Origin of the sequence: Methanogenium cariaci JCM 10550 (genome assembly GCF_001315945.1) — an archaeon.
GTDB lineage: Archaea > Halobacteriota > Methanomicrobia > Methanomicrobiales > Methanomicrobiaceae > Methanogenium > Methanogenium cariaci.
In genome coordinates this window covers 1-105,822 of record NZ_BBBG01000001.1, presented here as the reverse complement: position 1 = coordinate 105,822, position 105,822 = coordinate 1, and the positions used below count along the sequence as shown (strand labels likewise).

Genomic DNA, 105,822 nt, shown 5'->3' with positions numbered 1-105,822 from the left:
AGAAAGCCATCGGGGGGCACCGGTGGAGGACTTCTGTATATCATCAACGGACTGGCTGGTGCGGACCGGCGGTGCGATGTTGGTCGAAGCCGCAGATCCGGACATGGCAGCGATTGCCGCCCTGCCCCCACGAGGTATCATCCTCACCGGTGCTGCTGACGGCGGGCGCTACGACATCGTATCCCGTTTTTTTGCCCCAAAGATCGGTATCCCCGAAGACCCGGTGACAGGCTCTGCCCACTGTGTGCTTGGCCCGTACTGGCAGCACCTGACCGGTCGAAACCGGTTCCACGCCTTCCAGGCATCCCGCCGCGGCGGAGAACTGGTGGTTGAGATCGTGGGAGGCAGAGAAGATGGTGCAGAAAACCGGGTGATTCTCACCGGGGGATGCGATAACCGTGATGAAGGGAGAACTTGCATGAGATGTAAATTTTGGGAGAAACGCGGCTGGCCATATCTCATCGGCGGAGCTGTGGTGATTCTAATTGTTGTAGGGGGGGTACGATGCTGTTGGACACCGTCACAGAAAATCCATACCAGGGATACCAGAACACTACCGAAGATGAGACAACAATCACCATCCAGGTTGCACCCACCCTGGAGGACTGCACCGGCGTCGGCCCGCAGCAGTGTATGCTCATCCGCGAGATGCCGCCCGCAGAGGACGGCGGCTGGGAACTCTTCTACGACCAGATCGAGGGGGGGTTCACATATGAGGAAGGATACCTGTGGACACTCCAGGTGAGTGTGACAGAGATTGAAAACCCGCCGGCCGATGCGTCAAACCTGCACTACGAGCTGGTTGAGGTGGTGGAGAAGAAGCCGGTCGTGTGAGGGAAAGAACACTCACCAACACCCATTAATTCACCACCCCCCCCTTAAACCCGATTATAACCCATGGCAGCATCAGAGCCACCCATTTACTCACTGCGACCCACCCTCATCGCAGCCATTGCCCTCTGCCTCTGCCTCTGCCTCTGCCTCTGTCTCTCCTGCACCGCCGGATGCATCTCCTTCCCTACGAGCTCAGACGAAGCAACCTACCGACCTCCCGCCTTTGAGCCGACCCTCCGCCCGACCCATATTCCGGTACCGTCCCCCCCGACAATTGTATTTGAACCAACAGATAACCTGACAGCGGCGGTAGATTAGATTTTAAGGGTATGTGCCCCCCCGGTGGCATCCATGCCGGTCACCACTACCAACCACCAGCATCATCACTCCAGTCACAGAACCATCCGCTTTGCTCAACTGTCGGCCATTCATATCGTATTCACCGCAAAAGGGAAGGAGGAGTCACTCCTCCAGTGTCGATATGTCCCCCGGATCTATCCCCAGCTCCTGCGCCTTTAAAACCCGGCGCATGATCTTGCCACTGCGGGTCTTCGGGAGTGAGTCCACAAAATCAATTGCAGACGGCATCGCAATCGGGCCGATGCTCATCCGCACATGGTAGATGAGATCGGACTGCAGCTTCTCTGTCGGCGTGTGGCCGTCTACGAGGATGACAAACGCCTTCACCGTCTGACCTTTCACCGGGTCGGGGATGCCGATGACGGCCGCCTCTGCCACCGCCTCGTGGGAGACGAGCGCACTCTCCACTTCCGCCGTCCCCCCCAGGTTGTGGCCGGAGACGATGATGATATCATCCGACCTCCCAAGAACCATGATATAGCCGTCTTCGTCCTTTACCGCGAGGTCACCTGCTGTGTAGTAGCCGTCTATTGTCTCCCAGTAGGCACGGTAGCGGGTGTCGTCGTTATTCACCGCCCGCATCTGTGCCGGCCACGAATCCTTTATCACCAGCAGCCCTCCGGTACCGGGTTCGACCGGGTTGCCCTCCGCATCGACCACATCCGCGACCACGCCGGGAATGGCCCGGCCGGCAAATCCCGGTTTCATCGGTTCGCCGACCATCGTTGTGATCATATGCATCCCCCCCGTTTCGGTCTGCCACCAGGTGTCAACGACGGGGGCAGCGACTCTTCCCGATGACCCGGTAATACCATTCAAATGCCTCCGGGTTGAGGGGTTCACCCACCGAACCGAGGAGCCGCAGGGAATCAAGATTGTATTTGTCCGGCCACTCTTCGCCAACCCGCATAAACATCCTGATGGCCGTCGGGGGCAGTGTAGAAGATGGTCACCCCCCCGAAGTCCTCAACGATGCGCCAGAATATACCGGGGTCAGGATAGTCCGGCACGGTCTCGGTGATGAGGACCGTCGCACCCACCGCAAGCGGCCCGTAGACGATGTAGCTGTGACCGGTGATCCAGCCGGGGGGGTCTGCCGTACACCAGTGGACATCGTTCTCCTTCATGTCAAAGACATACTTTGTCGTGTAGTAGGTGCCGACCATGTATCCCGCACAGGTGTGGATGATGCCCTTCGGCTGGCCGGTCGTCCCGCTCGTATACAGGATAAAGAGCGGGTCTTCTGCGTCCATTACCGTCGCTTCGCAGGTGGCGTCCCCACTTTCAAGCACCTCGTAGAAGTCCACCTCCATCTCATGGAAGAGTTCGGGGGGGCCCGGATCAGACCGGCGGAGGACAATGATCTTCTCCACGGAGGGAGCATTGATCACCGCCTCGTCAACGATGGTCTTCAGTGCCACACGTTTGCCGCGGCGATATCCGACATCTGACGTGATCACCAGTTTTGCCTTGGAATCACGGATGCGGGCATTCAGTGCCGACGCCCCAAACCCGCCATACACGATGTTATGGACGGCACCGATTCTCGCACACGCGAGGAGGGCGACGATATGTTCGGGCACAAGCGGCATGTAGAGACAGACGGTGTCCCCCCCTTTTCAATCCCCCATCTTTTTGAGGGCACTTGCAAACCGCATCACCTGCCGGTAGAGTTGGCGATAGGTAAGCACCCGCTCCTGTCCCTCTTTTTCCCCCCCACGCCAGATGAGGGCCACCTTGTTGCGCCGTTCCCCCCCTGTCGCATGCCGGTCAAGGCAGTTATGGGTGATATTGAGTTGTGCGTTGGTGAACCACTCCGCATAGGGCAGGTCCCACTTCTTTACATGATCCCATCTCCTGAACCAGTCGAGTTCGCCCGCTATCCCCCCCTCCCAGAACCCATCGGGGTCACGGAGGAAGCGCTGGTACTCGGTATCATAATCACCGATCCATGACTGTTCACGGACCAAAGGGTCAGGGAGATAGACCGTCTCTTCGAGTTTCACATCAAATGAACCTGACATTTCATCCCACCTACATGATAAATTAGGTATATTTCCTGCTGTGCTGAGCCCGCCCCCCCGAGGTATGTGAAGATCAAAAAGGAGAGGGACAACCGCCAATGCAGTGCCACGCCCATATTAACGCAATCCCGTATAAATATTGTTCAGGCACACCGCATACGTAGTGCATAACGGGCTGGCTGAAAACACAGAGAAGGAGAGAGATAACGCCAATTGTTATAGAAATCACCAACAGAGATGAACATCACCGGGACTATCACCAGCCGGCAGAAAATAACGGATCGCATCAGTCACCGCAGGCGTGACAGCACCATCTTTGATGTGGACCTCTCCCGTACCTTTGTGAAGGCAGAGGAGTTGTATTTCTGTTCAATTGTACGGGAGCGAAAGATACAGAAATATTCCCGACCAACCACTCTCAGACGGAAGAAACAAACCGATAATTTCCCCCATGGGATCAGAATCTCAAATCTGGCACCTAGATCAGGCACACCGGTCTCCTGTATTGAAATCCCCGTCAGGTCAAGGATTTCACGGGATAAAAACAACCCGAATCCGGTATTTTCTCCAACACCCTTCGAAAAGATCTCTTCTTTCATATCCACTGCAATGCCCACACCGTCATCGGCGACGATGATACGCCCTTCACCAGCACGCTCTTCAAACGAGACCGTGACACCATGCACAACGCCCCCGTGCATTACCGTATTCCCCATCAGGTTGGAGAAGACTTTCCCCCCCAGCATGCAGTCCGCATAGACCTCAAGACGGTGGATCTCATTGCGGATCAGCAGTCCGCCGGAAACCGGAACCATCTCCCGCTCAACAATAGCAGCGATGTCCTGCCATTCCGGCTCATTCACGCCCAAATTTTCATACATGCGGGTAAAAGTGATGATCCGCTCCACGTTGGCCATGATCTCGAGTGCTGCCTCAAAGGATTCCCGCTGTCTTTGTGGATTTTTGGAATCAGTCTCAATAAGTTCCAGATACAGGTTCATTGCAGTGACCTGATTCAGGATGTCGTGACGGGTGATACTCGATAGGATATTCAGTTTCTTGTTTGCCTTCTTCAGGGCAGCACCCATCAGTCTGAAGTGTGTGATATCGAGGAACATACCCTGGAGACCCACCACCTCATTTCCTTCCCTGATTGGTCTGCTGGATTCCAGCACCCAGCGTTCATTGCCGGCTTTTGTCAAAAGACGGAACGTTGACCGTTTTTTAATCCCGGAGAGACGTTCCAGAAAATGTTTCTGCAACTGTGACCGATCGGCAGGATAAATATAGTCCATGAAATGTGTTCCGATCAGCTCCGAGGGTGCATACCCGCACCCCCCCCGACCATCTTCGCAATCGCAGGGCTGATGTACGTAAAATACCCCCCCGACATCAGTCCGGAAAATAACCTCATTAATATTATCAACCAGATCCCGATACTCCCGCTCACGCATCTGCAGGGCATGCTCAGCCTCTTTGCGCTCGGTGATATCCCTGACAACAGAGAGTGCGACGGGTGCACCATCCAGCTCAAAGAAATTCACCGACACCTCGACCGGCACATGCTCCCCCCCGGTTTTTGTCACGTGCTGCCATTCAAAGATAAAATGGCCCATCTCACCGATCTCAGAGATGAGCGTGCCCTGGTAGTGATCCATACCAGGATCATCGATGTCTGTTACCAGCATCCGGAGAAATTCCTCTCGTGAATAGCCCATTCTCCTGCACGCGGCAGCATTGACATCAAGAATCCTTCCGGGAACGCCCCCCCCGGTAGCAGGACATACAGATAAAACATATCATTGGCGGACTGGAAAAGCAGATTGTACTTCTCTTTTTCCTGCTGCACTGCCACCTGAGACCGTTTTATCTCCGTGATATCAGTCACCTTCTTAATATACCCGATGCAGTCCCCCCCTCACCACTGGTTACAGGATAAGTAGTGACCCAGAAATACCGACCATCCGGCCGATAGACTTCAGAAGATACAGATTTTCCGGAAGCAATGACCTTTGGGATTCTGCACTGTGCACAGGTGCATCCCTCCCCCCCCAGACCACATCATGGCAGTGCCTGCCTATGACATCAGAGGGACTGACCCCCCCGATCAATTCAAAAAATACTTTATTGGCCCAGATGATGGTGTGATCCAGACCGATGAAGAGCATCGGATCATCCGATGAGTCCAGAATCATCCGCAGCTCGGATTGGAGGGGCACCGGCGGGCAACAGGCCATTTTTTCCGCCACCAGCCTGTGGACGGTATCCACGAGACATCCCAGTTGTGTCAGGGAGTCGGCCTCTTTCCTGAGGTAAAAATCAGCGCCCGCATTCAGAGCCTCAATAACCGTATCCTGGCCATCAGTAGCTGTAAAGAATATGAAAGGAACTGGGTCACCTAAAGAACGGATATTTTTCAGTATCCCGATTCCATCCGTGTCGGGGGGGAGCACATGTTCCGATATGATGGCATCATACCTGCTCTCCTGCAGTTTCAGGAGCGCATCGGCAGACGACAACGATACATCAACATGAAACCCTCCGGTATCAGAGAGACATTGTACCACCTCATCGACAAGCCTTGATCATCGATATACAGGACACGAATGTGAACCATACCAGAGATTCCCCCCCACACAACTAGAGATTGCAGGTATCCACGCATACCCTTTGGCATTTCAGCAGAGGCCGCAGATCCGGAGTGGGGGGGACCATACGACAAAAATCAAACACCGCGAGAAAATACAATTCCTACTCAGAACGAGATATTCAACAGAACCAAAAAAGAAACGAGGCCGGGGGGGCCGAGACTTGAACCCGAGTCCAGGGAACCACAATCCCTGAGGATAACCACTACCCTACCCCCCCGGCAAGATGCCTTTCCTATTTTGACATCCGCAGTAATTAATCTATCCAATTTGTTCTGGCACCACAGATCTAAGAAACGCAATGCAACACAAGAACAGAAACTCACACGATAACAGGCAGCAGTTCGATAATATCAGTGAAAAAACCATGATCCGGGCGCATTTGCACGAATACCCGCTGCATAACGGACAAATACCCCCACAGATTGCTCACTTCCATCACCCATGACGGGGGGGCACCCCCATCCAAAATCACAGGCGTGTACCCACCACAAAGACCGCATATACTCCAGGCTAAGGCTGCTCCACGAACCCGTGCCCATGGCGCGCCCGGCCAGGGCCGCTCACAGCAGAAGACGCAGATTCCACTCAAACTCCCTGCAGCTGTACCCGGAGTCACTCTCACAGGACTCCCCCCCCGAGTGCCCCCCCGACACACAAAAAAGGAACACCACCGCCCTGCAAATAGGCCCTATCACAACCACCCACCCGAACACCATTAATACTTCAGGTGAACTATTTATATGAAAAACGCCGCAAAACGGTGCATACCAGAAGAGCGGCTGATGAATTGATAATTTTTTTTCAAATACCAATACCAAAGACAGAGGGCGGAACGCATGGCAAAAAAGAAGACGAAAACATCAGAGGCTGCATCATCCATTCGTACACCGGTGGTCTGTGTACTGGGACATGTAGATCACGGAAAGACATCACTCCTGGACCGGATACGTGGTTCATCGGTGGTGGACCGCGAGGCAGGTGCCATCACCCAGCATATCGGGGGGGCAACCATCGTGCCCCTCGATGCGATACGAAAAATGAGCAGCGCAAACAATACGGCAGAGTTTGACATTCCCGGACTGCTGTTTATCGATACACCCGGCCACCATGCCTTCACCACACTGCGCTCACGCGGCGGGCACTTGCCGACATGGCCATCCTCGTGGTGGACATCAACGACGGGTTCCAGCCACAGACCAAAGAGGCACTCCAGATTCTCCGAAACTTTAAGACCCCCCCGTTCGTCATCGCTGCCACAAAGATCGACCGTATCCACGGCTGGAGGGCGCAGGAGAATGCACCCTTCCTGAAGACCTACGCAAATCAGAACGAACGGGTGCAGGGAATGATTGAGACAAAGACCTATGAACTGGTCGGTGAACTCTCAGAGATGGGGTTCAACTGCGACCGTTTTGACAGGATCAGGGATTTCGCCCGCAATATCGCAATTGTACCCATCTCCGGCATCACCGGCGAAGGTCTCCCCCCCGACCTTTTGATGGTGATGATTGGCCTTGCTCAGCGGTATCTGACAGAGAACCTCACGCTCTCCACCACCGGACCCGGGTATGGCACCGTTCTTGAGGTGAAAGAGGAACGAGGCCTTGGGACCACCCTTGATCTCATCCTTATTGACGGTCAGCTGAATGTGGGTGACGAGATCGTAGTCGGCGGGGGGGAACGCGGCGTCATTGAGACAAAGGTCCGTTCCCTGTTAAAACCCCCCGGCCCATGCAGGAGATTCTCACCGAAGACCGGTTTGAACGGGTGAAAAAGGTGACCGCCGCATCCGGTATCAAGGTCTCTGCCCCCGAAACTGGAAGGTGCCATCGCCGGTTCACCCCCTCCGCGTAGTGCGGGGGGGCAACCGTGAGGAGATTGTTGATTCCATTCTCCACGAGATGCAGGACGTACAGGTAAACCTCTCCGATGAAGGAATCTTCATCAAGGCCGACACCATCGGTGCTCTGGAAGCACTATCCAAGGAACTCGAAGAGCACAAGATCCCCCATCATGCGTGCCGAGGTCGGCCCGGTCTCCCGGCATGACATCGTGGAGGTTTCCACCATCAGAGACCCCCTCTACTCCATCATCCTTGCCTTCAACACCACCATACTCCCGGATGCCATCGATATCCTTGCCGAACATGCGATGGGCACGTGCGCCTCTTTGAGTCTGATGTCATCTACCATCTCATCGATGACTACATGGACTGGGAAGATGAGACACGCCGCCTCATGCACAAGGAGAGTTTTGAGAAACTCATCCTGCCCGCCAAGATCACCCTCCTCCCGGACTGTGTCTTCCGGCAGTCCAACCCGGCAGTGGTCGGTGTGCGTGTACTGGCCGGAAAACTCCAGGCAGGCGTCAACCTCGTCCTCCCGTCAGGGAAGAGAATCGGTCGGATTAAACAGATGAAGATCGGGCAGGAGAATACCAGCGAGGCAAACCAGGGAGCCGAAGTAGCAATCTCCATTGAAGGCCCGACTGTCGGCCGCCAGATAAACGTAGGGGGGGATGATCTCTATGTCGAGATTCCCGAACACCATGTCAAGGTGCTGGAGGGGGAGATGACCACCCATCTCACCGGAGGGATGATCGACGTTCTGGAGGAGTATACACGGATAAAACGTAAGGAACGACCGTTCTGGGGGCAAGTAACGCCCCCCCGGAGCGGCATACATCCGAACCCCCCCACAATTTTTAATAGCATTCAAACAAACATAATAGACACTTTCAAAAAGGAGCATTACAATATGGCAGACTTCAAAGTAGTTCTCTCTGACCCACAGGAGGGCATTTCATACAAGATTGAGGCGACCGGCGGCATGGCAGGCAGTCTCATTGGCAAGAGCGTAGGCGACATCATTGCAGGCGATGCACTCGGATTTGCAGGATACCAGATCGCAATCACCGGGGGGGCAACCGACAAGACAGGAATTCCCGCACGCCGTGACCTCCCCCCCGGTCTCAGCCGAAGGAGACTCCTCCTTGCAAACGGTGTTGGCTTCCGCCCTACCTACAACGGACAGCGCAGGAGAATGAGCATCCGTGGAGCAGAGATCAATGGCGACTTTGTCCAGATCAATGCAAAGGTCGTTGAATATGGCGAAAAGAGCCTGAAGGACTACTTTGCACCTGCAGAAGAAGCAGCTGCAGAGTAATCCTGAAGAAATTTACATACCTTTTTTGCCGATTTTTCATTCAGCAGCCAGAACTGCGGAGTGATTCACGCAGGTTTTCGATGAGATCCTCAAACGGTACTCCATACTTCCGGGCAAGGATTACCGCACCAGCTTCAGGGATCAGGCGACCATCAAACCGTTCGGTAATGAGGGCGTGTATCTCTGCAGCCACCTCTTTTTGAGACACATCCCGTGCCTCGGCGATACGAACCATCAGGGTATCACAATAATTTTCTCCCTGCACAAAGATATCCTCTGACGGGCGGAACCCCCCCAACGGGATTTCTACCTCTGCCGGATTAAAGGAAGGCACCAGTACACCCTCCTCTTCATGCAAAAGATTCTCACGAAGGCAATCGTGATAAGAGAACTCGCCTGATCACGACTCATCCAGCGCCGATCAATGGCAAGAAAATAGATAAATTCAGTGCGGCGCAACCGACCCCCCCGGTGCATATGCCGGAAGGGTGCTGCTACAGCAGTCTGCAGGGTCACTTATACCGCACCCCCAATCAGGGCCTTAAGGTCCAGTGCATCCAGACCAGCTATAGTACTGGTCTTCACTACCGTACACTCACAGGCCATCCCGGACTCTGCGATACGAAGAAGAAATACATTTTTAGAACGGGGGGGAACGCGCCGGTCTGACATGATCGTCGTCTCTTTGAGTTCAATCTGAAAATCAACCACTTCGGTAATTGTATTCAGCAGGTCAGGTATGGAGTCAACCGCCACAAAGGAGGTCTTCCTTTCTGCCACTGCTGCACCGAAATCAATCCGCACCATCTCCCCCCCATCAGGTGTCCGCCCGGCCTCATGCGTCCCATGCAGAGCAAGTATTGTGGAGACCACGTCAATGAACGGGCGCGGCATGGTAAAAACCAGATCCGTCCTCATCGGAAAACGATGGTATATTCTGCGCATTACACCAGTTTTTAGATGATATGCATAATAAAAGCATACGCTCAGATGAGATAAACGATACGAAAAAATGATTGTTAGATAAGAACAGCGTTGATAACGCCGTCCTGACCAGGCCTGCTTACGATACGTGCATCACCGATCTCGGTCTTGATGATGGCACCCTTCGTGAGCAGGTTTCTCCGCACAAAGTTCGGGTTGGCCGTATTTTTGTCAACAGTCTCGATTGCTACCCGGCGGATTTCCCCCCCGCTCTTCTGGTTTGCAACATTTGCGTACTGTGCACGCAGCACCCGAATCTTCTGGTTTGCTCCCAGCGTGCGGATAATTTTCGTGCGGTCCTCGCCGATATGCGAATCAGCAGGCGAATTGCCAACCTCACTTCTCCTCTTACTCCGTGCGAACCGGATTCTGCCACCGGTTTCTTTCCGAACTGATCTGCCATGCCACTGCATTTAATAACACCTGAATTGTATGAAATGTATTCGGAAGGGGGGGTAAGCCCTCCTCTGAAGTCTATAAATATTGCCCTTGTAGCTATTTAATTCCACTGATCATCTGAGGATCTCATCGAGAAGGGCTTCCATCCCGTCACCAGTCTTCATATTGGTCAGGAATACCGGCATCTCCGGGTTGTACCGGTGGATGTCAGATTCCAGCCGGGCCACATCACAGCCGACGTATTCTGCCAGGTCCACCTTGTTGATCACAGCCATCGTACTCTCACGGAACATCATCGGGTGTTTGTTTGCAACATCATCACCCTCGGTGGTGGAGACCACGACAATACGTTTCTCTGCGCCAAGGGCAAAGTCAGTCGGGCAGACCATGTTTCCGACGTTCTCTATGAAGAGAATGTCAACCTCATCCAAGGGCAGGTGCTCAATGGCATGTTCCACGAGATGGGCATCCAGATGACACTCCTTGCCGGTATTTGCGTTCACCGCAGGAGCGCCGGTCGCAACAATCCGCTGAAAGTCGTCATCCCCCGTAGACATCGCCTGCGATGGCCCCTGCATTCAGCCCGCGTTCCTTTAGCATAGGCACCAGCAGTTCACAAGTGAGGTCTTGCCAGAGCCGATGGCACCGAGAAGGTCAAAGGCACGAATGCCTGCTGCGGCAAGAGTGTCATGATTCTTCGCAGCAAGGCGATTGTTTGCTTCAAAGATGTCCTTTTCGATACTGACGTCAATGTGGTGCATGTGTATAGGTTTGGCAAAGTATCGTTTATACCTTCACACGGACATACCTAGTATATGAATCCTGAGCGGACACTTTATCCGTGTTACTTTGACAGTGCTCTCACCCGCAGTCAGGGCCGCCGGATACCCAGGGAGATGGCGCGCGAGTCTCCCCAAATCAGGGCAATCCACAAGGCTGCAAAGAAGGCAGGCCTCTCTGCACGGATTGATGAGAAGACCTCACACCCGGCATACTGGTGGAAGCAGGACGGCAGAGTCATTGTCGACTGGAAGGGCAGCAAGGAAGAACTGATGAAAAAAATCGCACAGAAACTCTAAAATCAGGAGTGCAGCATGTATGATCTCCACACCCACACGATCTTTTCTGACGGCGAACTGCTCCCGGCCGAACTGATCCGCCGGGCAGCAGTGCTGGGATACCAGACGATCGGTATCACCGACCATGCCGACCGCTCGAATACCACCTCCCTTGTCCGCACCCTTGACCCGATGCGCGAGACTGCCAGTGCATACGGGATCCGTCTCCTCGTCGGCGTTGAAATAACCCACGTGCCGCCGGTGGAAATACCACTCCTTGCCCGTGAGGCACGGGACGCCGGGGCCGACATCATCATTGTGCACGGCGAGACAACGACAGAACCTGTGGCACCGGGAACCAATGCCGCAGCCTGTGCCTGCGCTGATGTTGATGTACTGGCTCATCCCGGCCTGATATCAATAGCAGACGCCCGGATGGCCCATGATAACCAGGTAACGCTTGAGATCACCTCGAGGGGGGGCGGACATAACCGGACAAACGGTCACGTGGTCTGCGTGGCGAGAGCAGAGAGATGCCTGCTTGCCGTTAATTCGGATACCCATGCACCATCTGACCTGATGGAAATGACAGAACGGATGCAGGTGGCACGCGGCGCGGGTCTCACAGAAGAGGAGAGTACCTCTATTCTTTCCGGAAAGAACCTTCCCTTCCTTTAGACACCCCCCCTTCCTTGAGAAAAAGCGCGCATACAGGATTCCTGTCCGGTGGCTGGTGCATCAGTATAAAACACAAAAGCCATATACCCGATATTTGCATGCGGAATACCATGCATTACCTCCACACACATCATCACGATATATAACGCTTATGTCAACATATAAATAAAATGGGCATCAATTTATAATAGTTACGAACCCGCAGTGCCAGATTTTTGGAAGGTTTTATATCATGAAGGTCGTAGGTCAGATTCAGAATATTTGTGGCAAAAACTGTGCCGTCATCGCAATTGATGCCGGGCAGTTACCACGCCTCCACAGTGAGGTTGTTGACCGACGAAAAAAACCTGTCGGAAAACTGGTAGAAGTGTTCGGCAATATCAGGACACCGTATGCCCTTGTTGTCTGCAAAGGTCAGTGCAAATGCAGCGTGGGTGACGAATTGTATACAGAATAAGGATGATACATCATGCAGGAAATTGAAAAATTAAAACAACTCCAGTCCCAGCGCGAAACACTCAGAAAACGAACCGCAGAGGCACAGGAGGCGATCAAATCACGGACAGAAGAATCGACCAAAACCGTCTGTCCCGAGTGCGGCAGCCGCCAGCTGGTACAGGATAACGAACGTGCGGAACTGGTATGCCAGAACTGTGGACTTGTCCTCGATGACGAAGTCATTGACCGCGGTCCCGAATGGCGTGCATTCGACCATGACCAGCGGATGAAGCGGTCACGTGTCGGTGCACCGATGACCTTTACCATTCACGACAAAGGTCTCTCCACGATGATTGACTGGCGGAACCGTGACTCATACGGCCGTGCCATCTCATCAAAGAACCGTGCACAGCTCTACCGTCTGCGCAAATGGCAGCGACGTATCCGTGTCTCAAACGCAACCGAGAGGAACCTCGCGTTCGCACTCTCGGAACTGGACCGTATGGCATCGGCTCTCGGTCTGCCGCGAAACGTCCGTGAGACCGCAGCGGTTGTCTACCGTGACGCAGTCGATAAGAACCTCATCCGTGGCAGATCCATTGAAGGGGTCGCCGCAGCCGCCCTCTACGCGGCATGCCGCCAGTGTAATGTCCCGCGTACCCTTGACGAGATTGCGGAAGTGTCCCGTGTCTCACGAAAGGAGATCGGCAGAACCTACCGGTTCATCTCACGTGAACTCGGATTAAAACTGCTCCCCACCTCACCGATTGACTACGTCCCGCGGTTCTGCTCCGGTCTGAACCTGAAAGGAGAAGTCCAGTCGCGTGCGGTTGAGATCCTCCGGCAGGCAGGCGAGCGGGAACTCACGAGTGGACGGGGGGGCCACCGGTGTCGCCGCCGCAGCTATCTACATCTCCTCCATTCTGGGCGGCGAACGCCGAACCCAGCGTGAAGTGGCAGAGGTGGCAGGAGTCACCGAGGTGACCATCCGGAACCGCTACAAGGAACTCGCAGAGAAGCTTGACATCGAGATTATCCTGTAGATTGATAACCTCTCCCCACCAATATATTTTGGAATTGTTCGGAACGGGCCTGTAGATCAGGGGGGGTAGATCGCTACGTTCGCAACGTAGAGGCCGCGGGTTCAAATCCCGCCAGGTCCATTCGTTTTCTTTACCGGCCGGAGTGCGGCAGGATTATTTTTTAAGAGAGGGCAGTCAGAACACTAAAGAGAATGATGCACGGTTCTGCCACAGATACTGCGCCCCCCCTGCCGGAGGGAACCCACCCTGAATGAACTCTTCCTCGGCATCGGCTACATCGCAATCCTTGTCTTTGTGGTTGCGGGCATGGCCTCGGTTGGTCTCAGTCTGACAACAGCCGAGATTTTGCTGCAGTTCCACAACCGGCGGCTGCTCGCCGCATCCCTTCTCGCCAATTTCGTCTTGGTTCCACTCTTTGCCTATCTTCTGCTCTTCATCTTTCCCCCCCTGGGAAAGGGCATGGCCACCGCTCATCATCGTGAGTCTGGCAGCAGGAGCTCCGTCCCTCCCCCCCAAGATTGCCGCCATCACACGGGGGAAACGTCGCCTACGCCGTCGGGCTCATGGCCCTGTTAATGGTCGCAACGGTCATCTACCTGCCCCCCTGGTGATACCCTTTGTTCTGCCGGGAGTGGCCGTTGACCCCCCCGGTGCCACCGCATTCTCGCTGATTGTCTTTATGCTCATCCCGCTCATCATCTGTCTCGGCATCCGGACACGTTATGAATCGTTTGCAAAAAAAGCGGTTCCGGCGGCAGATGCCATCACAAACCTCAGCATCGTGGCCATCTTTCTCATCTTCGGGATTGCCTTCCTCACGCGACTGGGCGACTTCTTTTCCCAGTTCACCGGCACCGGCGGGATCGTTGTCGCTGTCATCTTTATTCTCGGCGCCTGGGCCATCGGCTATTTCACCGGCGGGCCCCCCCTGCAGGAGACACAGACAGTTCTCGGCTTTGGCACCGGTTTCAGGAATATATCAGCGGCTCTCCTGGTGGTCACCACAAATTTCACCGAACCCGCGATCATTCTCATGGTGCTTGCGATCACCATTTTCGGCGTGATCATCATCGGCATCATGGTGGGCGCAGACTACCGCAGGCATCTCCGGGAAGAGACGAACGGATAAGGGCCGGCCCATGGACGATTGCTAAAAAAGAAATATTTCCGATTTTCCCGGTTTATACCATCATACCCGCCTCTTCACCCTCACATTCCTCCACATTTTCCGGGTCAGGGGGGGTGAAGAACGACAGAATGATGACAATGAATGCCACTATTGCCCCCACAAAGAATGCGAGGTCAAAGGCAGACGCCAGAACAGCTTCCACCAGCTGTGGCTGGGTGACAAGCGCCCCTTCGGTGAGGCCCTCCCTGCTGGAGATGGTGATGAGTGACTGGATAAACGCGAGTTCAAAGATAACGATGCCCACCGTAGCCCCCCCTGCATTTCGCTCGGTGGTGGCAAGACTGGAGACCATGCCCTGCTTCTCCCGTGGGGCAAGACACATAATTTCGCTGGTGTTCGGCGAGTAATACAGACCAAGGCCGAATCCCAGCAGGGCAAGGGTGAGGACGATAACAGCCGTTGAGGTTGCCACTCCGAACGTGGAGAGGAGAAGGAACGAGGCAAGATAGATGACGGACGCTCCGACACAGAGTTTGCGGGGCCGAACCGGTGGTAGAGGGCGCCGGACATTGTCCCGCCGATCATCAGGGTGACCGAGGGCACAGTCAGGAAGATGCCGGCAACCATTGTCGACATCCCCCCCTGCACGTATTCAAGGAAGAAGGCAGAAGGAAGTTTGACCCGCAGTAGGCAAACATCATCAGCAGTGCCCCGAGATTTGCAAAGAGGAAATCCCGCTGCCGGTAGAGCTGCAGGTCAAGCAGGGGGGGATCCGGTGCAAAACGTTCCCGCCGAATGAAGAGCACCGTGCCTGCGACAAAGATGACTCCCGCCGCGAGAATCGAAGGAGAGGCGAACCCAAGGGCCACACCAAGGTTCAGGGCATAGATGAGGGACGCGAGCATGATGAAGAGGTAGAGGGCACCCTGTCCGTCAAACTTCGCCGTCTTCTCACGGGCAGGCAGGGAGGGAATAACCGCCGCACCGAGGACACAGGCGAGGATACCCACCGGGACGTTGATCAAAAAGATCCAGTGCCAGGTGAATAGTTCAGTGAGAATACCCCCAGAAACGGCCCGGCAGCGACACCCAGAGACGACATCGTCACGACAAACCCGATGGCCTTTGGCCGTTCTCCCGGCGGCATGAAGACCGAGACCATCGCCATGCTGATGGCGCCGAGCATCGCACCGCCCACCGCCTGGACGGCACGGGAGCCGACCAGCGCCAAAAACGAAGGTGAGAGGGCACAGAACAGTGACCCCAGCGAGAAGACGAGGAAACCCCCCCAAAAATATCCGGCGGAATCCAATCCGGTCCGCGAGTTTCCCGAAGATCATCAGGCAGCTCGTGAGAACCAGCAGATACATGGTCGACACCCAGGAGACAAGCCCCGTTGAGACATCAAACGAGAGAGAAATGGTCGGCAGGGCAATATTGACAATAGAACTGTCCAGTGCGCTCATAAAAGATGCGATGGATATTGCAAAGAGCAGCAGCTTCTGGTTTTTTACCTCTGTGGGAATTTCCATAGGGGGGGGCTCCAAAATTTAGTCTCAAACGGTTGTGCAGGATGATATTTGAGGGTTGCTTTACCGGAATGTCACCACCGGTTCAAATCATTCCCAGTAATGTGAGTACCCCCCCACCTTCTCCAGCGCCACGCCGTCCAGGTACACCCCCCCAACCCGGCCGCAACCCGGCCGATGCATGTCGCATCCACCCCCCCGCAACCGGGAACACGTCCTCCGGACAGGTGAAGAGCAGGCCAAAGTCACCACCACCGAAGAGAGCATAGCGGGCCGCATCCTCAGCAGGCACTCCCTCCGGACGGGGAATCGCCGCCTCTGTTACATCCAGCCGTACCCCCCCGGATGCCTCGGCAAGGTCATGTAGTGATATGGAGAGTCCGTCAGAGACGTCCATCATCGCAGTCGCCCCCCCGGCACGTCCGAGGGCCTGCCCCTCGAAGACACCCGGCCGGGGGGGTACAACCAGTGCCTCCCAGTGGGCCGGATACCCCGTCCAGCCCGGCCTGTGCCTGACCGGGGGATACCGGTCACCGCCACGATATCTCCGGGCTGTGCCCCCCCCGCCGCCGCACCAGACATTCCGGTGAAACCCGGCCAAGGCCGGTTGAGACCAGTGTGCACTCCGTATGGGCATCCATATCACCGCCCATCAGCCGACAGCCGTATGCACGGCAGCACTCGTCTGCGCCGCGGGTGATCTCTTCCACCCGGTCAGCCCGATCCACCCCCCCACCGCCAAAAGCAGGGCAATGGGGGACGGCCCCCCCATCGAGGCCACATCAGAGAGCGTTACTGCCGCGGCCATCCAGCCGCACTCATAATCCGTCATGCCTGTGGGAAAATCGGTTGTCTCATGGAGCATATCGGTTGACATCACGAGATAGTTCTCACCATCGTCGATGACGGCACAGTCGTCATCGGTCGCGGCACTACCTATAATCGCACGAATTGCCCTGACAAGGCCCGGTCATCCATCCTTCTTTACCTCTCGTTCCCGCTCTGTCCGGTACTCCCGGAAAATTGACTCAATCATCTCAGCACTCTTCCCCCCCTGTTCATAGGCGGCGATCTCTTTTTGCCACGCCTCAACTGCTGCCGTGAAACGGGAGGCATCTGCACTCCCCCCCACCGGCCCGCGAACCTCAAGTCCGATAGCCTTTGGGTGGAGTAAAACAATGCCCCCCCGTTCGAGGCAGGCATCTTTCAGTCGTTCATCACCATCGCCGACAAGGGCACGAATCCGAAGCCCTGCGAGCGTATCAAGCACCGTTGTCCCCCCCCACCCAGCCGTCATCTTCACTGCAATAATATCACCCTCTGCGATCCCAAAATCAGCATCCACCTGACGAATCGCATCGCGGGAGAGGGATTCTGTTGCCTTGACAAGCAGACGGTCATCCCCCGTCTGGCTCGATGCAAGCCGGCGTAGACGCTCGACCTGTTTTCTCAGTTTCTTTGTTTTGCGCTCCTCACGGCGGAGCTTCTTCTTCTGGTTCGCGATGATGGTATCGAGCTTGCCAATCTCGGTATCCTTTCGCAGGGCTCGGCTCTCATTCCCCCCCCGTTCCCGCTCAAGAAGGGCGTTCAGGCGGGCAATCTCCAGGTCCTTTGCCTCTCCTTCCACCTGCAGGTCAGCGACATGCCCCCCCGCAGGGACTTCACCATCCCGTCAAGCTGCAAAAGCCGATCATCCCGCGGGCCGGGGGGCAGGGACTTCCTCACCCTCTTCCTCCTCTGCCGGGGGCAGGCACCTTCTTCCCAAGGATCTGTTCCAGAGAGAGGCCCCGGACGACACCGGCCCGCACCTCATCCATGTCATGTCCGGGCGGCAACCGCTTTGCGACATTCCTGAACTTCGGCTGGTAGACACGGAATGCATCCATTGCGGCCGAAAGGGAGTCACGTTCATGGTCATTGCCGTACGGAATGTCACCGCACAGGGTCTTTTTCTCCTCCACGGTCCGGTCAACCTTCGGAGTATAGGCAACCGCCGAGAAGGCCCGGCGGATACGTTCCACGGATGCAGGCATCGGCTGCACATCGGTTGCCACCACCAGCGGCCGCCCGGCAGTGTAGAGTGTCTCAATCACATCCGGCATCGCCATCGTCCGGGAACTCTTCACGAGCACCGGTTCGCCGTCCAGCGTCACCGCAGCAATACCCACCGTCGTCCCGGGATCGATACCCACGAAGAGATAGCGCTGCCCGCCACCCCCCCGTGTCCGGTAGCGAATACGATCCAGCCGGCGGCCCGCCACTTTCACCTGCACATCGGCAGACCGGACATTTGTAACCGGCACGTCCTCACGCAGGGAGGCAACCACAAAATGCACCCGCCCGAGACCCCCCCCGAACGCCTTCACCTCCTCTTTTGTATAGGAACATCCCTGTTCCCGCAGAGTATCCTCCACCTCGCGGGCCATCTGCCGCACCGCCCCCCCATGGACCTTACGGGCATAGCGGTTCTGGCTCCAGCCCCCCCTTTCCCAAGTGAGCGTCCCCCCCGTGACACCGTGACATCAGTCGTATTTTCAAAGGCCACCACCTCCGCACCGCCGCCAAGTTCAGCCACAACCGCAGAGGCACGGGCCTCAGCATAAGGTCGAGCCGGTTGAACTTCATATTGTAGCGGGCAGCCACCCGCGGCAGGGACTCCTGCTTCTCCCCGCCGGTGGACTGCACGAGCATTGTCCGGGGGGGAGGCAGAGACTGTAAAAACGAAAAAAGAGCTTTCTGATCACGGGCAATCTCCTGCACCGAGTCAACCGCAAGAATATCAGGTTCCTCGCGGGCTATCAGACGGAGCAGACGAAAAACAGAGACATCTGTGGTCTCGCGTTCCTCTCCCTCATCACGGATGACAAGGGCAAAGCGGGGGGGCCTCTCGCCCCCGCGATCGTACTGAGCCATGGATAATATCGATCCCAAAGATCTTCACCCAACCACCTGCGCGTGTATCTCCTCCACCTGCGCATCGATCCGGTACTTCCGGGAAAAGTAGGTACAAAGATTGGTGATGTCACGCTGCAGGATCTCTTCTGCTGCCGGGTGTGAGGGCTCGACCCATTGCGGCCAATCAATTACCCAGACATTCTTCCCATCCACCATGATATTGAATTCCGAGAGGTCGCCATGAATATAGCCAAGGAGGTAGGCCTTGGATATGTTCTCCACCACTTCTGCAAAGACATCGTCAGGATTCTCCAGGGTCGCCTGAGCGATGGGCACCCCCCCGTGGATGAACGTCATCACAATGAGATTGCGGTTGATGTCCACCGGCACCGGCACCGAGACCTCGGCATGCAGGGCAGTGAGAGCATCATACTCCTGCCGGGCCGAGTAGCTGGAGGCAAATATCCACGGGAAATGCTTGTACTGCGGCATATAGCTCCGTGACCGGCGAACCGTCTGGAACGACTGCTGACCAATCCGGTGAAATTTCAGGGCAACGACACCCATACCCATCGCCTCATAGACCGCCGCCTCCTTACCGACACCGAGGAGGCACCCGAGGGAGGTGACAGAGCCTTTGCGCACCGCACCGTGCAGGGCGAGGGCATCAAAACCGGTGAAGACCATCTGGTATCCTTGTAGGGAACCGAACTGCTCTTCACCATGTTCCGCCCCCCCATCAGGTGCCCGAGACGGTAATTCATTTCAGACTCAGAGAGCTTTGTCTGGTGGCGGAGCACATCCTCCGGAACCCAGCGGTAGCGTTTCATCAGGTGTTCCAGGGCAAGCAGGATCTTTATCTCGAAGCGGTGAAGGTCACGCACATCATCAGCACAGAGGGACATTATTGTAGTATGCATTTAACATGAGAGATAATATATCTTTGATTGAGACCCCCCCCATGAACTGTTCAAAATGCCGCCGGGAGGCGATCATATACCAGCGGTACTCCGGAATGCACCTCTGTAGCGAGCACTTTACCGATAGCGTGGAGTCACGGGTGAAACGGGAGATACGCAAACACCACTGGATAGAACACGGTGATACAATAGGCGTCGCCCTCTCCGGCGGAAAGGATTCCACCTCTCTTTTGCATTTTCTTATAAAAACCTTCGGTCACCGTCCGGACATCACCATCCTTGCGATCACCATCGACGAAGGTATTGCAGGATACCGTGACCTCTCGGAGACAGAGGTGATCGCCCGCCGTTACGGGGTGCCCTGGCATACCGCATCCTTTGCCGAAGAATATGGCACCACCCTGGACGGGATTGTGGCAGGCCAGGGGGGGGATGACCGGCGATCCTGTTCATTCTGCGGCGTGCTGCGCCGCCGACTGGTAAACCGTATCGCACGGGAGAACGGGTGCACGAAACTCGCATTCGGGTTCAACCTGGACGACGAGGCACAGTCCGTGATGATGAACGTCCTCCGCGGGGACACCGAACGCCTGACGATGACACAGCGGGACAATCCGGGAATGATCCCGCGAATACGTCCCTTTGCCGTGATCCCGGAACGGGAGGTCGCACTCTATGCCCACCTGCATGTAGGATCGCTTGCGGACCACGGCTGCCCGTATGCCCACAACGCCCTCCGCGGGGACGTGCGGCGGCTCTTAAACGAATACACCTGGCAGCACCCGGCCACAAAATTCGCGGTCAGAACCCTGGGAAAAGAGATGCAGGGACGCAGCACAGGCCCCGTCCTCACCCCGGAAATCTGTCCAAAATGCGGCGAACCGGCATTCGGCACCTGCCGGACCTGCGCGGTTCTGGATGAGGTAAAACAGGACAAAAGAACATGAAGATCGTGGAAATGCTGCGGCGGGTCATTCAGAGCTTAGTGCCACAGAAGCGTCTGCGCATCTACGTCACCGCCCTTGCCGCCCAGATCGCCATCTATGCCCTCCTCATCTACCATCTGATACCGATACTGGAGGGCTACACCCTCAGCCCGATGGAGTCGTTTTACTTTGTCGTCATGACCATCACCACGGTCGGCTATGGGATCAGTTTCCCGATAGAAAATGATCTCACCTACCTTCTCGTCAGTATCATCATCATCGCCGGGGTGACCACCGTACTCTTCATCATCCCGGTTCTGCTCTCCCCCCCGTACCTGGAACGGGCCTTCCGGGCAGGCCCGCCACGCCGGACCTCCATTCGCCCGGACGGCCACATCGTTGTGGCAGGCTTCAATGAGGTCAGCCGGTCCATCATCCACATGCTCTCGGTTGCTGAAAATGACATCATCCTTGTTGAGGAAAACGAGGAACAGGCAAAAGAAGCTCTCAGGATGAACCGGGACGCACCGCAGGTGATCTGGGGGGGAAAATATAATGATGAGGAGACGTGGAAGAACGCCTGGATTGCAAAGGCAGACTATGTGATCATCAACGAGGAGGAGCACACCGCCGCAAAAATAATACTGGGTATCACCGGCATGACCGATGCGAAGATCATCACTATTGTAGAAGACATCACCAAGGACCGCTTTCTCCGCTACGCCGGGTCAGAGTATATCCTCTCCCCAAAGAACGTAACCGGAAAGAGTCTTGCCCGCTATGCGATTCCCGGCCCGTTTTTTGAGACCCTCTATGACGAAAACCCCTACTGCACCCTGCAATCCGGGGGGGAACCCCTGGAAGAAGACGGAGATAAACGCAAAATATTCATGCTTCCCGTACTCGAAGGGTTTCGTTTCGTGGGGGGGCACACGGTAGGTGAGATCAACGGGAATGACGAACACCCGATTGAGATCGTCTCCTACTGGAAGGGACATCACTTCATCATGTACCCGGATGAAAGTGAGGTCATCGACAAGTCGATGGTCCTCTTTGTACACGGGGGGGCAGAAGCGGACGTCCATGCCACGCTTGATGAAAGCCTCATCCCCCCCGGAAAGACCGATGCCTATGCAGTGATCGTCGGGTATGGCCATATCGGGCGAACCGTATATACGGAGCTGGAGGATATTGGCATCCATGCGACCGTCATCGATCCGGTGGCAGACAAGGTGCCCGGCATCCACGGGAGCGGAGAGTCGGAAGCGGACCTCATCGCAGCAGGCATCAGCCATGCCTCGGTCTGTATCATCGCAACGTCAGATGATGATGTCAATATCTTCAGCACACTGATGGCACGGACTGAACCAGAGGATGCGGGTACTCTCGTTGCAACCGAACCGGAGTCGGTGGAAAAACTCTATCGGGCAGGGGGGGCTGATTATGTCGTTGACCTCCCGACTCACGGGGGCAATTCTTGCAGCAAACATCGTTCTTGCCGACCTCATCCACCTCATCCTCGATCTCCCCGGCGGAGAGGGACGCCAGATCGCAGCCAGACATATTATGAATAAGCTACCCCCCCTTACGGTTGAGAGTATTGAAGCACGAACCGGTGTGCAGGTCATCGGGTTCCGGGGGGGCGCCGGAGATACGTGATACACCCGAAAAAAGACCAGATCCTCATGGAAGGTGACGAGATGATCGTCATCGGCACCCGGAATGAACTCAAAAGCTTCATCCGCATAACATCACCAGGAGATAACTGATATGAAACAAACGTGTGAGATAGGATGTGAATGTGAACGCATTGAACAGATGATACGCCACACCCTCTGGTCCTCCGGGGGGGCCAAAGGGTTTGTCGTGGGCATCAGCGGCGGGGGGGTGGACTCTGCTTGCCGCGGTACTCTGTGCACGGGCCGTGGGCGGCGAACGGGTGCTGGGTATCGCACTCCCGTCCCCCCCGGTCACCCCCCCGGATGCCGACCTCAGAGACGGGAAAGACCTCTGCGCCGCATTTGAGATCCCCCCCTTCCAGACGATACCCATTGAACCAATGCTCAGTGCCTTTGCGGGCATGGAAGGGTTTGAGAACAACCCCCCCTACCTGAGCGGCAACCTGATGGCCCGTATCCGCATGACCACATTGTATTACCATGCAAACCGCCTGCACTATCTTGTCTGTGGAACCTCCAACCGCTCAGAGTACATGCTTGGCTACTCCACCAAGTACGGGGACAGTGCGGCTGACATCCAGCCGATTCTGCACTGCTACAAGACACGGGTCTATGCACTGGCAAAGGAAGTGGGCGTGCCGACACCCATCATTGAAAAGCCGCCATCAGCAGGACTCTGGCCGGGACAGAGTGATGAGGAAGAGATTGGCTTTACCTATGCAGCAATTGACCGTGCGCTCACCTCTCTGGAGGCAAACAACTGGACCGCGTCAAACGCACAGGAAGAACTCATCCTCGGGAAAGTGCAGGCATCCATGCACAAACGCATGAGCCGCCAAACCTGCTTGGTATTCCCTGAAATCATAACTGACGGAAGAGCTCGGCATGCCCCCGCAGGGTGATTCAGGTAGCCGAGGGAGTCCCCCCGCCGATGAGGTCATAAATGTCTTTCCCGTGGACAATACCGGTCCCGGGAAACTCTGGGGGGGCATCCCTGAATTTTAGCTCACCCGCACCCGGATACTGGGGGGGATTTTTCTTCCAGCCGTCGGTGCAGTGGTAATACGCTGCCCCCCCGTGATGATTCATACGTTGCATACTCGCTTTCAAACTCTTCTGAGACCAGATTGACCATGCAGAGTTCGGTATCTGCCGGATTGATCGTAACATGCCCGTATCCCGGCGGGACGAGGACCACGTCACCGGGACCTGCCCGTACAACGATCACGTCTGATGCATCGCGTGTCTGGAGCAGATACTCCGCCCTGCCACTGAGCACCTGGTAGAGTTCAGGATAGCCGGTGGCGTCCGGTGCTGCCGGGTGATAGTGTCCCTTGGTCTTTGCAAACTCCCCCCCGCAGAGGGTCATCGGGGGGATAACGGTATAATCAAACCGGATCCTGTTGGCCTTCAGCCATTCCCTGTCTCCTGCACTACGGGCAAGGTTTCGGTACATAAAATAGAGGGGGCCGGATGCACTGCACCCTGCCTCGGCAAGGACCGGACGCATCTGGCCTATTGTTCGTATCTGCGGTTCGGGCAGGTCGATGTCCCGGTACAGTTCCATTACTGTTGTTTCTGTCTTCGCTGTTGATATAGATAGTACCCGGCACCGAGGATGGCAAAGATGAGGACAGTGATGACGATCGGATTCGTGAGAACGGTTCCAAGGCCACTTCTGCTCTGTATGGTCACTTTCGCCTTCATCGGGTCTGATATGACACTGTTTTTCAGGGAGTCCTTGTAGCGGATCTCGGTGTCCAGACCGTAGCCCTTGATCGTGGCATCACCGGATACACTGACGTGGTAGTGGGCAGTGAAGGTATCACCGGGTGCCAGATCACCGATGTATGCGGTGTCATCGTTGCTGGTGAACGGGTCGACCGCACTGATACGGGAGATAGCATCGTAGGCAGTGGCACCGCCGGTATTTTTATAGATCACTTCAATCGTGCCCTTCTCTCCCGGATACATCACGTATGATTCAGAGACGACCTCAAAGGTGATCTCCTCACCCACAGGGATACCGATGGTCACCGGCTTTGAGCTGACTTTGTCGCCTTCGCTGTTCTCGTAGGTGACGACGACACCCATCGGATATGACGAGCCTGAAGCATCCTTTGATGCGGCCACCTTGAAGTTCGCAGTTACAGTCTCGCCGGGTGCAAACTCACCGATAAAGTAACTGCCGTCCGTGGGAGCGACCGGACTTCCGGAAACAGCACTCAGCACAAGTGTTGCCTGCTTTCCCGTGTCTTGTCCGTCGTTCTGCACCGAAACGGTCAGGTAACCTTCCGTGCCGGCATTGAGTTCGGTTACATCCGCGGAGAGGACCGTTACCTGCACATCCGGTTTGATGACAATCTCAACAGAGAGCGTCTTTTTTGCGGTCCGGTATTCATACTTCAGTGCGTCATTGCTGAACTCATCTGCATGATAGAGGTAGGTATATTCAAGAGTGACCGGCAGGACGTAAGTTCCCGCAGGGGGGGCACCATCGTTGATTCTGACCTCGAAGGGTGCCTTCGTCCGTGCACCCCCCTGCGATATCACCCACCAGTTGTGAATCGGTCTTGACCGAAACAGGAGCTGTGCCATCACCAAGCGTGACAACTACATTTTTGGCGGTGTTCGGGCGGTCTTCCCGGGCGACATTGGCCGAGTTCTGTGAGGAAAAATCAATTGTTCCGATGTTCTCCACCTTTACCGGGATCGTTACCATTGAGTCGGGATAATACTCGTTGCTGCCCTCGATACTGACACGCAGATCGGGTGGCCCGGAGATCACCTTTTCTGCCGCCATCACTGGTGCGCAGAGGCACACAATGAGGACAATTCCTATGATTGCAGTCCGTGAAATATTCATAATATCACTGTTGTTGTATTTGTAACAACATTTATCTGCATTCTCATTATATATTCCTATGCCAATGGCTAAGACTGTCCCCAGCACCACAATGATTCAGGAACACCTGAAATCCCTCGGCCTGACAAAATATGAGAGTCTGGTCTATATCGCACTCCTTCAGGTCGACGGCGCGACTGCAACCGAAATACACGAGATTTCCGGGGTTCCGCGTGCATCCGTATACCCGGTACTGGATAAACTCAGCAAAAAACAACTGGTCAATGTCACCACCACATCCCCGAAACGCTTTGCGGCCACCCCACCGGATGAGCCATCGACAGCCTTATTGCGCGCATCACTCAGGACTCCGCGGCGGTAAAGAATGAACTGACCGCGATCTATGAAGAGCGGTCCAGCATGAACCACGCGGAACGTCAGGAGATGATCTGGAATATCCATAGGGGGGCAGAAAACATCGGCAGCCGGGCAGTTAATCTGATCCGGTCTGCAAAGTCGGAGGTGGCCATTATCAGTGGCAAAAACATTCTGACACGTCCCCTTCAGGAGCGATCACAGCCCTTGACCCGAATATAACCGTTGAAATTGTCACCACTGGCGGCTTGGAACGAGATGATATTCCTCCGAATGCACAGAAACTGGTGATCGAAGGAATTCCGCACCCGGATACCATCACCGGAGAAAAGCACCTCCCCCCCTGTGTCATCATCGTCGACAGCAGACGGGTGATCGCATTTGTCAGTAATGCCGATGTTCCCAGCGCACTCTACTCGGAGTCACCTGGATTCGTGAACCTCTTTACCGGATACTGGGGGGGCTTTGTCCAAGGGCATGTCTCCAGTCCCCGGGAGTGAAGGGCAAAAAACACTTCCGATACCGGAAAGTTTGTTGTATCCGGGATCCAACCATCTTCTTTAATGATTCCCCCGAAGGGCCCGAGACGTTGTTCAATGGATATTCAAAGCCGCATCCTATGAGGTGGATGACGGCGAAGGGGGGGCGATAGACCTCTCTGCGTTCCGCGGCGATGAGTGTGTGGTGATTCTCTGTTCTGAAGACGCTGGCGAGATACAGAATTTTGACCGCCTGAAATACCAGTTCAACCTTGATTCAGGTCCTGCACTCTGTAAAAAACTGCTGGTATCGTTCACGCCGCCGGTCGCGGTGCAGTCCTGCACCGTCTGGGGGGGGAAAGAGAACTTACCGATACTTTGGGCCACGCCATAGGCGCCTATATCCAGGGAAAGGATGTGAACCTCCCCCCTCTCTGCGTCTGCAGAGATTGTTGTCCCCCGTACAGCGGGGGGGCAGGCATATGCAAAACAGGAACCCGAACCCGAGCCCGAACCGGGCATTGAGATTCCCCACCTACCGGTGACGATCACCGCCGCCCGGGCACAGGCCGTCTCCGGGATCAAGGGTACCCCCCCAACCTCCGGTTTATCCCCCCTACTGGTCCTACCGGGCAGAAAGCCACGGAGAGAAGATATATAAGAGTCATGTCATCAGTTTTGAGCGTGAGGAATACGGCGTGATGAGCGCCATTAATGGTATGAAAGGAGACTTCACCGCAGAAATAACCGAGACAAAGGAAGTGCCCGGAGATGCGGATATCCTGCCGCCCAAACTTACCAAAAACGACATCAGGGAGCGGGTGCTCTCCGCCCTCATCGAGGATCTCTCCCAGACGGTGCGAATCAGTCAGTGCGAGGGGGACACGATATTCTATGAGGACCGGGATTTCTCCCCCCCGACCCGGAGAATATATCCATATCTTCCGAGATCGTGTATGTTCCCGTCTGGCAGATTCGCGGCAGCCGGATAGCTGAAATAAACGCGTTCACCGGGGAACTCCTTGAGATGCCCATGGACGACGGAGTAGAAGTTCTCTGAAAAAAGGAGGACAGACGACATGATCATTGTCATCGGCGGAGGCCCTGCAGGACGGATTGCAGCGATGCGCCTTGCCGCACAGGGAAAAGAGGTCATCCTCTTTGACAGCCGGGCGGAGGGACTGGGCGGCCAGTGCCTGCACCAGGCTGTATGGTGATCTGTGCCCAGAACGATGCGGCACGTGCCTGTGACGATGCCAGAGCGCTCCACCAGCTCGGGATCACGGATACTGCCCCTGCAATCGACTATACCCGCCTGCAGGAAAAGATGGCAGACGTCCAAAAGACGATTGCAGGCGTTATTGGCGCCGAGACAACGGGGGGGACCGGTGTCACCGTCATCTGCGAACATGCCTGCGTTGAAGGAAACCGGGTGTATGCCGGGGGCATTGAATATGAACCGGAGGCAATCCTCATTGCAACCGGATCCATCCCTCACATCCCTGCCATTACGGGAACCGGACTGGACGAAGTCTACACACCCCCCCATTCCCTCCCCCCCGCTCTCAAGCGTTCACCACGACAGATGGTGATCATCGGCAGCGGAGTCATCGCAGCCGAGTACGCGTACATCTTCCGTGTCGCAGGGCAGATGTGACAATCGTTGCCCGGAGCACCCTTCTTCGTGGGTTCCCCCCCAGCCAGCTGGTCACCGGTGCCCGGCGGGATCTTGCAGGAGTGCATATCCGCGAGGAGACCGCGGTTGTTGCCATTGAAGGCACCGGCAGTGTCACCGGTGTGCGCCTCCGGACCGACGGGAACGAAGAGGTAATTCCCTGTGACACCGTGCTCCTTGCAACCGGTCTTCGTCCCCGGACGGATGGTATCTCAGGCATTGCCCTCGGGCCGGACGGGAGATTCTGGTGAATGAACGGATGGAGACGAGTGTCCCCCCCGGTGTCTATGCGGCAGGCGATGTGACCGGTCCCCCCCATATCTCACTCCCCCCCTGGCACGCAGGGAAGGACGGGCCGCAGTCGATGCCATCCTCGGGCTGCCCCCCCGGAAGCCGGTGCCCGCCTGTGTTCCACAGACGATTAAGCTGCGCCATGAACACTCCATTGCCCTCCACCCGGATGCAGAAGAGAACGGCACCATGATCCCGTCACCGGCAGCACCGGGTTCGTTCTGGCTTGTCCCGGAGCGCCATACCGGCCAGTCACTGTTGATGACGGACGACACAACCGGGCGGATGACCGGATTTTATGAGGTCTCTCCACAGTCATCAGCCGCGGCGGGCTACCTGGCATACCTGATCAACAGCGGAGTCAGTGTCGATGCGATGGACTCGTTCATTGAAGTGCACCCATCGTCTGAAGGCATCATCTGGCTGATGCGGTACTGTACAGAAAAGCACGAAGACAGGCAATTTTCAGAGGAAAAATAAGATATTTTTAGTCCTCTTTTACGACCCAGTCGTAGAAGAAGACTGCAATGAGTGCCCCCAGGATGGGCCCGATGATATAGATGGGAAACGCCCCCCCCATCACATCAGGTCCGCCCAGGAGCAGATCACCCACTGCAGGGCCGAAACTGCGGGCGGGATTCAGGGACGAACCGGTCAGCCCGCCGATGGTGGTGATGATACCTCCCACTGTAAGACCAATAATAAGACCGGCAAAACCGGGCGGCGCCCGCTCATCCACCGCAACACCCATGATGACCATCATCAGCACAAAGGTACCGATGGTTTCTGCAAGGATTGCCATCCCGAATGTCACGCCCACTGCCGGTGCAGTTGCACCAAGCCCGCCGATGGTGACAGCATCCAGTCCTGCCGAGAAGTAGAAGAGGATACTCCCTATAAGCGCACCCACCAGCTGGGCAACGATATATGCCACCGCATCCGTGGCCGGAAACCGCTTTGAGGCAAGGAGGGCAATTGTCACCGCCGGGTTGATATGGGCTCCCGATATCCGGCCAAGACCATAGATCACCGCGGTAATCACAATCGCAAAGGCAAGACCAATGGCAAGCCAGTCCGCAAGGCCGCCCAGTGAACCAATCGTCAGAGACTGGAGCGGGCCCGACTCCCGTGCAGCAATCATCAGGAGCATTGCTGCTGCCCCAGGGCCAAAGTAGACCAGCAGCATGGTGCCTACCAGTTCAGCCACTGACCGCCTCATAAGGGATGCCATATCACTTCTCTCCTTTCATCGCCAGAGAACACTCCGGCAGAGAATACGCGGGAGCTGCTGTTTGACCTTATGGGCAGGGAATGGATATCCGCCTTCCCAGAGATCCTTTTCCTCCCGGATTGCATGATCCATACACAGCCCCCCATCCCGCAGACGATACAAACGGCAACAGCGTCGGTATCCCTGCCCTCTTTTGCGCATACATAACACTTCATTTCATACCCCCCCTCGTGTATGTGTCCGGTCATATTCGTTCCCGGACATCAGGGGGGGTGTGAGGGGGGGATGTCCCCTCACACCGCCTCACGGTACTCGCAGTACTGGTGTCGGAAGTCAACGACTGAGGCAGAAGCACAGTTCTTGCATGCACGAACCGGTGCCGCCGGTGTCGCCTTGTCAAGGGCGATGACATTGGTCATCATCGTCGCGGTGACCGGCTCTGATGTGAGCAGGCACGGATAGTCGGCAAGGCTCATCATCGCGGCAAACCGGACGGTGATGGCGCAGGCAGGATAGACATACCGCTGCGGGTTCTGGATCACATCATGGGTCATGAGCGGCCCGAGGTCAATGGCGAGACCGCTCACATTCGGTTTTAAGTCAGCTGCAGTCCCCGCCTTCACCTTGCGGGACCGGTCGATGATACCCCCCCAGCCACGGTAGACCATGTCCATGAAGTCGCAGTTGTGCAGTTCTGCTGCAGCACCGCGTGTCGGGTAGAGCTGGACATAGTTGTGGAACCGGCGGGTCAGGAATTCAACGACAGACGGACCGTTGAACCCGTCCATTTCAAGCAGGCACTCCGCTGCGGCAGCACCACTGCCGGTGGCAAGCGCGAGCACCTGCCCGGGGCTCTTGAACTTCGGAATGGCGGCACGCAGGGAGGTATCCACCACCTGGGTCACCCCCCCCTCAATGATGCCCATCACCATGTCGTCCTTGCACATATTGAACGTGGACTGCGCGATATGGTGTGCGATGTCACCCACACAGTAGGCAGGTATGGTAACAGCGTTTGCATAGTGCACACCATCGCCAACCGCTGCTTTTACGACCGGCTCCATCTTTTTGCGATATTCCGCCATGTACTTCCGCGGATCAAACGAGTCCATGCCAAGGCTGTCCATCAGCTTGGCCTGCGCCTCGACCGGGTTTTCATAGATGCCCTTTAACTGTGCAATCTCCAGATCAACGGCCGCAGCAAGGGTCGCACCGCCTTCAACAGACTGTGCAAAGACCTCTCCCACACCATAGGACGTATTCATCCCCCCCAGGACTTGGCTGCAAGGAGCGCCTTTTTGTGATCTGCAGGAATATCAGTCTTTTTGAGAATCTGGTTCACCACATTGCTGGTTGAACCGGGAATCATCGCAAAGTCCACCACACAGGTCGGTCCATAGAATCCGGCATACCGGCGGGCGGACTCAAGGCCAATCATCGCATTCATATCACCAATCTTTGCAATGAACGTCTCCACGCTCTTTTGGAATTTCTCGTCCTGATCACAGAGAATCTCAAGGATCACCGGTGTCTGGTAGTGCTCTACAAACGGATCATCCTCAGGCTTTACGTAGTTCGTAAGTCCTGTAAGAGTATCGTAGTGGGCATTCACGGACTGCTTGTGTAAGTCAATGACAGCCTTTGACTGACCATCCCCACGGTCATCTTGTTCACGGCATCGACATACGGCTTTCCGTCTGTCACGTGAAATTCTTTCCCCCTCTTCTCTTTCAAAACATTGACATCAGCCCACTGGCGCCCATGGCCTCGTCAATCATTTTCGTATATATCTTCTCCATTTCTTCACCCCCCCTTTGAGGTCATGGGGAGATGCCACATTATCGCATATATATTTATCCCACAATTGTATCAAACACGGGGACAATTTATATCATATAAACCGTGTTTTAGCAAATGCCCCAATAATTACCTTTAAATCGGGACATTATCCAGATTCTGCGGACAATACACTGATTAATGCAATAAACGGACATTTCGACCATAAAGTATATATCTCAGTCATTTAGCCGGGATGCAATCCACCGATGAACCACAGCCTTCAGTTGCACTGCATCCTCGGTAGCTGAAACCTCGGAGATGATATGCAATTCCAGTTCATCCAGTAAAGGGTGAATGACGGTTTTAAGCATCTCCTGAGGGCCCAATCCTAATTTATCACGTGCACAGTGACGGAGAAGACGTTCCATATGTTCCATCTCCCCCCCGGTGCGCAGAAGGATATCTTCAAGCGCCATCTCAGTATTTTCACCGCTGGTCAGAACCATACCCCCCCCATAAAAGAAACAGAAAAGAGAGATTCATCTTATTAATCACCATTCAGGAGAGTATTCTATTTCCAATATTAATATTCTAATTGCCAAACAGTTATGCATGGCAAATACGCATAGCATATTAACGAAATATTAAATACCTTTGACAGATAACTAAAAGGTTGGCAGAGTCATGTCCAAATAGATGACGCAGGAAAGAGGTATGATCATTGTCCCACTGGTGTCGGTGATCCATCCAAACACATATATGGACAACATTCAGTGATTTCCGGCCTGTGGCCAACCCCCCCCAACACATGGCGGCAGGTCAAACGGAACGTTGTTCACCTCTTCAACAACACCCCCCCCAAATGAAACAGATGAGAAAATAGACCCGGGGGGACAGACAGATGGTCTGAAGGAAACCCGGGCATGTTTGCTCTGCCACCAAATAGGACAGGCAGCTGAATGATTCACTGCTCTATTAACAGCATTACTGACCTTCCTTCGGACCCCCCCATGCCTCTTTTTCAATCACATCAGACAGAAGCTGCAGCCCTCCTGATCTTCAGGCAACTACACGGGGAAAAATGTGACCACTCCGGTGTATTTACCCGTTCACCCGATATACTGCAAATACAGCTTTATCTGCCCATGACCTTTTTTCATGAAGAGAAACACATTTCACTTCACAGCAGGATAGTGTACTCGTCTATAGCAGGTGAATCGGTTCATGGCGCTTTTTGATAATTTATTCGGACAGGGGGACCAGAATCCCTGGATTGAAAAAGGGAAAAATCACTTCAATCAGGCAGATATGAAGAGGCAGCCCGGGATCTGGGGAAAGCCCTTGAAATATCCGACGATACAGTAACCCACCACCTCCGGGGTGAGGCGTTCTTTTACCTTGGGGAACCACTACAGGCTGCCCGGGAATTCCGGGCCTGTGTGGAGAAGAATCCGGATGACATCACCGGATGGGAGGCATTTGGTGAGGCCCTGATACGCACCGGCAGTTATACGGAGGCGCTGAAGTGCTACGACATCGTCACCGCCCAACGCCCTGATGCACTGAACGGATGGCTCAGAAAGACCGACTGTCTTGAACGTCTTGCCCGATACGCCGATGCAGCAGCTGCCGCCGAGAAGGCACTCTCACTCGAAACGGGTGACCGGGTCCTCCGCGAGCGGGCGGCACGGCTGCACCTGCGGGCGGGCAACACAACAGACGCGCTCACCTATCTCATCCAGGTGTTGAAGTTCAGTCCGGATAATGCTGAACTGCTCACCCTCATCGGTGATGCCCAGGAACGGGCGGGCATGCGAAAAGAGGCGGCAGATACCTATGCACGGGTGCTCGAACTGAACGAAGATTCGGTTGCCGTTGCGATGCGGTTTGCAGCACTCTGTGAATCCCTGGGGCGGTTTGGAGAGGCAGCTGAGGCATACCGGAGGGTTGCAATGGCCATGCCGGAGAACCCGGCGCCGGATACTACCGGGCCACCTCCCTCTTCTGGAAAGGGGACTATCGTGAATGTGCGCAGTCGCTCGATATCGTGGTGAAGAAGAACCCGGAGGATGTGCAGGCCTGGTATCTGATGGGTGCCTCCCTGGAGCACATCGGCGAGTACCGGCGGGCTGCGGACTGTTATGAGGCAATGCTCCGCGTCGACCAGACGAACAGCCTGGCCTGGTATCACCGTGGCATCTGCCTGTCCGGCCTGGGCCAGTATGACGAGGCATATAAATGCCTGGGAAAGGTCACGGACAGCGGCAGTGACAAAGCAGTCTCATGGATCAGCACAGAAGCTGAACTCAGCCTCTTTTCCAGTGATAAACGGAATAAGACTGCCCGGCCGATGGACATTGATGTCCGGAGAAATGCCCTTACGGCACTACAGGCAGATGCACTCGTACATCTCGGGCGTGAACGTGAGGCACTCGCCCTGTATTCACATCTCATCGATGCGGATCGGGGGGGAGACCTCAATATCTGGCGCCGGAAAGGTGAGGCACTCATGCAGATCGGCGACTATACACGGGCAATTGAGGTACTCAGCCATGTGACCACTGCTGAAGCAGATGACTGGTCATCCGTCATCCTTCTGGGTGATGCCTGTCTGCACACCGGGAACACCGAACGGGCCGCCGCATATTATTCCACGGCCATTCAGGCGGGATTCACCGACCAGAATGCATGCAGAAAACTGGGCATCATCTACCAGACATCCGGTGAGCACGAAAAGGCCCTTGCCGTGTTTGACCGTATGCTGGAAGAACACCCGAATGATACGGGTATCCTCACGTTGAAGGGCAGCTCCCTCCTTGAGATGGGACAGTACGAAGCGGCTCTCGATAGCTTGAATCGGTTGATGCAAAGAATAACTCGGATCTGGAGATCAAGCGCCAGATGGCTTCTGCCCTGGAATATTTAGGCAGATACCGTGAGGCACTGAAAGTCATCGAAGAAGCACGTGCGATTGCACCTGCTGATATGAGCCTGCTTGCCCGGAAGGCATCCCTCTTAGAGAAGGCAGGCGAACTGGAGGAGGCAGCCGGAGTGTATGTTCAGGTCGTTGAGGCCGAACCGGGACGGGCAGGAGCATCCCTGCGGCTCGGTGAGTCCCTTGCATCGTTAGGAAAGTATGATGAGGCAATATTCTTCTTCCAGCGGTCCCTTGAACGCAACCAGGAAAATACGGATGCCTGGATTGCCCTCGGACAGACCTATCTGCGCAAAGGAAAGATGGAAGACGCGGAAAAATGTCTCATATCTGCTGCAAAGACCCGGCCCTCAGACCCGGCGGTGCACTACGAAGCCGGGAGAGTCAGCCTTGCCCTCGGGAACACCGACGAGGCACTACAGTCCTTCGATACGGTGCTCAGCCTGAAACCGGATCACGCACCAACCCTCAGGGAACGGGCAGCCGCACTGCTTGCAATTGATCGGGCAGCGGAGGCAGCGGACGGATTTTCAACCTATCTCAGGATTGTCCCCCCCGAAGACAATACCGCACGCACACTCCGTGCCCGTGCCTACGAGAAGGCGGGCCGGTTCGCAGACGCCGCAGCAGCATACCGTGAGGTGCTGGCCGTCAACACCCATGATACCGACAGCTGGCTCTCTCTTGCAGCCTGCCTCCTTGTCACCGGCGAGTATGCAGAGGTTGCGAATGTGACCGAAAAGATCACTGCAATCAGTCCCTCGAACCGTCAGGCATGGGAGTACCGGGCGTCTGCCCTGGAACGGCTCGGCCACTACGAAGAGGCGGTTCATGCCTACCGGACCACCCTCTCATCCGGCAAAGAGAATGTTCTGATGCAAATGCACCTTGGCAGCATGATGATGCATGCCGGGGGACTATGCAGGCGCTGCCGCAGTCTTTTCAGAGGTGACGGTAGCAGAACCGGACCAGGCAGAACCAAAGTATCTCCTCAGCGAGGCAGCCCTTGCAGCAGGAGACCTGAAAGGTGCTCTCTCAGCAGCAGAGGCATTCAGGGATACGGAACCGAACTCGGCCTATGCCCGCTTTATGACAGGAGTGCTCTATGAACGCATGGGGGGGAGAATTGACGAGGCGATCACCGCCATCCAGTCAGCAATTGAGGCAGACCGGAAAAACGCTACCTACTGGGCAGCGCTCGGGTCTGTCCTCATGACCGCAGGGAAATACCCGGAGGCAGGAAAGGCGTTCGACCAGCTCACTGTCCTCCAGGGAGAGACCGCGGCGGTGTGGTACGGGAAAGGACGGGCGCTTGCCGAGACCGGCCGGTACGAGCAGGCGATCCCCTGCTTTGAGGAGGCAGTCAAAGCAAACCCGGCGGATGAGGCCTCACACTCCCGTCTGGCTGCTGCATACATGGCTGTCGGACGCTACAAAGAGGCGGCAGCATCTCTGAATACCCTCTCTTCTCAGGAATGAGAGGATCTCTAACTTTTTTCATACACACCATCATCCGGGATGACAGACAGCAGGTGATCCCGGAACGGCAGTACCGCACACCCGGACGGCACCACAGCCTGATACAATACAACAGTCGTCGCAGAACGGAACAGTCTGCCCATTCCCAGACGAAAGGATCATTTATATTTCTGTTTATGTCGGGATCACTCCCATTTTGCCATAATATTATATATTTTCATGCGAGAGTGCTACATACCCTGAAATAAGGTGATAAATTATGGGAATTGGAGATAATCTTGGCGAATCCTTTGCGTATGCAAAGGAAGCACTTGTTGGAAAATGGGTAAAGTGGATAATTCTGATGATTTGTAGCCTTCCGATTTTGAGCTTTATCCAAGGAGGCTACATCATACGGGTGCTGCGGAGCACAGAACCGGCACCGGAACTGGAAGACTATGGACAGCTTTTCATTGATGGACTGTTGTATTTTATAATATGGTTAATATGGATGATTCCTGTGATCATTGTTGCCATGATCTTCTTCGGCGGGGGCATTACTCGCATTGATATCCGGCTCTGATGCATTAGGCATGGCAGGAGTGGCAGGCATGTTCATCGGGATCCCGATCACATTCATTGTCTCCATCCTCTGTGCACTGTTTGCCTATATTGGCGTTGTCCGGTTTGCACGGATGGAGAAGTTCGGTGAGGCGTTTGCATTCGGTGAAATCAAGGATAAGATCGGAGAGATCGGCTGGGGGGGCAACTACTTCATTTCACTCGTTGTGCTTATTATTGCGATGTGGATCATAGGTTTCATTGTGGGTATTCTGTTGTTAATCCCAATCCTTGGCTGGATTATATTGCTTGCATCCATACCATTCCTAAATATCTTCATGTTCAGGTACATCAGCAACCTCTATGATAGTGCAGGCACAGCCTAAAACAAATCAAATCTTTTTTATTTTTCACTGCTCAGGCAGACTCAGAGGATCAGAAAATCTGAGTGCTATGTTATGGATAAAGGATACGATTCCAAGAGAAATAATTGCCAGATCAGGGACAAATTTGGTGAAAATTAGGTAATACCTCTCATAAATAGGAAGGGAAAGATCCATCCCGAAAAATACAGACAGAAAATGCATTCCAAATTTGATGACCATTGCTATTATTATAGAAATTACGTCGGAACAGCATTTTCTGTTCTTAAAAGAGAATTTGTAGAGAGACTGGATGAAAAATATCGTATCAAAGCAAGGGGGGGACCTAGAACAAACATATTCTCTATAACCTCACGAAGGCAACTCAATAAACCGAACATGGCAACTGTTCAAAGACGAATTAAATCCTCACGATCAAAACAGCCTGTCCTGCAATAATGGAACAGTTTCTCTGATACAAGAATTGAGAGACAGGTAAATGATAGGATCCCATTAAGATAATTCCTCAATTTTCCTGATAAAATACTGGAAAAACGCAGATAAATCTCCGCCTTCAAATTCTGTTCCATCGTTTCAGTGCTGATATTATATTTACCAATCATATCAACCAATGGTTAGAAAATATCCATACGTATTACAATGCTCCCGATCTCCATTCATCTGATCATCATCGGAACCCTCCACCCCCCCCACCTTCATACAGGCAATTTATTTAGAGAGTACAAACCCCCCCCATACCAACAAACATAACCGGCATGTTCCTCAACAATCTCCACAATGAACGCTGCCGACAATAGCTCCCTGCATTGGACACCACCACCCACCCAGGTCTGGCTCCCATCCGCATTTCAAAAATAGGTGACAAGCACAATCTAGAATGTGCTTGCCATACCGAATACAAATACGGAAATTACTGCAAATATTACGAACAGTATCAGTAATACAAGATAGAGAACTAATGAAGCAGCCAAATAATAGCCGAAAATACCAAATGCCCGTTTCCAAAAACTATCCGAATTAAGCCAACCCTGATAACTATAAGTGTCTATGACATCATTTGACATATAAAGAGATACAACTTTTATGCATTAATTTATATGTAATTAGTTTTTACTCACGAGAGAATACTAGATAATTAAGCCTGCCCATCCATTGCTAATCTGGCTGGACATAATTGTTTGTCACTGGCAATCTAAAATCCCATTTCTGTGTCCCCACGCTCCATCCAGAGACGAGGAGGCGTTGGATACTTGCCATATCACCATTGTGGCCCGATGTAGCGGGCGACAAAACGAACCCATCCATCCGGTATCGTCCGGCATTCAACAGCGCCAAGCACGATTTTCGATGCAGAAGGCAACAAACCAAACCCAGTCTTCAGGTATCGTCTGATCGTCGGTAAAGATATCCGGGGGAAACATCGGAAGATCCACCCCCCCGAGAACAGCAGGGATACTCGCCATCATCGCATGGGCCGCCCGTTTCCCGGCATCAGCGGGCAGCAGTCCCCCCCACGTCACCTCATCGGTGATATGCAGAACAGAGGCGGTGGCCGCAACAAGAACCGGGTCTGCTGACCACTCCCCGGAGTGCCGCAAGGAACATTTCCCGGTGGTGCTCACCGGGAAGGGCAGCGGCTGCTTCCCAAAACTCATCTTCTCCGATCCCAAACCTACCGAGCCGGACCAGCATATTCTGCTGGCTCTCAGGGCAGAGATCGGTCTGCCGGGCCAGGGCGTTTCGGGTTGCCTCCCTGACACACCGGGCGATGAGTTCTCCCAGTGCTGCGTGTTTCCCGGCATTGGTGAGGACGAGCGGATGTGAGGGATCACTGATGACCGTGATCATATCCGTCCCCCCCGACCCGGTGGCGATGCCCGTTGAGTAGCAGGACGGTGCCATCAGTTCCTGGAGCACAGTGGCCTTCGCCTCTGTGGCCGTCATCACCACCCGGGCCATGGTCTCCGGCGGGAGAGAGGCACCGATGAAAAGCATAGTATTGATCGTGCCTCCGGGGGGGTCACCGAAGTCACCGTTCTCTTCGTAAAACGAGGCCGGGTCACCGGCCCGCCCGCCGTTACCCTCGATGCCACCGGTGACAATTGCCGTTACCGTGAGTGCCCGGAAGGTATGACTGGCAACAGCGGCGTTGCACATATCCGCCTTCGTGAGCATCCCGGTCGAGCGGTCGGGGTCAAAGCCGAGACGGGACGCGGTGAGGCGCAGGTATGCGTCAATGCTTCCGCCTTCCAGCGTATCCGACCGGCAGGCCTGCTCAGAAAGGTGATGGTTGAAGACCATATGGATGTCTTCCCGGTAACCCCCGTTCAGCCACGATGTGGAGAGCACCGTCCGCCCCGGCGGCAGGACGGCCACAATACTCGTCCCGTCACCGTATATCCGATCCCCCCCCTGCGGTTTCACAGAGCAGGTTCTTTGTCTCACCCTTCACGTTTTTTGTCATGATGCACCGGACCGATGTATGCAGAAAAGGGAAGGAGCTTACCAGAAACGGGTGCGTGAAACCGCAAGGGCCTCTACGGCGGGAAGGGTTCTCCCGGTTAAAAACTGGATGCAGGCACCGCCGCCGGTGGATATGTGGGAGAATTTCTGGTCGATGCCCATCGATTCGATAACGGCCGCCGTGTGACCGCCGCCCACCACCGAGAACTCTGCGGCCGAGGCGGCCTGCAGGATTTCATTCGTGCCGATGGCAAAGAGGGGGGGATCTTCAAAGACACCGGCAGGGCCGTTTAAGACTACCGTGCCCGATTCACGGATGATGTCGGTCAGGGGACCGATGGAGTCAAGGCCGCAATCGAGGACCGGAAGGTCGGGGATGACCGTCACCGGACACTCCTCCCGTGAGTCGCCGTTACGAACCGCGACGGTCTCCGGCAGAATGACCCGGTCCCCCCCGTATGCAGCGAGAATCTCCCGGGCCTTCTCCACCTCGGAGAGGTATCCGAGCTTCCGGAGAAGGTCTTCGGAGGGCGACCCGATGCTGATCCCCCCCTGCGCCTTAAAGAAGACATTGGCGACCACACCAACGGCAATCACCTGATCAGCGATGCCGCCGGAAAGGACGTTTGCCGCCACATCCAGGGAATCATCACCTTGGTGCCGCCGAGGACAAAGGTCACCGGTTTCGGTGCCCCCCCGGAGAAGACCCGTGAGAGGGTGGCAATTTCCTTTTCCATCAGGAGTCCGGCCACCGCAGGCATCGCCCGCGGCAGGCCGACGATGGTCGCTGCGACCGGTGGGCGGTGCCGAACGCATCGTTCACATAGAGGCTGCCCATCTCAGAGAGGTGGCGCACCAGATGGGTTCCGAGTGCGTCCTCTCCCGACATCTTCAGGTTCTCTTCGGCATTGAACCGGACGTTTTCGAGCATCAAAACATCGCCTGCCACCATATCTGCCACTGCCTCGCGGGCACAGCGCCCGAAGATATCATCCACATAGGTGACCGGGCGGCCGATGAGACGTTCCAGCCGTGCGGCATGGGCCTCCAGCGTGGTAAAGTCCTTCTTCTGCGGCCGGGACTGGTGGGTGAGGACCACACACTTTGCATCACCCAGCGCCTGCACCGTCGGGGCATGTTCCCGAAACCGTTTATCATCGAGAATGATATTTGAGGCAGGATCAATAGGGGAATTAAAATCGACACGCAGGAGTACGGTTTTTCCAGCAGTTTCCGTTTCAGTGAGCGTTGCGAATTTCATATTGTATAACACCTGGAAGCACGGGAGAGAACAGAACAGGGGATGCTCTCTATGGATTATCATTTACACCGGATTTGCAATATTGGTTTCTTTAAACGAACCGGAGTAAGAACCCGCCCACGGTCACTTCACACCATACCGTCGGACATGCTCCCAGGCCCGGTGGTATTTTTCTGCACCAGCCCGGTTGTGGTATATTCCGGGATCTTCCCTATGGTAGCGCATCCGGTCCTCACCTACCGGGCAGACCTTGATGCAGACACCGCAGGGGGGGGCCCGATAGTGCTTCCCAAGCGTCTGGCTGTAGCCGGCGCAGGTCACCTTTTCGGTCAGACCGTCCGGATAATCATATTCATTGAGCGCCTGCACCGGGCACTGCGTCACGCACTCCATGCACCGGGTGCAGAGCTGCCCCTCCATCACCGGGTCGGCTGGCAGCGCTGCGGTGGTGAGAACAGCACCAAACCGGACACGCGGACCGAATTGCGGGGGGGTGAGCAGCATATTATTGACCCCGAAGTTCCCCCAGCCCCGCCAGATACGCCGCATGCCGGTGCGAGAAGAAGGCAACCGGGTTTTTTACCAGTAGACTCACATGTCCATAGCCGTCGCGGGGGGGCACCGAGACGGACGGGTGACCCTGCCCGTTGAGGAACTCTGCCAGCCGGTAGGTATACTGGTCAAGGAGACTGTTGATCGTCCGGTACTCCTCACGGTACCAGATGGAAGGCGAAGTTTCGAGAACAGGGAGGTGCACGGGGGGGAGCCGATAACAAGCACAGACTGTGCTTCAGGCCAGATGGAACGGGGATAGAATGCCTCCGGCATGTCGGGATTTAAAAGGGAATCTTCCCACCGGCAGACATCGGCGATGCCAAAGAGAGGGACTTCCATCTCCCGGCATTTCGTCTGTACCTTCTGCTTCAGATCATCGGTCATACACAACAGCACTCGTCTGTTCTCACCTATACAGAGAAAATATCTTCCTTTCTCTGGCTTGCACAGGCAGGAAGGAGAACAGCAGAGATCCGTTTGTAGCATATGAATGAGAGAACATCCACCACCCGGAACAGGGCAGGAAAATGCAGAGCCGGAGCTCCGGTAAAATGAAAGAGAAAAAATGATACTAATTAAATGATTAGTATCTGGGTTTTCTGTGCTTTGGGAAGCAGTCGTTGCAGTACACAGGTCTGCCCTCAGTAGGCTTGAACGGAACTTCACATTCCTTACCACAGTCTGCGCAGGTTGCTTTGTGCATTTCTCGGGGACCGCCATAGGAACGTCCGCTATCCTGACCACGGCTACCGCCCCCGGTAATTGTTTCTGTCGTTCATGAGATAAACTCAGATGAATAAATGGTGTATGAGATAATAGAGATTCGCATTGTATCCTATTTTGATGCAATGACAATGGATTAGAATAATACAGCCCATATGGACCTGGATACGGTAAATGGGCACCTATTTCCATCACCAGATCCGTATTTCCCCCCCGGACATTTTTCCCGGCAGTCGCCCGGTAACGGCGCGGGCCGATGCGGCATACCTGCGGCCGGAAGAAACAGGTACCATTCATCTTCATAAGGCGGCCTGCCACTTTCAACCGAGAGGATATTTGTACAATACCCACCAAGTATATGCGACAGGAGATACGAAAAGCCGGGCAACACCTGCACAACAGAGCAGGCCCGGCATCTCCACTACCCAAAAGAGGTTTCCCATAATGAAAAACACGGATGTACCCCCCCGACAGACCGACGGGAAAAAACAGCACCCGATTGAAGAAAAATTTGAAAAAAGCCTCTGGAGCATCCGGTATATCGTGCTTCTGGGTGTCCTCTTCGGGGCACTCTCGGCCATTGTACTCTTTGTGTCAGGTTCACTTGAAATCTATAACACGCTCATCGGTTTTATCTTCGCATCCGACGCCCACGCCAGCCACGAAGAGATCCTGATTGCCATCATCGGCGCGATTGACTTCTACCTGATCGCCCTCGTACTGTTGATCTTCACCTTCGGCATCTATGAACTCTTCATCTCCAAGATCGATATCGCCCATGAGGAGGGAGAGTTCGGCAATATCCTTGAGGTGAAAAATCTCGATGACCTCAAAAACAAGATCGTGAAGGTCATCATCATGGTTCTCATCGTGAGTTTCTTCCAGCGGATTCTTTCGATGGAGTTTACCACCTCCTATGACATGCTTGCAATGGCGATATCCATCTGTGTCATCTGCGTGGGTGTCTACTTCCTGGGAAGACACCCCTGAGCAGTCCTTTTTTTCGGCCAAAAGACTGAAGTGATGCGATACTGACCATTCTCTCATGATCTCTGCCTCATCCCTTCTGTTCACCCTCGTCTTTCCGGTGTTCATGCAGGGTCTGACAATGGCATTCATCGGTACTCTCCTCTATGTTGTGTTCTCCCGCATCCCTGCGGGGGGATGGGCAAAGGCAGGTATCTCCCTCGGCTGTGCCATCGCAGGGGCCGTCATCTTTGCTGCAACGGGAACGGTCTCCGGAACCGGGGTTGCCACACCCTTTGGCATGCTGTTTTTCATTGTCTCGGGGCCGCTTGTCATCCTCGCACCCGTCTTCATTCTTGCAGAGCAGAATGATTACCAACCATATGCAGGCATTCTGACCGTGACTGCCACACTCTTCTGTGCGGCGGCCGTTGGAGGGCTTATCCAGGTTCTGAACATCACCGCATTTCTCAGCGTTGGTGCACCCGCCTTCTCCCCCCCGGCGGGTATGTATCTCATCTCCTTTGCGATCATGGGAGGGGTGCAGATCGTCCTCGGGGGGGCAGAATTCTTTATCTTCGCCTGCATGGTGCAGCAGAAAAGAGAAAAGAGAACAACGGAGTGAAGAGAATAGGCACCCCCCCCGTATCCAGGTTGGGTGCACAGACCGGATTCCGGGAGAAAAATCAGATAACCGGGAAGAAAATCCTGCAGATACCGCCACAACAGTGAAATGCCTCTACATCGATCCGGGTGCACTGCAGACGGTGCCGATGGAGTCATCACTCAGACAGAAAATTATCCTGCTCCTGCAATCAAAGACGAAAACAATTCCGCGCAACCTAAAATCGTGGACACCCGCAGCCTGGCTCATGTATGCTGCCGTCATCCCCCTCATACTGATCGGGATCGGATGCCTCTCTCCGGAAAGAAAATACGCATACTTCATCCTGGATACCACGGCACCACCCGGACCGGCCGTCATACTGAGTTCATACACCCACTCGGAGATCAGCCATCTCGCGAACAATATCGGGCTCTACCTGCTCGCCCTGATGATGATCTTCGTCTTCTGCACCAATCCAAAACTGCTGCATGCTGCATCCGTGATCATCCTTGTCGCTGTTCCCGTGATCACGTCTGCCGTGACCCTGCACCTCTCGGCAACCCTGGGGGGGCAGGGACTGTATTCCCAGGGATTCTCTGCGATTGCCTATGCCTATGCTGCCCTCGGACTCTATGTATTCGTATGCTGGATGATGCCCGACATCCACACCCCCCGCCGTCCAAAGACAGATCATCAGGTCCGTATCCGCCCGGAGATATCGTGGTGTTGTTTTTGATCATGGCTGTCGTCGTGCTTGTACTGGCCTACGGGCTTTCCGCAGGAGCACTCACTACCCCCCCTGACGGGAATCTCGTGAACGGACCGGCCCATGTCGCAGGATTTTTCACCGGGATTATCAGCGTATCAGTGGTAGACCTCAGACTCAAAACCAATGATGTGAGAATCAACCATCTCTTCATTCTCTGCGCCGTCGCCATGATACTCCCCCCCTACCTTCTGGAGCTGCGGTAACGGACAAAGGAGGGAAAACCAATACTTCCGGGCGGCCCGGAACCACCAAGAATAAATGCATTGATAGGAGAATATTCTGTTATGATGCGTAAAACATTAGCAATTCTTTTTTCCGCCGCATTTCTTGTTTCAATGGCGGCTGCCATGACAGGGACAGTCGGCGGCGACATTGGATATTATCAGGTAAATGCAGGTATTGACGGGGGGGCGACGGTCATCTTCGACAAGGACGTCAAGGGTACAACCGGCGAGGACGGCAGCCTCACCGTCGATGTCTATGTAACCGGCACCCCCTACACCACCTACACCGTGGAAAAGCAGGGATATGAGACCTACACCGGCAAAATAACCGAGTACCCGGCAAAAGGTGAGATCGTTCAGCTCTCCGCAACCATGGAGCCACAGCTCATCGGCGGCGACCAGGGATATTACAAGATCACAACCAACGTCCCCCCCGGTGCAAACGTCACCTTTGACAAGGACTTCAAGCATAACCGGTGAAGACGGCAGCCTTACCGTTGATATCTATGTAACCGGCACCCCCCCTACTCCACCTACACCGTGGAGAAGCCCGGATACACCACCTACACCGGAAAGCTCACCCCGCACCCGGCAGCAGGCGAAATTGTTCCACTCACCGCTGACCTTGTGATGATGCCGGTGACCGCAATGCCGACCGAACCGACCCAGAGCCCCCCCTTCCCGGTTGCAGGAATCTTCGGACTGGTAGCTCTCGGTGCCTTTGTTCTCTCACGAAGAGAATAACACTAATAACCTTTTCTTTTTTACCGCACCGCATGTATCGTATTCCCCTGTTGCACCGACCGGCACAGAACGGTGATCACGAGGAAGAGACAAGCGCAGCCATTTCGTCCCATTCAAGACCATAAAATGATATTTAACAGCAATTAATGCCATTTTTTGAGAATCGATTTCCTATCAGATTTAATTGTCAGAACCAGTCGACAAATACGTATTTTATGCAGAAAATTGCAGGAGTCATTATATATAAAGACCACGATTCTATCCTCAGGGTATTTGCATGAAAGAGGCCCGGACAAAGGGAGTTGCAACAGAGGAGATCTCGTGACGGACTCGCCGGTCGTACACCAATATTTCGGTGTGTTTCTGATCATATGCCTGTTCTGCTGCGGAAACGCGAGTGCTTCAGACGAACTTGATGAGGAGCGCTTTCTGTCAGAGATCCAGAGGGCACTGGAGTTGTACGAGGACGGCAGGACCGATGCTGCTGTCCGGATGATCGATGAGGCTTCCGATACCTATCTACATACGAACTGGAGCTATTACGTCTCGGGATACATCATCTCCTATATGGGGGGGAAGACGAACGGGCACTCCCCCATTTTGACCGGGCCCTTGAGGTCGATCCCGCCTATGCCGGGCATGGTACTACAAAGGCAAGTCCCTCTCCCATCTGGGTAGGACACAGGAGGCAGAGACATGTTTTCTGCGTGCAGAAGAGCTTGACCCGCGATACGAAGTTCCCTGGACGGACAAGTGGCCGGTCTGCGTGATTTTCCGGAATATGATGCCGATCTATATCGTGCTTACCTTTGGACTGCTGGGCATCTATATCATCAAACGGGAACACCTGCTGCGGCGATGACGGGTTTCTCCTCGCATGGGTCACCAGCAGACCGGGGGGGTATCGCATGAAGCTACGGGAACGGGCGGGGGCTGCATGCCGGTTTGTCCGCAGCCTTTTTTGCCTTCCCCCCCGGAGAGAGGCCGTTCATCTCGAATCCAGGGATCTCGCGTTCTTTCTGAAATACCTGCGCCCGGTCATGAAACTGGGCCTCCTCTGCATTCTCTTCAGCATACTGCTCAGTGCAGTTAAAGTGCTCTATCCCCCCCTGACGACAAAGGTTCTTATTGACTATATCTTTCTGGGCAAAGACCCTGCGGAAGCCATTGAGGAACTGACCACCTTCCTTCCCACATGGGCCGTCGAACCGATCTCAGGGATCTTTTTTTCGCTGACTGCGTTCATTATCGTGGTCATCCTGCTGGGCATCCTCACCGTCGTCTTTCAGGTCTTCAGCAGTTATGTGACCGTCCGGTTCCGGGAGGCCTATACCTTTCATCTCCAGACCGATCTCTTCGGTCATGTGCTGCAGTTTCCAATCACCTATTTTCGTTCCCACCAGACCGGCTATATCATGTCGCGCCTGACCGGGGGGGACGTGCATATGCTGGAGTATGTGTTTTCCCGGTTCCTCCCCCCCAGATGCTCTCGAATATCACCTATATCATCATGTCGGTCGGCATTCTCTTCGCCCTCACGCCCGGCTGACCCTGCTTGTGATCCTGCTGGCCCCCCCCTCTTTCTGGTGGGGAATTTCTTTTTTGCAAAATACATCCGGGCAATGACCTACGAGGAGCGGGAACGTCAGGCCGACATCGCAAAGGACTTGCAGGAGATCATCGCAGGCATCGAGAGTGTCAAGGTGCACACCGCGGAACGTCGGGAATACCAGCGCTTTTCATCGTCTCTTTCTGCGGCCATCGAGACCCGCATCAGAAATACGATGCTGAACACCCTCTCCCAGCAGGTCAGGTTCGGCACGCAGTCCCTGATCATGCTCGCCGTCCTCTGGTTCGGGGGAAACGCGGTGCTTTCCGGTGGCATGACGGTGGGGGGGGATTTTGTGGCCTACACCGCCTATATCGCCACCTTCGCAGGAGCGATGAACTCACTCCTATCCTTCCCCCCCATCCTCCTGCAGCCGGCGTTCACCTCGGCCGAACGGATTCAGGAGCTGTTCCGGCTCGCACCCGAAACAGACGATACCACAGGAATCGTTCCTGAGCGCATGGACGGAGCGATATCGTTTTCTGACGTCTCCTTTTCCTATCAGGAGAAGACACCGGTGCTCTCCCAGGTCTCCCTCGATCTGCAGCGCGGGGGGAGATCAGTGCCTTTTCCGGGAGAACGGGTGCGGGAAAGACCACCCTGACCAGCCTTATTCTGCGTTTCTACCGTCCGGATGAAGGAACGATTCTGCTTGACGGGAAAGACATTGCCACCCTGAACACGACATGGCTCAGGGAGCAGATCTCGGTGGTATCCCAGGATCTCTTTTTGTTCAACACCACGGTCCGGGAAAATATCCTCTACAGCAGGCCGGGCGCCAGCGATGCGGAGGTGATTGCGGCGACCCGAAAGGCACAGATTCATGATGAGATTCTGGCACTCAGCGAGGGGGGGTATGAGACCGTGGTCGGCGAACGGGGGGGTGCCCAGCTGTCCGTGGGCCAAAGGCAGCGGATCGCCATCGCACGGGCGTTTCTGAAGGACGTCCCGATCCTCATCATGGACGAACCCACCTCCGCACTGGATGAACAGACCGAGCAGGCCATCATTCCGGTTCTCAAGAACCTCTCCACGTCCCGGACATCCATTCTTATTTCCCATCGGCCCTCTCTTTTGGGAATAGCCGACCATGTCTATGCGATCCAGGACGGAGAGATTCTGAAAAAGTGACCCGGATTCACCATGCCTGATCGAAAGGAAAAGGGAAGGGGGGGGATTTTTGGATCCTCCCAATATGGGATCATCAGATATACTGAAACACCAGCATCCAGCGCCGGACGTAGGCCATCGGCAGACGCAGCCGTCCGTCTCCCCCCCGAGAATAGGGATGCATCGTATCAACATGCGGAAAGACAAACCGGAACAGGTAGGCCAGTTTGCCACGGGTATCGGGTATGCCGCGAAGGGAGAGTTGGATGGACGCGGGAATCGAACCGGACCGTCTCATTGCGAGAGGCCAGGCTTCTGCCTCGGTGTCAGAGGGGGGGTTTGGCCAGAGGGTGGTGTCCTTAACCTCCGGCGGAAGGGAGAGGCCGGTCCAGAACCGGGCCATCGAAACGGCCGATTCAAGGGACAGACGGCAGTTTCGTTCCACACTCAGAGAGAGGAGGTGTTCCCATCCGGCAATATCCGGGATCTGTCGGGACAGAAGGGCAATATCGGAGATCCAGCTCAGCCGGGTACTGCTGCAGTGCTGGCAGGCCATGTGGAAGGACTGGTAGAGGAGATGGTCTTCGACGGACAGGGTGGAGAAGGTGACGTCATCCGATGCGACCCGTATCGAACGGGAGAAGACTGCATCCACCAGATTCTCCGGGGGGGCCAGCCCGAACCCGCAGTCGAGTTGCCAGTGCATCTCGATCACAAACGGTTCCCCTGCTCTTCCGGGGGGGTAAAAGTTCTGGTGGTGGGCACTATAGGGGGGGACTGCGCTGCGGTCTTCACCGGGCAGGTATACCCGAGCGCGGCCATGACTGCTTCCCCGCGTTCCATGTCCTCATAGTGGATCAGCAGGTCAATATCACTGCCCTGCCGCATCGCGGGGGACGGGTAGACCCTTCGTGCAAGCGCAGGGCCCTTGAGCAAAAGCACCGGGATGCCCACCGCCTCCAGTGCTTCGACCACCCGTCGGATCTGTTGACCCGCCCGGATCGTCTGTACCTCTGCATCCAGCCACAGATGATGCAGAGTGTGCATGCACGAGTCCGGCGGGCGGCAGGCATCGGGCAGCTGCCGGATATGCCAGTAGAGAGCCGGGCCGATCCAGTGCGACCGGAGATACTCCAGCAGCCTTTCCCAGTCCCCGGCAGAAACGTCCGGGGGGGCGGGGGGGCAGGGTCTCTGCCGCAGCACCATCACCAGCCAGGTGATCATCGGGTCGGGGGGGAGGGTCAGCAGCTCGTTTTCTTCGCTGCCTGCAAGACGACAGCTCTCATGAAGCTCGCGGGCCAGGGTAACAATCGTATCAGAACTCATTCTTCCTCCGGAAAAGACAACGCCCCCCCGGAATCAATAACCATCCGGTAGGCGGGTAGATGCACCATGCATCACTTCCCGCCGGACGGTGTGCAACCGTCCTGCCGCAGAGGCGGGCATACTGTTCCCTGCCCGCGGGCCGTTCATACGCGGTGACCCGGACTTTGAGCCATCTGCCCGTCCATCTGCTGACGATCCGGTGTTCGGACAAAAACGCGTAGCAGGGTTGGACGAGGTGGCAACAGCACCGCTGCAGCGATTTGGTCTTCCGGTGGTATCCGGCCTGCATCCTCCCCCCCCGTGTTCCGTGATACACCCGCAGCCGTTCTTTCCCCCCCGCGTTCCCGAAACAACTCTTCCCCCCCGAATGTCCGCCTGAGTCAGGAGATACGTATCTTTTCTGCTATTGTTGTCACCGCGGGTGCGGATTGTTCCGTTCTCCACCGCAATCACCCGGTGGATCACCAGTATCGGTTCCTGCGGGGGATTGGAAGACGATGACATCCCCCCCTCTTGTAAGTTCGGATACCGGGACGGGGGGGGTGTATGTCAGGAGATCGCCGGACTGGAACGTCGGGTTCATACTCGGCCCGACGTAGCGGATGGGGATGGTTTCTCTCACAGCACAGCCTCGATCTCTTCCCAGAACCGGCCGTCCAGCGTCGCCCGGAGCTGGTATGCGGGAATGTTCCCCCCCGCCATGTTACAGGCGTTCTCAAACACCTGGCGGCGCAGGGTTCGGCTCCGGTCCGTCTCCATACGACGATAGAAGGTTCGCATCATCTGGTTGGCGGCACCGGTAATCCCCGCTGTTGCCTCCCCCCCGATACCCACCGGCCGGACCCCCCCGTCGCATCCGCCTGTTCGAGAAAGAAGATCGCATGGAGCGGCACACCCTGCGTCACCGTCCAGCGGTCATCACAGGGTTCCCCCCAAAAGAACCGGCTCCAAGTCGGCAGTGGGTGGACGGCATAACCGTTGGATGGGGGGGTCGGGACTACCAGACAGAGATCATCGGCCCGTGCTTTCCAGGGCGCAGGCACCCGTTCGGCACAGGTCGTCTTGCCGGTGCCGCCCGGTGCGGCAATCGCAACGGCCCTGCCCTCATACTCCAGCACGGCGGCATGAAGCGGCATGCCGCCATGCAGGAGTGCAGCATGAAAAAGGAAGAAGAGCGCCTGCGACATCCGGATGTGAGCAAGCACATCCTCCACGTCGTCGGGCGGCTCCATCTCGCCGTAGATGTCACTTGTTTCTGGATGGTACCAGAACGTCACCAACCGGAGGTTGTCAGACTTCCAGTCTGCGGACGGCCTCGGGTGACAAAGTGCAGTCGGCGGCAGCCGGGCGGAACCGAGCCGGGCTCAAGGCCCAGGATCCAAGCAAACCGCTCCAGCCACGGCGAGAGCTCCGGCACAGAGGAGAGGAGCCAGGTCTCACCGTGCGCAAGGGCGATCGGATACTGGTTGGATGACATGGCAGAACGGGTTAGGGCATTATGCTAATTCAGTATAAATAAGGCAAATTATCAACTGACATAAGTGCCCATACCACAGTTATTAGTAGTGCCCCCATTTTTACACCACGAATTAGCATCGCATCCGGTAGGACTGCAGATGACACCAGCACAGGATCCGTCATCACACGTATCCGCGCCAGACCCCCAATTCTCAGCCTGAAAGTCAATCAGCCTCGGTGTTTCATATACTTTTTTTTCCATCAAGGGTTACATCGGGAGACCAATATATAATACCTGCGTCAACCAAATCCGATACGGATGAGGCAAAGCGTGCATTTGTTTGATCCGTTCAGAAAAATAATTCCGCACCGGAAATATCGCCTTCCGCCATTCCATCGCCCATACGCGGCAGAAAAATCCTGAAGATCGGGTGAAATCCCTTGAAAGAACAAGTGATTCCGGGAGACAGTGCAGGACTGGCCGAAGACGTATGGAGTTCATCGACTATAATGTACCCCCCCGGATCATAGAAATATTCATATAATAACACCAACATGATCCCTCCCTATGGCTCATGACCCGCTGCCGGTTGCAAACCCGTCGATCGTATTTCGTGAGGAGTTCGATGACTGGGCCCTGCTCTTCGACCCTGATACCAGTGAATCCTACGGCATCAACTGTCGGTGCCTATGTCTGGAAACACCTGAAACCGTCAAAGGAATCAACGCAGTATTCCCAACTCGTTGATAATGTCCGCTCGGTCTTTGAAGATGTGCCGGAGACCGCACCGGAAGAGATCCGTGCATTTCTGGATGCACTGATAGAGAAGGCTACGCCGGGTACGAAGTGAAACCGCTATGATGCGGGTGATGAAGACCCCAAAGTCTGTTGACCTTGCGATCACAAACCGCTGCAACCTGAGATGCACCTACTGTAGCCACTTCACCAGCGCCAGCGATGTCAGCCATGACCTGCCCACGGACGAGTGGATCCAATTTATCGAAGAGCTGGGCGACTGCGCAGTGCTGAGCGTCACGATCTCGGGAGGGGAGGCCTTTGTGCACCAGGATCTCCCGGAGATCATCGACGCCGTCGTTGCAAACCGCATGCGGTTCAATATCCTCTCAAACGGCACGCTGATCACCGATGATATGGCGGCATACCTCGCCTCGACCGGACGCTGTGACGGCGTGCAGGTCTCCATCGATGGTTCGGAGCCGGTGTTTCATGACTCCTGCCGGGGGGGCAGCGGGAACTTTGACAAGGCGGTCGAGGGCATCAGGACTGCGGGAGCACCACATCTCCGTACCGGTGCGGGCGACCCTGCACCACCACAATGTCCATGACCTGGACGCACTCGCGGCCTTCCTCCTTGACGAACTGGGTCTGCCGTCCTTCTCAACCAATGCCGCCTCCTACATGGGACTGTGCCGGTCGAATACCGCACAGGTGCAGCTGACGACAGCAGACCGGGTCTATGCCATGGAGACCCTCATCCGGCTGAATGAAGAATACGATGGCAGAATATCCGCAACGGCAGGACCTCTCGCGGAAGCCCGGATGTGGAGCGAGATGGAACAGCTGCGGCAGGCAGGCGACCCCCCCGGCCTGAAAAACGAGTGTGGACTGTTGACCTCCTGCGGCGGCCCGTACTCCACGATCGCCGTCCGGGCGGACGGCGCGCTCATTCCGTGCAGCCAGTTGCCCCCCCACATGGAACTCGGCAAAATCAACACCGACCGGCTAACGGAAATTTGGCAGACCCATCCCGAACTGAAGCGCCTCCGGGAGAGACGGGCCATCCCGCTCTCTTCGTTTGATGAGTGTAAGAATTGTGAATACCTGCCCTATTGCCGGGGAGGCTGCCCCCCCGCCCTCTCCTATACCCTTACGGGAGACGTCTACGGCCCAAGCCCGGACGCCTGCCTGAAAAAATTCCTGGAAGACGGCGGACACCTGCCGGAGGGATTGGAATGAGTGACGAAAAAGAAACACCACCCTGTTCCCTCTCCACCATCTACTTCTATCTGACCCCCCCGGAGTGCAACCTCGCCTGCCGCCACTGCTGGATATCGCCGACATATAAAAATACGGGTGTTGCCACCGAATATCTGCCTCTGGACCAGTTCATCTCCATCGTCGAAGAGGCCGCCCCCCCTCGGTCTTCAGACCGTGAAACTGACCGGGGGGGGAGAACCCCTCATCCACCCGCAGATTGACGATATCCTGGAATACCTGAAAGAGAGCGACTACCGCCTGATCGTCGAGACAAACGGTACGCTCATCACCAAAGAGAATGCCGCACTGATTGCCTCCTGCAAGAACGCGTTTGTATCGGTGAGCCTGGACGGCATTGACGCCCAGACCCATGAATGGGTGCGGGGGGGCGTCACCGGCTGTTTCGACGCCTCCTGCCGGGCGGTGAAGATACTTGCGGATGCAGGTCTTAAGCCGCAGGTCATCATGAGCGTGATGCGACACAACGTCGGTCAGATTGAAGAGATGATCCGACTGGCGGAGTCACTGGGCGCCGGTTCGGTGAAGTACAATATCGTGCAGCCCACCGCCCGGGGCGAGACGATGCACACCGACGGGCAGACTCTCTCCGTACCGGAACTGATTGACCTGGGAAATCGCGTTGAGGACACCATCGCAAAGACAACAGACCTGAGACTGGTCTTCTCCCTGCCCCCCCCATGCCTTCCACCCCCCCCTGAGCCGGATGTTCGGAACGGAAAACAACGGCGGCTGCGGACATGCAGTATCCGGAGTATCATCGGCGTCCTCGGGGACGGCTCCTATGCCCTGTGCGGCATTGGCGAGACCACGCCGGATATGGTCTTCGGGAATGTCAGAACCGATCGTCTGGAGGAACTCTGGCAGAACAGCACGGTGCTGAACGATATCCGCACCGGCCTCCCCCCCACAAAACTGGAGGGCATCTGCGCCCGGTGTGTCATGAAACATATCTGTCAGGGCTCCTGTCTACTATCGCTCCGGCAGTCTGTGGGCCCCCCCCTACTGGTTCTGTGAAGAGGCGGAAAAGCTGGGCCTCTTCCCGGAGAACCGGCTGGTTCCGGGAACCGACTGAGCGTTCATCAGGGGGTCCGACAGCCCCCCCACGGATATCCTTTCCCGACAACATTCCTCCCTCGTATTTTGTCAACCCTGCAGACTCTCCCCCCCCGGGGCAGACTGCAACACCATATCTGAGCAGAGACAATACCCTATGGGTGACCATGACCGCTGAAAAAATCCCCCCCATCGGAGCGTTCTCGGATGTGACACGGCTCTCGAAGAAGGCACTCTACTGCTATGAGAAAAAAGGACTTCTGGTCCCGGTGGAGAGGGACATCTGCACCGGATACCGGTATTACACGCCCGGACAGATCGAACGCGGCATCTGGATCGGAAGTCTCTGCAGCCTCGGCTTCACGCTGGACGAAACCGCCCGGATACTCTCGGAAGAGGACCGGAACAGTCCGGTCGTGCAGGCACTTCTCAAAGACCGCCTCCGGCAAACGCAGGGGGGGGAGATGCAGCGGCTGTCCATGGTCGAGCGGGTTCTTTTAGCAGATGACCCGTTTGAGGAGTTGTTTAAAATGGAACTGCAAAACTGGACAAGAAAAGAGATCCCCCCCCATCCGTGCGATGACCATCCGGGGGGGTGAGGGCCCGTATGAATCACTGCTCACCAGACTTATCGGCAAAATCTGTACAGAGATCGTCTCACCCGATAATGTCCGCAACGGTGCCCGTGCCGTGGGGGGGCCTATCGGCTCAATCTATGTGGGGGGGAGGACTGTGATGAGACCGGCGGGCTGGTCGAGGTGGTGCTGCCGGTCGCAGGGATACTGACCCTGTCAGATCCCGACATTGAAGTGAAGACCCTGCCCGCGGTGACGGTCATATCCGTTCTCTGCAAGGGCCCCCCCTACCGAAATCTCGGGCTTGCCCACAAAAGGATGTATACCTATCTGGAGGAGAACACCCTCACGATGAGCGGACCGCCCCCCCGTGAATACTACCTGAACGATCCGGCAGAAACCCCCCCGGAAGAGGATCTCCTGACCGAGATCCAGTACCCGGTAGCCTGAATTCCACCAAAAACCGGTTCCCTTTTTTATCACTGCCACCCGATCCCTTTATCTGGTCTACCCCGCAAGGACAGATCAGGGAACCCAGTCAGACAGGAGCAGCGATGGATCAGGAGAGGCGTGAGATGCCGGGGGGGCCAAGAATTGAGATTCTGTCCCGGGACGTAATGATTGACCAAAAAGCGGACATATGGGTGCGGGGATTTAAACCGCACAGCCATGTGGAGGTCACCACACAGACCGTGGACGACAACGGCGTAGCCTGGCAGAGCGTGACGCCCTACACCCTCAACCCGCAGGGATGTCTGGAGATAGCCGTCGCGGAATCGGACGGGGGGGAGAGTTTTGACGACATCGACCCGTGGGAAATATTTGACTCCATGCGGCCGGTCGATGACCCCCCCGAAGGACCCCCCCTGCCGCTCTTTGCAAAGAGAACAACTGAGCCGCTGCGGGTTGAGATACAGGCGACGGCACCAGACGGTGATACGGCACGGAGCAGCCTGCGACTGCATGTCTTTGATGACGCAACGACCGTCCGGGAAGAGGTCAGTGAGGGGCCGGTGCAGGGCTCCTTCTTCTGCCCGAAAGGCAGCGGCCCGTTTCCGGTGGTGGTATGTTTCGGTGGTTCGGACGGCTGGTTCACCGAACCCCCCGGGCGGCACTGCTGGCATCCCACGGCATTGCCACATTCACAGTGGCCTACTTCGGGGGGGTGAACCACTCACCAAAGAGCTCTGTGAGGTGCCGCTCGAATTCTTTGACCGTGCCGTTGCCTTTCTCATGGCACATCCGGCGGCAGATACCGACCGGATGGGCATCTACGGCTACTCCAAAGGCGGAGAACTGGCGCTGCTCCTCGCATCCCGTGATGCACGAATTCGTGCGGTGGCTGCCTACTCCCCCCCGTCGTCGGTCGTCTGGCAGAGTCCGAAAGGGGGGGCGCCGAAGAGTTCCTGGACAGCGGACGGGGTGCCCGTCCCCCCCTTCGTGCCGATGCACTTCTCGGGCATGAAACTTCTGAAGCTCATCACCGGACGCCCGGTTGCGTTCCGTGAGGTATATGAACAGGGGGGGTTAAAGAAACACCCGGACAAGGCAGAGGCCGCACGCATTCCGGTCGAACAGATCGCAGGGCCGGTCTTCCTGGTCTCCGGGACCGATGACGGGGGGGTCTGGCCGTCCACAGTCATGGCGGATGCCGTAGAAGAGACCCTGAAGACGGCTGGGGGGGAGCCGTGACCCATCTGAAATATGCCGGGGGGGCGGGCCACCTCAGCACCATCCCCCCCGGCCTCCCGGCACCGGAGCAGATGGACACCCTGATCTTCGGCGGTTCGTCAAAGACATCCTCCCGTGCGCTGGAGGATGCCTGGCAAAAGCTGGTGGTGTTCTTTACCACAACCCTCTGAGCTTTTTTCGCGGGTTGCCTGTCGGATCTCCACCCCCCCCGACATCCCGTTGCCGTGCCATGTGGCTTTTTCAGTCACACGCGTTTGGTATTTTGCAGAATACAAAAAACAGAGGGATCATTTTTGTGTTTGGCGACATGCAACGTCAAAACAGAACCTTTCCGGAAAACAGGGAAACAGTAATTAAAGGGTAGGGCCATCTGCTGGCATACTGGTGATACAGATGAAACTGATGGCATTCAACGGGAGCCCGCGGAAGGCATGGAATACGGCAACGCTGCTTGAACATGCCTGCGAGGGTGCAGAATCAATGGGAGCGGAGGCACAGCTCATCCACCTTTCGGACCTGTATTTCTCCGGGTGCACGAGCTGTTATGCCTGCAAACGGCTGGGCGGGGGGGAGAGTTACGGGGCGGTGTGCCATCGATGACGACCTGACGCCACTTCTTGCAGAGGTGGAGGAGGCGGATGCCATCATCTTAGGCTCCCCCCCATCTATCTGGGTGCGGAGACCGGCTCATGCGGAATTGTCTGGAACGTCTCCTCTTTCCCTATCTCACCTACACAGACGGCCGAACATTTTTCCCAAGGACATCAGGGCAGGGTTTGTCTACACGATGAACATGGACGGAAAACATCTGGCTGACACGGGGCTGCAGAGCAGGGTTGATCTCAACGAATATTATCTGCGGGCGGTGTACGGCCATGCAGAGTCGCTTCTCTCCTGTGACACCTACCAGTTCAGTGATTATTCCCTCTACGAGAGCGACATCTTTGACGCGGAGGCAAAGGAAAAACAGCGTATGGAGGTCTTCCCGCAGGACTGCAGGGCAGCGTATCAGATGGGTGTTCGGTTTTGTACGGGGGGGGAGTACGACAGGAGGCCCCCCACCGCACCTATGCCCTGAAGAATTTCTGTTTCAGGCATGCAGACCCGGTATCAGGAGAACAGCGGAGTAAAGAGAGCACCATGAGAGAGGAGGAGAAAGTGAAAGAACCGGATGAGGATCTACTTCAGCCGTTCATCCACCGCATCACAAAACGTTCGGGCAAACCGGCAGGAAAATTCAGCCTCCTCGTCACGTATCAGTGAACCGCCGTATTGCACATTATGCCGGGAGACCCGCATCTTGTCGAAAGTTCCAAGAAACGGCTCAATGAAGACATCATCCCGGTAGAAGTGCCGGAGGGCAACTGCAAGACAGGCATGACTCCGCTCAACAAATCCATGAGAAAAGAGCAGGGCCCGTCCGGTGTGAAACGCACTGTTATAGGCGGCGATGTGTGCCATCTCAAACTCCCCCCCGATAGCAAGGGTGTTTTCTGCAGAGGTGGCGAAACGTCGTGCCAGGGCAAGGGAGGCAGTAACCCGTGCCGGGGCTTCCCGATCCTTCTGGATCAGCCCCCCCTTCCTCCGGCAGTCGTCCCACTTCATCACAGGCGAACACCCCCCCCAGCAGGATATGGTCCCGAAAGACATTGCGTGCAAAGACATCGTCTGATTCCAACATCTGTTCCCAACGGTAGTAGGGAATGACCGTCACCTGCAGTTCAAACCCGAGCTCCTCTTCTACCGCCTGAACTGCATCATAGCGGACGCATGACTCCTCCCCCCCGACAACAAGGAGGTCAATGTCACTTTTTTCATCATACGTCCCACGGGCTCCGCTGCCGTAGAGAGCAAGCGAGATGCACCCCCGGTGCGATACCACGGCAAACCGGATAGTGGGGGGGGAGAACCTTCTAATACACCGGACTCAGTGGAGACATCAGGTTCTGCATCCCTGCCTGATTCATCAATCCAGCCGGTCTCCGTGCCCTCACCAATGCCCTCTGCCACTCCTGCCTCCAGGAGGCGGGCAACGAGAAAGGTTCGTTTCATCTCACGGACGAGCACATACTCATTATTAAGGGAGACAAGATGGGCAGTGCCAGCCTTCCGTTTCCTGATAATTCCATCCCGTACAAAGATGTCCACATACTGTTTCGCACTGGCAGGCGAGACACCTGCCTCACGGGCCAGTTCATTTATTCCCGGTGCAGACGAGGGATGGGACAACAACCAGGCGAGCACCCGGTTTCCTACAAAGACAGAGAATTCCGGAATCATTCGATGAAATGAATTATCGTTTGATCAGATAAATAGTTGTTTGATACGATAACCGATCATTCTTTGAAAAAACGATCGTTTGATCAGTTGAATAACAATTTAACGAGATGGGCCGCCGTATAGACAAAAAATCATCTCTTCACACAAAAAACGAGATTGTGGTCACCGAATAATTCAGGGACCACAATCACCAGCTCTGCCCGCGAACCGAAATAGCAGTGGCAAAGGCAGCAGCACTACCTTTGCCGATGCCTGATGCATACGGGTGGTCCCAACGATCCGGTTACGAACGGTCTTTGCACTCAGCCGCTCACGGATGATAAGCCTGAAACCCTACCGGACAAACCCGCCACGACCGGCATACCGTGCACGGTCGCCTGCCGCTTCTTCAATCCGGATGAGCTGGTTGTACTTCTCCACCCGCTCGCCCCCCCTGGCCGGTGCCCCGGTCTTGAGGTGGCCGGTCTGCATGGCGACGGTGAAGTCGGCGATAAAGGAATCGACCGTCTCACCACTCCGGTGGGAGACCATCGCACCCCAGCCGTTCTTCTGTGCCAGCCGGACGGCGGCAATGGTCTCGGTGACCGTGCCGATCTGATTGGGTTTAATGAGGACAGAGTTTGCGACATCTTCCTCGATTCCCCGCTCGATACGGGCGACGGTGGTGACAAAAAGGTCGTCACCGATCAGCTCTACCCGGTCGCCGATTGCCCGGTTCAACAGGTTCCAGCCTTCCCAGTCGTCTTCCTCGAGGCCGTCCTCGATGGATACTATGGGGGGGTATGCCGCGACCAGCTCTTCGTAACGCTTCACCATGCCTGCGGCGTCGAGTTTGATGTTCTCGGTCTTGAGTTCGTACATGCCGTCCTCGTAGAAAGCGCTGGATGCCGGGTCAAGGCAGATGCCGACCTGATCTCCGGGGACATATCCTGCCCGTTTGATTGCTTCCACGATGAGGTCGAGGGGGGGTTCGGTGTTCGAGGAGACAACGGGTGCGAACCCGCCCTCGTCGCCGACAGCGGTGGAAAATCCCTTCTCTTTCAAAAGTGCCTTGAGGGCGTGATAAATCTCAGCTCCCCAGCGCACGGCCTCAGCGAAGGTGGGTGCGCCGTAGGGAGCAATCATGTATTCCTGAAAGTCCGGGCCCTGCCAGTTGGCGTGGACACCGCCGTTGAGGATGTTCATGGCGGGCACCGGCAGGACCGCCTTGTTTCCGTCTCCAAGATATTCCCAGAGCGGGAGTCCGGCGGCAGAGGCAGCGGCCCGGGCGACGGCCATCGAGACGGCAAGGGTCGCGTTGGCGCCGAGGTGCTGCTTGTTGGGTGTCCCGTCAAGCTGGCAAAGGGCCGCGTCCACGGTCTGCTGGTCGCGGGCGTCAAGTCCCTGCAGTCGGTCTGCGATGGTGGTGTTGATCAGGTTTACGGGTTTTTGCACCCCCCCCTTCCCGCCGTACCGGGCGGAATCCCCCCCGTCCCGGAGTTCGACTGCCTCGTGAATCCCGGTGGACGCACCGGAGGGTGATGCGGCCCGTGCGGATGCACCGCAGGCGAGGCTGACTTCTGCTTCAACGGTCGGGTTGCCACGGGAGTCAAGAATCTCCCGGGCATGGACGGTAGTGATGGTTGTGTCAGGTGTGGTCATTACTATCATCTCATTATTGTTTTTTATCCGACTTTATTTCCCCCCCCGATACATCCATACCGTGACTTCCTGTTCTGTGACCAGTCCGCCGGATATGATCTGCTCCAGTCGGGGGGGTTTAATCTGGTCGATCTTTTCCCGTGAATCCACCACTTCAACGACCACGGGGGGGAGATCGGTTGAGAGCCGGAGGATCTTCGTGGTGTGGATTCGACTCGTCTCCCCGAATCCGGTGATACCCCGGAGCACCGTGGCACCGTAGAATCCCTCTTTTTCGAAGAGTTCAACGAGGTAGCGGTAGAGGGGGGTTTTCCCTCATACCGGTCAGACTCGCCAATATAAATTCTCAGCATAATTGCCGGTGCGTTCTTATCGAGTTTCATGCCATACTCTCCAGGAATCCGGCACATACCTTTCCGACATATACCGCCAGCAGGGTAAAGGTGACCGTCATCAGCAGGTTTGCACCGAAGAGGAGCAGTTCGTTGTGTTCGAGCATCCGGAAGGACTCGTAACTAAACGTAGACATCGTCGTGAACGCCCCCATCACTCCTATGGTGAGCAGGATACGCGTCTCTTCTGAGAATACCCCGCCATACTCTGAGAGATACATCACAAACCCGAGAAGAAAACTGCCCAGCACATTCACGCCAAGCGTTCCAACCGGGAAGGTTGTGAAACTGTTCTGAAACCATCCGCTTGCCAAATATCGGGAGACTGCTCCAATAAAACCGCCAATTCCGACGATTAACCATATTTGCATATATTCATAACCTCTGTGTGTTGTGTGTAGCAGACATCATCAGCATGAAGAGCGGTTTGGGCATCGTGCCGGGGGGGTGGACATCATCACCCGGTCAGATAAAGACTGTGCAGTCGTTGACATTACATCCCTGTTGAGAGATACATACTGCACCGTCGCAAAAACAGAAGTCATCAGCCGGACGGGCATTTTGAGGCGGACTTCATCACCTGTGACCAGATTATTCATTCGCGGGCAGAGGGTAAAAATGATGGTGAGGATGAATAATTTCAGCCTGAAATACCGAATCATTTCGTCCGGAAAATAATGGTATGAGAGTGGCAGTCACCGTTGCATACCGGCCCGCACCATTTCACCGGCACCATGGTGCATCAGCCCACTTCATACGGCTGTTGCTTATTTTGGGCGGTTTCCCTGTTGTCCCGTGCACAGGTGTTTTCAGGATCAAGAGAAAGCACACGATCATACGCCGCAACCGCGTCCTTATAGCGGCCAAGCTGATGCAGAACCAAGCCTCTGGCATACCATGCATCCACGTCATCAGGTTCAATTTCGGTCACCCGCGTGTAGGCCGTAAGGGCCTCTTCAGAGCGTCCAAGTTCTGCGAGGGCATTGCCTTTGCCATACCACGCAGTGGCATCATCCGGGTCGAGGCGGATTGCCCCCCCGGCATGTGCCGCCAACGCCTCTTCATACCGGCCAAGCGCTTCGAGGACATAACCCCCCCGCCCGGTCCACGCGTCAGGGTCATCCGGGTCACACCGGATGGCCTCGTCATATGCCTCAAGAGCTTCTTCATACCGCTGTTCGGTCTCAAGCACACAGCCTTTGTTGTACCACGCCGGGCCGTAATCCGGATCATACGCAAGTGCATGACGGTAGGCGAGAATCGCCTCATCAGCCGCCCGAGTTTATCGAGAACATTCCCTTTGCCAAACCAGGCAGGCGAGGAATCAGAGTCCAGCGCAATCTCCTGATTGTATGCTTCCAGGGCTTCGTCATACCGACCAAGCTTTTCCAGCAGGTAGCCTTTGTGATGCCACGCCGATATCTTTCGGGGGGGTGCAAGGGCAATTGCCCGATCGGTTGCCGCAAGCGCCTCAACATACCGCTCCAGCTTCCCCAGGACATATCCTGTGTTGTAGCATGCGGAGGCATCATCCGGAGAGAGGGCGGTTGCCCGGTCAAACACCGCCAATGCCTCTTCATACCGCTCGAGCGAGAGCAGGGCGTTGCCTTTGCCATACCAGACAGCGGCGTGTGCCGGATCAAGAGCAAGCGCCTGGTCAAACAAAACAACTGCCTCCTCATACCGGCCTGTGCTGCAAGCTCATTTCCTTCAGCGATCCATGCATCAACCGTGATATTCCCGGATGGTTCCATTGGTCTCCTCCCGAACATGCAGTGATTTCTTTTTGTTTTTCATAAATCATACCGTCCTGAAATCCCCCCCGATGGTTTCCGGATTCATGAGGGGGGGTACGGCGGGCCCTCTTCTATGAATGGCTAAAGAAAGAGACGATGCAGATCAGGGGGCACAGGGAAAGGGATAGCATTAAGCACCAATCGGGAAGAGACTCAACAACGACCCATCCGCATCAATGCCGGGAACGGTCAAAACAGGGGGGGAGAGACATTTTGATATCGGGTAACAGAATCGTTTTGGCGGGATTGCTGGTCACATTCCTGCTCGCTTTCAGCGGTGGGGGGGCGACAGCACAAAACAGTGGAGAATATGCATATCTCACGTCATGGGAAACGGAGGGTTCAGGAGACGGAGAATTTGACACGCCATTCGGGGGGGTTGCCGTTGATACTTCCGGCACCGTCTACGTTGCCGATACCAACAATCACCGCATCCAGAAGTTCACATCCAACGGCACGTTTGTTACGAAGTGGCAATCAATTGGTTCAGGCATCGGGGGGGAATTCCAGTCGTTACCATATGACGTTGCCGTTGACGCATCCGGCACCGTCTATGTTGTCGACTGGAATTTTCACCGCATCACGACGTTCACGTCTGACGGCATGTTTCTTGGACAGTGGGGATCGAAGGGTTCGGGCAACGGGCAGTTTGATGCGCCATCCGCTGTTGCCGTTGATGGTTCCGGTACCGTCTATGTTGCTGACACCGGCAATCACCGCATCCAGACGTTCACATCCGACGGCACGTATCTCACTGGGTGGGGGGGCGGAGTGGTTCGGCGACGGAAAGCTGGATTCTCCATCCGGGGTTGCCGTCGATGGTTCCGGCAATGTCTACGTCGCTGACACCGGCAATGGCCAGATCAAAAAGTTCGCATCCGACGGCACGTTTGTCACAAAGTGGGAGGCAATTGGTTCAGGCATCGGGGAATTATATTCGTGTACCCATGGCGTTGCGGTTGACGATTCCGGTCATGTCTACGTGACAGACATCTATAACGGCGGCCGCGTCCTGGTGTTCACCTCCGATGGCACCTTTCTCGCACAGTGGGGACAAAATGGTTCAGGAGAGGGGGGAATTTACCACGCCACTGGGAATTGCCGTTGACCGTTCCGGCACTATCTACGTTGCCGACACCAACAATAACCGCATCCAGACATTCGAACAGTCAGACGTACTCCCGGCGTCTTCCGGGAACGCCACACATCCCGGCAGCGTCCCTCCTCCCACCACATCCCCCCCGGTTTCAGTCCTCTTCGTCATACCGGGAATCATGATTGCATTGATACCAGTTGGCGTTTTTCGCCCGTCAGACGGGAATAAAAAATAATATGAGATATTGCCATACCAAACGGGCACCGGTGACGGCGGACAACCCGCCCATACCGGCCTTCACCGTATTATTTCCTTTTTAGCAGCAGTCGCACCGGCGAAGCTTACTCAGGGCAAGCCCTTTGTTGTACCAGCATGGCCATGCTCGGGTTCAATTGCCAGCACCTGATTATATGACTCAAGTGCCTCCTGATATCTTTTCAGACCCATCAGGGCATCGCCTTTGGCACTCCACGCAGCGGCGTCATCGGGAGCAAGAGCCAGAGAGAGTTCACAGGCATCAATGGCCTCCTCATACCGGCCCAGATGAGAGAGAGCGATGCCAAGGTTTACCCAGGAAGCGGTGCTGTCCGGATCGCATTCGAGCGACCGCCCATACGCCCGTACCGCATCCTCGTAACACTGCAGTTCGGCAAGGGCACGGCCTTTCTGATACCAGACCGGGGCAAGGTTGAATCAAGACCGAGCGCCAGGTCAAAGGCCCCCCCGACCGCCTCTTCATACTGTTCCAGACAGATGAGGGCAAGGCCCAGGGAATACCATGCGGAGGTGTCATCCGGATTGAGTTCGAGGGACCGGCTGTAGGCACAGACCGCATCCCCCCCGTAGCACTGCAGTTCGTCAAGAGCACAGCCCTTCTGATACCAGACCGGAGCGTTATCCGGATCACAGGCGATCGCCTGATCGTATGCCGCAACCGCCTCCTCGTAGTGTCCCGTATCTTTTAACGCATCTCCCTCGATAATCCAGTCACCTGCGCATCTCTGTTCGGATTTTTCCATGATACTCTTTCTTTTTCGTCACAATCGTTATTTCACTTTCTGCAATGCGCAGATTGTTCTTTTCGCAACCGGCGTAGACAGTCGGATGAACCCTGGTGATCAGATACTCCAAAGGCAGTGCCTGCGATCATCCGCCGGTTCAATCGTTTGATCTCCACCCCCCCCACCTCGTTTTGTCGCATGAAACCGGGTGTCCAGGGGGGGGATGATACCGCATCAGAAATGGTTCTTCGACCGGTTCAATCCTGGCCTTTCGGAGTCCTTCCCGCAGCTGCAATTCTGCTGCCGCCACCTCGTGCGGACGGGCATATCCCGAAAACCGGATGACAGCAACCTCCCTCCCGGACTGCGTGGTGACTCTGATCCGGCTGTCCAGGGGGTCCGGGATCCCGTCCCGTTCATTCCCGGGGGGCATGACAAATGACATCGACCTCACATCGGAGACGGCCGGTCTTGTCATCGCGACCTGTCGGGAGGTGATCACCGGGGGGGTCATCGGCAGGGTATCTCCGGTCCGGTTGTAACCCATGATGTAGGCAAAGAGCAGACGGAAACCGGCTTCATCCTTTGTCATGTCAACCGTCGCAAGCACCAGGGCAGGGTAGCTGCGAAACTCAAGCTCTCCTGACATAGCGGTTATTTCATAGGAGATGGTGTCAGTCATGGTTTTTACCCCCCCATGAGCTCATTTTTCTTCGTCCTCATGGATGGTGCATTGGATAAACTCCGCATTCCTGCTGACGCACTTTTGCAACAGGCGTTCCATCTTTTCCTGGTCAAACCCGAAGATAAACTCGTTTCCTATCCGGACGACAGGGGGGGCCCCGATATGCCCGGTCTTCTCAATGATCATATCCCTCGCCCGGTCATCGGCAGTGATATCGATCTCCTCGAATGCCACCTCATTTTTTCTGAGGAACGCCTTGATCTCCCGGCAGGTATGGCACCGCGGGGGGGTCGAATAGAGACTGACCGTATTCTTTGCATGCCAGATTCTCTGAACAAGCTCCTCACGTCCGGAGTAAGTCTTGTATAACTGGTATTCTCGGGGGGGCTTCTTCTCGGCGTAATGCTGGTGGTATTCTTCGGCGGGGGGGTAAAACGTGCTGTATGACAGAATACGGGTGGCAACGGGTTGGGTAAACGTCCCGGAATCGTTCAGAGCCTGCTTTGATCTCTTCGCCATCTGTCTCTGTCCGGAGTCGTGCCAGAATATTGCGGTTCGGTACTGGGAACCCCCCCGGTCCGCGAACTGTCCCGCATCATCAGTCGGGTCAATCTGTGTCCAGAACACATCCAGGAGCGTCTCGTAGGAGACCGTTTCGGGATCGTAGGTGACCTGCACTGCTTCGAGATGCCCCGTTGTGCCGGAAGAGACCTCCTCATACGTCGGATGTCTTTTTGTCCCGCCGGTATACCCGGCCACGACCGAAACCACGCCCTCCACCTCCTGAAACGGCGGCTGCATACACCAGAAGCAGCCACCGGCGAATGTGGCCTTCCTCAGTATTCTGTCCCCCCCCACACGAACCCCCCCTCGAAAAATATCGTTCCCTCATAAGACATATGCCTATGCCGGGCCATCGCCCCCGGTGTTCACTCCTTCCCTTTTACTGCGGGGGGGTCAACAGATACCGATCGCACAATCCACGGGCACCCGCCGACTCGTTTCAGACCCGGAGCGGATGCCGGTTTGTAGCGGATTTTATTCCCAAAGAATGCCAATACTAGTATCAGGGAACGAGAGAGCATGACAAAAACCATTATCACGGTCGTAGGAAAGGATGCCGTCGGCATTATCGCAAAGGTATGCACCTACCTCGCAGACAACGAGGTCAATGTGGAGGATATCTCCCAGACCATCATACAGGGCTATTTTAACATGATGATGATCGTTGACACCAGCAGGTCTTCCAAACCGTTTGGTGAGATGGTCAGTGATTTAGCGGCAATCGGCGATGAGATTGGTCTGAAGATCCGGTGCCAGCATGAAGATATCTTCACCCGGATGCACCGGATCTGAGGGGGGGACGTTTCGATGATCAATATATTCGAGGTCTATGAGACCAACAAGATGATCGAGCAGGAACAGCTGGACGTCCGTACGATTACGATGGGCATCAGTCTTTTGGACTGCGCTGATGCGGATCTGGATACTGTAAACCGGAACATATACGATAAGATCACCCGCAGCGCAAAGGATCTCGTCTCCGTCGGCAGGGAGATTGAACGGGAATACGGCATCCCCATCGTAAACAAACGCATATCGGTCACCCCCATCGCCCTTGTCGGAGGCCGGGCCTGCACCTGCCCGGAGGACTTTGTCACGATTGCAAAAACGCTGGATGAGGCGGCCAAGGCAACTGGGGGGGTGAACTTTCTGGGAGCTACTCCGCACTCGTCTCCAAGGGTATGACCACGGCTGATGAGCATCTTATCCGCTCCATTCCTCTGGCCCTCTCTTCCACCGAACGGGTATGCAGTTCGGTCAATATCGGCTCCACAAAGACCGGCATCAACATGGATGCCGTCAAACTGATGGGCGAGATGGTGAAGGAGACGGCCGAGGCGACCAAAGAGAACAGTTCTCTGGCTGTGCCAAACTGGTGGTGTTCTGCAACGCTCCCGATGACAACCCGTTCATGGCGGGAGCCTTCCACGGCGTGACCGAGGGAGATGCGGTGATCAACGTGGGCGTCAGCGGGCCGGGTGTGGTCAAGCGTGCCCTTGAGGCGTCCGGGGCGAGAACTTTGAGGTGCTCTGCGAGACCGTCAAGAAGACGGCGTTCAAAGTGACCCGTGTGGGACAGCTGGTCGCACAGGAAGCCTCAGACCGGCTGGGGATTCCGTTCGGCATCGTTGACCTCTCGCTCGCACCGACACCTTCCGTCGGTGACAGTGTGGCAGAAATCTTAGAGGAGATGGGCCTGGCATCGGTGGGTGCTCCGGGCACAACGGCGGCGCTTGCCCTCCTGAATGATCAGGTGAAGAAAGGCGGCGTGATGGCAAGTTCGTTTGTCGGCGGACTCAGCGGCGCCTTTCTCCCGGTCAGTGAGGATCAGGGGGGGATGATCGATGCAGTAAACCGCGGTGCCCTCACCATCGAGAAACTGGAGGCGATGACCTGTGTCTGCTCGGTCGGCCTGGATATGATCGCCATTCCCGGCACGACGTCTGCGGCGACCATCTCCGGCATCATCGCGGATGAAGCGGCCATCGGCATGATCAACCAGAAGACGACCGCGGTGCGTCTGATTCCTGTGGTGGGAAAGGATGTCGGGGGGGACACCGTGGAGTTCGGCGGGCTATTGGGATATGCTCCCATTCAGCGGGTCAATACCTTCGGCTGCGAGGCATTCGTCAACCGGGGGGGCGGCAGGATTCCCGCACCGATTCATAGTTTTAAGAACTAAAGAGGGGGGGAGATCAGGCCAACACCTGAGATGATCATCTCAGGCGGCCCGGTCACTGCCTGCTTCTGTCAGATGAAAAGGTAAGAGGACAGGATCAGATCCCGATAATTCCGAAGACCGCCGCGGCCACGAATGAGGCGCACATAACAACGAAGAGCCGGAATATCAGCTGTCGCATCCGGGGGGGTCCGGCTCTATCACGGCCAAATCAATTTTCATTGCCATACGCCCTCCTGACAACCGAGAGGTTCATTCTGAAGTAGCGTGCCATGACCCGCACAAAGAGGCGTGCAGGGTAGATGCTCCCGATGCTTATTAAGAGGCCGGAGGCGATGAGACCAATGGATAGTGCAATCCGTGCAAGTGGTGAGTCAGAGGGCATTACCACTGTCATATCGGCGGGTATGATTGAAGGCACAAGAGAGACGACAAGGGCCACAACGCCGCTGAATACAAAACTCAGGCCGCATACGAGGATCACCAGGATGAGGGAGGTGGCGATGATTATCGGCGTCAGCGCAATTAAGAAATTGAAGAGTCCGAGCCCGATAATCGCGAGCGCAGCGCGACAGAGTGCCGAGAGTGATCCTGTCTTCTCGGCGTTCTCGATGAGTGAGGCCGAGAGCAATTGTTTTCCGATTTTATCCGGGTCTCCAAGGGCTGCGGAGATCTCAGCCTCTGTCCGGCCTGCCTCTGCACCGGCTGCAAAGTGTTCTTCATAATCAGCAGTGATCTCCTGTATCTCGTTCTCAGGGAGATCGTTCAGGCCTGAGTTCAGCCTTTCAAGAAATTCAGATTTATCCATGCTGTTTCATCTCTCATTATTATTCAGTGGTTCATGCTCATGTGTCTCATCTGTGTCCCCGAGAAACAGGTTGACCTGTCTTACCAAAGAGAACCACTCTTCCCTCAGGCTCTGCTCGAGATCACGCCCGCTCCCGGTGAGGTGGTAATATTTCCTGGCGGGCCCGCCGGTCGATTCCCGGATCTCTGTCTCAAGGTGCCCGTCTTTCTTCAGACGCCGCAGGAGCGGGTAGATTGTACCCTCTGAGATCTCCATGGTCTCTGAGATTTCATGGACGATCTCATAGCCATAACAGGCCCTCCTGGAGAGGAGCGAGAGGACGCAGAGATCGAGGATTCCTTTTTTAAACTGGACATTCACTGGTATCCCTCTTCGTGCTATGTATTGCACAGTATTGTGTGATGTGCACTACTGTGCAATACACAATAGTTTGCTGATGTTATATTAATTGATTTCCTTTTTGACAAGGCTCCCCTCTCACGTGGGGGGGTTCTGTATTATTGCCAGTCACATGGCCACCATCCCGCCATTATCGTTTGGACAGGCTACCGGATTCTTCAATTGTTTGAGAAGATGGCCCTGGAATCAGTGGGTGCTCCGGGAACAACGGCGGCACTTGCACTGCTGAACGATCAGGGGGGGAAGAAGAGCGGCGAGGTTCAGGCCCGTCCCGACCAGGTCACCCCCCCTGGAGATCGTCGCCGCGATGTCACGGACGTCGCCAAGAATAATGACACCGCTCGCTAACCACCAGCCAAAGGAAAAGACGTTGTCGTGTTCTTCGGCACCCCCCCACTCACCGTGGAGTGACCGTCGCCGTCGGTGTCGGGGGGGGAAGATGGATCAGTTCACGGGGGTTGCCGAAGCCATCGGTAAAGTCACCCTCGCAATCATCGCGGGCAAAAGCGCCACGGGTGATTACCGGCGATTGCCAAGACGGCCGTACTTCTTGTGCGCCTGTTCAATCGTCAGAATCTCAAAAATATGGACGGTCCCCTCTTCTTCGTGAATCGTATAGAAGGCAGTCAGTGATCTGCCAATGTGGAGACGAAAGTAGCGGTTGTCTCCCCCCCGGATGTTCAGCTGTTCTTTGTCTGCCCCCCCAGTGCCGGGATACGGGTCTTCAGCAAGGCGAAGCAGGTGATCCCGTACAATGATCCGGCTTTTTTGGGGAGGTGATCGTAAAAGTCCTGTGCCCGTTTTTTATCGAGGAAAAGCCGCCAGGTCACAGAGCAAACTCCACGAAGTCACCCTCCGCCTCGATTGCAGCCATTTCTGCCAGAAAGCGGCGCTCCTTCTCGTGCTTGATGATCTCGGTGAGGAGCCCGTCATAGGTCTGGCCGGGTTTCTTTAGTTCCGAGAGGGAGGTCCAGACCGGTTCGGATACAGGGATACGTTTGGTGGCGGTCATACTCCCCCCCGTTGGTGGCAGAGATATTTATAAAATCGCACGGATGTGACGGATTGCACATATTGATACTGTTGCCTGTCGGAGGAGTTGGTGCTGTTCTGGTTCGCGCTGGTGGAGAAAGATCCTCCTTTTTGCCCGAAATCGATATCCGTAAAAAAGATTCTCTTACCCTGACAGAATCGTTGTGTCTGAAGGGAAGGAACTGCTATCAGGCTTAAAGTTCCGACTCATCAATATCGGCTATTTTCATCAGATGACTCTGCAACCCAGTCTTTAACAGGGTATTCCCGTGAACAGGGACAGTTATCCGGGCGGGATCTCCGGGTCTGCCATAGATATGATGACTGCCGGTTATTCGTTTCAGCTCCCACCCATGTGATTCCAGAATTTTGCAGAATTTCTTACCGCTGACCGGTTTCACACAGCAATCTCCATGACCCTGCCGTTTCCGGAGAGATCAATGTCATGGAGATCTATGGAAAGACACCCCCCCTCCACAGCATCATATATATTGGCGAGTAGTTCGTCAAAGGTATCCCCCCCCTGAGTCACACAGCCGGGGATGGAAGGAACTTCTGCCCAGAAACCACCCTCTTCTGCTTCATGGATGATCACTTTCAGCTTCATAGTATACTCATATTGGTGTGGTTCATATAATAGTGTCCGTGTGGAACGATACAGCCATGAGCGACTGCGTTGAGCATGGATTTTCCCGGATCCGTTTTGCTGCGGTATCGGCATAAGCAACGCTTAAATACCCCCAAAAATCGACCAGAACCTCCAGATTTAGCATCCCCCCCACAGCGGCCCGGAGCGACCCTGTCTCACCCTGATCCATGCAATACATCCTCTCAAAAAACCGACAATATAGGGCCCATAATAGTCCACAATAAATCGCCGGTTTTTGAAATAACAGGCATTACAGACGTATTTTTCCGATACCAAAAATGAGCGAAAAATACGCCCGTATCACCTTCCGATTCCCCCCCAAAAAGCAGGTCAAAGAGGGTACCAAATGGGAAAAAGAGGGGGGGTTGGGCAGGGGGGGACCTGTTTCCGATATGCATCCTACCAATCTGTAGATATGCGCAGGTCTTCTTTCGCTTCGCAACAGTTCTGCCAAGTTAAAATTTATTCAATATCATATACATCCACCCGGCCATCAACATGGACATAATCCCCCTCTTGTAAATGGTGCCGGAAATATTTCTTATCGATTTCAATCAGTAGTTTTCCGGCTCCAAAATCGATGACTGCATCGTGCCAGCGTTCGGCATCTTTGGATCATCCGGGATGATAATCTCTTCAATCATACCCCCCCTGATCCCAAGAGAAGGACCGGTTATGTCAGGGTCTGCACACTTATCCACATACTCAATTTTTTCCAGAGAATTCACCAGCATGGCCAGTGTGATCTCTTTGGTTTTCCCGACCATCTCAGCTTTGCAGAGCATGTCATCATCGAAGACAAGGGTTTTTAGGCCGTTTGCGAACTCGACACGCACCAGCTGGGTGTAGGTCTTTTCCAGGTATTCGGCATCCGAAATCACGTCCATGATGCGGACCGGAACTCTGATCTTCTCTTTTACTGCATCGTCCACCGCAAAGCCGGTGTAGGGGTGTGCCGTCACGATATACCCGTTGTCTGCAATAATCAGACGTAACATCTTTCCAGAGGATTCTTCAGCATAATGATAGACATTTTCAGTGACCTCAACCCCCCCGCACTGTGCGGCCTTCATGATCAGGTTCTTGATCTCTTCGGTATCATAATAATCATAGCTGAAGGTCAGAAACTGGTTTCCGGGCGGACTGTTGACATGGTTGTGCACGATATGAACCCAGCCGCTTCCCCCCCCGGTATCATGAAAATCCCATACACCGGTTAGATCGTTTCGGCCACCTTCGACCCGAACATAGTCTCCGATTTTGTAATTTTTCATGGCTATTTTTATGGCATCCTTTCCGTCCCAGCAGAAATCTACTTGGAGAATTCCGACGCCAAAATCAACATAAATATTATCCCACTTCTCATCTGTCCCGACAACCTCGCCAAAAAAACAATGGGTTCTTTTTCTGCACAAATGACCTCATCTCCTGAACGGTACATTGAATCAACGCCTTTTTTAGGTGAGGGGATTTTTTCAACCTGAGCAATAAATGCGAGAATACCTATTGTTTTGATTGTACCCACCATCTCATTTTTGCTGTGTCCATCAGGGTCAAACAGAGCAATAACCGTCCCATCCAGAAGTTCGATAAAGACATATTGTTCATAGACTTCCCCCCCATTATCACCCAGAAATCCGGGTATATTTTTTAGGATCTTACCTTCCGTTCGTGATCGAAACATATGACTTCACCCTTCTTAGTTGAGAATCTCTCTGACATGTTCTGGAAGATTAGCAATTGTACGTGGATATGCTGTACGTAGATACCCGTTACTGCCTAAAACAACCATAATTGCTTTTTCGTCTGTGACTTTTTTCCAATACAATATTTGATTTTTTGGATCCCCGGACTCCCGTCTTCGCGCAGTCCATGATCAAATCTTTAATCAGATTTTCATCATTATAAGCAGTGTCTTTGAGCGCTTCGGCAAACTGATTGTGAACAACCCCATTCTTATCCTGACCGAAGATGTGGTTATTTCGTATGTGAATCCACCCTGTTCCTCCTTTATCATAAACCCATGATGATACACCATCTGCACTTCCAAGCTTTCCTTCCTCCAGCCAGATAACCTTCCCGTCACTGCGTTTGGTCACTTCCAGCGTTCTCGCCAGATTCCCTCTCTGATGGAAGACAACCTTCAGTTCATCTTCGGTGATCCCGTCTTTCAACAACCTTTCTATCGCTTCATCGCCATGGGCCTTCCGGATGGCTTTTATCGCCTCCGCTGCGTTATCCACTTGCGGCGCGAGACCAACCATCAGCACCATCGCGGGCTTCAGGAGTTCCGGGTGCTTGCCGACAAACGTCCCGACGATCGCTGTCACTTTGAGACTGTCGCCTGCCCCGGGTACAAATGCTAACAGGTTCACACCTATTGACGCAATATCACCACTAAAGATCGAAGCGGCGAGATCACGGGCGTCGCCATAAACGAAGAATCCGCTCGCCACCCAGCCAACCATATAATAGATGTTGTCGTGTTCGTCGGCACCCCCACTCACCGAGGACGGCGCCGAGGAAAAACTCGCGGCCCACCTCCAGGGAGCTGTAGCGCTTCTCGTAGACGAGGGGGGGTCGTAGTCGGAGTCCAGATGTTCTTCGTAATCGGAGTGGCCGTCGCCATCCGTATCCGCACAGAGCGGGTCGCTCTCAATCGCATCCTCAAGATAGTCGTCCAGCCCGTCGCCATCGGTGTCGGCCTTGGTCGGGTCACTTCTCTGTTTGAAGAAGATTCTGCCATTCTCATCGACCATCTCACCGGCCTCGTAGCCGTCGGAGAGGCCGTGGAGTTCAGCGGGCTATTGGGCTACGCACCGGTGCAGCGGGTCAATCCCTTTGGCTGTGAGGCATTCGTCAACCGCGGCGGCAGGATTCCCGCACCGATTCATAGTTTTAAGAACTAAAGAGGAACGGGGGGGAGGAACCCACAAAATCTCACGGATAATACCTATGTTATTAAAAAACGAAATCAACACTCACAATAAGGGCAGCGAATTTATAGATCATCATATATTCATGTCATCTATAACGAAATGCTGCTATTGTGATTATCATTATGACGATACTCTGCCTGCATGTCCGCATTGCGGAGGGCCGAATCAATTACATCTGCAACAGAGTAAATCATCACAACGACCCCCCCATCACCATCATACAGTCCCACTATTTCCTCACCTGACGAAAGAAAAATCCGCAATCCGTGGATCGCTGCCATCTGTAGTTTATTATGTATCGGCTGGGGGGGCCAGTGGTACAACGGAAAAACGAAGGACGGTGTGTCCTATATCGGAGCATACATGGTTGCAGGGTTCGTCACCACGTTGCTTGTATATCCTCTGTTCTTCATTTCATCCTGGGCAGTCACTGGATTAGTCCTGCTATTTGCCCTGGTTGGGAGTTGTATACTGGGACGTTCGATGCACAATGCCTATCATACGGCAGACAGGATCAACAAGGGCGAGGTGGAATTCATCCGGAAGAGCAGATTGTTCTGGGTGCCGGTATGCATTTATGGCATGATTATCATCACGATGGCAGCGATCGTGATCATCGGCCCGGCACCTTTTGTAGCAGGACTCATCGGCGACATACCAGAGAATCCTGCACCGCTGGCAACTCCATCACCGGCAACTACCCCCCCGCAGGCAAGCGGTTCTGCTGCATCAGATGCCCCCCCTCAAATTGGTATGAGCGACCTGCTCATTAAGGAAGCAGACCTTCCCGCAGATTACGCCCCCCCACCCCCCCGATACCAGCTTATGATGGATAAGAACATGCTTCCGAACATGAAAAAATACGGAGCCCAAATGGGATTCATGGAATTTTTCTCCACCGATCCCAACCCATCGGAGGGATCGCTGGTCCTGTCCCAGAGAGTCGTCATGTTCCCGGAAGGAAACGCCACAAAGATGGTGGATTCCGATTATGAGACCTATTCCATCGGGAGAAATGAAGTGCTCACCCCCCCGCCTGCAATCGGGGAAAATGCGGCGGCATTCAAACTGGTCGGCCGGGATCCGGGTGCAGCAGAGGATCATTATCACTACGTGATCAGCTTTTCAAACTACAATGTATATGAGATGTTTCTGACAGTCGGGCCGGACCCGGATTATGCACTGCTTGAGGATCTCGCCGTGAAAGCCGCAGCCAAGTTCCCGTAGAGGCCGGAAGCCGATCATACGGATAACAGACGATCAGAAAGGAAATTTCTGATCGATACAAGTATTCCTGAAATGATAGCGCCGGGGGGGATTATTGTATCCCCAGATGCTCATACAGCGCCTCCGTCCCCGGCTCTTTCCCGAGGAACCGTTCCAAAAGCACCATGCCTTCCTCCATATTGCCCTTTGATAAAATCTCCTCCCGGAATTTCATGCCGAGCGTCCGGTTCGTCATACCCGTCTCTTTGAACGCGTTCACGATACAAAGGGCGTAGACCTTCGACCAGAGATAGCCGTAATACCCGGCATCGTATCCGCCCATCAGATGACCGAACGATGCGCTGATGGGTGCCCGCAAGGGGCCGGGTGCCCATGACCTCCTCATGCGTCCGGTACCACATCTCGGTCACATCGACTGGTGTTGTTGCCGTGTGAAACCGCATATCCTCCAGGGAATTGACCAGCAAACGGCTGTACAACGCACCGGTTCCGACATCCCGGGCCGCGATGACCCGCTCCAGGAGTTCCGGAGGAATCTTCTCGGACGTATCGGTATAATGGCCCGATATCGATGCCAGCACCTCGGGTTCCATACCCACTCCTCAAGCGTCTGGAGGGTGTCTCGACAAAATCCCACCCCCCCACATTAAACCCGGACAGGTGCCGTAGGGTGCGGTTGTCAGCAGATAGTGCATCGCATGCCCGGTCTCGTGGAAGAGCGTCTCGATCTCGTTTATGGTCAGAAGCGACGGCCGTTCCCCCCCTCCGGTTTATGGAAATTGCCGAGGATCGCCATGACCGGAAGCGCGTATCCGTCATCGGTCTGCCTGCCGCTGATCACTTCAGCGGCACAGAAATGCCCGTACTTCCCCCCCTCGCGGGGGGGATAGAGGTCCAGATACAGGTAGCCGATTCGATCATCGGTGGTCAGGTCTTTCAGTGCATACAACCGGACATCGGGAGACCAGACCGGGGCATCCGGGATTTCAGAAAACCCAATATTAAAGAGGCTGCCGTAGGTATCAAAGAGGCCCTGAAGCACCGTGTCCACCGGGAAATATTCCCGGACCGTCTCTTCATCGTAGGCATACTGCTCTTTTTTCTGTATCTCCTGAAGAAAGGCGACATCCCAGGCGTCCACCGCGGTGGCCGTTGGGTCCAGATCGGTTTTTATGGCAAGCAGGTCTGCCATCTCATCGCGGTATTTTTCCTGCAGAGGGGTTTGCAGGGCGGAAAGAAACGCCATGACGGTGCCGGTCTTCTCTGCCATCCGGCCGTCTATCCGGTAGTCGGCCCATGTGGCATATCCCAGCTCCCCCCCGCAATCTTCTGGCGCAGAACGATTGCCTCTTCCAGCAGAGCGGTGTTCACATCCGCCTGCCGGTTATTATAGGCCCCCCCATACATCCGCCTGCGGGTCTCGTCTCTTTCGGCATAGGTCATCACCGCCAGATAGTCGGGATACTTTGTCGTGACCAGATAGCTGCCCTCCGCCGTCTTTGAAAACGTGGCCCGCGATGATGCGGGGGGGATTCCCTCCAGCTCATCCGCAGGGAATACCAGCGTGGTGGTATCGTTGTTCAGGTTGGCCGAGTAGCGGGTCTCAAGCCCGCTCAGCGTCGTCTTCATCTCCCGGACCTTCGCGAGGCGATCTTCTGAAAGCTTCAGTCCGTTCTTCTCAAACGCCCGGATGGTCACCTCATAGAGCCGGGATTCTCCGGGTGTTCGCGGGGTCTGTGCCCGGAGCACGTCATACAGATCCCGCCGGGTGTAGACACGGGTATCAAAGATCGCGGCGGACTCTTCACAGGCCATACCTTCCGCAGCGACTTTTGCATCCGGGTAGACATTTCCCATCAAAACAAGCGGGCAGACGGCATCGGCATAGTCGGTCATCACCCGGTCGAACGCGACGACGGTGTTGTCAAAGCTGCGCTCGCCCAAAGGAAGTGCGGCAATGGCATTCAGTGAGGCGTTCGCGGTCACTTCTGCGGCTGCACTCAGTTTCGGGATATCACCCAGAGAGTAGCGGGTCTGTATGGGACTCTTCGATCCCGGAGCAGTATCAGTCATCTGCGGACTCTCCCTGCCGGGTGTTCCGGAGACTGCCTGCGCTCAGAAGACCGACGACGATCAAAATAATGGGCCATGAAAAACGAGTTCGGTAATCGGAGGTATGCATAGAAAATCAGTAGCCGTACGTCTGTCTGAATGAGAATAAAAACCTCCGGTATGTGCCCGGACATCTGATAGCAGCCGTTCCTCCGGGAAAAAACGAAACAGAGGCGGCCCCATGATCAAAAGTATTATCCGTCTGCACTATCCCCCTAGGGGGGGTATGCGACCGAATGTCTTTTGCGTCAGGAACATTCCGGACACGCACTCCGGTCTTCCGGCCGTTGGGGGGGGTGTCAGCAGATCCGAAACAACAGGGAAAAAGGCACCTCTTCTCACGGGGGGGTCTCAGCCGTTCGTAGTCAGTGCAGGGGGGGGAGAAGACCGTGACAAATCTCCCCCCCGAAACAGGAACAAATCGTCCGCTCATCGATCAGCTCCTCCAGGGGGGGAACCTGGCATTCCGGGAGAATGAGTTCAAGAGAAATCCGGAGCGATACCGGGAACTGGCAGTAGCCCAGAGTCCCGGCGTCCTCTGGATCGGCTGTTCGGATTCACGGGCGGCTCCGGAACGGATTACCAATGCCCCGCCCGGTGAACTGTTCGTCACCCGGAATGTCGGCAATATTGTACCCGCCCATGACTGGAGCCTGTCTGCGGTTGTCGAGTATTCCATCACCCACCTGAAGATAAAAGAGATCCTTGTCGTCGGCCATTCCGACTGCGGTGCGGTAAAAGCGCTGGATAAGGATCTGCAGGATCCCTATATTGCACTCTGGCTCAACGATGCCCGTGAGGCAAAGACGCGGGTCGATGCCCGGATTCCAAAGCCCGAAACCCCGGAAGAACACAAGGAACGATCCCACCAGATCGAGCTGGAAAATATCCGGCTCCAGATCGAACACCTGATGACCTACCCCCCCTTCGTCCGGCAGGCCGTTGATGAGAAAAGAATCGAGGTGCACGGTCTGTATTATGACCTCGAGACAGGCGGCCTGTCACAGGTGGTCTGACCGGCCGGACATCCCCCCATCCCGGAACCGGACAAGGAGATGCGGGAGGAACACTCCGACAACCGAGACGAGGATATCGCAGATGAGAATGCGGGTGAACCGCACTTCCTCACTGAACCTATCGGTTCCGGGGGGGGATCTTCTTCATACAGATACGGATATAGCCAACCGGAAAGCACAATGTTTCCGGCATGGTTTCCGTCATTATCCTTTGAACCGTCCCAGCGGTCGGCTCCGCACGTCCATTCATTTTTAATGAGAACAGTCATGTATTACCTACCACAAAAGGGTGATGAAATGGACAAAAATGTATACCTCTATGTATGCCCGAACCTCGCTGACTGGGAGCCAGCACTTGCGATAGCGATGATATCCAATCTCAATACCGACATCCCCCAAAAAATAGTTATAATATCGTCACATTCGGGCTTACCAAAGAGCCGGTTACCACTTCCGGAGGTGTTACTATCCTTCCTGATGCTGATGTCAACACCATTGATCTCACCGGAGCGGCGATGGTCATTCTTCCCGGTTCATCCCAATATGAACATGACGACCCTACTCAGCTGGTCCCGCTCATCCAAAACTGCATCCGGAATACTATCCCGGTGGCAGCAATATGCGGCGCCACACTCTTTCTTGCAAACCATGGATTTCTCGATACGGTTCGGCACACCAGCTGCGGGCAGGAGTGGCTGAAAGAGCATGCACCGGCTTACCGCGGGGGGGAACACTTGTATGAACATGCGCCGAGTGTAGCCGATGGGGGGGTATCATTACCGCAAATCCACTGGGTTTTGTCGATTTTGCCTACCATATCATACAAACGCTGGATGTGTTCCCGCCGGAGTTTCTGGAACTCTGGTATGGTACGGTGAAAACCGGATATCTGAATGTGGATCAGTTTGAGGATGAGGAGAGATCAGCCTGAGAGGGATGAGGCTGGATTCTAAATAGAGGGAAAGGGCGGGGGGGAGATTTGAGAAGAAAACAGAACCGGGACGATTCACAAACGGGGGGGCACAGAACCTACCAGTCCTTCTGCATCGCCTCTGCCTTCAATTCCTCCGGCATCAGTTCAATGGCGTAGCGCAGTGCCGTCCGGGGCATCCGTCGTTTGTTCTCCATCACGTAGGAGAACACCTCCTTTGTGTGCTCCCTGCTGACCTCCTTTAGAAGCCAGCCGTAGCCTTTCTGCACCAGATCATCGGGGTCGGTCAAAAGCAGGTCGGCAATGGCGATTGACTCTTCGAGGAATTTGCCGCGTTTGGCAGGGACAATCAACGATACCGCCGCGGCCCGCCGCATCCAGCGGTTCTCTGACTGCGTCCAGTCCCTCAGTTCTTCGACGCATTCCGGGTAGTGCTCCATGAAGTCTCCCACCGTGTGATTGCAGAAGGTGTCACATGCAGCCCAGTTGGTGATGGAGGTGTCGATCCAGTGCCGGAAGAGGAAGATGTCGTCACGGTCGTATTTCCCCGAAAGGGCATACGTCCAATTCGAGGCGATCTGTATCTCCTCCTGGTAACCGGAGGAAAAGAGTTCCTCACAGAGGGCATAGATTTCCACTTTCGGGTGGTTCTTCACCTCCTTCCAGTATTTTTTGCCGATGTCATTCGCCGTCTTGGTCTTCATGCCGTAGCAGAGGAGGCCTTCTTTGAAGAACCGCTGGGAACTCTCTTGAATTTCCGGGTCGGCGTTCCGTTCAAGCTCTTCACGCATCCGGGCGACGAGGGGGGGGTCCATGGAGAGAAGTCTGCAGGAACGGATAAAAATGATTGCTCTGCGAATGCATGTGACGGCAACGGGCGGACCTGGAACAGGTGGTCTGAGATACCGGGGGGGTATCCGCATTCATCCGGAATACCGATACCGCACCAGAACCATCAGAGAAAAAAAGGGGGGGCTGTCCCGATAAAAAGGAGGTATTGATTCCGGGATATCCGGGGTTAATATGTCCCGTATTTTTTGACCGCGTCAACGACTGCCCGGACGTTTTCAGGCTTGGCGTCGCCGGAGATTCCTCCGTCAACACCCGGATAGATCATCATCCCGCCTTCCTTGCAGTCCTCCAGCATACTCTTCATGTAGTCGTCCACCTTCTGCGGTGTCCCACCGATGAGAAGGGAGTTGGGCGGGCCGCTTGAGAGGATCACATGATCGCCCAAGACATCCCGCACCTTTCGCGGGTCGGTCTTATCAAACACGGCAATGATCTTGCCTTTCGGCAGGTCGAGCAGGGTTTCGAGGTGCGCATCATGCCTGCCTTCGAAAAGCACATACGGCGTCTGACCCATCGCGATGACCTCTTCGAGCACCTTCCTGAGAGAGGGCCAGTAGAACTCATCGTAGAGCTTCGGGTTCAGATACTCGTTGAGATGGAGCGGGAAAAAGCACTCGACAACGTTGGTTCCCAGGGCCTTCTGCACCTCCGGCGGGACGGTGCCCGTTACCCGTGCCGATTCAACCAGCAGAGGCGTGAGAGCATCAACGGCCCGCTTCACGTCATCGGGATACCGGTAGAAATCAAGGACGATATTTTTAATGTCACGCAGGAAATCGCCAATGACATCGAGAGGGGGGGCATAACTCCAGGCAGTCGGAAACGTCGGGATGCCGCACTGCGCAATCCCCCCCTGAATAACCTCGCCCATTGCCGCATTGGATGTTCCCAGTTCCGCTCCGTATCGTGCGAGAGTGGCATTCGATTCGGGGGGGAGCCGGGGGGGTCACTGAGGGCGCCGCAGATCCTCGGCAGGGCGACCCGGTTCAGGAACTCAGTCGGGTTCTCGGTCAGCTGGCCGTACTCCTCAACCGTCATTATTTCCTTGCCGATGAACTGCGGGTGAGAGTCTTCCGCAAGCTCCCGTCCTGGCCATTTGGTATAGACGTCCTTCAGAATATCATGATACCGGCCCTGCATGAAGCGTGCGGAGGGCGCGAGATCCGGCGCAGTCTGCAGAAGGGTCAGGCTCATAAAGGTTGCTTCCAGTCCGGTAAGAACCGTGAGCGAGTCGAAATCAAAGTCATGCGCCACCTTTAACGCGGCCTCTTTATTTTTTACCGGGTCAAAGATGGTCTCGGCTGCCGTATATCCCGCATACCGTGCATGGAACAGACTCATCATTGCCGTAACCGGAACCCGGTCCGGTTCCTTTCCGTGTATCACCGCTTCGAGTCGGTCCAGCTTCTCCCGGTATATTTCAGCGGCATCCATCATTCCACTCCCGCAAGCTTCCGGAACTTCCGGACACCGGCCGTGGCGTCATCGGACCAGTCATCCGCACCGGTGTATTCCATTGTCTCAGCATCTGTACGCCCGCCGCCGACGATGATCTTCACCTGGTCTCTCAACCCGGCCTCCGATATCGCTTCGACCGTCTCTTTCATCGATTCGGTGGCTTCGGTAAGAAGTCCGCTCAGACCAACGACGAGAGGTTTGTGCTCAATAATTGCCTCCACAAAGACTTCCGGCGGTTCGTCAACACCGAGGTCAATGACCGTAAAGCCGTCTGCCTCAAGCAGGGCCGTGACAATATTCTTGCCAATATCATGCACATCACCGCCTACCGTTCCGATAACGATCATGCCTTTGCTTTCCATGGCACCCTCGCCGAAGACCGGCTTCAGGACTTCCATGATCTGTTTCAGGATCTCTCCTGCCATCATCAGGTCCGAGACAAAGAACCGCCCTTCTTCAAATCTCTCACCCACGATGTCAGTCGCCTTCCTCACATCTTCCAGGATGACATTTGGATCTTCTTTTGCTGCAATCCTTTGTTTCAGGAGTTCGATGCACGTTGTCTCGTCGAGATCGACAAGTGCATTGATGAAATCTTCTCTCTCATCTGTCATTCTCATACTCCTTCTCACGGTTGTGAGATAGTTGGGTATCTATTCAAGGTTGCAGATAAAGGTATACTCTGTTACACGGCAGAAAAACGGCAGAAAGAAGGATCTAAGCCCAATCATCTCGATAAAATGATATTAAAGAGCACATCATAGCCCTAATGAATGATCCTCTATTTTAAACTACTAAAAATGTGTGTATCCCGGCACTCTCACACTGGAGAGATGGGGGGGATGGAACGGAGATACTCCCTGTTGAAGGACGGTTCGACAGAGAGCTCGACATACTCGATTTTCGCTAAGAGCTGCTGAAGGTTGTCTCTCTCGGATACGGATTTCAAGGCCATTTTCGCCCCGCCTATCGCAGTCTCCCCGGCAAACAGGATATGCTTCCGGTCGATATCGGGGGGGATGAGAGACAGGGTAATGGCATTCTCTATGTCCACATGCGTGCCGAACGAACCTGCCAGATATATTTTATCAATCTGTGACGGGTCAATGCCATATTTTTCCGAAAGAATCGTCCATCCCGTTTTCAGAGACCCTTTGGCAAGGAGAAATTCGTTGATATCCTTCTCAGTTACCGTAATATCACTGCGCGTACTGGTCTCGTCATTCCGGGCGACGACGAACTTCGGGACACCATCGACAATGATTCTCGGGTGGTTGAGATCCCGGAACTTCCCGGTCTTGGTGATGACATTTGCCAGGAAAAGTTCTGCGACGAGATCGATGACCCCCCCGCTTCCGCAGATCCCCCCCTTTGGCAACACATCGCCTATCGTTGTATAGCTGAGACAGTCTCCCTCAATAGTTACGCTGTCTATGGCACCGGTGACCGCTTTCATCCCCGAACTGATGTGAGCCCCTTCAAAGGATGGGCCAGAAGGTGCCGAACATGCCAGAATCTTCTCACTGTTGCCGAGCAGAATCTCTGAATTTGTCCCGATATCAATTGCCAGACTGACCGCATCATCCTGATAGATTTTTGTAATAATCAGGTTTGCAACCGCATCAGACCCGATATACCCTTCGATAAGGGGGATGGCCGTCACCATCCCCTCGCCATTCATCAGGATCCCCCCCAGATCTTTTGCGGGGAAACTCACCAGTGATCCAACCGCCGGAATGAACGGAGCGACACCGATGTATTTCGGGGGAGACTCCCAATAACAAGTGGTGCATGACAGTATTTCCGACAAAGACCATCTCATAAATCCTATCAGGCGAGATACCGCTCTTTTTACAGGCGGTCTCAATCAGGGAGTTGATGGTGTCAACAACCAGTTTCTGCAGCTTCTCCAGATGTTCCGGAGATTTTGATGCATAGGTGATCCGTGACACAACGTCTTCCCCGTACATGATCTGGGGGGGGTTTTCGGCATGGGCACGGGCGATGGTCTTTCCACTCTCCAGACTGACAAGATGGCAGATGACCTTCGACGAACCGATGTCAACGGCAATGCCGAACAGGTCTTTTGTTGTGTCGCCGGGCCCGACGGAAATGACCCGGTTCTTCCACCGGGCCACGGTTACATCCCAGTCCGCTTTGCGGAGGGTTTCGGGGAGGCGGGCAAGGCTGTGCAGGGGGGGGATTTCTGCGTTCTCATTCAGCGCATCCATCAGACGTTTTTGGTCCGGCCTCGTGTCGTCGAAGGCGGGCCTGGCGAGATGGAGGTGAACCTTTGTTACCGCCGGGGGGGCAAGGGGGGGCACCTCTTCATCGAGCCCGATTCCTGAGATCACCCGCTTCCCGGTTCTGCTTTCGGGCGGGATATAGACCGTGCATTTGCCGGACACCACCTTCGTCTGGCAGCCGAGCCGATAGCCTTCCGCAATCCCGGTCTCGTTCAGGTGCTCTCTCTCTTTTTCGGTCGGCTCGTTCAGCAGACCGTTCCGTTTGACAATCTTTATCTTACACTTCCCGCAGACACCCGTTCCGCCGCACTCTCCACGAAGGCTGATATTTGCACCCTGTGCAAGTTCGAGGAGGGTATGGGAAGAGTCTGCAACGGTCTTTCCTTCCGGCTCGAAGGTTACGGTCACATGCTCTTCCATATCAGATTTCTATTGTCTCCTTCATTCTGGCTGCGTATCGGTACGAGGTATTAACAGTGAATACCGCAGGGAAGACATATTCACAGCCTTCGACGGGTCCATAAAGAATATAGTCAGCGCCGGAGAAGACCGGCATCAGGCTTGCCGTAAGATCCGCTGCTTTCACTCCCTCTTTCCCGAGCATCTTCTTCAGCCGTTCCAGGTTGATATGGCATTGTGCGCCGCCGTTCCACACGGCAGGCCGGTGTGACTTTTTATTTCAAGGGTCGCTTTGTTGGAGGGAGTCAGGCACGGGACGTCCATGACAAAGGTGTCCACCAGTATTTTGGTGATGCCTGCCTCCTCCATTTTGGGTGCGAGAATTTCAACCATCTCTTCGCGTGCCCTGCTTCTCATGAGATCTTTTGTATAGGTCAGAAGAATGCCCGCTTCGATGCCGTTTCTCTTCAGGGCCAAAAATTCATCCTCTTTGGTCTCCACGGATATGGAGTTGTAGATGATTCTTTTTTCAAGCCCGGTCTCTTTTGCATAGTCGATAGCGGCAATTTTTACGGCAGGACTGGCGGAATCAATGAGGAACGGTCTGTCGGTTATGCCTGCCACAAAATCGATATACCGGATGACTGCCTCAGGCGATGAAGATATAATGTCAATTAAGGCAGGATTCCGGGTTTTCTCTCCGAGTTCCGCCTGTTTCTGTATCAGTGCTTCAGCCGCATCGGTGTCGAATATTCCTTTTTTTCATCGGTCACAATCCTGTGCCGGGAATAGAACATACTCCCGACAAGGACGGTCGGAAGTTCACCTGGCTGGCCGCCCACTTTGACTCCTGCAATTTCAAACGTCTTTTGACTGGTTTTAAACCTGTACATATATCTCACCCTTTTTTGTATCGAATCGTTCACGTCCGTTATTTTCCAAAAAAGGCCATACATCCTGCCTTTCTGTGACTATTCCTCATCACCTCATAAATACCTTCAGCAGGTGACATTCCCATCTGAATCTGTTCGGGGGGGCACATACCTGGAAGATAGTAAATTTTAGCCATAAAAATTGATTATAACAGGCAGATGGGAATTATAATGTGGCCAAAAGCATGAGACAGATTACCTCTCTCCTGCGTTCCATCAGCTGTGCATACCATACCGTACACACTATTTTTTCGTAACCGTCGTCCAATCCCTGTTCATGCCACGGGCATCCAATCCTGAACAGAACCCCGACCCGGAATCCGCGACAATCCCGATCCGGATCAGCCCCCGCACCCGTGAACAACTCGATTTCCTGAAAGACAGACCGGACGAGTCGTATGACGCAGTCATTGCACGCCTGACCGATCGCGTGATTGATGAACCCTGAGTGAAGAGACGCTGAAGGCAATTGAGAAGTCGCTTACGGATTTGCGGAAAGGGATTTCTGATACCCATGAAGAGATTGTGCAGGAGATCCTGAAACAAAAGGAGGGATGATTACCTCCCTGCGACCCTGCAAACGGGATCGGAGAAAGATTATTTAATCCTGCGCACCACAACACTGCCGTCAGGGTGCGCCATCACCGGACTTCACCAGCAGACGGGAATTTTGCACCGGTTTTATGGAGGATGTAAAAATATTATGGAACCGATTGAAGAACAGAGCAGGAATAACCTCTTCCTGATAGACAATACCGCAAACCCCGCACCGCTCGGCCTCTGTGCATTCGGGATGACCACGATTCTGCTCAGTCTCCACAACGTTGGGATAACGGGGGGGCTGAACAGTCCCATCATCTCGATGGCACTCCTCTACGGCGGACTCGCCCAGGTCATCGTCGGCCTGATGGAGTGGAAGAAGAACAACACCTTCGGCATGGTCACCTTCGGGAGTTTTGGCATCTTCTGGATCTCCTTTGCAGCAATCCTGATGCTGCCGACAACAGGTCTTGCCGCAGCGGCAACCCCGGTGGATCTCTCGGCATTCCTGTCCGTCTGGGGGGGTCTTTTGATCGTGGGCCTCTTCATCTGCAGCCTGAAGATGCACCGGCTCCTGCAGGTCACCTTTGCACTACTCATCCTTCTGGTGGTGCTCCTCGTGGCCGCAAACCTGACCGGCATTCACCTGGTCCACACCCTTGCCGGTGTTACCGGTATTGTTACCGGCATCCTCGCGCTCTACCTGGGTATCGGCACCGTCATCAACGAAGTGTATGGCAGCCGGGTGCTCCCGGTTTAACCGACCCTTATTTTTTTCTGAACCGGGCGGCGCTTCGTCCATGGCTGCGTGGTATTCATAATGGGCGAGGACCCTACCGCCACGTCACCTCCACCGGATTGCGCCGGGGGGGAAGGCCGGAGGTTTTGTACTTCGGGTGGCCGAGCATCATCACAAAGGCACAGGTCCGTCCCACGGGGGGGATGCCGAGTTCCCTGCGGAGCGGTTCATAGGAAAGGACGGCCATGGAAACAAATCCCGCCCAGCAGGTGCCGATACCATACGCCTTCGCGGCGATATCGAAATGGGTCAGGGCGATGATACCGTCGACGGCGGCAATCGGACTCGCTTCCGGGATATGGGCAACCAGCAGGTGCGGGGGGGCGTCGCGGCAGATGACATCATGGCCGTTTTCCCAGGCCTCTATCAGTCCCGGAACATACCCGCTCAGGGGGGGATGATCGGTACTGAGCAGGGTTTTCATCCATTCAATCGTCAGACCGGCAACCGTTCTGACATCTTCAGGGTCGTGCACCACCGTCCACTGCACCGGTTGCCCGTTGCTCCCTGAGGGGGCATACCGGACGATATCGAGCACCTCAAGAATTTCATTTTTTGCGACCGGGTCTCTGGTGAAATGTCGAACGGACCGGCGTTTCTTCAGGTAATAACCGATATCTTCGGCGGAGACACTCCCGGCATTGGCCGGACACTCCTCCTTCTCGTCGGGCCGGACGTTCAGGAGGAGGGCATGCGGCGGGCAGGTGACCTCACAGTGTCCGCAGGCAATACACCGATCAGCGTTTTCACCCCGGACCACGGGAAGGGTATTCTCATCTGCCGGGTCGATAATGTTCATCGGGCAGACGGCTGAGCATATTCCGCAGCGGGTGCAGAGGTCTTCATCCACGAGTATGGTTGCCATTTTTTCACGGTCCATTGTAATCCCTTGTTCCCCCCCTGTGTGATGTTTAATTTTTTGCTGGTTCCCACAGAATATCCGGGCAGCGATGAAAACACCCATTATTAGATTGGGCCTGCCAAAAGACAGGAGCCCATTAACCACTCAAAAATAACTTGGGGCAAAGGTTAATGTATTATTTTAGTCAATTCTCATCCATGCACGCAGGGAGGTGAGAACCGATGGGAAAACGCGGAAGCAGCGGCCGCATCTCAGATAGTGACCGGCCATATTCAATAAACCCCCCCACCAACGAGGTGTACCATGACAGAATGGGAGATCATGCACACCGGTTGCACTCCCGGCAATGAAAGGTGTCTAAAACAAAACAGAGAGGATTAGGACTTAGTCATTACAATTCCGGTCAGTAGTATCCGTTCACGATATACAACATACCATAGGAGGAAGAAGGGATATTAATCCTCTAATCCCCCCCGACAACTCCCGCTCTTTTTTACGTCAGGAAAAACCAGTTCGCTGATGCTCCACATCCGGATACACAATAATCCTCTGCACATTACTCCTGTGTACAATCTCCGTTACAGGAATCATCATCTGATCGATATTTCCGCCGTATAGTGTCCAATATGAAGAGGATGAATCGGAATCAGGGTATGATTACTACGAAAAAAACAGGCAGAAAGGTTCACAACTTTAGTCATGAGTAGTTGACGTCTCACCCACAATATCCGGTTTAGATGAGATCATTGCAGATGATACCGTTATTCGTAGATATCCACTCAGGAATAGATATTATGCAAATATCCATGTATAACCAGATATCTACTCAGGAATAGATATCATCAAAATATCTATGTATAACCGGATATCCATCCAGGAATAGATATCAACAAAATATCCACGGATAACCGGATATAACCCGTACCCGGATCCTTTGAATGGATCAACGTTCCGTCTGCATGTGCATCAGCGGCAAAACCCCCCCCGCTCATTCATCCCGGAACCGGACGTGCATCACCTCGTCCATGACGATACCGTTCTTGGTGATCGCATCCCGGAGCACCGCCTCCCGGACAAACCCGCATTTCTCAAGCACCCGCATCGAGGCCGGGTTGCTGGCAAACACACCCGCCTGAAGCCGGACAATGTCGAAACGTTCAAACACCACCGGCACGAGGGCAGAGACTGCAGCGGTAACGATGCCCTTTCCCCCCCAGAAGGGTTCTCCCAGCCAGTAACCAATCTCGGCAGTATTTCGGTAGACATCGTCCAGCAGATGAATACCAATCCCCCCCCGACGGCGATACCCTCCACCGCGATTGCCAGCAGCAGCCGGGATGACGACCGGCATGATGATCCGGCCGGGGAGCCGGGTAAGGAACGGGCGGATGACCTGCCGGTTGCCATCGCAATGAACCGGTTCGCGTCATTCAGGGTATAGGGCGAAGGAAAATCGTCCCGCAGGCTGGCGGCGATGCGGGGGGTTATTTGCATACTGCGCAAGTGAAGGGGGCGTCTCTCAGTTCCCATGGACGGAGGTATATATTCGAACCCGGTGCCGTGGTCAGTTGTTTTGCTGCCTGCCCGTTCTGGTCTTTCATGGTAGATTTCCGGTATGTGCCCGCCTGCGGTGATGACGGAGAACAATCAGACGGCAGCTTTTATTTCAGAACCGCCAACAGATTTCACCGCAGCGATGAGGACATCAATCTTCGCGGGGGGGTTCTCCACCTCGTTTTTGTCGAACACAAACTCTCCTCTGACCCGCACACCCTTTGCAGCGAGTGCTTCGGTAAGGAACGAGAGGGTATTTTTTGCCTGTCCCCCCCCGCAGGTCGCAAAGAGTATGACCGATTTTCCTTCGCACCCGGAGAGTGCCTCTACCGCCGCGTTTATGGCGGGAGGGGGCCCGGAAGGCCCAGACCGGTGTGCCAATCACAATCAGATCGGATGTGGAGACGTCGATTACCGAAGGCTCAATAGGATCGGATTCTCCCCCCCGCATCGCCCGGTAGCATCCCATTGAGTAGGCAGTGAGGGCGGAATATGGCTTTACTGTCTTTACCTCGACAAGGTCACCCCCCCCGCAGGCCCGCTGTATCTTCTGCGCTACGCCCCCCCGGGTGATCCCGGTATAGGAATAGAATATTATTTTTATCTCCATGATCTCTTACCTCATGTGTTCCTCGCGGATGTTCTCTCACAATGTATGCACCGGTTTCCTGTTGCGGGGGGGACAGGTGCGGTCACATTCGCTAACGAAGATATCTCGCTGCGAAGAAAATAAACCCTCCGCAATATATCGTCGAATATGAGATATCATTATATATGTGCATAGTGATCTGGATAAATTTGTATGGAGAGCATATCAAGACTGCGTACGCTGAGTGTATCGGAACACTACATGAACGAGATGTATGAGGAGTTCCATTATTTCGCAACATGGCTGCCGGATCTTCCGTTGCAGATCGGTGATATCGGTGAACTGAAGCACAATGAATTCACCTACGTATCCAGTTTAAACAAGAAAGGGATGGATTTCAACGTCAGGAGAGACTCGTCCAAAGGAGAGCTGAAACACCGGTCAGGCGGGGGGGTCTCGGTTTCAACGAAACTACGCGGGGGACGCGGGCATCCCGCAGTTCAATCTTGATGTGGCCGATGCCGGTATCGTGGTGACGTTCGGCAGCAATGCAGGGGGGGTGGTGTTTGAAGCAACGGGCACGGAACACCAGTTGATCGCGGATGTGGATGCCCTCGACCGGACGATTCTGGATGCGCATGAACACGGCGAGTGGAAGGATGACTGGGTGGTGATCAGTGATTTGATGATGGCCACGTCCGCGACGATCCTGATCTCACAGGGCAGGGATGCGGCGATCGGGTTGAAAGCAAAGATGCAGGTTCCCCCCCGGTTATCCCTGGCAAATCTGGATGCCGGTTTCGAAATCACCAATGAAAAGAATATGAATGTCGCGATCATCTGTCAGTCCGGGCTGACGCCGTTGTTTAAAGTCAGAGGGATTAATAAGACGTTCTGGGGATGGGGGGGAAAACCGGAGTCAGGAGGTATACAGCGTATGGGACAGGAGTTTGAATCGGGAATTCTGCGGGCGCCGAAACAGCAGGCCCCCCCTGTCCCGTGACCGGTATAGCAGTGGATGGGGATTGTCCAAATCCACCGGGCAACACGAGCCCCCCCAGGTTCTCCGGCCGGTCGTCAGTGAGATTGCGTTTGAACCGTTCCAATAATTTTTTTATCGGTTGGGATCGTTTGGATGGTGTTTCTGGCCGATGACAACTGGCGTGAGTTTACAAGCTACTTATTGAAGATATATGCCTCCGTCTCGCATATCAATATCCGGTTTTTCAAACATGAACAACTGCCGGAGGCTGGGACTGGTTGCGGTCGCCGTAAAACAGAGAGAATATTTTCGGAAACAGGGGGGGGATTCCTCAGGTGCTGATACCTTCCTGAATGATCCTCAGGTATTCATCAAATACATATTTTTTGAATCGCTTCTGACCGGTAATTTCAGTGATAATTCCTGCATCCTCAAATTTTTTTAACATACTTGTTGCCGTCTGTCTGCTGATAGAAAGCTCTTCAGCGACCAGAGATGATGAGACAATCGGGTTGCCAAAGATGAAGTCAATAAACCTGAGAGATGCAACCCCCCCTCCGATAGAATGTTCGACAAGCCTGTTCTTTAAATCATTCTGAAGAGAAATGATTTTTCGGGCTGTCTCAATTGAATTTTCAGATGTCTCAACGACTCCTTTTAAGAAAAATTCAATCCATCTCTCCCAGTTTCCCTCAAATCTCACATAATTCAGAATCTCATAATATTCCTGCTGGTTCTTCTTGAGGTAAAAACTCAGGTAGAGCAGTGGCCGGGAAAGAATCCCCTGATAATAGAGATAAAAGGTGATAAGCAGACGCCCCATTCTCCCGTTTCCGTCATAATATGGATGTATTGTCTCAAACTGTGCATGAATGAACGCAACTTTCAGGAGAGAAGGAAGTTTGTCCTTCCGGGTTACAAAATCCATGAGATCGTCCAGAATTGCAGGCACGTTTTCCGGCGGAGGAGGAACAAATATGGCATCATAAATGGTTGTTCCGGGAACACCGATCCAGTTCTGTTTCGTTCTGATATTTCCGGGGGGGTAGCGGGCACTTCCACGAGTACCTTTGATCAGAAATCGATGAATTTCATTGAGAAGATCAAGAGAAAAGGGAGCAAAGGTAAGTTTTTCCATTCCATGTCCCATTGCCTGAATATAATTTACCACCTCACGGATTTCGTTTACGTCCTCTTTCGGTTTCATATCAGCTTCAAATTCAAGAACGCCACGGAGAGATGCCTGTGTCCCTTCAATCTGGGAACTGAGAAGTGCCTCTTTCTTAATGTACATTGCAACAAAGAGATCCGGATTGGGGGGGAGTACCTCAGTAACTCCATCAAGCTTTGCAAGTGCTCTGTCAGCTTTGGACAGTAAAAGGAGAAGATCCTCATCGAGGTCTAAACTATCGGGTGGCAGTGGTTTTGGAATGAATGCATCATACCCTTCCGGCATTCTTTGGAAATGTCCTGCTCTGTTTGTTTTCATCATTTCTTCCCAACAGGTAGTTGTATCATAGTATGATGTATGGCTATATATTCTTGCGAGAGTGTCAACTCTACTTGACATAGATTGATACATTTTCTGAGATGTAAGGTAAATCTGACACTTACCAGGGAGATTGTATCTTTTTCCATCACACGTGATACCCATCAGGATGGTCATATATATGTAAAGTAGACCTGACACTATCGAGTCAGACACGCTGTATGTAAAGTAGACTTGACACTATCGAGTCCAACACCCTGTACGTAAAGTAGACTTGACACTATCGAGTCCAACACCCTGTACGTAAAGTAGACCTGACACTATCAGGTCCAATACGCTGTACGTAAAGCAGACTTGACACTATCAGGTCCAATACGCTGTACGTAAAGCAGACTTGACACTATCAGGTTCGACACGCTGTACGTAAAGCAGACCTGACACTCCTGGGTGCATCCACCATGCATCTGCATAAGAGATGCCCCCTTCGTTACCGACTCTACACTTATCAGAGCAGCAACGGCACTCCGGGATGTCTCAGAACCGTGGAACCGCGGTTACCGGAAACGAAACATCCCTGCGGGCACCATCATCTCAAACCGGGCCCCCCCTTTGCCATATACACCGGTCTCTTTCATTGAAATCTTCGTAATCGAGAGGATATCCCCGGAAAGGAAGAGACCGAGTCCGGTGTTCGTGTAGTGCTGCCGGTTGAATATCTTCTCCTTGTATGCATCAGGAACACCCATGCCGTCATCCTCACAGATGATCGTTATACCATCGGAGGAGGGGGGGATGAATGCAAATCTGATCGTCGAGGTCTTTTCCCCCCCGTGCCGGATGGTATTATCAAAGAGCGTGTATATGACCTTCTCAAAAAGCGGATCGGCATATATTTCAAGATCTTCAAGACGGTTTTCAACGGTCATACTCTCAAAGGCGGGGATTTTTGCGGTATCGTCCACGATGGCCCCCCCGACATTTTGCCATTTCGGAACCTGTTCCCCCCCCAGATCCTTGTAATCTTTGGTGAAGAGGACCTGCGTTTTAATGGTCTCCGACGCACCGGAAATCTTCCGGAGGTACTTTTCTGTCTCGGAACCTTCGGGAATTTCGCCGACCATCTCGATAATTTCAAGACACGCGATGACCGCGGTAAGCTGGTTTAAGATATCATGCCGGGTAATGCTGCTTAAAAGATTGAGCTTCTTGTTTGCCTCCCGAACCCCCCCCTCCTCAGCACGCTTGAGTTCGGATATATTCGTATGAATCGCCAGAGTATTCCCGTCCGGAAGCATAACCGCATTAATGATGACCGGAACATGCATCCCGTCCTTTCTTACCGTTACAAACTCCTCGCTCAGATGACCTACCTCCACGACATCGCAAAACCGGGTCATGGCATATTCAATATCTTCCGGAGGAACAAGTTCGGGAATGGTAAATGTTACCAGCTCATCTTTGGTATAACCCAGTATATCACTGGCTGCCGGGTTCGCATCAATAATTTTTCCGGAAGGATCTACAATATATATGCCCTCTCTCGCATACGCGACATAGCTTTTGAACTTCTCCTCACTCTCTTTCAGGGCCTCTTCCATTTTTTTCGCTCAGAGATATCAAGAATGACTCCGACAAGTCCTGCAACATTGCCGCTGATATCATCATAGGTTGCCTTGTAAAAGATCACATCGTGCACCGAACCGTCTGCGTATTTCAGGCCGGTTTCATAGGTCTCAACTCCATGAGTATCGAAAAGAGCCTGATCATGCTCCCGATAGATATCCGCTAAATTCCCCGGAGAGATGTCATACACCGTTTTTCCGATGATCCAGCCCTTTGGCAGACCAATGGATGTCTCAAAAGCGGCATTGCACCCGGTATATATGCCGTGAATGTCTTTGTAAAAAATGGGAATGGGTATTGCATCAATTAACTGCTGAAGAAACAAATTCTTCTGTTTCAGAAGATTTTCTGCTTTCTTTCTCTCGGTTAAGTCTGTTGCAATGGTTAACAGGACGTTTTTCTCCTCCCATTTCACCATTTTCATATTCACATGCAGGGGGATTTGAGAACCGTTTTTTCTGAAATGCCCGGTATCATAATCGAGTTCCCCCCCGGTCTCACTGATCTCTTTCATTCGTTCATCGAGCAGTTTTTCCCCCCCATCGGTGGCATCCAGATCAAACAGATTCAACGCCATAAACTCACTGCGGGGGGAAACCATGAAGCCGGAACGTCTCTTCATTGGCATAAATGATCTGTCCGTCGAAATCATGGACAATGATTGATGCCGGGGGAATCGTCCGACATCCGTGCAAGAAGCCGGGTGTACTCTTCGGCATGTTTTCGATCCGTGATATCGTTCAGGATACAGTGGGTCCGGACGAAGTTCCCCCCCTCACCGTCCCGCTGGACTCTTCCGGAGAGCAGCACGGATCGAATGATCCCATCTTTGCATTTCAGGTTTATTTCGGCATTCACCTCCCCCCCTCTTTTGATAAATCTGAAGAGTTCGGTTTTGCAGCGCTGATATTGTTCCTCTGGCCAGTAATCTCCGAAAAAGGTTCCAATGACCTCATCTCTCGAATAGCCGGTTAATTTCGTCCATTCGGGGTTGATGTCAAGAAACATGCCGTCATGGTCAAGAGACTGGTAGGCAAAGGGAGAATTTTCAAACAGGCTTCTGAATCTCTGTTCACTCTCCAAAAGCTCCATTCTTGCGAGGGTTTCACCGGTGAAATCACTCAGTGTGCCGGTAAAACCGGTGATAATATTGTCGTCTGTTATCACGTGGCTTGAGGAGCGCAGATAATGAATAACTCCGTCAGGATCAACGGCACGGAAGGTCACCGGCTGTGAAATGCCGTTTAGCTGGAGGGAAAAATGCTCATCAATCGCTTTCCGGTCATCGGGGGGGTGAATAAATTCACGGAAACATTTCCCGGTAACCGCTTCGGCGGTCACTCCGATAAGCGTCTCAACAACCGGGCTGATATAGGTGACATTGCCTTTTGTGTCCAGTTTATACACCATTTCGTTGATATTTTCTACCAGACTCTTATACTCCTCCCTGCTTTTCTGAAGCTGCAGTTTAACCTCTTTTTTGTCGGTAATGTCCGTCAGAACAACGACCGATGCGGGTTTTCCACCATACGTGATCACAGAACCACGGACTTCGTTGATTCTCGGTCCGGATTTTGTGTTGAGGACAAACTCATACGGGGGGGAAACAGGCTCGTTGTTTTCCCTCCTCTGTATCATGGAAAGGACCGTTTTTTGTGACTCGGGGGGGCCACTAAATCCATCATGTCAGAACCGATCACAACGGTGGCATCCCGGTCAAAGACCTGAAAGACCGCCGGATTGGCATAGAGTATTGTTCCGTTGCGGTGCACCAGAATATAGTCGGGGACGCCTTCGATAATGCTCCGGTATCGCTCTTCGCTCTCATTTACGGCCTGGGGGGGAGTGCAGAACGGTTTAGTCTCTATCCGGTCGGCGATCGTATGGATCTTGTCTGCCAGTTCCGGATAGAGAATGTCCGGCGGTTTTACCCTCTGCACGGAAAAATCCGCACCCTCACTCAGGGCATCCAGAACCTCATGTTCGTCTTCCGTATCAAAGATCAGGATGAAGGGGGGGGAGTTGATAGTATTTTTTCTGAGCTCCTGCCAGAGGGCAGGCCCCTGCATGTCGGAAAGGCGGGAGAAGGAGATGATCAGATCATATGTGTTGTTGGATGCAGCTTTCAGTGCATTCTTTCCGGAATCTTCGGTTTCAACTGAGAATTCAGGATTCCACTTTGTTATTGCGCCCTTTAATTCAGCGGTAAGAGTATTGGTCCCTGAAATCAGAATTGAAAGGGGGGGTTTTTTCATCAGGTTTTTCGTATGGGATGAATGATTAAATAAATTCCTGTGGAGGAAATCCGCGGTATGTAACATGGACGAGTCTCTCACCCATTCACGAGGGAAAAAATACACAGTTTCGAGGGACGTTCAGTCTGATTCTTGATTTCCCAAACGCTGATGGATTGAGATTCCCCCCCCTATCGCATTTTTCCTGCCCATCATGACGGACGTATTGAACTGGTGAAACCCGCGGCATCAATCGCGGTTGCCGGAATAATTCTGCCCGGATGGATTTTCGGTCATGAAGGGCGTACCTCCATAACGCCTCACCTCCAAACTATTCTTAATGGACAAGGGAATCCCAAAGCGAACCTCTTTTCAGAGGAACGGAGACGAATTCCCATGGAAGAAGGGAGACATCAATGGACGATACGAAAATCTACGTGGACTGTGAATACGGAAGACTTCGGGAAGTGATCGTCGGCTTATCGACCGGAATGACACCAGACCTTACGGCATCCTGGTTTGAAGATGCACTCCGTATTCTGCCGGAGGATGAAGCCGCCTATGCCCGAAAGACGGCCGGGATGAACTTTGCTGATATGATACATCCCGATACGGGGGGGAAGAGCGAATCGGAGATGCTTGAAGAAGAGAATCGGGCCTTTATCACGGTTCTGGAAGAACTCGGCGTGAAGGTGCTCCGCCCCCCCAAAGAGATGACGCCGGAATTTATCCGGGAGAGTTATGGAGAACGGATTCTCATCAACGGATACTCTCAGGATTTTCCCCGTGACAATCTGGTGATTATCGGGAATACGGTTATTGAATGCAATCTCAGAACTCCTATCCGAAAAACCGATATATCGGGGTTCCGTGAAATTTTACGGGAAAAATGTGCTGACGGCGTCCGCTGGGTTGCCATGCCGCATACGGAACCCCCCCTGACGATTCCGGGTGATGAAACCCCCCATTGCTGGAAGGCGGCGACGTGATGGTGCTCGGCAGCACGATTCTGGTGGGGAACTCGATGAATCCCAGTGTGGGTTCCAATGAAGCCGGGTATCGCTGGCTGAAAAATTTCCTGGGAGAGGCTTATACCGTAATTCGTGTGCCATTGATACCGGAAATTCTCCATCTGGACTGTGCGCTTTCGATTCCCCCCCGGTCCGGTCTTGCAATTATCTGTCCCGAAGCGTTCGCGGAAGGTATCCCGGACGTGCTGGAAGGCTTTGACACAATCCCGGTCTCTCTGGAAGAGGCCTCCCGGCTGGCGGTTAACGGGCTGCCGGTTGATGCACGTCACTACATCATGTCCGTAAACAGTCACCATGACAACGCCTCTGTCCGGAAGGCATTGGAAGACCGGGGGGGAATTTCTGTGTACCCGGTATATTTTGGCGTTCACAACGGACAGGGCGGAAGTCTGCGGTGTGCGACGCAGGCACTCGTTCGCAGAGGGGGGGAATAACCGTATCGGAATGGGGGGGAGACAAAAAAGGGGGGGCTGAGCCTCGTCGGGTAACGGAGGGCTCATTCCCGGCCGTAGAGGAAGGGATGACCGTGCAGTCCCCCATTCATCCACTCAGGAATCCGTAAGGGTTTTTCCGGTTCTCTTTTGCATCTTCTCCCAGACTCCGCAGCACACAAAGGCCATGGCGAGCACAATGCCGACGATTCCATTGAAGACAAAGACGGTAGTGTAGCTCCCGCTCATATCAATCAGGGCTGTGCGACAAACCCGGATACAAACTGTCCCATGTAGAAAAAGACCGAATACAGCCCGAATATAATGCCATACCGGTGGGGGGGAGGCGTCACTTCACTGAGCCAGCCAATGAGCAGGGTAATGACCAGCCCCCATACCGATTCCGGTCAGTGCCAGACCGCCGACCAGAAGAATTAGTTCCGAAACACCTGCGATGATGAGAGAGCCTGCTGCCATACATAAGAAGCCGGATGATACGAGCGCCCCCTTTGCTGAATATGGTGTTGAGCCGACTGCTCGAAAGTGCACTGAACACCTGAACGAATCCCGGTATGCCGAGCAGCACGCCATAGAGTAAGGTCGAGGTGATCCCTGCCTCCTGGAGGAGATACGGGAGTTTTGTCGGCACCATATAGAACATGAGCATTACGCCGAAGAGGCCGATAAAGATCAGTCCGATCTGAGCGACGGGAACGGGTGCGGACTTGTTTTCAACGTGGGCACCGGTCTCTCCGGAATCCTCTTTCCTTTGTAGCGGCTCCTTCATGGTCAGAAGTATGCCGGGAATGAAGAGCAGGGCAATGAGGTAGATGACAAACGTTGCCCTCCAGTCGATGGATGCGAGATATCCGCCGGAGACTTCCAGAACAAGCTCCCATACCCATTCCCGCCGACTGGTAGCCGATGACCCTGGCCCTTTCCCGGCCGGTATAATATGTTGATATCAGTGCCGTCGTGGTCGTCATGATCCCGGCTATGGCAACGCCCAGAAACGCCCTGCCGAGAAGGATCATCTCCAGGGAGCTGAGGTATGCACCGGACGACCCGAAGAGGGCGAAGAGTGCCAGGGATATTATCAGGAGCCGGGTCTTTCCCACGCGGTCGCAGATGAGCCCGATGCACCACCCGGACAGGACAATTGCCAGGGACGGAAGGGTCACGATCATCGTAACCATGCTTTCGGGATACTCGGAGAAGGCGGCGCTGATGCCCGGAAGTGACGGGGGGGCAACCGCGGATGCTCCCATCATCGTCATCATGGAGGCGAGGATGAGAAGTGCGAGTCGTGCCCGGTCTTTACCGGGGGTGGTTTCGTGTTTTTTGTTGTCAGCGGAATATGTCATGTGTCTTTCTTGTTGTCGTTGGTTTTTCGGAGATTACGTCGTTCAACGGGCACGCTACCAAAAAGAAACGGATCGTTTCGTAGAGATCACGGAAGAGGGGCAGTATGAGAGCACCGGTCATCACCGGAGGTGCCATCGTCCCCCCCGTCTTTCCGGACGGTGTCACGACTTCGCACGGCCATCCGGTGAAGTATTTGACAGAGGGTGCGGCGGTCATCTTCAGAGATGCCGGAAAGGAGAATGTCCTCCCATTCCCGGTCGATGGCTAAGACCCAGGGGACGACGGCCTCTCCTTCAGGGGGGGTCAAAAAGAGACGCAGTTTCCGCCGGTTGTCCGGGTCGGGGGTTCGGGTCAAAAGGCCGTTTTCCTCCAGTTTTCTGGTGGCACGGGCAACGGTTCCCTTATCGTAGATGGAGTGGGCCGCAAGGTCGTCCTGTGTGGTGCCGGGTTCACGGGAGATCTGCATGATAAAAGGAATTTGTCCTGTTGTCAGGCCCGGCGCTATCTCCTGTGCATCCGTATAGATGTTGCGCATGCGGTAGATGATGGAAATCAGTCCTGCAAGCGGGATGTCGTCCGGGATGGGGGGGTCAAGAGGGGGGGGATTGTTCTGCGGCATGGGAATCAGATGAGAGGTTAGGGGGGGTTGTATGATATAACTGTTGCACACGCAACAGTTGGGTTTGCAACACGATGGCTGAAGGGGACGCCGGGTCCGATTGGCTGAGATTGTTTCGCCGGGTGTGGATCACCGTTCCCATCATCCGGGAAAATAGGGATGCCGGAGGCACAACGGGTGTTACCGAAATGCCACATCATGGGGCCAATGGCTTTACAGCGCACTTGCGGGCCGCACGGATTATTCTTCCCGCACACCCTGCTGAACTTTCATATCGGTGACCGAGAGATCCGGGTGCCGGTAGCGTCCCCGGTCTTTTGTTCCCCCCCGCATCACGTTGAGATCGATTGCCTCCGCCGGGCAGAAATGGAGGCAGGCACAGCAGAGTTCGCAGTGATCACCCCATGACGGATGGCCGTCTTCGATGGTAATGTTTTGGACCGGGCAGACCGTTTCACATATGCCGCATCCGGTGCATGCGTCTGAAACAGAGAATTCACGATCATATTCATGGACATTTTTTACAAATTTCCCGTAGGTGACAAGCTTGAAAAGAGTGGATACGGGAGCGAATCCGGGTCTGACCATTTTTCCCGCACTGATGTCACGGGCGATTGTCTGAAGACGCTCATCTGCTTCTGCGAGGATGGATGCAGCCTTTTCGTGTGAAGGGGTTTTTGCGATCGGCGGAAAGTTATCCGGCATCCTGACGGCGAACGCCGCATCAAGGGATTTCCCCCGGCGGGGGGGGTTTGACGATGCCGTTTAGCTGGTGAAGGGCGGAGACGCCGACACCGCCCATGGTTACGACCGCAAAAACATACGCCGTCCCGGTGAGGTTGAGGCGTTTGGCGAATTCAACGACCAGCACCGGGATACCGGCGTCATAGACCGGGCAGATAATGCCGACACGCTCTGCACCGGGGGGTGATGTCACCGGGCGTCTCCCGCAGGGATGCGATGGGCACACATTCGGTCTCCCCCCCCAGGACCGAGGCAACAGTCCGTGCCGCCGCAAGGGAGTTGCCCGTGCCGGTGAAGTAGTAGATGACCGTCTTCATTGTGGATCATTCAATAGCTTTGTCCCGCTGAGCATTAATCTTCATGTCCGCCGGGAGAAAGCCCCCGTTGACGGCGTGATTCAGAAGAGAATGGGGGGGGTTACTTAACAGGATGAGGGTCGATTCACCCGGACGAATGCCTGATCCGCGGTATGTCAGACGGACAGCACAACAGCCTACACAGCAGGCGGGGGGGTGAGAGGCGGCTCGGAAGACGGGCCGGGGGGGGACGTCGGGGGGGCGGACGCAACGGCGGATTTGATCGCCGCTATGAGTGCATCTATTTTCTCTTTGTCCAGCACGTCGTTCCTGTCGAGTACAATTTGTCCAATGACCTCCACCCCCCCTTTGGCGGCAAGAGCTCCGCGAGATGCGGGAGCGTGTCTTTCGCCTCTGCCCCCCCGCAGGTGGCAAAGATAACGGCGGTCTTTCCCTCGCATCCGGTGAGTGCCTGCACCGCTCCGTTCGTCGGCGGAGCGGCCCGGAACACCCAGACGGGTGTGCCGATGACAATCAGATCGGATGCAGAGACGTCGATGGACGATGGCTTCACGGCATCCGGCTCCCCCCCCGTCATCGCCCGGACGCACCCCCCCTTTGTGTATGCCGTGAACTTGGTATAAGGGTTCACGCTGTCACTTCGACAAGCTCTCCACCGCATTCGGCCTGTATCTTCTCCGCGATGCCACGGGTCACCCCCCCGGAATAGGAATAGCATATGGTTGTTATGGTCATGGTTTTGGTCCCCCCCCGGTTTTTGTCTGGTTGGTGTGGTATCTGCCGGGGGGGGATGATAAATGCTTGTGGGGACGGGGGGGATATGTTCAGGAGTTACCGGGCGGGAGGGAAGAGGGCATTTCCGGGCAAATCGCTACCCGGCCATCGTGACCTGATGGGTGGAGAAATGAAACCATTGCCCCCCCATGATAACGATTCATATCTCACCGCACTCCTGCGTCCCGATTCGTTTCCCGGACGAGCCGGGCATAACAGGATTCGCAGATGCTCGCCCGCTGGGTGTCCGAGTGATAGACGGCAGGGCCGTTGTTGCAGAGCGTGCAGTGGCCGAGGGAGACAGCGGATCGCCGGAATGCCCGGTGGTCGGGGGGGACATAACGGGATGTCGGAAGTTACGGTTTCCCTTCCGACCATCGCATAATTACAAATATTTACAACATTTACAATTGGCACAATGAATCTTTCAAAACGGATACCCGTCACCGAACAGGTCTGGAAGGAGCTTGGGGGGGAGATGAGAGGGGCAGGCCAGACATATAACGATCTTCTCACAGAGATGATCGAATTGCACAAGAAGCGCCGCCTTGTGGAAGATATCAACCATTCTCTGCAGGAAGATGACTTTGTATCCCTGTCGGAGATTCGTTTGTGAATTTCCGGGTTTCCGTCAAACAAAAATCAGTGGATGCCATCAACGAACTGCCGGAACAGTCCCGGTGAATTATTTTCGATGCACTCAAAGGCCTTGAAAAAAATCCCTGGCCCGGTAGTGATGGCGACAAAGAGAAACTCCGCCTGGAAGATTCCCTGGAAATCTACCGTCTTCATATCGGGAGAAGCTACACTGCTTTGTATACTATTGATAAGAGGGAACATACCATCCGGGTTCATGACGTCATGACAATCGAACAGGCACATAAAAAATACGGCAGATTATAACCCCCCCTGTATATCATAACAGGGAGATCCCGCCAATACACGGAAAAAAGGGATCATTCCTCACCGCACCCCCCTTCTTCCTGGTTCGCCTCCCGGATGAACCGGGCATACCGTTTTTCGCAGACTCGCCCGCTGTGTGTCCGGGTGATAGACGGGCCATCGTTGCAGAGTGTCACCGGCCGAAGGAGACAACGGGTCGCCGGAATGCCCGGCCATGAGAACGTTTCATGCTGAAGGAATGAAACGAGAGAAACACCATCCGGAAGTGAAAACACCAGATAATTGCTTTAAACAGAATATGGGATTATTTCCAGCCGGTATATGGATCGATTCCCCCCCAATGGGTTTACTGTTTCATACTGTTTCATGCAAAAATGAAACAGTAACTCCCTTACCGTTACATATTTGTGTGGGGGGTGTGTGCAACAGTAACCATGGATTTAGAGGAACTGATCTACCTGATTCAGTCAGGAGAATCTGAAGTCCTTGAATTTAAGGAAACGGCAGGAAAAAATATCCATCATGAAGTTGCTGCCTTCGCCAATTCCGAAGGCGGGAAAATAATTGTCGGGGTTACGGATAACGGAAAAATTATCGGAACTGACGTAAAAGGAGCGATTGAAAAAGTAACAAGTTCAATTCAGTCGATAATTCCTCCACCGGCAATAAAAACGCAGAAGATTTCAATAGATGATAAAGATCTTCTGATAATCAGTGTCGGGAAAAGCACTTCTCTTTGTTCGCTCGGCGGTGTTGTGTATATAAGAGCGGGGACAGGAGTCAGACCGCTCTCTCTGCAGGAGATAGTGATGCTCTTCTCTGAAATGGGAACAATCAACTGGGATGAAATTCCCATGCTCAGTGTAGATGAGGCCCGGCCAGAATATATTGACTGGTTTTTTGAAAAAGTAAAGGAGACGAGAGGAAAAACAATCTCGGAGGAGAACAAGTCCAGGTATCTGAGAAGTGGCGGTGCGATAAAAGATGACCGACTGACGAATGCAGGGATACTCTTCTTCACAGAAGCAACTGAACACATAACGTCTGCCAAAATAAGAAAAGTGGGCATGGGAGAGGACGGGCCCTTATGGAGTGAGGAGTATGAGGGCCCGGTATGGAAAACAATTGAGGAGGCATATACTGGTCTGATTCATGATATAAAATCGGTCGATGTTGTCGCCGGAACACGAAGAATTAAAATCGAACAATATCCCCCCAAGGGCAATTCGTGAGGCACTGATAAATGCCGTTGCCCATCGGAACTATACTATCAGTGCTGATGTGAAGATACTGATTTATCCTGACCGGTTTGAGATAAAAACCCCGGCGGGCTCATGCCCGGTGTGAATATAAAAGATCCCGAGCATATCCCGAGAAATCCATCCGTTTCAAATCTTCTGTATGACACCGGCTATATCGAACGGTATGGTTTTGGAATAAAAATGATTGAAGAAGAGGTGAGAAAACATCCATTCTGTTCGGTTGAATTCAGGGCAGGCCCCCCGCAACATTTACGGTAATCTTCAGAAAAGATGTCTCCTCTGCCATTGATGAAACGGATAGTCAGATCCTTGCCCTTCTGAATATGCCGTTAAAAAGCAGTGAACTTGCATTAAGGCTGGGATTTTCTAAGAATAAGGTATTAAAACAAATTAAAAAGCTGGAAAACCTTGGCCTTGTTGAAAAGAAGGGTTCGGGGTCACACACCCATTATACCATAAAAAAATGAATGAGAGTCATGTGAGGGCCCGGAATAACGGGACGGGTCACCGCACCCCCCCTTCTTCCTTGTTCGCCTCCCGGACGAGCCGGGCATAACATTTTTCGCAGATGCTCGCCCGCTGTGTGTCTGAGTGATACATCGCAGGGCCGTTGTTGCAGAGCGTGCAGTGGCCGAGGGAGACTGATGACCGTCGGAATGCCCGATGATCCAGAATACCGGGGAGAGGGAGGGTGGTTCCTGCCCGTCCTGATTTCATATTTTCAACTGTTTTCATCTCATTACAGTTTGATTTACATACGAACAGGGGGGGATGATGTGTTGTTTGTTCAGGAATTACCGAATTATCTACCATTTTGTCTGGTTCATTTACATCTACGCCAGCATCAGACAGACAAACCCCCCCATAGCCATCGGGGAAACAGGGGTGTCGAATGATACCGGATTTGTATGAAAACATCCAGTACTATCTGTACATATATCTATACTACTATCCTCTTTAGGAGAATGAACATCAGTATTCCCACCGTTTATATTTTCATTTTCTGCCTTTTCTGTACGAAAACGTGATGAAGATATGAAAACGTCATCCCCCCCGTCATCACCGTCATTGCTATTGTCATCATCAGAATTTCCATCCGTGTCATCGGGCTCCAGCCAGACATCTGACTCTCTCATCCATTCACGGTATATGGCCATATCAAAGGAGAAGTACTTCTCACGTCGTTTGATCTCCATTTCACCGAGCATCTCTGCCACTGTCGCATCAATGAGACTTACCGCAGGACACTTGTCAAGGATGCCGGTGTAGACTGCCTTTTTGCTGGTATAGCCATGAAGCAGCCGGTATGTTGGTTGATACGAAAAGCCAAGGGCGTCCTGGAGCTGATGGATAGTAAAAACCTCTAAATTCATCTTCGCGATAGACGCAAGTGCTGCCGCTTCGTTTTTTGTCAGTTTTGTCTCCTGACCGCCCCCCCCTTTCCCATTGATAGCGAGATAGAGGCTGCGTGCATAGCAGAAGTCATCATGGGTGGCGATGATGGAGCCATTTTCATCCACATCCCGCTGGAAGATGTGCAGCAGGGCGTGGCACTTGATCAAATCAAAGAGCATCGCAGGGTTGCGGCGGTTCTGCGTTACCGAGAAGTTGATACGGCGGGCAAAGGGGGATACGCACCTGATGAATCGCCCCCCCTTTGAGTATTTCCCATATGGCCCGGCAGACATAGACGTCCGGATCTTCAGCACCACAGCAACCCGGCCCTGACTCTATCTCCTTCAGATGTTCAAGCACCGCCAGATCCTGAGTGGTCGTATCATCAATCCAGACGGTGAGCATCCGGTTCATGACCTGGTCGTCACCGATACTCTCCACCTTGGCGAGCACCAGACGCAGCGCTCGGGATGGTGCAGACCTTGAGCTGGCGTTCACGGCTTACGGTTCGGTGAACGATGGGTTCCCGGAAGTTGGCGGTGGCGGATTTGAGAATTTCCTGCATGTCGTCTGATAGACTGACGTCGTCGAAGAGGAGGACGGTGCCGGGCCGGAGGGAGTCGTGGTAGAAGAGGGCCTTGTCAGAGACGGTGCCGGTCATCCGGTATTCTTCCGGCAGGAGACGGGCCATCGTGTTGCAGGCGTGGGTCTTACCTTTGCCGGAGTTGCCGGATATGGCGACGTGCAGCCCGGCGGTGTTTTCGACGGACTGGGAGGCAACGGACATTGCGAGGCACTCTGCGACCGTGCGGTCGCCGACGTGATCGCGGTGGAAGACATCGAGGAGGAAGCCGAGCGGGTCGCCGGTGGTGAGGATTTCGATGGCTTTTTTGCGGTGCTCCTGCTGCTCCACGGAGGGATCCGGCTGGGAAAGGAGGGAGGAAGAGTCCTGCGGGGGGGATTTCTTTTCATGGGTGGAGGGGGGGCCGTCCCCGTTTGCCTGGTATTTCTCTCTCCCGGCCGGTTCCGGTTCATACTGTGCCTTCAGCTCCTGCCAGCGCTGGCTGCCGCCGCCGCAGGATGCGTGATGGCATCCGGCGAAGAGGGCACCGTTTGCAAACTGGATGGCAAAGGCACCATCCTTGTGGGCGGTGGAGAAGGGGGGGCATTCGGCAAGGGTGAATAATGTGCCGCCCTGCCAGGGTTTTTCGGATTTGACGCTGATGCCGTGGGTGGTGAGCCAGTGGCCCAGGTCAAACGAGCCGCGGCGTTTTCCGGTCGCGGGGACGGAGCGGGGGGGAATGGCATCGACAAGCTCTTGCAGCAGGGCAGCCGGGACGACCTCAGGCTCATCCGGGGCAGAGCAGATGCGGGCCTGCCGGTGCGGGCGTTCTTCGGTGTGGTCGCCTTTGCAGGCGGTGGTGCCGTATAGTTTCCAGATGCGTCCGGCGTTGAAGTTCGCGGTGTCGCAGTGGACGGTCGCATCGGAGAAGAGGGCGTCGAGGACGGTAAGGCATGCCTTGACGAGCCGGGTGGCCTCGCCGTCGTTGGGAAGGTCGATGCGGTATAAGAGGTGGGCACCGTTGCCGGAGTCAGCTGTGATTGGTTGCGGGAAGCCTCTTTTGGTAAGCCATGTGGCAATCTCTTCGGCACGTTTGAGGGCGGCGGCATGCTCTGCTGTTGTCGCGGAGACGCCGCTGGGCCGGACGGGGTCGAGGTCGATGGGGGGGAGCCAGCGGCGGCGGACGATGTCGGCATCGGCGGTGGTGGCGTCGCTCCGGGAGAGGCGCTGTTTGAC

Annotated in this window: 148 protein-coding genes, 2 tRNA genes, 13 pseudogenes and 2 riboswitches (1 of these 165 only partly in view); of the genes and pseudogenes, 71 read left to right on the top strand and 92 right to left on the bottom strand. The window is 54.5% G+C overall.

Annotation, left to right across the window (positions count from 1 at the left end; genetic code table 11):
• The 3 genes from JCM10550_RS00710 to JCM10550_RS00700 form a co-directional block, all read left to right on the top strand.
• On the top strand, positions 1–227 hold the 3' end of the coding sequence (locus JCM10550_RS00710) for a PhzF family phenazine biosynthesis protein (RefSeq protein ID WP_218185080.1). The gene continues 250 nt to the left of window position 1, outside the view; 227 of the gene's 477 nt are visible here — the last part of the coding sequence; the start codon falls outside the window, past its left edge; it ends in the stop codon at positions 225–227.
• A 277-nt stretch (positions 228–504) separates the two neighbouring features.
• The gene (locus JCM10550_RS00705; RefSeq protein ID WP_062396295.1) at positions 505–834 is read left to right on the top strand and encodes a DUF4377 domain-containing protein; all 330 of its coding nucleotides are present in this window, start codon (positions 505–507) and stop codon (positions 832–834) included.
• Between the two features lie 63 nt (positions 835–897).
• A complete protein-coding gene (locus JCM10550_RS00700) occupies positions 898–1,152 on the top strand; it encodes a hypothetical protein (protein WP_062396294.1) in 255 nt (84 codons plus the stop codon).
• Between the two features lie 144 nt (positions 1,153–1,296).
• On the opposite strand, the gene JCM10550_RS24035 is transcribed toward JCM10550_RS00700, so the two are convergent.
• The 7 genes from JCM10550_RS24035 to JCM10550_RS00675 all read right to left on the bottom strand — a co-directional run bounded on the left by JCM10550_RS24035 (position 1,297) and on the right by JCM10550_RS00675 (position 6,086).
• The gene (locus tag JCM10550_RS24035; RefSeq protein WP_281175195.1) at positions 1,297–2,013 is read right to left on the bottom strand and encodes an AMP-binding protein; all 717 of its coding nucleotides are present in this window, start codon (positions 2,011–2,013) and stop codon (positions 1,297–1,299) included.
• Between the two features lie 50 nt (positions 2,014–2,063).
• Entirely contained in the window at positions 2,064–2,786 is a 723-nt protein-coding gene (locus JCM10550_RS21190) for an AMP-binding protein (protein WP_281175194.1), read from the bottom strand.
• Between the two features lie 27 nt (positions 2,787–2,813).
• Positions 2,814–3,218, bottom strand: a complete 405-nt coding sequence (locus JCM10550_RS21185; protein ID WP_245618551.1) for an acetyl-coenzyme A synthetase N-terminal domain-containing protein — start codon at positions 3,216–3,218, stop codon at positions 2,814–2,816.
• Between the two features lie 290 nt (positions 3,219–3,508).
• Entirely contained in the window at positions 3,509–4,936 is a 1,428-nt protein-coding gene (locus JCM10550_RS00690) for a PAS domain-containing sensor histidine kinase (protein ID WP_083475194.1), read from the bottom strand.
• Positions 4,897–5,106: a hypothetical protein gene (locus JCM10550_RS00685; protein ID WP_062396291.1), complete on the bottom strand. Its 210-nt coding sequence runs from the start codon at positions 5,104–5,106 to the stop codon at positions 4,897–4,899. Before JCM10550_RS00685 ends, JCM10550_RS00690 begins: the two co-directional genes overlap by 40 nt.
• 40 nt (positions 5,107–5,146) lie before the next feature.
• Positions 5,147–5,785 (bottom strand): response regulator transcription factor, encoded by a 639-nt coding sequence (locus JCM10550_RS00680; RefSeq protein ID WP_083475193.1) that lies wholly within the window; start codon positions 5,783–5,785, stop codon positions 5,147–5,149.
• A 229-nt stretch (positions 5,786–6,014) separates the two neighbouring features.
• Positions 6,015–6,086: transfer RNA gene (locus tag JCM10550_RS00675), tRNA-His, on the bottom strand.
• 619 nt (positions 6,087–6,705) lie between these two features.
• Here JCM10550_RS00675 and infB point away from each other — a divergent pair.
• A pseudogene (infB, locus tag JCM10550_RS00670) lies at positions 6,706–8,526 on the top strand (translation initiation factor IF-2); the annotation flags it as partial.
• A 99-nt stretch (positions 8,527–8,625) separates the two neighbouring features.
• A complete protein-coding gene (locus tag JCM10550_RS00665; protein ID WP_062396629.1) occupies positions 8,626–9,033 on the top strand; it encodes a 30S ribosomal protein S6e in 408 nt (135 codons plus the stop codon).
• Between the two features lie 40 nt (positions 9,034–9,073).
• Here JCM10550_RS00665 and JCM10550_RS00660 read toward each other — a convergent pair.
• From JCM10550_RS00660 to hypB, 4 genes and pseudogenes are all read right to left on the bottom strand, one after another.
• Positions 9,074–9,510: pseudogene (locus JCM10550_RS00660) on the bottom strand (DUF2240 family protein).
• A gap of 39 nt (positions 9,511–9,549) precedes the next feature.
• Positions 9,550–9,927, bottom strand: coding sequence for a hypothetical protein (locus JCM10550_RS00655; RefSeq protein WP_157199791.1), 378 nt, complete (start codon positions 9,925–9,927; stop codon positions 9,550–9,552).
• A gap of 125 nt (positions 9,928–10,052) precedes the next feature.
• The gene (locus tag JCM10550_RS00650) at positions 10,053–10,430 is read right to left on the bottom strand and encodes a 30S ribosomal protein S8e (RefSeq protein ID WP_062396283.1); all 378 of its coding nucleotides are present in this window, start codon (positions 10,428–10,430) and stop codon (positions 10,053–10,055) included.
• Positions 10,431–10,529: 99 nt separating this feature from the next.
• A pseudogene (hypB, locus tag JCM10550_RS00645) lies at positions 10,530–11,177 on the bottom strand (hydrogenase nickel incorporation protein HypB).
• A 54-nt stretch (positions 11,178–11,231) separates the two neighbouring features.
• On the opposite strand from hypB, the gene JCM10550_RS00640 reads away from it, so the two are divergent.
• The 5 genes and pseudogenes from JCM10550_RS00640 (at position 11,232) to JCM10550_RS00620 (ending at position 13,753) form a co-directional block, all read left to right on the top strand.
• Positions 11,232–11,495, top strand: a complete 264-nt coding sequence (locus tag JCM10550_RS00640) for a signal recognition particle subunit SRP19/SEC65 family protein (RefSeq protein WP_062396281.1) — start codon at positions 11,232–11,234, stop codon at positions 11,493–11,495.
• 15 nt (positions 11,496–11,510) lie between these two features.
• Positions 11,511–12,152, top strand: a complete 642-nt coding sequence (locus tag JCM10550_RS00635) for a histidinol phosphate phosphatase domain-containing protein (RefSeq protein WP_062396280.1) — start codon at positions 11,511–11,513, stop codon at positions 12,150–12,152.
• Between the two features lie 232 nt (positions 12,153–12,384).
• The gene (locus JCM10550_RS00630) at positions 12,385–12,609 is read left to right on the top strand and encodes an H/ACA ribonucleoprotein complex subunit GAR1 (RefSeq protein ID WP_062396278.1); all 225 of its coding nucleotides are present in this window, start codon (positions 12,385–12,387) and stop codon (positions 12,607–12,609) included.
• Between the two features lie 12 nt (positions 12,610–12,621).
• Positions 12,622–13,633 (top strand): annotated as a pseudogene (locus tag JCM10550_RS00625) (transcription initiation factor IIB).
• A gap of 45 nt (positions 13,634–13,678) precedes the next feature.
• Positions 13,679–13,753, top strand: a tRNA-Ala gene (locus JCM10550_RS00620).
• 54 nt (positions 13,754–13,807) lie between these two features.
• Here JCM10550_RS00620 and JCM10550_RS00615 read toward each other — a convergent pair.
• Positions 13,808–14,110 carry a hypothetical protein gene (locus JCM10550_RS00615; RefSeq protein ID WP_172673721.1) on the bottom strand — a complete coding sequence of 101 codons (303 nt, stop codon included), beginning with the start codon at positions 14,108–14,110 and terminating at the stop codon, positions 13,808–13,810.
• 1 nt (position 14,111) lies between these two features.
• Here JCM10550_RS00615 and JCM10550_RS00610 point away from each other — a divergent pair, with 1 nt between their 5' ends.
• The gene (locus JCM10550_RS00610; protein WP_172673720.1) at positions 14,112–14,762 is read left to right on the top strand and encodes a hypothetical protein; all 651 of its coding nucleotides are present in this window, start codon (positions 14,112–14,114) and stop codon (positions 14,760–14,762) included.
• A 52-nt stretch (positions 14,763–14,814) separates the two neighbouring features.
• Here JCM10550_RS00610 and JCM10550_RS00605 read toward each other — a convergent pair whose 3' ends face one another.
• The 10 genes and pseudogenes from JCM10550_RS00605 to JCM10550_RS00560 form a co-directional block, all read right to left on the bottom strand.
• Positions 14,815–15,234 (bottom strand): hypothetical protein, encoded by a 420-nt coding sequence (locus JCM10550_RS00605; RefSeq protein ID WP_062396273.1) that lies wholly within the window; start codon positions 15,232–15,234, stop codon positions 14,815–14,817.
• A gap of 133 nt (positions 15,235–15,367) precedes the next feature.
• Positions 15,368–16,294 (bottom strand): MFS transporter, encoded by a 927-nt coding sequence (locus JCM10550_RS16570; protein WP_083475191.1) that lies wholly within the window; start codon positions 16,292–16,294, stop codon positions 15,368–15,370.
• 82 nt (positions 16,295–16,376) lie between these two features.
• Positions 16,377–16,892: a hypothetical protein gene (locus JCM10550_RS21180; protein ID WP_281175193.1), complete on the bottom strand. Its 516-nt coding sequence runs from the start codon at positions 16,890–16,892 to the stop codon at positions 16,377–16,379.
• A complete protein-coding gene (locus JCM10550_RS24030) occupies positions 16,822–17,001 on the bottom strand; it encodes an AIR synthase related protein (protein WP_281175192.1) in 180 nt (59 codons plus the stop codon). The genes JCM10550_RS21180 and JCM10550_RS24030 overlap by 71 nt, the downstream gene beginning before the upstream one ends.
• Entirely contained in the window at positions 16,944–17,168 is a 225-nt protein-coding gene (locus JCM10550_RS24025) for an AIR synthase related protein (RefSeq protein ID WP_062396264.1), read from the bottom strand. The genes JCM10550_RS24030 and JCM10550_RS24025 overlap by 58 nt, the downstream gene beginning before the upstream one ends.
• Before the next feature lie 93 nt (positions 17,169–17,261).
• Entirely contained in the window at positions 17,262–17,918 is a 657-nt protein-coding gene (locus JCM10550_RS21170; protein ID WP_062396263.1) for a hypothetical protein, read from the bottom strand.
• Complete coding sequence (locus JCM10550_RS21165) at positions 17,879–18,016, bottom strand: hypothetical protein (protein ID WP_245618550.1); 138 nt, start codon at positions 18,014–18,016, stop codon at positions 17,879–17,881. Before JCM10550_RS21165 ends, JCM10550_RS21170 begins: the two co-directional genes overlap by 40 nt.
• Positions 18,013–18,717, bottom strand: a complete 705-nt coding sequence (locus JCM10550_RS21160) for a DUF460 domain-containing protein (RefSeq protein WP_245618618.1) — start codon at positions 18,715–18,717, stop codon at positions 18,013–18,015. The genes JCM10550_RS21165 and JCM10550_RS21160 overlap by 4 nt, the downstream gene beginning before the upstream one ends.
• Before the next feature lie 25 nt (positions 18,718–18,742).
• Positions 18,743–19,204: a hypothetical protein gene (locus JCM10550_RS21155; RefSeq protein ID WP_062396259.1), complete on the bottom strand. Its 462-nt coding sequence runs from the start codon at positions 19,202–19,204 to the stop codon at positions 18,743–18,745.
• Positions 19,205–19,228: 24 nt separating this feature from the next.
• Positions 19,229–20,091: pseudogene (locus JCM10550_RS00560) on the bottom strand (RIO1 family regulatory kinase/ATPase).
• Positions 20,092–20,111: 20 nt separating this feature from the next.
• On the opposite strand from JCM10550_RS00560, the gene JCM10550_RS00555 reads away from it, so the two are divergent.
• The 3 genes and pseudogenes from JCM10550_RS00555 to nadE all read left to right on the top strand — a co-directional run bounded on the left by JCM10550_RS00555 (position 20,112) and on the right by nadE (position 23,613).
• Positions 20,112–21,053: an adenine nucleotide alpha hydrolase family protein gene (locus JCM10550_RS00555; protein ID WP_245618549.1), complete on the top strand. Its 942-nt coding sequence runs from the start codon at positions 20,112–20,114 to the stop codon at positions 21,051–21,053.
• Positions 21,050–22,606, top strand: coding sequence for an NAD-binding protein (locus tag JCM10550_RS00550; protein WP_062396257.1), 1,557 nt, complete (start codon positions 21,050–21,052; stop codon positions 22,604–22,606). Before JCM10550_RS00555 ends, JCM10550_RS00550 begins: the two co-directional genes overlap by 4 nt.
• A gap of 196 nt (positions 22,607–22,802) precedes the next feature.
• Positions 22,803–23,613, top strand: a pseudogene (gene nadE, locus JCM10550_RS00545) (NAD(+) synthase).
• Positions 23,614–23,717: 104 nt separating this feature from the next.
• Here nadE and JCM10550_RS00540 read toward each other — a convergent pair.
• The 3 genes from JCM10550_RS00540 to JCM10550_RS19425 are packed head-to-tail and all read right to left on the bottom strand — an operon-like array spanning position 23,718 to position 25,577.
• Positions 23,718–24,278: a glucose-6-phosphate isomerase family protein gene (locus tag JCM10550_RS00540; RefSeq protein WP_157199787.1), complete on the bottom strand. Its 561-nt coding sequence runs from the start codon at positions 24,276–24,278 to the stop codon at positions 23,718–23,720.
• Positions 24,278–25,264, bottom strand: a complete 987-nt coding sequence (locus JCM10550_RS00535; RefSeq protein WP_062396256.1) for a COG1361 S-layer family protein — start codon at positions 25,262–25,264, stop codon at positions 24,278–24,280. The genes JCM10550_RS00540 and JCM10550_RS00535 overlap by 1 nt, the downstream gene beginning before the upstream one ends.
• Positions 25,164–25,577 (bottom strand): hypothetical protein, encoded by a 414-nt coding sequence (locus JCM10550_RS19425; protein ID WP_172673718.1) that lies wholly within the window; start codon positions 25,575–25,577, stop codon positions 25,164–25,166. Before JCM10550_RS19425 ends, JCM10550_RS00535 begins: the two co-directional genes overlap by 101 nt.
• 64 nt (positions 25,578–25,641) lie before the next feature.
• On the opposite strand from JCM10550_RS19425, the gene JCM10550_RS00525 reads away from it, so the two are divergent.
• The 9 genes from JCM10550_RS00525 (at position 25,642) to JCM10550_RS00495 (ending at position 28,856) form a co-directional block, all read left to right on the top strand.
• Positions 25,642–25,938 carry a TrmB family transcriptional regulator gene (locus tag JCM10550_RS00525; RefSeq protein WP_172673717.1) on the top strand — a complete coding sequence of 99 codons (297 nt, stop codon included), beginning with the start codon at positions 25,642–25,644 and terminating at the stop codon, positions 25,936–25,938.
• Positions 25,939–26,179: 241 nt separating this feature from the next.
• On the top strand, positions 26,180–26,431 hold the full coding sequence (locus JCM10550_RS00520; RefSeq protein ID WP_062396251.1) for a hypothetical protein: 252 nt from the start codon (positions 26,180–26,182) through the stop codon (positions 26,429–26,431).
• Positions 26,432–26,555: 124 nt separating this feature from the next.
• Positions 26,556–26,804 (top strand): hypothetical protein, encoded by a 249-nt coding sequence (locus JCM10550_RS17810; protein ID WP_157199785.1) that lies wholly within the window; start codon positions 26,556–26,558, stop codon positions 26,802–26,804.
• Positions 26,805–27,108: 304 nt separating this feature from the next.
• Positions 27,109–27,402 (top strand): hypothetical protein, encoded by a 294-nt coding sequence (locus tag JCM10550_RS00510; protein WP_157199784.1) that lies wholly within the window; start codon positions 27,109–27,111, stop codon positions 27,400–27,402.
• 87 nt (positions 27,403–27,489) lie between these two features.
• The gene (locus tag JCM10550_RS16555) at positions 27,490–27,627 is read left to right on the top strand and encodes an FAD-dependent oxidoreductase (RefSeq protein ID WP_083475189.1); all 138 of its coding nucleotides are present in this window, start codon (positions 27,490–27,492) and stop codon (positions 27,625–27,627) included.
• Positions 27,603–28,067, top strand: a complete 465-nt coding sequence (locus JCM10550_RS24020) for an FAD-dependent oxidoreductase (protein WP_172673716.1) — start codon at positions 27,603–27,605, stop codon at positions 28,065–28,067. The genes JCM10550_RS16555 and JCM10550_RS24020 overlap by 25 nt, the downstream gene beginning before the upstream one ends.
• On the top strand, positions 28,064–28,336 hold the full coding sequence (locus tag JCM10550_RS24015; RefSeq protein WP_062396247.1) for an FAD-dependent oxidoreductase: 273 nt from the start codon (positions 28,064–28,066) through the stop codon (positions 28,334–28,336). Before JCM10550_RS24020 ends, JCM10550_RS24015 begins: the two co-directional genes overlap by 4 nt.
• Positions 28,333–28,569, top strand: a complete 237-nt coding sequence (locus tag JCM10550_RS17805; RefSeq protein WP_157199783.1) for a hypothetical protein — start codon at positions 28,333–28,335, stop codon at positions 28,567–28,569. Before JCM10550_RS24015 ends, JCM10550_RS17805 begins: the two co-directional genes overlap by 4 nt.
• The gene (locus JCM10550_RS00495; RefSeq protein WP_062396246.1) at positions 28,482–28,856 is read left to right on the top strand and encodes a hypothetical protein; all 375 of its coding nucleotides are present in this window, start codon (positions 28,482–28,484) and stop codon (positions 28,854–28,856) included. Before JCM10550_RS17805 ends, JCM10550_RS00495 begins: the two co-directional genes overlap by 88 nt.
• Before the next feature lie 7 nt (positions 28,857–28,863).
• Here JCM10550_RS00495 and JCM10550_RS00490 read toward each other — a convergent pair whose 3' ends face one another.
• The 4 genes and pseudogenes from JCM10550_RS00490 to JCM10550_RS00475 form a co-directional block, all read right to left on the bottom strand.
• Positions 28,864–29,607, bottom strand: a complete 744-nt coding sequence (locus tag JCM10550_RS00490; protein WP_062396245.1) for an MIP/aquaporin family protein — start codon at positions 29,605–29,607, stop codon at positions 28,864–28,866.
• A gap of 1 nt (position 29,608) precedes the next feature.
• Positions 29,609–29,822: pseudogene (locus JCM10550_RS00485) on the bottom strand (DUF2180 family protein).
• 78 nt (positions 29,823–29,900) lie between these two features.
• Positions 29,901–31,406, bottom strand: a pseudogene (locus tag JCM10550_RS00480) (DUF2193 domain-containing protein).
• A 216-nt stretch (positions 31,407–31,622) separates the two neighbouring features.
• Positions 31,623–31,892 carry a hypothetical protein gene (locus tag JCM10550_RS00475; RefSeq protein ID WP_062396243.1) on the bottom strand — a complete coding sequence of 90 codons (270 nt, stop codon included), beginning with the start codon at positions 31,890–31,892 and terminating at the stop codon, positions 31,623–31,625.
• 933 nt (positions 31,893–32,825) lie between these two features.
• On the opposite strand from JCM10550_RS00475, the gene JCM10550_RS00470 reads away from it, so the two are divergent.
• From JCM10550_RS00470 to JCM10550_RS17800, 6 genes are all read left to right on the top strand, one after another.
• On the top strand, positions 32,826–33,440 hold the full coding sequence (locus JCM10550_RS00470) for a lipopolysaccharide assembly protein LapB (protein WP_062396241.1): 615 nt from the start codon (positions 32,826–32,828) through the stop codon (positions 33,438–33,440).
• Positions 33,437–34,312 carry a lipopolysaccharide assembly protein LapB gene (locus tag JCM10550_RS00465; protein ID WP_157199781.1) on the top strand — a complete coding sequence of 292 codons (876 nt, stop codon included), beginning with the start codon at positions 33,437–33,439 and terminating at the stop codon, positions 34,310–34,312. Before JCM10550_RS00470 ends, JCM10550_RS00465 begins: the two co-directional genes overlap by 4 nt.
• A complete protein-coding gene (locus tag JCM10550_RS00460; protein ID WP_062396237.1) occupies positions 34,288–35,430 on the top strand; it encodes a tetratricopeptide repeat protein in 1,143 nt (380 codons plus the stop codon). Before JCM10550_RS00465 ends, JCM10550_RS00460 begins: the two co-directional genes overlap by 25 nt.
• On the top strand, positions 35,342–35,800 hold the full coding sequence (locus JCM10550_RS00455; protein WP_245618617.1) for a tetratricopeptide repeat protein: 459 nt from the start codon (positions 35,342–35,344) through the stop codon (positions 35,798–35,800). The genes JCM10550_RS00460 and JCM10550_RS00455 overlap by 89 nt, the downstream gene beginning before the upstream one ends.
• Positions 35,801–36,059: 259 nt before the next feature.
• The gene (locus JCM10550_RS24010; RefSeq protein WP_062396234.1) at positions 36,060–36,362 is read left to right on the top strand and encodes a DUF4013 domain-containing protein; all 303 of its coding nucleotides are present in this window, start codon (positions 36,060–36,062) and stop codon (positions 36,360–36,362) included.
• Positions 36,346–36,726: a DUF4013 domain-containing protein gene (locus JCM10550_RS17800; protein ID WP_281175191.1), complete on the top strand. Its 381-nt coding sequence runs from the start codon at positions 36,346–36,348 to the stop codon at positions 36,724–36,726. The genes JCM10550_RS24010 and JCM10550_RS17800 overlap by 17 nt, the downstream gene beginning before the upstream one ends.
• Before the next feature lie 1,319 nt (positions 36,727–38,045).
• On the opposite strand, the gene JCM10550_RS00435 is transcribed toward JCM10550_RS17800, so the two are convergent.
• The 6 genes and pseudogenes from JCM10550_RS00435 to JCM10550_RS16550 form a co-directional block, all read right to left on the bottom strand.
• The gene (locus tag JCM10550_RS00435) at positions 38,046–38,243 is read right to left on the bottom strand and encodes a hypothetical protein (protein ID WP_062396228.1); all 198 of its coding nucleotides are present in this window, start codon (positions 38,241–38,243) and stop codon (positions 38,046–38,048) included.
• 1 nt (position 38,244) lies between these two features.
• Positions 38,245–39,147, bottom strand: coding sequence for an adenosylcobinamide amidohydrolase (locus tag JCM10550_RS00430; protein WP_172673715.1), 903 nt, complete (start codon positions 39,145–39,147; stop codon positions 38,245–38,247).
• 78 nt (positions 39,148–39,225) lie between these two features.
• Positions 39,226–40,447: pseudogene (locus JCM10550_RS00425) on the bottom strand (phosphoglycerate kinase).
• Positions 40,448–40,570: 123 nt separating this feature from the next.
• Positions 40,571–41,017, bottom strand: a complete 447-nt coding sequence (locus JCM10550_RS21145) for a 4Fe-4S binding protein (RefSeq protein ID WP_245618548.1) — start codon at positions 41,015–41,017, stop codon at positions 40,571–40,573.
• A 21-nt stretch (positions 41,018–41,038) separates the two neighbouring features.
• Positions 41,039–41,386, bottom strand: coding sequence for a hypothetical protein (locus JCM10550_RS21140; RefSeq protein ID WP_245618547.1), 348 nt, complete (start codon positions 41,384–41,386; stop codon positions 41,039–41,041).
• A gap of 199 nt (positions 41,387–41,585) precedes the next feature.
• Positions 41,586–41,705, bottom strand: a complete 120-nt coding sequence (locus JCM10550_RS16550) for a CxxC-x17-CxxC domain-containing protein (protein ID WP_083475187.1) — start codon at positions 41,703–41,705, stop codon at positions 41,586–41,588.
• A gap of 194 nt (positions 41,706–41,899) precedes the next feature.
• Here JCM10550_RS16550 and JCM10550_RS00415 point away from each other — a divergent pair, with 194 nt between their 5' ends.
• The 9 genes from JCM10550_RS00415 (at position 41,900) to JCM10550_RS00375 (ending at position 47,775) form a co-directional block, all read left to right on the top strand.
• Positions 41,900–42,715 (top strand): YqhA family protein, encoded by an 816-nt coding sequence (locus JCM10550_RS00415; RefSeq protein ID WP_245618546.1) that lies wholly within the window; start codon positions 41,900–41,902, stop codon positions 42,713–42,715.
• Between the two features lie 55 nt (positions 42,716–42,770).
• On the top strand, positions 42,771–43,316 hold the full coding sequence (locus tag JCM10550_RS00410) for a hypothetical protein (protein ID WP_062396225.1): 546 nt from the start codon (positions 42,771–42,773) through the stop codon (positions 43,314–43,316).
• 103 nt (positions 43,317–43,419) lie between these two features.
• The gene (locus tag JCM10550_RS00405) at positions 43,420–44,034 is read left to right on the top strand and encodes a hypothetical protein (protein WP_062396223.1); all 615 of its coding nucleotides are present in this window, start codon (positions 43,420–43,422) and stop codon (positions 44,032–44,034) included.
• Between the two features lie 2 nt (positions 44,035–44,036).
• Positions 44,037–44,270, top strand: coding sequence for a hypothetical protein (locus JCM10550_RS00400; protein ID WP_062396222.1), 234 nt, complete (start codon positions 44,037–44,039; stop codon positions 44,268–44,270).
• An 81-nt stretch (positions 44,271–44,351) separates the two neighbouring features.
• Positions 44,352–44,771 carry a hypothetical protein gene (locus JCM10550_RS00395; RefSeq protein WP_157199780.1) on the top strand — a complete coding sequence of 140 codons (420 nt, stop codon included), beginning with the start codon at positions 44,352–44,354 and terminating at the stop codon, positions 44,769–44,771.
• Positions 44,772–44,831: 60 nt separating this feature from the next.
• Positions 44,832–45,035: a hypothetical protein gene (locus tag JCM10550_RS00390; RefSeq protein WP_062396218.1), complete on the top strand. Its 204-nt coding sequence runs from the start codon at positions 44,832–44,834 to the stop codon at positions 45,033–45,035.
• A 321-nt stretch (positions 45,036–45,356) separates the two neighbouring features.
• Complete coding sequence (locus tag JCM10550_RS00385) at positions 45,357–45,713, top strand: hypothetical protein (protein WP_062396216.1); 357 nt, start codon at positions 45,357–45,359, stop codon at positions 45,711–45,713.
• 131 nt (positions 45,714–45,844) lie between these two features.
• Positions 45,845–47,248: an ABC transporter ATP-binding protein gene (locus tag JCM10550_RS00380; protein ID WP_157199779.1), complete on the top strand. Its 1,404-nt coding sequence runs from the start codon at positions 45,845–45,847 to the stop codon at positions 47,246–47,248.
• Complete coding sequence (locus JCM10550_RS00375) at positions 47,245–47,775, top strand: ATP-binding cassette domain-containing protein (RefSeq protein WP_245618616.1); 531 nt, start codon at positions 47,245–47,247, stop codon at positions 47,773–47,775. The genes JCM10550_RS00380 and JCM10550_RS00375 overlap by 4 nt, the downstream gene beginning before the upstream one ends.
• Positions 47,776–47,848: 73 nt before the next feature.
• Here JCM10550_RS00375 and JCM10550_RS24005 read toward each other — a convergent pair whose 3' ends face one another.
• The 6 genes from JCM10550_RS24005 to JCM10550_RS00350 form a co-directional block, all read right to left on the bottom strand.
• Positions 47,849–48,469 carry a nucleotidyltransferase family protein gene (locus JCM10550_RS24005; RefSeq protein WP_062396210.1) on the bottom strand — a complete coding sequence of 207 codons (621 nt, stop codon included), beginning with the start codon at positions 48,467–48,469 and terminating at the stop codon, positions 47,849–47,851.
• Positions 48,466–49,080 carry a nucleotidyltransferase family protein gene (locus JCM10550_RS24000; protein ID WP_062396209.1) on the bottom strand — a complete coding sequence of 205 codons (615 nt, stop codon included), beginning with the start codon at positions 49,078–49,080 and terminating at the stop codon, positions 48,466–48,468. The genes JCM10550_RS24005 and JCM10550_RS24000 overlap by 4 nt, the downstream gene beginning before the upstream one ends.
• A gap of 33 nt (positions 49,081–49,113) precedes the next feature.
• Positions 49,114–49,584: a hypothetical protein gene (locus JCM10550_RS00360; RefSeq protein WP_062396207.1), complete on the bottom strand. Its 471-nt coding sequence runs from the start codon at positions 49,582–49,584 to the stop codon at positions 49,114–49,116.
• A 114-nt stretch (positions 49,585–49,698) separates the two neighbouring features.
• Positions 49,699–49,914: a hypothetical protein gene (locus JCM10550_RS17795; protein ID WP_157199778.1), complete on the bottom strand. Its 216-nt coding sequence runs from the start codon at positions 49,912–49,914 to the stop codon at positions 49,699–49,701.
• Positions 49,860–50,357, bottom strand: coding sequence for a SynChlorMet cassette protein ScmC (scmC, locus tag JCM10550_RS00355; protein ID WP_062396205.1), 498 nt, complete (start codon positions 50,355–50,357; stop codon positions 49,860–49,862). Before scmC ends, JCM10550_RS17795 begins: the two co-directional genes overlap by 55 nt.
• Positions 50,354–50,557 (bottom strand): hypothetical protein, encoded by a 204-nt coding sequence (locus tag JCM10550_RS00350; protein ID WP_062396204.1) that lies wholly within the window; start codon positions 50,555–50,557, stop codon positions 50,354–50,356. Before JCM10550_RS00350 ends, scmC begins: the two co-directional genes overlap by 4 nt.
• 607 nt (positions 50,558–51,164) lie before the next feature.
• Here JCM10550_RS00350 and JCM10550_RS00340 point away from each other — a divergent pair.
• From JCM10550_RS00340 to JCM10550_RS00300, 13 genes are all read left to right on the top strand, one after another.
• Positions 51,165–51,389, top strand: coding sequence for a PqqD family peptide modification chaperone (locus JCM10550_RS00340; RefSeq protein ID WP_172673714.1), 225 nt, complete (start codon positions 51,165–51,167; stop codon positions 51,387–51,389).
• Positions 51,390–51,408: 19 nt separating this feature from the next.
• On the top strand, positions 51,409–51,885 hold the full coding sequence (locus JCM10550_RS20200; RefSeq protein ID WP_218185069.1) for a radical SAM protein: 477 nt from the start codon (positions 51,409–51,411) through the stop codon (positions 51,883–51,885).
• Positions 51,797–52,516 (top strand): SPASM domain-containing protein, encoded by a 720-nt coding sequence (locus tag JCM10550_RS20195; protein WP_218185068.1) that lies wholly within the window; start codon positions 51,797–51,799, stop codon positions 52,514–52,516. Before JCM10550_RS20200 ends, JCM10550_RS20195 begins: the two co-directional genes overlap by 89 nt.
• A complete protein-coding gene (locus tag JCM10550_RS20190; RefSeq protein WP_218185067.1) occupies positions 52,513–52,758 on the top strand; it encodes a hypothetical protein in 246 nt (81 codons plus the stop codon). The genes JCM10550_RS20195 and JCM10550_RS20190 overlap by 4 nt, the downstream gene beginning before the upstream one ends.
• Positions 52,712–53,572, top strand: coding sequence for a radical SAM/SPASM domain-containing protein (locus JCM10550_RS00330; RefSeq protein WP_218185066.1), 861 nt, complete (start codon positions 52,712–52,714; stop codon positions 53,570–53,572). The genes JCM10550_RS20190 and JCM10550_RS00330 overlap by 47 nt, the downstream gene beginning before the upstream one ends.
• A complete protein-coding gene (locus tag JCM10550_RS00325) occupies positions 53,569–54,210 on the top strand; it encodes a MerR family transcriptional regulator (protein WP_062396198.1) in 642 nt (213 codons plus the stop codon). The genes JCM10550_RS00330 and JCM10550_RS00325 overlap by 4 nt, the downstream gene beginning before the upstream one ends.
• Entirely contained in the window at positions 54,191–54,397 is a 207-nt protein-coding gene (locus JCM10550_RS00320; RefSeq protein ID WP_062396196.1) for a hypothetical protein, read from the top strand. The genes JCM10550_RS00325 and JCM10550_RS00320 overlap by 20 nt, the downstream gene beginning before the upstream one ends.
• On the top strand, positions 54,370–54,636 hold the full coding sequence (locus JCM10550_RS00315; RefSeq protein ID WP_218185065.1) for a GyrI-like domain-containing protein: 267 nt from the start codon (positions 54,370–54,372) through the stop codon (positions 54,634–54,636). The genes JCM10550_RS00320 and JCM10550_RS00315 overlap by 28 nt, the downstream gene beginning before the upstream one ends.
• Before the next feature lie 104 nt (positions 54,637–54,740).
• Complete coding sequence (locus JCM10550_RS00310; RefSeq protein WP_062396192.1) at positions 54,741–55,355, top strand: acyl-CoA thioesterase/BAAT N-terminal domain-containing protein; 615 nt, start codon at positions 54,741–54,743, stop codon at positions 55,353–55,355.
• Between the two features lie 25 nt (positions 55,356–55,380).
• Entirely contained in the window at positions 55,381–55,878 is a 498-nt protein-coding gene (locus JCM10550_RS00305) for an acyl-CoA thioester hydrolase/BAAT C-terminal domain-containing protein (RefSeq protein WP_062396190.1), read from the top strand.
• On the top strand, positions 55,875–56,048 hold the full coding sequence (locus tag JCM10550_RS23995) for an acyl-CoA thioester hydrolase/BAAT C-terminal domain-containing protein (RefSeq protein ID WP_172673713.1): 174 nt from the start codon (positions 55,875–55,877) through the stop codon (positions 56,046–56,048). The genes JCM10550_RS00305 and JCM10550_RS23995 overlap by 4 nt, the downstream gene beginning before the upstream one ends.
• Before the next feature lie 223 nt (positions 56,049–56,271).
• Positions 56,272–56,478 (top strand): flavodoxin family protein, encoded by a 207-nt coding sequence (locus JCM10550_RS21130; protein ID WP_245618545.1) that lies wholly within the window; start codon positions 56,272–56,274, stop codon positions 56,476–56,478.
• Positions 56,423–56,956 carry a hypothetical protein gene (locus JCM10550_RS00300; RefSeq protein ID WP_245618544.1) on the top strand — a complete coding sequence of 178 codons (534 nt, stop codon included), beginning with the start codon at positions 56,423–56,425 and terminating at the stop codon, positions 56,954–56,956. Before JCM10550_RS21130 ends, JCM10550_RS00300 begins: the two co-directional genes overlap by 56 nt.
• A gap of 101 nt (positions 56,957–57,057) precedes the next feature.
• Here JCM10550_RS00300 and JCM10550_RS00295 read toward each other — a convergent pair whose 3' ends face one another.
• From JCM10550_RS00295 to JCM10550_RS23990, 9 genes and pseudogenes are all read right to left on the bottom strand, one after another.
• A complete protein-coding gene (locus tag JCM10550_RS00295) occupies positions 57,058–57,447 on the bottom strand; it encodes a HEPN domain-containing protein (RefSeq protein ID WP_245618615.1) in 390 nt (129 codons plus the stop codon).
• On the bottom strand, positions 57,341–57,682 hold the full coding sequence (locus tag JCM10550_RS21125; protein ID WP_245618614.1) for a hypothetical protein: 342 nt from the start codon (positions 57,680–57,682) through the stop codon (positions 57,341–57,343). Before JCM10550_RS21125 ends, JCM10550_RS00295 begins: the two co-directional genes overlap by 107 nt.
• Positions 57,619–58,158, bottom strand: a complete 540-nt coding sequence (locus JCM10550_RS21120) for a hypothetical protein (protein WP_062396188.1) — start codon at positions 58,156–58,158, stop codon at positions 57,619–57,621. Before JCM10550_RS21120 ends, JCM10550_RS21125 begins: the two co-directional genes overlap by 64 nt.
• A gap of 333 nt (positions 58,159–58,491) precedes the next feature.
• A complete protein-coding gene (eno, locus tag JCM10550_RS00285) occupies positions 58,492–59,799 on the bottom strand; it encodes a phosphopyruvate hydratase (protein WP_062396186.1) in 1,308 nt (435 codons plus the stop codon).
• Between the two features lie 33 nt (positions 59,800–59,832).
• Positions 59,833–60,048, bottom strand: coding sequence for a DUF190 domain-containing protein (locus tag JCM10550_RS21115; RefSeq protein WP_245618543.1), 216 nt, complete (start codon positions 60,046–60,048; stop codon positions 59,833–59,835).
• A gap of 130 nt (positions 60,049–60,178) precedes the next feature.
• A complete protein-coding gene (gene crcB, locus JCM10550_RS00275; RefSeq protein WP_062396180.1) occupies positions 60,179–60,562 on the bottom strand; it encodes a fluoride efflux transporter CrcB in 384 nt (127 codons plus the stop codon).
• Between the two features lie 23 nt (positions 60,563–60,585).
• Positions 60,586–60,662: riboswitch (Fluoride riboswitch) on the bottom strand.
• A 57-nt stretch (positions 60,663–60,719) separates the two neighbouring features.
• A riboswitch (Fluoride riboswitch) is annotated at positions 60,720–60,781 on the bottom strand.
• Positions 60,782–60,933: 152 nt separating this feature from the next.
• The gene (locus JCM10550_RS19420; RefSeq protein ID WP_245618613.1) at positions 60,934–61,221 is read right to left on the bottom strand and encodes a tetratricopeptide repeat protein; all 288 of its coding nucleotides are present in this window, start codon (positions 61,219–61,221) and stop codon (positions 60,934–60,936) included.
• A complete protein-coding gene (locus tag JCM10550_RS17780; protein WP_281175219.1) occupies positions 61,119–61,613 on the bottom strand; it encodes a tetratricopeptide repeat protein in 495 nt (164 codons plus the stop codon). Before JCM10550_RS17780 ends, JCM10550_RS19420 begins: the two co-directional genes overlap by 103 nt.
• An 18-nt stretch (positions 61,614–61,631) precedes the next feature.
• A pseudogene (locus JCM10550_RS23990) lies at positions 61,632–61,874 on the bottom strand (tetratricopeptide repeat protein); the annotation flags it as partial.
• A gap of 359 nt (positions 61,875–62,233) precedes the next feature.
• On the opposite strand from JCM10550_RS23990, the gene JCM10550_RS16530 reads away from it, so the two are divergent.
• Together JCM10550_RS16530 and JCM10550_RS16525 are read left to right on the top strand one after the other, a co-directional pair.
• A complete protein-coding gene (locus JCM10550_RS16530) occupies positions 62,234–62,833 on the top strand; it encodes a hypothetical protein (RefSeq protein ID WP_172673712.1) in 600 nt (199 codons plus the stop codon).
• A gap of 212 nt (positions 62,834–63,045) precedes the next feature.
• Positions 63,046–63,318 (top strand): hypothetical protein, encoded by a 273-nt coding sequence (locus tag JCM10550_RS16525; protein ID WP_172673711.1) that lies wholly within the window; start codon positions 63,046–63,048, stop codon positions 63,316–63,318.
• A gap of 331 nt (positions 63,319–63,649) precedes the next feature.
• On the opposite strand, the gene JCM10550_RS00240 is transcribed toward JCM10550_RS16525, so the two are convergent.
• The 4 genes from JCM10550_RS00240 to JCM10550_RS17775 all read right to left on the bottom strand — a co-directional run bounded on the left by JCM10550_RS00240 (position 63,650) and on the right by JCM10550_RS17775 (position 65,854).
• Positions 63,650–64,102, bottom strand: a complete 453-nt coding sequence (locus JCM10550_RS00240; protein ID WP_062396173.1) for a tetratricopeptide repeat protein — start codon at positions 64,100–64,102, stop codon at positions 63,650–63,652.
• Between the two features lie 139 nt (positions 64,103–64,241).
• On the bottom strand, positions 64,242–64,766 hold the full coding sequence (locus tag JCM10550_RS00235; protein WP_062396172.1) for a heme-binding protein: 525 nt from the start codon (positions 64,764–64,766) through the stop codon (positions 64,242–64,244).
• Between the two features lie 21 nt (positions 64,767–64,787).
• Positions 64,788–65,627, bottom strand: coding sequence for a peptide-methionine (S)-S-oxide reductase MsrA (gene msrA / locus JCM10550_RS19415; protein ID WP_172673710.1), 840 nt, complete (start codon positions 65,625–65,627; stop codon positions 64,788–64,790).
• A 71-nt stretch (positions 65,628–65,698) separates the two neighbouring features.
• The gene (locus JCM10550_RS17775; RefSeq protein WP_157199774.1) at positions 65,699–65,854 is read right to left on the bottom strand and encodes a hypothetical protein; all 156 of its coding nucleotides are present in this window, start codon (positions 65,852–65,854) and stop codon (positions 65,699–65,701) included.
• Between JCM10550_RS17775 and JCM10550_RS00225 the strand changes: the two genes are divergently transcribed.
• Positions 65,853–66,125 carry an ACT domain-containing protein gene (locus JCM10550_RS00225; protein WP_062396170.1) on the top strand — a complete coding sequence of 91 codons (273 nt, stop codon included), beginning with the start codon at positions 65,853–65,855 and terminating at the stop codon, positions 66,123–66,125. The two genes, JCM10550_RS17775 and JCM10550_RS00225, sit on opposite strands and share 2 nt — an antisense overlap.
• Before the next feature lie 15 nt (positions 66,126–66,140).
• Positions 66,141–67,514 (top strand): annotated as a pseudogene (locus JCM10550_RS00220) (PFL family protein).
• 208 nt (positions 67,515–67,722) lie between these two features.
• Here JCM10550_RS00220 and JCM10550_RS00215 read toward each other — a convergent pair.
• Positions 67,723–68,319 (bottom strand): HAAS signaling domain-containing protein, encoded by a 597-nt coding sequence (locus tag JCM10550_RS00215; RefSeq protein ID WP_062396168.1) that lies wholly within the window; start codon positions 68,317–68,319, stop codon positions 67,723–67,725.
• 6 nt (positions 68,320–68,325) lie between these two features.
• Positions 68,326–68,679, bottom strand: coding sequence for a PadR family transcriptional regulator (locus JCM10550_RS00210; protein WP_062396166.1), 354 nt, complete (start codon positions 68,677–68,679; stop codon positions 68,326–68,328).
• A 213-nt stretch (positions 68,680–68,892) separates the two neighbouring features.
• Here JCM10550_RS00210 and JCM10550_RS00205 point away from each other — a divergent pair, with 213 nt between their 5' ends.
• Complete coding sequence (locus JCM10550_RS00205) at positions 68,893–69,066, top strand: hypothetical protein (protein ID WP_172673703.1); 174 nt, start codon at positions 68,893–68,895, stop codon at positions 69,064–69,066.
• Positions 69,050–69,328 (top strand): hypothetical protein, encoded by a 279-nt coding sequence (locus tag JCM10550_RS17770; protein ID WP_157199773.1) that lies wholly within the window; start codon positions 69,050–69,052, stop codon positions 69,326–69,328. Before JCM10550_RS00205 ends, JCM10550_RS17770 begins: the two co-directional genes overlap by 17 nt.
• Here JCM10550_RS17770 and JCM10550_RS16515 read toward each other — a convergent pair.
• From JCM10550_RS16515 to JCM10550_RS00175, 6 genes are all read right to left on the bottom strand, one after another.
• Positions 69,238–69,459, bottom strand: a complete 222-nt coding sequence (locus tag JCM10550_RS16515; protein ID WP_245618612.1) for a hypothetical protein — start codon at positions 69,457–69,459, stop codon at positions 69,238–69,240. The two genes, JCM10550_RS17770 and JCM10550_RS16515, sit on opposite strands and share 91 nt — an antisense overlap.
• Positions 69,460–69,544: 85 nt before the next feature.
• Complete coding sequence (locus tag JCM10550_RS00200; RefSeq protein ID WP_062396162.1) at positions 69,545–69,730, bottom strand: hypothetical protein; 186 nt, start codon at positions 69,728–69,730, stop codon at positions 69,545–69,547.
• 417 nt (positions 69,731–70,147) lie between these two features.
• On the bottom strand, positions 70,148–70,357 hold the full coding sequence (locus JCM10550_RS00190; protein WP_062396159.1) for a type II toxin-antitoxin system HicB family antitoxin: 210 nt from the start codon (positions 70,355–70,357) through the stop codon (positions 70,148–70,150).
• Between the two features lie 596 nt (positions 70,358–70,953).
• Positions 70,954–71,673: a hypothetical protein gene (locus JCM10550_RS21110; RefSeq protein ID WP_245618542.1), complete on the bottom strand. Its 720-nt coding sequence runs from the start codon at positions 71,671–71,673 to the stop codon at positions 70,954–70,956.
• A gap of 38 nt (positions 71,674–71,711) precedes the next feature.
• Positions 71,712–72,083, bottom strand: a complete 372-nt coding sequence (locus tag JCM10550_RS00180) for a hypothetical protein (RefSeq protein ID WP_062396157.1) — start codon at positions 72,081–72,083, stop codon at positions 71,712–71,714.
• Between the two features lie 88 nt (positions 72,084–72,171).
• Entirely contained in the window at positions 72,172–73,158 is a 987-nt protein-coding gene (locus JCM10550_RS00175) for a hypothetical protein (RefSeq protein WP_062396155.1), read from the bottom strand.
• Positions 73,159–73,680: 522 nt separating this feature from the next.
• On the opposite strand from JCM10550_RS00175, the gene JCM10550_RS00165 reads away from it, so the two are divergent.
• On the top strand, positions 73,681–74,565 hold the full coding sequence (locus JCM10550_RS00165; RefSeq protein WP_062396151.1) for a hypothetical protein: 885 nt from the start codon (positions 73,681–73,683) through the stop codon (positions 74,563–74,565).
• 110 nt (positions 74,566–74,675) lie between these two features.
• On the opposite strand, the gene JCM10550_RS21105 is transcribed toward JCM10550_RS00165, so the two are convergent.
• The 3 genes from JCM10550_RS21105 to JCM10550_RS21095 form a co-directional block, all read right to left on the bottom strand.
• A complete protein-coding gene (locus tag JCM10550_RS21105) occupies positions 74,676–75,158 on the bottom strand; it encodes a M3 family metallopeptidase (protein WP_245618541.1) in 483 nt (160 codons plus the stop codon).
• Positions 75,159–75,304: 146 nt separating this feature from the next.
• Positions 75,305–75,835 (bottom strand): M3 family metallopeptidase, encoded by a 531-nt coding sequence (locus JCM10550_RS21100; RefSeq protein ID WP_245618540.1) that lies wholly within the window; start codon positions 75,833–75,835, stop codon positions 75,305–75,307.
• A gap of 8 nt (positions 75,836–75,843) precedes the next feature.
• The gene (locus JCM10550_RS21095; RefSeq protein WP_245618539.1) at positions 75,844–76,638 is read right to left on the bottom strand and encodes a hypothetical protein; all 795 of its coding nucleotides are present in this window, start codon (positions 76,636–76,638) and stop codon (positions 75,844–75,846) included.
• A gap of 428 nt (positions 76,639–77,066) precedes the next feature.
• Between JCM10550_RS21095 and JCM10550_RS00155 the strand changes: the two genes are divergently transcribed.
• The gene (locus JCM10550_RS00155) at positions 77,067–77,693 is read left to right on the top strand and encodes a carbonic anhydrase (RefSeq protein ID WP_062396622.1); all 627 of its coding nucleotides are present in this window, start codon (positions 77,067–77,069) and stop codon (positions 77,691–77,693) included.
• A gap of 413 nt (positions 77,694–78,106) precedes the next feature.
• The gene (locus tag JCM10550_RS16510; RefSeq protein ID WP_245618611.1) at positions 78,107–78,571 is read left to right on the top strand and encodes a DJ-1/PfpI family protein; all 465 of its coding nucleotides are present in this window, start codon (positions 78,107–78,109) and stop codon (positions 78,569–78,571) included.
• A gap of 151 nt (positions 78,572–78,722) precedes the next feature.
• On the opposite strand, the gene JCM10550_RS00150 is transcribed toward JCM10550_RS16510, so the two are convergent.
• From JCM10550_RS00150 to JCM10550_RS00130, 8 genes and pseudogenes are all read right to left on the bottom strand, one after another.
• Positions 78,723–79,439: a DNA alkylation repair protein gene (locus JCM10550_RS00150; RefSeq protein ID WP_062396149.1), complete on the bottom strand. Its 717-nt coding sequence runs from the start codon at positions 79,437–79,439 to the stop codon at positions 78,723–78,725.
• A gap of 203 nt (positions 79,440–79,642) precedes the next feature.
• Positions 79,643–80,197, bottom strand: coding sequence for a uroporphyrinogen decarboxylase family protein (locus JCM10550_RS23985; protein WP_281175188.1), 555 nt, complete (start codon positions 80,195–80,197; stop codon positions 79,643–79,645).
• Complete coding sequence (locus tag JCM10550_RS23980; RefSeq protein WP_281175187.1) at positions 80,194–80,913, bottom strand: uroporphyrinogen decarboxylase family protein; 720 nt, start codon at positions 80,911–80,913, stop codon at positions 80,194–80,196. The genes JCM10550_RS23985 and JCM10550_RS23980 overlap by 4 nt, the downstream gene beginning before the upstream one ends.
• Positions 80,910–81,548, bottom strand: a complete 639-nt coding sequence (locus tag JCM10550_RS00140) for a B12-binding domain-containing protein (protein WP_062396147.1) — start codon at positions 81,546–81,548, stop codon at positions 80,910–80,912. Before JCM10550_RS00140 ends, JCM10550_RS23980 begins: the two co-directional genes overlap by 4 nt.
• Positions 81,549–81,754: 206 nt before the next feature.
• Positions 81,755–82,651: an ATP-binding protein gene (locus JCM10550_RS21090; protein ID WP_281175186.1), complete on the bottom strand. Its 897-nt coding sequence runs from the start codon at positions 82,649–82,651 to the stop codon at positions 81,755–81,757.
• Entirely contained in the window at positions 82,557–83,600 is a 1,044-nt protein-coding gene (locus JCM10550_RS21085; RefSeq protein WP_281175185.1) for a 2Fe-2S iron-sulfur cluster-binding protein, read from the bottom strand. Before JCM10550_RS21085 ends, JCM10550_RS21090 begins: the two co-directional genes overlap by 95 nt.
• A 1-nt stretch (position 83,601) precedes the next feature.
• Positions 83,602–83,784 (bottom strand): hypothetical protein, encoded by a 183-nt coding sequence (locus JCM10550_RS23975; RefSeq protein ID WP_281175184.1) that lies wholly within the window; start codon positions 83,782–83,784, stop codon positions 83,602–83,604.
• A 5-nt stretch (positions 83,785–83,789) separates the two neighbouring features.
• Positions 83,790–84,472: pseudogene (locus JCM10550_RS00130) on the bottom strand (tetrahydromethanopterin S-methyltransferase subunit H).
• A gap of 316 nt (positions 84,473–84,788) precedes the next feature.
• Here JCM10550_RS00130 and JCM10550_RS17760 point away from each other — a divergent pair.
• Both JCM10550_RS17760 and JCM10550_RS00125 read left to right on the top strand, forming a co-directional pair.
• Positions 84,789–84,959: a hypothetical protein gene (locus JCM10550_RS17760; protein ID WP_157199769.1), complete on the top strand. Its 171-nt coding sequence runs from the start codon at positions 84,789–84,791 to the stop codon at positions 84,957–84,959.
• A 255-nt stretch (positions 84,960–85,214) separates the two neighbouring features.
• Positions 85,215–85,811 (top strand): acetate uptake transporter, encoded by a 597-nt coding sequence (locus JCM10550_RS00125; RefSeq protein ID WP_062396145.1) that lies wholly within the window; start codon positions 85,215–85,217, stop codon positions 85,809–85,811.
• A gap of 73 nt (positions 85,812–85,884) precedes the next feature.
• Here JCM10550_RS00125 and JCM10550_RS00120 read toward each other — a convergent pair whose 3' ends face one another.
• The 3 genes from JCM10550_RS00120 to JCM10550_RS21075 all read right to left on the bottom strand — a co-directional run bounded on the left by JCM10550_RS00120 (position 85,885) and on the right by JCM10550_RS21075 (position 88,647).
• Positions 85,885–86,730, bottom strand: a complete 846-nt coding sequence (locus tag JCM10550_RS00120; protein ID WP_245618538.1) for a nitroreductase family protein — start codon at positions 86,728–86,730, stop codon at positions 85,885–85,887.
• 970 nt (positions 86,731–87,700) lie between these two features.
• Positions 87,701–88,063 (bottom strand): GNAT family N-acetyltransferase, encoded by a 363-nt coding sequence (locus JCM10550_RS21080; protein ID WP_245618537.1) that lies wholly within the window; start codon positions 88,061–88,063, stop codon positions 87,701–87,703.
• A 296-nt stretch (positions 88,064–88,359) separates the two neighbouring features.
• On the bottom strand, positions 88,360–88,647 hold the full coding sequence (locus JCM10550_RS21075; protein WP_245618536.1) for a hypothetical protein: 288 nt from the start codon (positions 88,645–88,647) through the stop codon (positions 88,360–88,362).
• A 421-nt stretch (positions 88,648–89,068) separates the two neighbouring features.
• Between JCM10550_RS21075 and JCM10550_RS00105 the strand changes: the two genes are divergently transcribed.
• Together JCM10550_RS00105 and JCM10550_RS00100 are read left to right on the top strand one after the other, a co-directional pair.
• Positions 89,069–89,365, top strand: a complete 297-nt coding sequence (locus JCM10550_RS00105; RefSeq protein ID WP_062396142.1) for a hypothetical protein — start codon at positions 89,069–89,071, stop codon at positions 89,363–89,365.
• A 1-nt stretch (position 89,366) separates the two neighbouring features.
• Positions 89,367–89,858, top strand: coding sequence for a hypothetical protein (locus tag JCM10550_RS00100; RefSeq protein ID WP_062396141.1), 492 nt, complete (start codon positions 89,367–89,369; stop codon positions 89,856–89,858).
• 310 nt (positions 89,859–90,168) lie between these two features.
• Here JCM10550_RS00100 and JCM10550_RS00095 read toward each other — a convergent pair whose 3' ends face one another.
• The 5 genes from JCM10550_RS00095 to JCM10550_RS00075 form a co-directional block, all read right to left on the bottom strand.
• Complete coding sequence (locus JCM10550_RS00095) at positions 90,169–91,329, bottom strand: Fic family protein (RefSeq protein WP_245618535.1); 1,161 nt, start codon at positions 91,327–91,329, stop codon at positions 90,169–90,171.
• A 551-nt stretch (positions 91,330–91,880) separates the two neighbouring features.
• The gene (locus JCM10550_RS00090; protein WP_062396139.1) at positions 91,881–92,924 is read right to left on the bottom strand and encodes a PAS domain S-box protein; all 1,044 of its coding nucleotides are present in this window, start codon (positions 92,922–92,924) and stop codon (positions 91,881–91,883) included.
• A complete protein-coding gene (locus tag JCM10550_RS00085) occupies positions 92,909–93,526 on the bottom strand; it encodes a PAS domain S-box protein (protein ID WP_172673708.1) in 618 nt (205 codons plus the stop codon). Before JCM10550_RS00085 ends, JCM10550_RS00090 begins: the two co-directional genes overlap by 16 nt.
• 71 nt (positions 93,527–93,597) lie before the next feature.
• A complete protein-coding gene (locus tag JCM10550_RS00080) occupies positions 93,598–94,587 on the bottom strand; it encodes a PAS domain-containing protein (RefSeq protein ID WP_062396135.1) in 990 nt (329 codons plus the stop codon).
• Positions 94,584–95,204, bottom strand: coding sequence for a PAS domain S-box protein (locus tag JCM10550_RS00075; RefSeq protein WP_062396134.1), 621 nt, complete (start codon positions 95,202–95,204; stop codon positions 94,584–94,586). Before JCM10550_RS00075 ends, JCM10550_RS00080 begins: the two co-directional genes overlap by 4 nt.
• A 395-nt stretch (positions 95,205–95,599) precedes the next feature.
• Between JCM10550_RS00075 and JCM10550_RS00070 the strand changes: the two genes are divergently transcribed.
• Positions 95,600–96,172 (top strand): hypothetical protein, encoded by a 573-nt coding sequence (locus tag JCM10550_RS00070; protein WP_062396132.1) that lies wholly within the window; start codon positions 95,600–95,602, stop codon positions 96,170–96,172.
• The gene (locus JCM10550_RS00065; protein ID WP_157199768.1) at positions 96,151–96,648 is read left to right on the top strand and encodes a hypothetical protein; all 498 of its coding nucleotides are present in this window, start codon (positions 96,151–96,153) and stop codon (positions 96,646–96,648) included. Before JCM10550_RS00070 ends, JCM10550_RS00065 begins: the two co-directional genes overlap by 22 nt.
• A 114-nt stretch (positions 96,649–96,762) precedes the next feature.
• Here the strand turns inward: JCM10550_RS00065 and JCM10550_RS23970 are convergent, their stop codons facing one another.
• The 7 genes from JCM10550_RS23970 to JCM10550_RS21060 all read right to left on the bottom strand — a co-directional run bounded on the left by JCM10550_RS23970 (position 96,763) and on the right by JCM10550_RS21060 (position 99,690).
• Complete coding sequence (locus JCM10550_RS23970; protein ID WP_281175183.1) at positions 96,763–96,894, bottom strand: hypothetical protein; 132 nt, start codon at positions 96,892–96,894, stop codon at positions 96,763–96,765.
• A gap of 100 nt (positions 96,895–96,994) precedes the next feature.
• Positions 96,995–97,432: a hypothetical protein gene (locus JCM10550_RS17755; RefSeq protein ID WP_157199767.1), complete on the bottom strand. Its 438-nt coding sequence runs from the start codon at positions 97,430–97,432 to the stop codon at positions 96,995–96,997.
• Positions 97,377–98,009 carry an MFS transporter gene (locus tag JCM10550_RS00060; protein WP_062396129.1) on the bottom strand — a complete coding sequence of 211 codons (633 nt, stop codon included), beginning with the start codon at positions 98,007–98,009 and terminating at the stop codon, positions 97,377–97,379. Before JCM10550_RS00060 ends, JCM10550_RS17755 begins: the two co-directional genes overlap by 56 nt.
• An 86-nt stretch (positions 98,010–98,095) precedes the next feature.
• Positions 98,096–98,629 (bottom strand): MarR family winged helix-turn-helix transcriptional regulator, encoded by a 534-nt coding sequence (locus tag JCM10550_RS00055; RefSeq protein WP_062396126.1) that lies wholly within the window; start codon positions 98,627–98,629, stop codon positions 98,096–98,098.
• Between the two features lie 240 nt (positions 98,630–98,869).
• A complete protein-coding gene (locus JCM10550_RS21070) occupies positions 98,870–99,334 on the bottom strand; it encodes an EFR1 family ferrodoxin (RefSeq protein WP_245618534.1) in 465 nt (154 codons plus the stop codon).
• A 19-nt stretch (positions 99,335–99,353) separates the two neighbouring features.
• Positions 99,354–99,566, bottom strand: coding sequence for a hypothetical protein (locus tag JCM10550_RS21065; protein WP_245618533.1), 213 nt, complete (start codon positions 99,564–99,566; stop codon positions 99,354–99,356).
• Positions 99,514–99,690, bottom strand: coding sequence for a hypothetical protein (locus tag JCM10550_RS21060; protein ID WP_245618532.1), 177 nt, complete (start codon positions 99,688–99,690; stop codon positions 99,514–99,516). The genes JCM10550_RS21065 and JCM10550_RS21060 overlap by 53 nt, the downstream gene beginning before the upstream one ends.
• A 152-nt stretch (positions 99,691–99,842) precedes the next feature.
• Here JCM10550_RS21060 and JCM10550_RS20000 point away from each other — a divergent pair, with 152 nt between their 5' ends.
• Both JCM10550_RS20000 and JCM10550_RS00040 read left to right on the top strand, forming a co-directional pair.
• Positions 99,843–100,313: a hypothetical protein gene (locus JCM10550_RS20000; protein ID WP_062396125.1), complete on the top strand. Its 471-nt coding sequence runs from the start codon at positions 99,843–99,845 to the stop codon at positions 100,311–100,313.
• A gap of 569 nt (positions 100,314–100,882) precedes the next feature.
• On the top strand, positions 100,883–101,080 hold the full coding sequence (locus JCM10550_RS00040; protein WP_062396123.1) for a hypothetical protein: 198 nt from the start codon (positions 100,883–100,885) through the stop codon (positions 101,078–101,080).
• Between the two features lie 26 nt (positions 101,081–101,106).
• Here the strand turns inward: JCM10550_RS00040 and JCM10550_RS17750 are convergent, their stop codons facing one another.
• Together JCM10550_RS17750 and JCM10550_RS00030 are read right to left on the bottom strand one after the other, a co-directional pair.
• Complete coding sequence (locus tag JCM10550_RS17750) at positions 101,107–101,256, bottom strand: hypothetical protein (RefSeq protein ID WP_157199766.1); 150 nt, start codon at positions 101,254–101,256, stop codon at positions 101,107–101,109.
• A 164-nt stretch (positions 101,257–101,420) separates the two neighbouring features.
• Positions 101,421–101,642 (bottom strand): hypothetical protein, encoded by a 222-nt coding sequence (locus JCM10550_RS00030; RefSeq protein WP_062396119.1) that lies wholly within the window; start codon positions 101,640–101,642, stop codon positions 101,421–101,423.
• A gap of 141 nt (positions 101,643–101,783) precedes the next feature.
• Here JCM10550_RS00030 and JCM10550_RS21055 point away from each other — a divergent pair, with 141 nt between their 5' ends.
• From JCM10550_RS21055 to JCM10550_RS21045, 3 genes are all read left to right on the top strand, one after another.
• Positions 101,784–102,599, top strand: coding sequence for a helix-turn-helix domain-containing protein (locus tag JCM10550_RS21055; protein ID WP_245618531.1), 816 nt, complete (start codon positions 101,784–101,786; stop codon positions 102,597–102,599).
• Between the two features lie 102 nt (positions 102,600–102,701).
• Positions 102,702–102,887: an ATP-binding protein gene (locus JCM10550_RS21050; RefSeq protein WP_245618530.1), complete on the top strand. Its 186-nt coding sequence runs from the start codon at positions 102,702–102,704 to the stop codon at positions 102,885–102,887.
• A gap of 65 nt (positions 102,888–102,952) precedes the next feature.
• Positions 102,953–103,096, top strand: a complete 144-nt coding sequence (locus JCM10550_RS21045) for a winged helix-turn-helix domain-containing protein (RefSeq protein WP_245618529.1) — start codon at positions 102,953–102,955, stop codon at positions 103,094–103,096.
• A gap of 37 nt (positions 103,097–103,133) precedes the next feature.
• Here the strand turns inward: JCM10550_RS21045 and JCM10550_RS00020 are convergent, their stop codons facing one another.
• Positions 103,134–103,346 carry a hypothetical protein gene (locus JCM10550_RS00020; protein WP_157199765.1) on the bottom strand — a complete coding sequence of 71 codons (213 nt, stop codon included), beginning with the start codon at positions 103,344–103,346 and terminating at the stop codon, positions 103,134–103,136.
• A 392-nt stretch (positions 103,347–103,738) separates the two neighbouring features.
• Positions 103,739–105,822, bottom strand: a pseudogene (locus JCM10550_RS19410) (hypothetical protein); the annotation flags it as partial.

Excerpts from the sequence above, each read along its gene's own strand:
- JCM10550_RS00200 (WP_062396162.1), bottom strand. The coding sequence starts at position 69,730 with ATGACCGCCACCAAACGTATCCCTGTATCCGAACCGGTCTGGACCTCC.
- JCM10550_RS21110 (WP_245618542.1), bottom strand. The coding sequence starts at position 71,673 with ATGAAAAATTACAAAATCGGAGACTATGTTCGGGTCGAAGGTGGCCGA.
- JCM10550_RS23975 (WP_281175184.1), bottom strand. The coding sequence starts at position 83,784 with ATGCTCGGGAAAGAGGGAGTGAAAGCAGCGGATCTTACGGCAAGCCTG.
- JCM10550_RS00175 (WP_062396155.1), bottom strand. The coding sequence starts at position 73,158 with ATGGTCGATGAGAATGGCAGAATCTTCTTCAAACAGAGAAGTGACCCG.
- JCM10550_RS00235 (WP_062396172.1), bottom strand. The coding sequence starts at position 64,766 with ATGACTGACACCATCTCCTATGAAATAACCGCTATGTCAGGAGAGCTT.
- JCM10550_RS00340 (WP_172673714.1), top strand. The coding sequence starts at position 51,165 with ATGACTGGGCCCTGCTCTTCGACCCTGATACCAGTGAATCCTACGGCA.
- JCM10550_RS16525 (WP_172673711.1), top strand. The coding sequence starts at position 63,046 with ATGGTTCAGGAGAGGGGGGAATTTACCACGCCACTGGGAATTGCCGTT.
- JCM10550_RS21070 (WP_245618534.1), bottom strand. The coding sequence starts at position 99,334 with ATGCCGGATAACTTTCCGCCGATCGCAAAAACCCCTTCACACGAAAAG.
- JCM10550_RS21120 (WP_062396188.1), bottom strand. The coding sequence starts at position 58,158 with ATGATTCCGGAATTCTCTGTCTTTGTAGGAAACCGGGTGCTCGCCTGG.
- JCM10550_RS21045 (WP_245618529.1), top strand. The coding sequence starts at position 102,953 with ATGCCGTTAAAAAGCAGTGAACTTGCATTAAGGCTGGGATTTTCTAAG.
- JCM10550_RS00180 (WP_062396157.1), bottom strand. The coding sequence starts at position 72,083 with ATGTTTCGATCACGAACGGAAGGTAAGATCCTAAAAAATATACCCGGA.
- JCM10550_RS00540 (WP_157199787.1), bottom strand. The coding sequence starts at position 24,278 with ATGGAACTGTACCGGGACATCGACCTGCCCGAACCGCAGATACGAACA.
- JCM10550_RS21185 (WP_245618551.1), bottom strand. The coding sequence starts at position 3,218 with ATGTCAGGTTCATTTGATGTGAAACTCGAAGAGACGGTCTATCTCCCT.
- JCM10550_RS00650 (WP_062396283.1), bottom strand. The coding sequence starts at position 10,430 with ATGCAGTGGCATGGCAGATCAGTTCGGAAAGAAACCGGTGGCAGAATC.
- JCM10550_RS00690 (WP_083475194.1), bottom strand. The coding sequence starts at position 4,936 with ATGGGCTATTCACGAGAGGAATTTCTCCGGATGCTGGTAACAGACATC.
- JCM10550_RS00615 (WP_172673721.1), bottom strand. The coding sequence starts at position 14,110 with ATGATGAGCGGTGGCCATGCCCTTTCCCAGGGGGGGAAAGATGAAGAG.
- JCM10550_RS17770 (WP_157199773.1), top strand. The coding sequence starts at position 69,050 with ATGACACCGCTCGCTAACCACCAGCCAAAGGAAAAGACGTTGTCGTGT.
- JCM10550_RS00070 (WP_062396132.1), top strand. The coding sequence starts at position 95,600 with ATGGACGATACGAAAATCTACGTGGACTGTGAATACGGAAGACTTCGG.
- JCM10550_RS00490 (WP_062396245.1), bottom strand. The coding sequence starts at position 29,607 with ATGGCATCCCTTATGAGGCGGTCAGTGGCTGAACTGGTAGGCACCATG.
- JCM10550_RS17760 (WP_157199769.1), top strand. The coding sequence starts at position 84,789 with ATGCCACGGGCATCCAATCCTGAACAGAACCCCGACCCGGAATCCGCG.
- eno (WP_062396186.1), bottom strand. The coding sequence starts at position 59,799 with ATGACCACACCTGACACAACCATCACTACCGTCCATGCCCGGGAGATT.
- JCM10550_RS21160 (WP_245618618.1), bottom strand. The coding sequence starts at position 18,717 with ATGGCCCGCGAGGTGGAGGATACTCTGCGGGAACAGGGATGTTCCTAT.
- JCM10550_RS24025 (WP_062396264.1), bottom strand. The coding sequence starts at position 17,168 with ATGTCAACCGATATGCTCCATGAGACAACCGATTTTCCCACAGGCATG.
- JCM10550_RS00640 (WP_062396281.1), top strand. The coding sequence starts at position 11,232 with ATGAATCCTGAGCGGACACTTTATCCGTGTTACTTTGACAGTGCTCTC.
- JCM10550_RS00085 (WP_172673708.1), bottom strand. The coding sequence starts at position 93,526 with ATGGCGTTGAATCTGTTTGATCTGGATGCCACCGATGGGGGGGAAAAA.
- JCM10550_RS23970 (WP_281175183.1), bottom strand. The coding sequence starts at position 96,894 with ATGAGCGGGAGCTACACTACCGTCTTTGTCTTCAATGGAATCGTCGGC.
- JCM10550_RS00655 (WP_157199791.1), bottom strand. The coding sequence starts at position 9,927 with ATGCCGCGCCCGTTCATTGACGTGGTCTCCACAATACTTGCTCTGCAT.
- crcB (WP_062396180.1), bottom strand. The coding sequence starts at position 60,562 with ATGCAAATATGGTTAATCGTCGGAATTGGCGGTTTTATTGGAGCAGTC.
- JCM10550_RS21085 (WP_281175185.1), bottom strand. The coding sequence starts at position 83,600 with ATGGAAGAGCATGTGACCGTAACCTTCGAGCCGGAAGGAAAGACCGTT.
- JCM10550_RS00105 (WP_062396142.1), top strand. The coding sequence starts at position 89,069 with ATGGAGAGCATATCAAGACTGCGTACGCTGAGTGTATCGGAACACTAC.
- JCM10550_RS20000 (WP_062396125.1), top strand. The coding sequence starts at position 99,843 with ATGTCAGACGGACAGCACAACAGCCTACACAGCAGGCGGGGGGGTGAG.
- JCM10550_RS21100 (WP_245618540.1), bottom strand. The coding sequence starts at position 75,835 with ATGGCAGAGAAGACCGGCACCGTCATGGCGTTTCTTTCCGCCCTGCAA.
- JCM10550_RS00350 (WP_062396204.1), bottom strand. The coding sequence starts at position 50,557 with ATGTCATCCAACCAGTATCCGATCGCCCTTGCGCACGGTGAGACCTGG.
- JCM10550_RS21050 (WP_245618530.1), top strand. The coding sequence starts at position 102,702 with ATGCCCGGTGTGAATATAAAAGATCCCGAGCATATCCCGAGAAATCCA.
- JCM10550_RS00225 (WP_062396170.1), top strand. The coding sequence starts at position 65,853 with ATGACAAAAACCATTATCACGGTCGTAGGAAAGGATGCCGTCGGCATT.
- JCM10550_RS21140 (WP_245618547.1), bottom strand. The coding sequence starts at position 41,386 with ATGACCGATGATCTGAAGCAGAAGGTACAGACGAAATGCCGGGAGATG.
- JCM10550_RS00410 (WP_062396225.1), top strand. The coding sequence starts at position 42,771 with ATGATCTCTGCCTCATCCCTTCTGTTCACCCTCGTCTTTCCGGTGTTC.
- JCM10550_RS00075 (WP_062396134.1), bottom strand. The coding sequence starts at position 95,204 with ATGAAAAAACCCCCCCTTTCAATTCTGATTTCAGGGACCAATACTCTT.
- JCM10550_RS21190 (WP_281175194.1), bottom strand. The coding sequence starts at position 2,786 with ATGCCGCTTGTGCCCGAACATATCGTCGCCCTCCTCGCGTGTGCGAGA.
- JCM10550_RS21105 (WP_245618541.1), bottom strand. The coding sequence starts at position 75,158 with ATGGAACCCGAGGTGCTGGCATCGATATCGGGCCATTATACCGATACG.
- JCM10550_RS00190 (WP_062396159.1), bottom strand. The coding sequence starts at position 70,357 with ATGAAGCTGAAAGTGATCATCCATGAAGCAGAAGAGGGTGGTTTCTGG.
- JCM10550_RS00630 (WP_062396278.1), top strand. The coding sequence starts at position 12,385 with ATGAAGGTCGTAGGTCAGATTCAGAATATTTGTGGCAAAAACTGTGCC.
- JCM10550_RS17750 (WP_157199766.1), bottom strand. The coding sequence starts at position 101,256 with ATGAAGACGGTAGATTTCCAGGGAATCTTCCAGGCGGAGTTTCTCTTT.
- JCM10550_RS00460 (WP_062396237.1), top strand. The coding sequence starts at position 34,288 with ATGGCTTCTGCCCTGGAATATTTAGGCAGATACCGTGAGGCACTGAAA.
- JCM10550_RS17775 (WP_157199774.1), bottom strand. The coding sequence starts at position 65,854 with ATGCTCTCTCGTTCCCTGATACTAGTATTGGCATTCTTTGGGAATAAA.
- JCM10550_RS00635 (WP_062396280.1), top strand. The coding sequence starts at position 11,511 with ATGTATGATCTCCACACCCACACGATCTTTTCTGACGGCGAACTGCTC.
- JCM10550_RS00140 (WP_062396147.1), bottom strand. The coding sequence starts at position 81,548 with ATGACAGATGAGAGAGAAGATTTCATCAATGCACTTGTCGATCTCGAC.
- JCM10550_RS00700 (WP_062396294.1), top strand. The coding sequence starts at position 898 with ATGGCAGCATCAGAGCCACCCATTTACTCACTGCGACCCACCCTCATC.
- JCM10550_RS21130 (WP_245618545.1), top strand. The coding sequence starts at position 56,272 with ATGAAACTGATGGCATTCAACGGGAGCCCGCGGAAGGCATGGAATACG.
- JCM10550_RS19425 (WP_172673718.1), bottom strand. The coding sequence starts at position 25,577 with ATGAATATTTCACGGACTGCAATCATAGGAATTGTCCTCATTGTGTGC.
- JCM10550_RS00400 (WP_062396222.1), top strand. The coding sequence starts at position 44,037 with ATGGCTGTCGTCGTGCTTGTACTGGCCTACGGGCTTTCCGCAGGAGCA.
- JCM10550_RS23980 (WP_281175187.1), bottom strand. The coding sequence starts at position 80,913 with ATGATGGATGCCGCTGAAATATACCGGGAGAAGCTGGACCGACTCGAA.
- JCM10550_RS16570 (WP_083475191.1), bottom strand. The coding sequence starts at position 16,294 with ATGGAAATTCCCACAGAGGTAAAAAACCAGAAGCTGCTGCTCTTTGCA.
- JCM10550_RS00705 (WP_062396295.1), top strand. The coding sequence starts at position 505 with ATGCTGTTGGACACCGTCACAGAAAATCCATACCAGGGATACCAGAAC.
- JCM10550_RS00395 (WP_157199780.1), top strand. The coding sequence starts at position 44,352 with ATGATGCGTAAAACATTAGCAATTCTTTTTTCCGCCGCATTTCTTGTT.
- JCM10550_RS00215 (WP_062396168.1), bottom strand. The coding sequence starts at position 68,319 with ATGGATAAATCTGAATTTCTTGAAAGGCTGAACTCAGGCCTGAACGAT.
- JCM10550_RS21080 (WP_245618537.1), bottom strand. The coding sequence starts at position 88,063 with ATGCCGGTCGTCATCCCGGCTGCTGCTGGCAATCGCGGTGGAGGGTAT.
- JCM10550_RS00525 (WP_172673717.1), top strand. The coding sequence starts at position 25,642 with ATGGCTAAGACTGTCCCCAGCACCACAATGATTCAGGAACACCTGAAA.
- JCM10550_RS00555 (WP_245618549.1), top strand. The coding sequence starts at position 20,112 with ATGAGAGATAATATATCTTTGATTGAGACCCCCCCCATGAACTGTTCA.
- JCM10550_RS00040 (WP_062396123.1), top strand. The coding sequence starts at position 100,883 with ATGAATCTTTCAAAACGGATACCCGTCACCGAACAGGTCTGGAAGGAG.
- JCM10550_RS00055 (WP_062396126.1), bottom strand. The coding sequence starts at position 98,629 with ATGCCGCAGAACAATCCCCCCCCTCTTGACCCCCCCATCCCGGACGAC.
- JCM10550_RS00205 (WP_172673703.1), top strand. The coding sequence starts at position 68,893 with ATGGCCCTGGAATCAGTGGGTGCTCCGGGAACAACGGCGGCACTTGCA.
- JCM10550_RS00300 (WP_245618544.1), top strand. The coding sequence starts at position 56,423 with ATGCCTGCAAACGGCTGGGCGGGGGGGAGAGTTACGGGGCGGTGTGCC.
- JCM10550_RS00665 (WP_062396629.1), top strand. The coding sequence starts at position 8,626 with ATGGCAGACTTCAAAGTAGTTCTCTCTGACCCACAGGAGGGCATTTCA.
- JCM10550_RS21155 (WP_062396259.1), bottom strand. The coding sequence starts at position 19,204 with ATGGCTCAGTACGATCGCGGGGGCGAGAGGCCCCCCCGCTTTGCCCTT.
- JCM10550_RS21095 (WP_245618539.1), bottom strand. The coding sequence starts at position 76,638 with ATGACTGATACTGCTCCGGGATCGAAGAGTCCCATACAGACCCGCTAC.
- JCM10550_RS20200 (WP_218185069.1), top strand. The coding sequence starts at position 51,409 with ATGAAGACCCCAAAGTCTGTTGACCTTGCGATCACAAACCGCTGCAAC.
- JCM10550_RS00020 (WP_157199765.1), bottom strand. The coding sequence starts at position 103,346 with ATGAAATCAGGACGGGCAGGAACCACCCTCCCTCTCCCCGGTATTCTG.
- JCM10550_RS16555 (WP_083475189.1), top strand. The coding sequence starts at position 27,490 with ATGATCATTGTCATCGGCGGAGGCCCTGCAGGACGGATTGCAGCGATG.
- JCM10550_RS17755 (WP_157199767.1), bottom strand. The coding sequence starts at position 97,432 with ATGAAGGAGCCGCTACAAAGGAAAGAGGATTCCGGAGAGACCGGTGCC.
- JCM10550_RS00125 (WP_062396145.1), top strand. The coding sequence starts at position 85,215 with ATGGAACCGATTGAAGAACAGAGCAGGAATAACCTCTTCCTGATAGAC.
- JCM10550_RS00080 (WP_062396135.1), bottom strand. The coding sequence starts at position 94,587 with ATGATACAGAGGAGGGAAAACAACGAGCCTGTTTCCCCCCCGTATGAG.
- JCM10550_RS00095 (WP_245618535.1), bottom strand. The coding sequence starts at position 91,329 with ATGATGAAAACAAACAGAGCAGGACATTTCCAAAGAATGCCGGAAGGG.
- JCM10550_RS00415 (WP_245618546.1), top strand. The coding sequence starts at position 41,900 with ATGGGCACCTATTTCCATCACCAGATCCGTATTTCCCCCCCGGACATT.
- JCM10550_RS00090 (WP_062396139.1), bottom strand. The coding sequence starts at position 92,924 with ATGGAAGAGGCCCTGAAAGAGAGTGAGGAGAAGTTCAAAAGCTATGTC.
- JCM10550_RS00320 (WP_062396196.1), top strand. The coding sequence starts at position 54,191 with ATGACCATCCGGGGGGGTGAGGGCCCGTATGAATCACTGCTCACCAGA.
- JCM10550_RS21060 (WP_245618532.1), bottom strand. The coding sequence starts at position 99,690 with ATGAAGACGGTCATCTACTACTTCACCGGCACGGGCAACTCCCTTGCG.
- JCM10550_RS00360 (WP_062396207.1), bottom strand. The coding sequence starts at position 49,584 with ATGTCATCGTCTTCCAATCCCCCGCAGGAACCGATACTGGTGATCCAC.
- JCM10550_RS00475 (WP_062396243.1), bottom strand. The coding sequence starts at position 31,892 with ATGGTTCTGACCAGCGGTGAAAATACTGAGATGGCGCTTGAAGATATC.
- JCM10550_RS00310 (WP_062396192.1), top strand. The coding sequence starts at position 54,741 with ATGGATCAGGAGAGGCGTGAGATGCCGGGGGGGCCAAGAATTGAGATT.
- JCM10550_RS00240 (WP_062396173.1), bottom strand. The coding sequence starts at position 64,102 with ATGGAAAAATCCGAACAGAGATGCGCAGGTGACTGGATTATCGAGGGA.
- JCM10550_RS00120 (WP_245618538.1), bottom strand. The coding sequence starts at position 86,730 with ATGGACCGTGAAAAAATGGCAACCATACTCGTGGATGAAGACCTCTGC.
- JCM10550_RS24010 (WP_062396234.1), top strand. The coding sequence starts at position 36,060 with ATGGGAATTGGAGATAATCTTGGCGAATCCTTTGCGTATGCAAAGGAA.
- JCM10550_RS24000 (WP_062396209.1), bottom strand. The coding sequence starts at position 49,080 with ATGAGTTCTGATACGATTGTTACCCTGGCCCGCGAGCTTCATGAGAGC.
- JCM10550_RS00150 (WP_062396149.1), bottom strand. The coding sequence starts at position 79,439 with ATGGACCCCCCCCTCGTCGCCCGGATGCGTGAAGAGCTTGAACGGAAC.
- JCM10550_RS20190 (WP_218185067.1), top strand. The coding sequence starts at position 52,513 with ATGAGTGACGAAAAAGAAACACCACCCTGTTCCCTCTCCACCATCTAC.
- JCM10550_RS16550 (WP_083475187.1), bottom strand. The coding sequence starts at position 41,705 with ATGCACAAAGCAACCTGCGCAGACTGTGGTAAGGAATGTGAAGTTCCG.
- JCM10550_RS00550 (WP_062396257.1), top strand. The coding sequence starts at position 21,050 with ATGAAGATCGTGGAAATGCTGCGGCGGGTCATTCAGAGCTTAGTGCCA.
- JCM10550_RS00060 (WP_062396129.1), bottom strand. The coding sequence starts at position 98,009 with ATGACATATTCCGCTGACAACAAAAAACACGAAACCACCCCCGGTAAA.